Source organism: Telluria sp. AC161 (assembly GCF_979258535.1).
The window spans coordinates 2567042-2680177 of record NZ_OZ409861.1; the positions used below are offsets into that span (position 1 = coordinate 2567042).

General features: G+C 63.8%; 105 protein-coding genes and 12 tRNA genes (1 of these 117 running past the window's edge). 42 read left to right on the forward strand and 75 right to left on the reverse strand.

What is annotated here, in order from left to right:
* From ACZ0AJ_RS11400 to ACZ0AJ_RS11425, 6 genes are all read left to right on the forward strand, one after another.
* On the forward strand, positions 1 to 398 hold the final stretch of the coding sequence (locus ACZ0AJ_RS11400) for a cation-translocating P-type ATPase (protein WP_499454865.1). The gene continues 2083 nt to the left of window position 1, outside the view; 398 of the gene's 2481 nt are visible here — the last part of the coding sequence; its start codon lies beyond the left edge, outside the window; it ends in the stop codon at positions 396 to 398.
* A 161-nt stretch (positions 399 to 559) separates the two neighbouring features.
* Positions 560 to 1531, forward strand: a complete 972-nt coding sequence (locus ACZ0AJ_RS11405; RefSeq protein WP_499454867.1) for a diguanylate cyclase domain-containing protein — start codon at positions 560 to 562, stop codon at positions 1529 to 1531.
* Complete coding sequence (locus ACZ0AJ_RS11410; protein ID WP_499454869.1) at positions 1528 to 2298, forward strand: helix-turn-helix domain-containing protein; 771 nt, start codon at positions 1528 to 1530, stop codon at positions 2296 to 2298. Before ACZ0AJ_RS11405 ends, ACZ0AJ_RS11410 begins: the two co-directional genes overlap by 4 nt.
* Positions 2299 to 2443: 145 nt before the next feature.
* The gene (locus ACZ0AJ_RS11415) at positions 2444 to 3499 is read left to right on the forward strand and encodes an NAD(P)-dependent alcohol dehydrogenase (protein ID WP_499454871.1); all 1056 of its coding nucleotides are present in this window, start codon (positions 2444 to 2446) and stop codon (positions 3497 to 3499) included.
* A 51-nt stretch (positions 3500 to 3550) separates the two neighbouring features.
* The gene (locus ACZ0AJ_RS11420; RefSeq protein WP_499454594.1) at positions 3551 to 4393 is read left to right on the forward strand and encodes a universal stress protein; all 843 of its coding nucleotides are present in this window, start codon (positions 3551 to 3553) and stop codon (positions 4391 to 4393) included.
* A gap of 102 nt (positions 4394 to 4495) precedes the next feature.
* The gene (locus tag ACZ0AJ_RS11425; RefSeq protein WP_499454595.1) at positions 4496 to 4903 is read left to right on the forward strand and encodes a hypothetical protein; all 408 of its coding nucleotides are present in this window, start codon (positions 4496 to 4498) and stop codon (positions 4901 to 4903) included.
* An 80-nt stretch (positions 4904 to 4983) separates the two neighbouring features.
* Here the strand turns inward: ACZ0AJ_RS11425 and ACZ0AJ_RS11430 are convergent.
* From ACZ0AJ_RS11430 to ACZ0AJ_RS11565, 28 genes are all read right to left on the reverse strand, one after another.
* Positions 4984 to 5057 (reverse strand) — tRNA-Cys (locus ACZ0AJ_RS11430).
* 76 nt (positions 5058 to 5133) lie between these two features.
* Positions 5134 to 5209: transfer RNA gene (locus tag ACZ0AJ_RS11435), tRNA-Gly, on the reverse strand.
* A 37-nt stretch (positions 5210 to 5246) separates the two neighbouring features.
* A tRNA-Gly gene (locus ACZ0AJ_RS11440) sits at positions 5247 to 5322 on the reverse strand.
* A gap of 76 nt (positions 5323 to 5398) precedes the next feature.
* Positions 5399 to 5474: transfer RNA gene (locus ACZ0AJ_RS11445), tRNA-Gly, on the reverse strand.
* A 67-nt stretch (positions 5475 to 5541) separates the two neighbouring features.
* Positions 5542 to 5617: transfer RNA gene (locus tag ACZ0AJ_RS11450), tRNA-Gly, on the reverse strand.
* 87 nt (positions 5618 to 5704) lie between these two features.
* Positions 5705 to 6283 (reverse strand): CDP-diacylglycerol--glycerol-3-phosphate 3-phosphatidyltransferase, encoded by a 579-nt coding sequence (gene pgsA / locus ACZ0AJ_RS11455; RefSeq protein WP_499454596.1) that lies wholly within the window; start codon positions 6281 to 6283, stop codon positions 5705 to 5707.
* Positions 6284 to 6482: 199 nt separating this feature from the next.
* Entirely contained in the window at positions 6483 to 8483 is a 2001-nt protein-coding gene (gene uvrC, locus ACZ0AJ_RS11460; RefSeq protein WP_499454597.1) for an excinuclease ABC subunit UvrC, read from the reverse strand.
* 18 nt (positions 8484 to 8501) lie between these two features.
* Positions 8502 to 8909 carry a holo-ACP synthase gene (gene acpS, locus ACZ0AJ_RS11465; protein ID WP_499454874.1) on the reverse strand — a complete coding sequence of 136 codons (408 nt, stop codon included), beginning with the start codon at positions 8907 to 8909 and terminating at the stop codon, positions 8502 to 8504.
* The gene (pdxJ, locus tag ACZ0AJ_RS11470; RefSeq protein WP_499454599.1) at positions 8906 to 9688 is read right to left on the reverse strand and encodes a pyridoxine 5'-phosphate synthase; all 783 of its coding nucleotides are present in this window, start codon (positions 9686 to 9688) and stop codon (positions 8906 to 8908) included. Before pdxJ ends, acpS begins: the two co-directional genes overlap by 4 nt.
* A gap of 15 nt (positions 9689 to 9703) precedes the next feature.
* Positions 9704 to 10534 (reverse strand): DNA repair protein RecO, encoded by an 831-nt coding sequence (recO, locus tag ACZ0AJ_RS11475; RefSeq protein ID WP_499454600.1) that lies wholly within the window; start codon positions 10532 to 10534, stop codon positions 9704 to 9706.
* A gap of 24 nt (positions 10535 to 10558) precedes the next feature.
* Positions 10559 to 11455: a GTPase Era gene (gene era / locus ACZ0AJ_RS11480; protein WP_332530878.1), complete on the reverse strand. Its 897-nt coding sequence runs from the start codon at positions 11453 to 11455 to the stop codon at positions 10559 to 10561.
* The gene (gene rnc / locus ACZ0AJ_RS11485) at positions 11452 to 12270 is read right to left on the reverse strand and encodes a ribonuclease III (RefSeq protein WP_499454877.1); all 819 of its coding nucleotides are present in this window, start codon (positions 12268 to 12270) and stop codon (positions 11452 to 11454) included. The genes era and rnc overlap by 4 nt, the downstream gene beginning before the upstream one ends.
* A gap of 68 nt (positions 12271 to 12338) precedes the next feature.
* On the reverse strand, positions 12339 to 12725 hold the full coding sequence (locus tag ACZ0AJ_RS11490; protein ID WP_499454601.1) for a DUF4845 domain-containing protein: 387 nt from the start codon (positions 12723 to 12725) through the stop codon (positions 12339 to 12341).
* A 10-nt stretch (positions 12726 to 12735) separates the two neighbouring features.
* Positions 12736 to 13665: a signal peptidase I gene (gene lepB, locus ACZ0AJ_RS11495; RefSeq protein WP_183558239.1), complete on the reverse strand. Its 930-nt coding sequence runs from the start codon at positions 13663 to 13665 to the stop codon at positions 12736 to 12738.
* Positions 13665 to 15458, reverse strand: coding sequence for a translation elongation factor 4 (gene lepA, locus ACZ0AJ_RS11500; RefSeq protein WP_183558236.1), 1794 nt, complete (start codon positions 15456 to 15458; stop codon positions 13665 to 13667). The genes lepB and lepA overlap by 1 nt, the downstream gene beginning before the upstream one ends.
* Before the next feature lie 181 nt (positions 15459 to 15639).
* The gene (locus ACZ0AJ_RS11505) at positions 15640 to 15945 is read right to left on the reverse strand and encodes a glutaredoxin family protein (protein WP_499454603.1); all 306 of its coding nucleotides are present in this window, start codon (positions 15943 to 15945) and stop codon (positions 15640 to 15642) included.
* Positions 15945 to 17408 (reverse strand): Do family serine endopeptidase, encoded by a 1464-nt coding sequence (locus tag ACZ0AJ_RS11510; protein WP_499454605.1) that lies wholly within the window; start codon positions 17406 to 17408, stop codon positions 15945 to 15947. Before ACZ0AJ_RS11510 ends, ACZ0AJ_RS11505 begins: the two co-directional genes overlap by 1 nt.
* Positions 17409 to 17541: 133 nt before the next feature.
* On the reverse strand, positions 17542 to 17877 hold the full coding sequence (locus ACZ0AJ_RS11515; RefSeq protein ID WP_499454607.1) for a sigma-E factor negative regulatory protein: 336 nt from the start codon (positions 17875 to 17877) through the stop codon (positions 17542 to 17544).
* A 72-nt stretch (positions 17878 to 17949) separates the two neighbouring features.
* Positions 17950 to 18552, reverse strand: coding sequence for an RNA polymerase sigma factor RpoE (gene rpoE / locus ACZ0AJ_RS11520; protein WP_258834742.1), 603 nt, complete (start codon positions 18550 to 18552; stop codon positions 17950 to 17952).
* 53 nt (positions 18553 to 18605) lie between these two features.
* On the reverse strand, positions 18606 to 19181 hold the full coding sequence (locus tag ACZ0AJ_RS11525) for a protein YgfX (protein WP_499454609.1): 576 nt from the start codon (positions 19179 to 19181) through the stop codon (positions 18606 to 18608).
* Positions 19182 to 19354: 173 nt separating this feature from the next.
* Positions 19355 to 20602 (reverse strand): beta-ketoacyl-ACP synthase II, encoded by a 1248-nt coding sequence (gene fabF, locus ACZ0AJ_RS11530; protein WP_183558217.1) that lies wholly within the window; start codon positions 20600 to 20602, stop codon positions 19355 to 19357.
* Positions 20603 to 20644: 42 nt separating this feature from the next.
* A complete protein-coding gene (acpP, locus tag ACZ0AJ_RS11535; protein WP_020653257.1) occupies positions 20645 to 20884 on the reverse strand; it encodes an acyl carrier protein in 240 nt (79 codons plus the stop codon).
* Positions 20885 to 21096: 212 nt separating this feature from the next.
* Positions 21097 to 21834 (reverse strand): 3-oxoacyl-ACP reductase FabG, encoded by a 738-nt coding sequence (fabG, locus tag ACZ0AJ_RS11540; protein WP_499454611.1) that lies wholly within the window; start codon positions 21832 to 21834, stop codon positions 21097 to 21099.
* Positions 21835 to 21873: 39 nt separating this feature from the next.
* On the reverse strand, positions 21874 to 22809 hold the full coding sequence (gene fabD / locus ACZ0AJ_RS11545; RefSeq protein WP_499454612.1) for an ACP S-malonyltransferase: 936 nt from the start codon (positions 22807 to 22809) through the stop codon (positions 21874 to 21876).
* A gap of 66 nt (positions 22810 to 22875) precedes the next feature.
* Entirely contained in the window at positions 22876 to 23862 is a 987-nt protein-coding gene (locus ACZ0AJ_RS11550) for a beta-ketoacyl-ACP synthase III (RefSeq protein ID WP_499454613.1), read from the reverse strand.
* Between the two features lie 19 nt (positions 23863 to 23881).
* Entirely contained in the window at positions 23882 to 24952 is a 1071-nt protein-coding gene (plsX, locus tag ACZ0AJ_RS11555) for a phosphate acyltransferase PlsX (protein WP_499454614.1), read from the reverse strand.
* A gap of 212 nt (positions 24953 to 25164) precedes the next feature.
* Positions 25165 to 25347 carry a 50S ribosomal protein L32 gene (gene rpmF, locus ACZ0AJ_RS11560; protein ID WP_028104096.1) on the reverse strand — a complete coding sequence of 61 codons (183 nt, stop codon included), beginning with the start codon at positions 25345 to 25347 and terminating at the stop codon, positions 25165 to 25167.
* 252 nt (positions 25348 to 25599) lie between these two features.
* A complete protein-coding gene (locus tag ACZ0AJ_RS11565; RefSeq protein ID WP_499454884.1) occupies positions 25600 to 26097 on the reverse strand; it encodes a YceD family protein in 498 nt (165 codons plus the stop codon).
* Between the two features lie 96 nt (positions 26098 to 26193).
* Here ACZ0AJ_RS11565 and ACZ0AJ_RS11570 point away from each other — a divergent pair, with 96 nt between their 5' ends.
* Positions 26194 to 26808 carry a Maf-like protein gene (locus ACZ0AJ_RS11570; RefSeq protein WP_499454616.1) on the forward strand — a complete coding sequence of 205 codons (615 nt, stop codon included), beginning with the start codon at positions 26194 to 26196 and terminating at the stop codon, positions 26806 to 26808.
* A 20-nt stretch (positions 26809 to 26828) separates the two neighbouring features.
* Positions 26829 to 27578 (forward strand): SAM-dependent methyltransferase, encoded by a 750-nt coding sequence (locus ACZ0AJ_RS11575; RefSeq protein WP_499454618.1) that lies wholly within the window; start codon positions 26829 to 26831, stop codon positions 27576 to 27578.
* A gap of 14 nt (positions 27579 to 27592) precedes the next feature.
* On the opposite strand, the gene ACZ0AJ_RS11580 is transcribed toward ACZ0AJ_RS11575, so the two are convergent.
* From ACZ0AJ_RS11580 to ACZ0AJ_RS11620, 9 genes are all read right to left on the reverse strand, one after another.
* Entirely contained in the window at positions 27593 to 28861 is a 1269-nt protein-coding gene (locus ACZ0AJ_RS11580; protein WP_499454619.1) for an EAL and HDOD domain-containing protein, read from the reverse strand.
* 125 nt (positions 28862 to 28986) lie between these two features.
* Entirely contained in the window at positions 28987 to 30306 is a 1320-nt protein-coding gene (locus tag ACZ0AJ_RS11585) for a 23S rRNA (adenine(2030)-N(6))-methyltransferase RlmJ (protein ID WP_499454620.1), read from the reverse strand.
* A 166-nt stretch (positions 30307 to 30472) separates the two neighbouring features.
* A complete protein-coding gene (gene aceA, locus ACZ0AJ_RS11590) occupies positions 30473 to 31771 on the reverse strand; it encodes an isocitrate lyase (RefSeq protein WP_183558192.1) in 1299 nt (432 codons plus the stop codon).
* Between the two features lie 501 nt (positions 31772 to 32272).
* A complete protein-coding gene (clpB, locus tag ACZ0AJ_RS11595; RefSeq protein WP_499454621.1) occupies positions 32273 to 34882 on the reverse strand; it encodes an ATP-dependent chaperone ClpB in 2610 nt (869 codons plus the stop codon).
* A 113-nt stretch (positions 34883 to 34995) separates the two neighbouring features.
* Positions 34996 to 35421 (reverse strand): inner membrane protein YiaA, encoded by a 426-nt coding sequence (gene yiaA / locus ACZ0AJ_RS11600; protein WP_499454622.1) that lies wholly within the window; start codon positions 35419 to 35421, stop codon positions 34996 to 34998.
* Between the two features lie 96 nt (positions 35422 to 35517).
* Positions 35518 to 35904, reverse strand: a complete 387-nt coding sequence (crcB, locus tag ACZ0AJ_RS11605) for a fluoride efflux transporter CrcB (protein ID WP_370660880.1) — start codon at positions 35902 to 35904, stop codon at positions 35518 to 35520.
* A complete protein-coding gene (moaE, locus tag ACZ0AJ_RS11610) occupies positions 35889 to 36347 on the reverse strand; it encodes a molybdopterin synthase catalytic subunit MoaE (RefSeq protein ID WP_499454623.1) in 459 nt (152 codons plus the stop codon). The genes crcB and moaE overlap by 16 nt, the downstream gene beginning before the upstream one ends.
* Positions 36344 to 39061 (reverse strand): DUF349 domain-containing protein, encoded by a 2718-nt coding sequence (locus tag ACZ0AJ_RS11615; RefSeq protein ID WP_499454889.1) that lies wholly within the window; start codon positions 39059 to 39061, stop codon positions 36344 to 36346. The genes moaE and ACZ0AJ_RS11615 overlap by 4 nt, the downstream gene beginning before the upstream one ends.
* Positions 39062 to 39138: 77 nt before the next feature.
* Positions 39139 to 39723: a hypothetical protein gene (locus ACZ0AJ_RS11620; protein WP_499454627.1), complete on the reverse strand. Its 585-nt coding sequence runs from the start codon at positions 39721 to 39723 to the stop codon at positions 39139 to 39141.
* A gap of 313 nt (positions 39724 to 40036) precedes the next feature.
* Between ACZ0AJ_RS11620 and ACZ0AJ_RS11625 the strand changes: the two genes are divergently transcribed.
* Together ACZ0AJ_RS11625 and ACZ0AJ_RS11630 are read left to right on the forward strand one after the other, a co-directional pair.
* Positions 40037 to 41320, forward strand: coding sequence for an exonuclease SbcCD subunit D C-terminal domain-containing protein (locus tag ACZ0AJ_RS11625; protein ID WP_499454628.1), 1284 nt, complete (start codon positions 40037 to 40039; stop codon positions 41318 to 41320).
* Entirely contained in the window at positions 41317 to 45066 is a 3750-nt protein-coding gene (locus ACZ0AJ_RS11630) for an AAA family ATPase (RefSeq protein WP_499454891.1), read from the forward strand. Before ACZ0AJ_RS11625 ends, ACZ0AJ_RS11630 begins: the two co-directional genes overlap by 4 nt.
* 72 nt (positions 45067 to 45138) lie before the next feature.
* Here ACZ0AJ_RS11630 and ACZ0AJ_RS11635 read toward each other — a convergent pair whose 3' ends face one another.
* Both ACZ0AJ_RS11635 and ACZ0AJ_RS11640 read right to left on the reverse strand, forming a co-directional pair.
* Positions 45139 to 45627, reverse strand: a complete 489-nt coding sequence (locus ACZ0AJ_RS11635; protein ID WP_499454632.1) for a hypothetical protein — start codon at positions 45625 to 45627, stop codon at positions 45139 to 45141.
* Positions 45624 to 46892 (reverse strand): AAA family ATPase, encoded by a 1269-nt coding sequence (locus ACZ0AJ_RS11640; protein ID WP_499454893.1) that lies wholly within the window; start codon positions 46890 to 46892, stop codon positions 45624 to 45626. The genes ACZ0AJ_RS11635 and ACZ0AJ_RS11640 overlap by 4 nt, the downstream gene beginning before the upstream one ends.
* 222 nt (positions 46893 to 47114) lie before the next feature.
* On the opposite strand from ACZ0AJ_RS11640, the gene ACZ0AJ_RS11645 reads away from it, so the two are divergent.
* From ACZ0AJ_RS11645 to ACZ0AJ_RS11675, 7 genes are all read left to right on the forward strand, one after another.
* Positions 47115 to 47324 carry a hypothetical protein gene (locus ACZ0AJ_RS11645; protein WP_183558170.1) on the forward strand — a complete coding sequence of 70 codons (210 nt, stop codon included), beginning with the start codon at positions 47115 to 47117 and terminating at the stop codon, positions 47322 to 47324.
* 25 nt (positions 47325 to 47349) lie between these two features.
* A complete protein-coding gene (locus tag ACZ0AJ_RS11650; RefSeq protein WP_499454635.1) occupies positions 47350 to 48492 on the forward strand; it encodes a methyltransferase in 1143 nt (380 codons plus the stop codon).
* 62 nt (positions 48493 to 48554) lie between these two features.
* Positions 48555 to 48631: transfer RNA gene (locus ACZ0AJ_RS11655), tRNA-Met, on the forward strand.
* 77 nt (positions 48632 to 48708) lie between these two features.
* Positions 48709 to 48942 (forward strand): hypothetical protein, encoded by a 234-nt coding sequence (locus ACZ0AJ_RS11660; protein WP_183558164.1) that lies wholly within the window; start codon positions 48709 to 48711, stop codon positions 48940 to 48942.
* A 27-nt stretch (positions 48943 to 48969) separates the two neighbouring features.
* Positions 48970 to 50379, forward strand: coding sequence for an ATP-dependent RNA helicase DbpA (gene dbpA / locus ACZ0AJ_RS11665; protein ID WP_499454636.1), 1410 nt, complete (start codon positions 48970 to 48972; stop codon positions 50377 to 50379).
* Between the two features lie 151 nt (positions 50380 to 50530).
* The gene (locus tag ACZ0AJ_RS11670) at positions 50531 to 51844 is read left to right on the forward strand and encodes a PEGA domain-containing protein (protein WP_499454896.1); all 1314 of its coding nucleotides are present in this window, start codon (positions 50531 to 50533) and stop codon (positions 51842 to 51844) included.
* A complete protein-coding gene (locus ACZ0AJ_RS11675) occupies positions 51841 to 52332 on the forward strand; it encodes a TssQ family T6SS-associated lipoprotein (protein ID WP_499454897.1) in 492 nt (163 codons plus the stop codon). Before ACZ0AJ_RS11670 ends, ACZ0AJ_RS11675 begins: the two co-directional genes overlap by 4 nt.
* A 4-nt stretch (positions 52333 to 52336) precedes the next feature.
* Here ACZ0AJ_RS11675 and ACZ0AJ_RS11680 read toward each other — a convergent pair whose 3' ends face one another.
* Entirely contained in the window at positions 52337 to 53929 is a 1593-nt protein-coding gene (locus ACZ0AJ_RS11680; RefSeq protein WP_499454639.1) for an amidase, read from the reverse strand.
* A gap of 175 nt (positions 53930 to 54104) precedes the next feature.
* Between ACZ0AJ_RS11680 and ilvD the strand changes: the two genes are divergently transcribed.
* On the forward strand, positions 54105 to 55970 hold the full coding sequence (gene ilvD / locus ACZ0AJ_RS11685; RefSeq protein WP_499454641.1) for a dihydroxy-acid dehydratase: 1866 nt from the start codon (positions 54105 to 54107) through the stop codon (positions 55968 to 55970).
* 115 nt (positions 55971 to 56085) lie between these two features.
* Here ilvD and ACZ0AJ_RS11690 read toward each other — a convergent pair whose 3' ends face one another.
* On the reverse strand, positions 56086 to 56661 hold the full coding sequence (locus tag ACZ0AJ_RS11690; RefSeq protein WP_183558142.1) for an elongation factor P: 576 nt from the start codon (positions 56659 to 56661) through the stop codon (positions 56086 to 56088).
* Between the two features lie 107 nt (positions 56662 to 56768).
* Complete coding sequence (gene earP, locus ACZ0AJ_RS11695) at positions 56769 to 57944, reverse strand: elongation factor P maturation arginine rhamnosyltransferase EarP (protein WP_499454643.1); 1176 nt, start codon at positions 57942 to 57944, stop codon at positions 56769 to 56771.
* Positions 57945 to 58303: 359 nt separating this feature from the next.
* Between earP and ACZ0AJ_RS11700 the strand changes: the two genes are divergently transcribed.
* From ACZ0AJ_RS11700 to ACZ0AJ_RS11710, 3 genes are all read left to right on the forward strand, one after another.
* Positions 58304 to 59257, forward strand: a complete 954-nt coding sequence (locus tag ACZ0AJ_RS11700; protein ID WP_499454645.1) for a hypothetical protein — start codon at positions 58304 to 58306, stop codon at positions 59255 to 59257.
* Between the two features lie 85 nt (positions 59258 to 59342).
* Positions 59343 to 59600 (forward strand): hypothetical protein, encoded by a 258-nt coding sequence (locus ACZ0AJ_RS11705; protein WP_183558132.1) that lies wholly within the window; start codon positions 59343 to 59345, stop codon positions 59598 to 59600.
* Between the two features lie 24 nt (positions 59601 to 59624).
* The gene (locus ACZ0AJ_RS11710) at positions 59625 to 61589 is read left to right on the forward strand and encodes a S8 family serine peptidase (RefSeq protein ID WP_499454900.1); all 1965 of its coding nucleotides are present in this window, start codon (positions 59625 to 59627) and stop codon (positions 61587 to 61589) included.
* Positions 61590 to 61669: 80 nt separating this feature from the next.
* On the opposite strand, the gene ACZ0AJ_RS11715 is transcribed toward ACZ0AJ_RS11710, so the two are convergent.
* The 8 genes from ACZ0AJ_RS11715 to apbC form a co-directional block, all read right to left on the reverse strand.
* Positions 61670 to 61745 (reverse strand) — tRNA-Glu (locus ACZ0AJ_RS11715).
* Between the two features lie 217 nt (positions 61746 to 61962).
* Positions 61963 to 62038: transfer RNA gene (locus ACZ0AJ_RS11720), tRNA-Glu, on the reverse strand.
* Positions 62039 to 62131: 93 nt separating this feature from the next.
* A tRNA-Glu gene (locus tag ACZ0AJ_RS11725) sits at positions 62132 to 62207 on the reverse strand.
* 75 nt (positions 62208 to 62282) lie between these two features.
* A tRNA-Ala gene (locus ACZ0AJ_RS11730) sits at positions 62283 to 62358 on the reverse strand.
* A gap of 92 nt (positions 62359 to 62450) precedes the next feature.
* Positions 62451 to 62526: transfer RNA gene (locus ACZ0AJ_RS11735), tRNA-Glu, on the reverse strand.
* A gap of 90 nt (positions 62527 to 62616) precedes the next feature.
* A tRNA-Ala gene (locus ACZ0AJ_RS11740) sits at positions 62617 to 62692 on the reverse strand.
* Positions 62693 to 62783: 91 nt separating this feature from the next.
* Positions 62784 to 64175, reverse strand: a complete 1392-nt coding sequence (gene gltX / locus ACZ0AJ_RS11745; RefSeq protein ID WP_499454649.1) for a glutamate--tRNA ligase — start codon at positions 64173 to 64175, stop codon at positions 62784 to 62786.
* 315 nt (positions 64176 to 64490) lie between these two features.
* The gene (gene apbC / locus ACZ0AJ_RS11750) at positions 64491 to 65579 is read right to left on the reverse strand and encodes an iron-sulfur cluster carrier protein ApbC (protein WP_183558121.1); all 1089 of its coding nucleotides are present in this window, start codon (positions 65577 to 65579) and stop codon (positions 64491 to 64493) included.
* Positions 65580 to 65740: 161 nt separating this feature from the next.
* Between apbC and metG the strand changes: the two genes are divergently transcribed.
* The 5 genes from metG to panC all read left to right on the forward strand — a co-directional run bounded on the left by metG (position 65741) and on the right by panC (position 71444).
* Positions 65741 to 67912 carry a methionine--tRNA ligase gene (gene metG, locus ACZ0AJ_RS11755; RefSeq protein ID WP_499454650.1) on the forward strand — a complete coding sequence of 724 codons (2172 nt, stop codon included), beginning with the start codon at positions 65741 to 65743 and terminating at the stop codon, positions 67910 to 67912.
* A gap of 165 nt (positions 67913 to 68077) precedes the next feature.
* Positions 68078 to 69394 carry an enoyl ACP reductase FabMG family protein gene (locus tag ACZ0AJ_RS11760; RefSeq protein WP_499454652.1) on the forward strand — a complete coding sequence of 439 codons (1317 nt, stop codon included), beginning with the start codon at positions 68078 to 68080 and terminating at the stop codon, positions 69392 to 69394.
* A gap of 102 nt (positions 69395 to 69496) precedes the next feature.
* Positions 69497 to 69706 carry a DUF3460 family protein gene (locus ACZ0AJ_RS11765; protein ID WP_183558098.1) on the forward strand — a complete coding sequence of 70 codons (210 nt, stop codon included), beginning with the start codon at positions 69497 to 69499 and terminating at the stop codon, positions 69704 to 69706.
* Positions 69707 to 69719: 13 nt separating this feature from the next.
* Complete coding sequence (locus ACZ0AJ_RS11770; RefSeq protein ID WP_499454654.1) at positions 69720 to 70577, forward strand: segregation and condensation protein A; 858 nt, start codon at positions 69720 to 69722, stop codon at positions 70575 to 70577.
* A gap of 27 nt (positions 70578 to 70604) precedes the next feature.
* Positions 70605 to 71444 carry a pantoate--beta-alanine ligase gene (panC, locus tag ACZ0AJ_RS11775; RefSeq protein ID WP_499454655.1) on the forward strand — a complete coding sequence of 280 codons (840 nt, stop codon included), beginning with the start codon at positions 70605 to 70607 and terminating at the stop codon, positions 71442 to 71444.
* A 26-nt stretch (positions 71445 to 71470) separates the two neighbouring features.
* Here the strand turns inward: panC and ACZ0AJ_RS11780 are convergent, their stop codons facing one another.
* The 17 genes from ACZ0AJ_RS11780 to ACZ0AJ_RS11860 all read right to left on the reverse strand — a co-directional run bounded on the left by ACZ0AJ_RS11780 (position 71471) and on the right by ACZ0AJ_RS11860 (position 84865).
* The gene (locus tag ACZ0AJ_RS11780) at positions 71471 to 71857 is read right to left on the reverse strand and encodes a response regulator (RefSeq protein WP_499454657.1); all 387 of its coding nucleotides are present in this window, start codon (positions 71855 to 71857) and stop codon (positions 71471 to 71473) included.
* A 59-nt stretch (positions 71858 to 71916) separates the two neighbouring features.
* On the reverse strand, positions 71917 to 73131 hold the full coding sequence (locus ACZ0AJ_RS11785) for an EAL and HDOD domain-containing protein (protein ID WP_499454658.1): 1215 nt from the start codon (positions 73129 to 73131) through the stop codon (positions 71917 to 71919).
* A 32-nt stretch (positions 73132 to 73163) separates the two neighbouring features.
* Positions 73164 to 73814 carry a protein phosphatase CheZ gene (locus tag ACZ0AJ_RS11790; protein ID WP_499454659.1) on the reverse strand — a complete coding sequence of 217 codons (651 nt, stop codon included), beginning with the start codon at positions 73812 to 73814 and terminating at the stop codon, positions 73164 to 73166.
* A 1-nt stretch (position 73815) separates the two neighbouring features.
* Positions 73816 to 74214: a chemotaxis response regulator CheY gene (gene cheY / locus ACZ0AJ_RS11795; protein WP_183558083.1), complete on the reverse strand. Its 399-nt coding sequence runs from the start codon at positions 74212 to 74214 to the stop codon at positions 73816 to 73818.
* A gap of 129 nt (positions 74215 to 74343) precedes the next feature.
* Complete coding sequence (locus ACZ0AJ_RS11800) at positions 74344 to 75408, reverse strand: protein-glutamate methylesterase/protein-glutamine glutaminase (RefSeq protein ID WP_183558080.1); 1065 nt, start codon at positions 75406 to 75408, stop codon at positions 74344 to 74346.
* 17 nt (positions 75409 to 75425) lie between these two features.
* A complete protein-coding gene (gene cheD, locus ACZ0AJ_RS11805) occupies positions 75426 to 76022 on the reverse strand; it encodes a chemoreceptor glutamine deamidase CheD (RefSeq protein ID WP_183558077.1) in 597 nt (198 codons plus the stop codon).
* A 15-nt stretch (positions 76023 to 76037) separates the two neighbouring features.
* Complete coding sequence (locus ACZ0AJ_RS11810; RefSeq protein WP_499454660.1) at positions 76038 to 76892, reverse strand: CheR family methyltransferase; 855 nt, start codon at positions 76890 to 76892, stop codon at positions 76038 to 76040.
* An 81-nt stretch (positions 76893 to 76973) separates the two neighbouring features.
* Positions 76974 to 77477 carry a chemotaxis protein CheW gene (locus tag ACZ0AJ_RS11815; protein WP_183558070.1) on the reverse strand — a complete coding sequence of 168 codons (504 nt, stop codon included), beginning with the start codon at positions 77475 to 77477 and terminating at the stop codon, positions 76974 to 76976.
* 32 nt (positions 77478 to 77509) lie between these two features.
* Positions 77510 to 79669: a chemotaxis protein CheA gene (gene cheA / locus ACZ0AJ_RS11820; RefSeq protein WP_499454662.1), complete on the reverse strand. Its 2160-nt coding sequence runs from the start codon at positions 79667 to 79669 to the stop codon at positions 77510 to 77512.
* A gap of 41 nt (positions 79670 to 79710) precedes the next feature.
* The gene (locus ACZ0AJ_RS11825; RefSeq protein WP_183558064.1) at positions 79711 to 80076 is read right to left on the reverse strand and encodes a response regulator; all 366 of its coding nucleotides are present in this window, start codon (positions 80074 to 80076) and stop codon (positions 79711 to 79713) included.
* A 76-nt stretch (positions 80077 to 80152) separates the two neighbouring features.
* Complete coding sequence (locus tag ACZ0AJ_RS11830; protein ID WP_499454664.1) at positions 80153 to 80701, reverse strand: chemotaxis protein; 549 nt, start codon at positions 80699 to 80701, stop codon at positions 80153 to 80155.
* A 34-nt stretch (positions 80702 to 80735) separates the two neighbouring features.
* The gene (gene motB / locus ACZ0AJ_RS11835) at positions 80736 to 81671 is read right to left on the reverse strand and encodes a flagellar motor protein MotB (RefSeq protein WP_499454666.1); all 936 of its coding nucleotides are present in this window, start codon (positions 81669 to 81671) and stop codon (positions 80736 to 80738) included.
* Between the two features lie 52 nt (positions 81672 to 81723).
* Positions 81724 to 82578, reverse strand: coding sequence for a flagellar motor stator protein MotA (gene motA, locus ACZ0AJ_RS11840; RefSeq protein WP_332531143.1), 855 nt, complete (start codon positions 82576 to 82578; stop codon positions 81724 to 81726).
* Between the two features lie 147 nt (positions 82579 to 82725).
* Complete coding sequence (locus ACZ0AJ_RS11845; protein WP_499454668.1) at positions 82726 to 83511, reverse strand: class I SAM-dependent methyltransferase; 786 nt, start codon at positions 83509 to 83511, stop codon at positions 82726 to 82728.
* Positions 83512 to 83533: 22 nt separating this feature from the next.
* The gene (gene flhC / locus ACZ0AJ_RS11850) at positions 83534 to 84124 is read right to left on the reverse strand and encodes a flagellar transcriptional regulator FlhC (protein WP_499454669.1); all 591 of its coding nucleotides are present in this window, start codon (positions 84122 to 84124) and stop codon (positions 83534 to 83536) included.
* A 52-nt stretch (positions 84125 to 84176) separates the two neighbouring features.
* Entirely contained in the window at positions 84177 to 84494 is a 318-nt protein-coding gene (gene flhD / locus ACZ0AJ_RS11855; protein WP_183558046.1) for a flagellar transcriptional regulator FlhD, read from the reverse strand.
* The gene (locus tag ACZ0AJ_RS11860; protein WP_499454671.1) at positions 84491 to 84865 is read right to left on the reverse strand and encodes a hypothetical protein; all 375 of its coding nucleotides are present in this window, start codon (positions 84863 to 84865) and stop codon (positions 84491 to 84493) included. Before ACZ0AJ_RS11860 ends, flhD begins: the two co-directional genes overlap by 4 nt.
* A gap of 202 nt (positions 84866 to 85067) precedes the next feature.
* On the opposite strand from ACZ0AJ_RS11860, the gene ACZ0AJ_RS11865 reads away from it, so the two are divergent.
* Together ACZ0AJ_RS11865 and ACZ0AJ_RS11870 are read left to right on the forward strand one after the other, a co-directional pair.
* Positions 85068 to 86240 carry an acyltransferase family protein gene (locus ACZ0AJ_RS11865; protein WP_499454910.1) on the forward strand — a complete coding sequence of 391 codons (1173 nt, stop codon included), beginning with the start codon at positions 85068 to 85070 and terminating at the stop codon, positions 86238 to 86240.
* Positions 86237 to 86797, forward strand: coding sequence for an RBBP9/YdeN family alpha/beta hydrolase (locus ACZ0AJ_RS11870; RefSeq protein WP_499454675.1), 561 nt, complete (start codon positions 86237 to 86239; stop codon positions 86795 to 86797). Before ACZ0AJ_RS11865 ends, ACZ0AJ_RS11870 begins: the two co-directional genes overlap by 4 nt.
* A 109-nt stretch (positions 86798 to 86906) precedes the next feature.
* Here the strand turns inward: ACZ0AJ_RS11870 and htpG are convergent, their stop codons facing one another.
* Together htpG and ACZ0AJ_RS11880 are read right to left on the reverse strand one after the other, a co-directional pair.
* Positions 86907 to 88826, reverse strand: a complete 1920-nt coding sequence (gene htpG, locus ACZ0AJ_RS11875) for a molecular chaperone HtpG (RefSeq protein ID WP_499454676.1) — start codon at positions 88824 to 88826, stop codon at positions 86907 to 86909.
* 111 nt (positions 88827 to 88937) lie between these two features.
* Positions 88938 to 90344 (reverse strand): aminotransferase-like domain-containing protein, encoded by a 1407-nt coding sequence (locus ACZ0AJ_RS11880; RefSeq protein WP_499454677.1) that lies wholly within the window; start codon positions 90342 to 90344, stop codon positions 88938 to 88940.
* Between the two features lie 113 nt (positions 90345 to 90457).
* Between ACZ0AJ_RS11880 and ACZ0AJ_RS11885 the strand changes: the two genes are divergently transcribed.
* From ACZ0AJ_RS11885 to ACZ0AJ_RS11900, 4 genes are all read left to right on the forward strand, one after another.
* A complete protein-coding gene (locus tag ACZ0AJ_RS11885; protein ID WP_499454678.1) occupies positions 90458 to 91378 on the forward strand; it encodes a DMT family transporter in 921 nt (306 codons plus the stop codon).
* A 111-nt stretch (positions 91379 to 91489) separates the two neighbouring features.
* Positions 91490 to 91951 carry a RidA family protein gene (locus ACZ0AJ_RS11890; protein WP_499454679.1) on the forward strand — a complete coding sequence of 154 codons (462 nt, stop codon included), beginning with the start codon at positions 91490 to 91492 and terminating at the stop codon, positions 91949 to 91951.
* A 164-nt stretch (positions 91952 to 92115) separates the two neighbouring features.
* On the forward strand, positions 92116 to 93309 hold the full coding sequence (locus tag ACZ0AJ_RS11895) for an aminotransferase-like domain-containing protein (RefSeq protein ID WP_499454680.1): 1194 nt from the start codon (positions 92116 to 92118) through the stop codon (positions 93307 to 93309).
* Positions 93310 to 93468: 159 nt separating this feature from the next.
* Complete coding sequence (locus ACZ0AJ_RS11900; protein ID WP_499454914.1) at positions 93469 to 94827, forward strand: diguanylate cyclase; 1359 nt, start codon at positions 93469 to 93471, stop codon at positions 94825 to 94827.
* 9 nt (positions 94828 to 94836) lie between these two features.
* Here ACZ0AJ_RS11900 and ACZ0AJ_RS11905 read toward each other — a convergent pair whose 3' ends face one another.
* Positions 94837 to 96393: a glycerol-3-phosphate dehydrogenase/oxidase gene (locus ACZ0AJ_RS11905; protein WP_499454683.1), complete on the reverse strand. Its 1557-nt coding sequence runs from the start codon at positions 96391 to 96393 to the stop codon at positions 94837 to 94839.
* Between the two features lie 224 nt (positions 96394 to 96617).
* Between ACZ0AJ_RS11905 and ACZ0AJ_RS11910 the strand changes: the two genes are divergently transcribed.
* The gene (locus tag ACZ0AJ_RS11910; protein WP_499454916.1) at positions 96618 to 97658 is read left to right on the forward strand and encodes an AraC family transcriptional regulator; all 1041 of its coding nucleotides are present in this window, start codon (positions 96618 to 96620) and stop codon (positions 97656 to 97658) included.
* A 27-nt stretch (positions 97659 to 97685) separates the two neighbouring features.
* Here ACZ0AJ_RS11910 and ACZ0AJ_RS11915 read toward each other — a convergent pair whose 3' ends face one another.
* Positions 97686 to 98459: a YoaK family protein gene (locus tag ACZ0AJ_RS11915; RefSeq protein ID WP_499454686.1), complete on the reverse strand. Its 774-nt coding sequence runs from the start codon at positions 98457 to 98459 to the stop codon at positions 97686 to 97688.
* A gap of 141 nt (positions 98460 to 98600) precedes the next feature.
* Here ACZ0AJ_RS11915 and dapC point away from each other — a divergent pair, with 141 nt between their 5' ends.
* The 7 genes from dapC to ACZ0AJ_RS11950 all read left to right on the forward strand — a co-directional run bounded on the left by dapC (position 98601) and on the right by ACZ0AJ_RS11950 (position 106537).
* Entirely contained in the window at positions 98601 to 99815 is a 1215-nt protein-coding gene (dapC, locus tag ACZ0AJ_RS11920) for a succinyldiaminopimelate transaminase (RefSeq protein WP_499454918.1), read from the forward strand.
* Positions 99816 to 99857: 42 nt separating this feature from the next.
* Complete coding sequence (dapD, locus tag ACZ0AJ_RS11925) at positions 99858 to 100682, forward strand: 2,3,4,5-tetrahydropyridine-2,6-dicarboxylate N-succinyltransferase (RefSeq protein WP_258834795.1); 825 nt, start codon at positions 99858 to 99860, stop codon at positions 100680 to 100682.
* Between the two features lie 94 nt (positions 100683 to 100776).
* Positions 100777 to 101922: a PilT/PilU family type 4a pilus ATPase gene (locus tag ACZ0AJ_RS11930; RefSeq protein ID WP_183557984.1), complete on the forward strand. Its 1146-nt coding sequence runs from the start codon at positions 100777 to 100779 to the stop codon at positions 101920 to 101922.
* A gap of 41 nt (positions 101923 to 101963) precedes the next feature.
* Positions 101964 to 102323 (forward strand): ArsC family reductase, encoded by a 360-nt coding sequence (locus ACZ0AJ_RS11935; RefSeq protein ID WP_499454689.1) that lies wholly within the window; start codon positions 101964 to 101966, stop codon positions 102321 to 102323.
* Positions 102320 to 103456, forward strand: coding sequence for a succinyl-diaminopimelate desuccinylase (dapE, locus tag ACZ0AJ_RS11940; RefSeq protein ID WP_499454921.1), 1137 nt, complete (start codon positions 102320 to 102322; stop codon positions 103454 to 103456). Before ACZ0AJ_RS11935 ends, dapE begins: the two co-directional genes overlap by 4 nt.
* 25 nt (positions 103457 to 103481) lie before the next feature.
* Entirely contained in the window at positions 103482 to 104372 is an 891-nt protein-coding gene (prmB, locus tag ACZ0AJ_RS11945; protein WP_499454691.1) for a 50S ribosomal protein L3 N(5)-glutamine methyltransferase, read from the forward strand.
* A 191-nt stretch (positions 104373 to 104563) separates the two neighbouring features.
* Complete coding sequence (locus ACZ0AJ_RS11950; protein WP_499454692.1) at positions 104564 to 106537, forward strand: ATP-binding cassette domain-containing protein; 1974 nt, start codon at positions 104564 to 104566, stop codon at positions 106535 to 106537.
* Between the two features lie 20 nt (positions 106538 to 106557).
* Here the strand turns inward: ACZ0AJ_RS11950 and ACZ0AJ_RS11955 are convergent, their stop codons facing one another.
* From ACZ0AJ_RS11955 to ACZ0AJ_RS11965, 3 genes are all read right to left on the reverse strand, one after another.
* Positions 106558 to 107040: a chemotaxis protein CheW gene (locus ACZ0AJ_RS11955; protein ID WP_183557956.1), complete on the reverse strand. Its 483-nt coding sequence runs from the start codon at positions 107038 to 107040 to the stop codon at positions 106558 to 106560.
* A gap of 99 nt (positions 107041 to 107139) precedes the next feature.
* Positions 107140 to 109017 (reverse strand): flagellar assembly protein A, encoded by a 1878-nt coding sequence (locus ACZ0AJ_RS11960; protein WP_499454693.1) that lies wholly within the window; start codon positions 109015 to 109017, stop codon positions 107140 to 107142.
* Positions 109018 to 109258: 241 nt separating this feature from the next.
* Positions 109259 to 109624: a hypothetical protein gene (locus ACZ0AJ_RS11965; protein WP_499454694.1), complete on the reverse strand. Its 366-nt coding sequence runs from the start codon at positions 109622 to 109624 to the stop codon at positions 109259 to 109261.
* 200 nt (positions 109625 to 109824) lie between these two features.
* Between ACZ0AJ_RS11965 and ompR the strand changes: the two genes are divergently transcribed.
* Entirely contained in the window at positions 109825 to 110592 is a 768-nt protein-coding gene (gene ompR, locus ACZ0AJ_RS11970; protein WP_258834804.1) for an osmolarity response regulator transcription factor OmpR, read from the forward strand.
* Positions 110592 to 111977 carry a sensor histidine kinase family protein gene (locus ACZ0AJ_RS11975; RefSeq protein ID WP_441899751.1) on the forward strand — a complete coding sequence of 462 codons (1386 nt, stop codon included), beginning with the start codon at positions 110592 to 110594 and terminating at the stop codon, positions 111975 to 111977. Before ompR ends, ACZ0AJ_RS11975 begins: the two co-directional genes overlap by 1 nt.
* Positions 111978 to 111990: 13 nt before the next feature.
* Here the strand turns inward: ACZ0AJ_RS11975 and ACZ0AJ_RS11980 are convergent, their stop codons facing one another.
* The gene (locus ACZ0AJ_RS11980; RefSeq protein ID WP_499454695.1) at positions 111991 to 112959 is read right to left on the reverse strand and encodes a threo-3-hydroxy-L-aspartate ammonia-lyase; all 969 of its coding nucleotides are present in this window, start codon (positions 112957 to 112959) and stop codon (positions 111991 to 111993) included.
* Positions 112960 to 113136 lie beyond the last annotated feature (177 nt).

Sequence of the window (113136 nt, forward strand, 5' to 3'; positions counted from 1 at the left end):
CGCTGTTTACGCCCGGCGCCCTGGCCCGCACGCTGGCCATGGGCCTCGGTCCCCTGCTGGGGGTGGCCCTGGCGTATGGCTGGGCATTGGGCGCACTGGCGCCGGCGCAGGCTCGCGCCTTTGGCTTTACCACGCTGGTGTTTGCCAACCTGTCGCTGATCCTGGTCAACCGCGCAGCCGGTGCGAGCCTGATCGGTTCGCTGCGCCAGCCCAACCGGATCCTCTGGCTGGTCGTGGCGGCGGCCCTGGGCCTGCTGGCCCTGGCGCTGTACGTACCGTGGCTGGCGGCGGTGTTTCAGTTTGCGGTGCTGGCGCCGGCACTGGTCGCTGGTGCGGGTGTCGTTGGTCTGGCCAGCGCGCTGGTGCCGGCGCTGTTGATGCGGCGGCATGGGCACTGACCAGCTCGCTGAAAGTACAGATTTAGGTCAATAGCCAGTCGGTATTTTTTTGATGCAAATCAAAAATCAATAAAATATGTGACCTCTTCGGCAGCTTGGTCTCGACGCGGTGCCCTGATGGGCCTATTGTCAATACATTCAGCACACCAAGCCGGAACGTCATGACATCCACGCCAGCCATCCAACCAGCTTGCGCCAGCACTGCCGGGGAACTGGCAGCGTCCGTGTTTCACCATAGCCGCGACGCCATCATGATCACGGCCCTGGATGGCGCGATCCTGGCGGTCAACCGCGCATTTTGCACCATCACCGGGTACACCGAAGATGACGTGTGCGGCAAGAATCCGCGCATCCTCAAGTCGGGCGTGCAAGACCACGCATTCTATGCCCGCATGTGGCAAGCGATCACCAGCGAAGGCTACTGGCAGGGCGAAGCCTGGAACCGGCGCAAGGATGGCACCCTGTTCGCCGAGCGCCTGACAATCGTTGCGGTCCCGGGCGCCGACGGCAAGCCGCACCATTACATCGCCATGTTCGCCGATGTGACCAGCGCCAGCCTGCAGCGCCGCCGTCTCGAAGAACGCGCCAACTACGACGCGCTGACCGGCCTGCCCAACCGTGTCCTGCTCGGCGAGCGGCTCGAACAGCTGCTGGCATGCGCGCGTGAAGCCTCGTCCAGCGTGGCGCTGGCCTTTATCGACCTTGATGGTTTCAAGCAGGTCAACGACAGCATGGGCCATCCGGCCGGCGACCGCCTGCTGGCCAGCATCGCCCAGAACCTGCGCGCCGCACTGCGCGGGTCGGACACGCTGGCGCGCTTTGGCGGCGACGAGTTCGTCGCCGCGCTGCCCGGCATGCACGACGACGCGCTGCTGGCTGCCTTGCTCGCCCGCGTGGCCGTGGCCGCCCGCGCACCGATCGTCATCGATGGCAGGGCGGTCTGCCTGTCGGCCAGTATCGGGGTTGCCGTGTTTCCACACGATGGCACCACGCCGGCGCAACTGATTGCCCATGCCGACGCCGCAATGTACGCCGCCAAGCGTGCAGCACGCGGCGGCGCGCGCCCTGTCCCTGGTTCCGCCGCCCCCCCGGCAGGTGGAAAGCATCACCAACATGAGGTTTTACCACCATGAATGCGCCATTACGCGTGTCCCTCGGTCCGGCCCCACCCGGCTTGGTATCGGTCATGAAGGGCCAGTGCGGCGACTGCAACACCGGTGGCCTGTGTCTGTCCACCGGCCTGGACTCGGGCAGCAAGATGCGGTTCGATCGCCTGGTTGGCCAGCATCGCCGCATTGCGGCCGGCGACACGCTGTACCGCACCGGCCAGCCACTGCGCAGCCTGTACGCGCTGCGCTGCGGCTTCTTCAAAATCCGCCGGTCCGGTCCTGCGGGCGACCAGATCACGGGCTTCCCGATGGCCGGTGAACTGCTGGGGCTCGAAGCCGTGGGCACGGGCATCCACCAGTCCGACGCGATCGCACTCGAAGACAGCATCGTGTGCGAACTGCCGTTCGCGGCGCTCGAACGCCTGTTCGAGGACATTCCCGGCCTGCATCGCCGCTTCTACCGCTTGATGAGCTGTGAAATCAGCCGCGAACAGCACCTGATGCTGTTGCTTGGCCATATGCGGGCGGAGCAGCGGATGGCGACGTTCCTGGTTGACATGGGGGCGGCCTACGCGGCCCGCGGCTATTCTCCCGCGCAATTTCAGCTGCGCATGTCGCGCGAAGACATCGGCAGCTATCTCGGCCTGACCATCGAAAGCATCAGCCGCCTGCTGGGCCGCTTCACCAAGCTGGGACTGATCACGGTCGACAAGCGCGCCGTCGTGCTGACCGATCCACAACGGATCGCCGCGATGGCAAACGGTTTCTCGCCCTGCAGTCCGATGGTGTAACTGGCCGCAGCGCCATGGCACGCTGACGGTTTTGATGCACGTCATGGATTTCGCAGCCCCTCCCCGTCATCCTTGCGACGGCACGACAGATCGGCACCTCGTTGCCGGCAACGCGACAGCAAGCACGAAGACACCGGAGGTTGTCATGAACATGATGAACGCAGCAGTCTTTACCGGCCCCGGCCGCATCATCCTGGACCGCAAACCCGTTCCGGTCGCCGGGCCCGGCGAAGCCGTCATCAAGATCACGCTGACGACGATTTGCGGCACCGACGTCCACATCCTGAAAGGCGAATATCCCGTCAAGCCGGGCCTGACGATCGGGCACGAGCCGGTCGGCACGATCCACGAACTGGGCCCCGGCGTGACCGGTTACCGGATTGGCCAGCGCGTGGTCGTGGGCGCCATTACGCCGTGTGGCCAGTGCCATACCTGCCTGGACGGCCGCCAGTCCCAGTGCGGCGGCCACGCGATCGGCGGCTGGCGCTTCGGCAACACGATCGACGGCTGCCAGGCAGAGTACCTGAAGGTGCCGTTCGCGATGGCCAACCTCGCGCCGATTCCCGATGGCCTCTCCGATGAGCAGGTACTGATGTGCCCCGACATCATGAGCACCGGGTTCGGCGGCGCCGAACACGGCGGCATCCGCCTCGGCGATACGGTCGCCATTTTCGCGCAGGGCCCCATCGGCCTGTGCGCCACCGCCGGCGCACGGCTGCGCGGCGCCAGTTGCATCATTGCTGTCGACGCTGTCCCGGAGCGCCTGAAGATGGCCCGGCAACTGGGGGCCGATCACACCATCGATTACCGCGAAACCGACCCGGTCGGCGAAATCCTGCGGCTGACCGGTGGCCAGGGCGTCGATGTGGCGATCGAGGCGCTCGGCACCCAGCAGACGTTCGAAAATTGCCTGCGCGCCCTCAAGCCGGGCGGCACCCTGTCGAGCCTGGGCGTGTACTCCGGCAAGCTATCGCTGCCGATCGACGCCTTTGCGGCCGGGCTGGCCGACCAGTCGCTGGTGACCACCCTGTGCCCCGGCGGCAAGGAGCGTATGCGCCGTTTGATGGCCATCGTCGCCTCCGGCCGCCTCGACCTGCAGCCGATGATCACGCACCGCTTCCGGCTCGAGCAGATCGAAGAAGCGTACGACCTGTTTGCCAACGGGCGCGACGGCGTGCTGAAGGTGGCAATCACGCCCTGACGGCCGGCGCGCCCAACCATGTTCGCCACGTCACCCACCGAGGGGAAAGCCATGTCCTACCAATCGATTCTCGTCCACGCGTGCCAGCCGGAACTGGCGCAAGCACGCTACCGGCTGGCAGCGGCGATCGCGCTGGCTGAAGGAACGCGCCTGACCGGCATCGCCCTCTCGGGCGCGATCGAGTTCATCGCCCGTTGCAGCGCCGCCTCCACTGTGGCGCCCATCGGGCCGGACGACTACAACTTCCTGACCGACAACGCGAAACGTACGTTGACGGACTTTGAAGCCGCGGTAAGCGCTGCAGGCGTCGTGCCGCTGGAAAGCAAGCTCAGCGATGAATCGGCCATCCGCGCCTTGCCGCTGGAGGCGCGCTATTGCGATCTGCTGCTGATCGGCCAGGTCACCCACCCCGATGCGATCCTGGCCGACGATTACTCGCTGGCACGCACTATCCTCATCCATGCGCCGTGTCCGGTGATGGTGGTGCCGTCCACGACCGCGGTCACCAGGGTACCCGTCCGGCCCCTGATCGCCTGGGACGGCAGCATGGAGGCGAGCCGGGCCGTACGCGCCGCCCTGCCGCTGCTGCGGCGCGCGGGCAGCGTGACGGCAGTGTGCTTTCACCCGCAAAAATACAGTGGCTCTCAAGTCCAGGCGGGCAACCAGCTTGCCACCTACCTGGCCAGTCACGGCATCGACGTCGAGATTCTAGTGCCAGCGCCAGCACCAACCGGCAACATCGGCGAGGCGCTGCTTGGGCTGGCCGCCACAGGCGCGCACGACCTGATCGTCATGGGCAACTTCGGGCATTCGCGCTTTCGCGAGCTGGTGCTGGGCGGCGTTACCGAAACCGTGCTGGCCGGTACGGTCGTGCCCGTGCTGACAAGCCACTAGTCACACCCTGTCCCCGGCAGCAGCACCGGCGTCGCGCTGGTCGCTTGCGACTAGTCGCACCCGCAGACATTCTTCGTGTTTCCACCCGGCCAAGGAGCCTTTATGCACACCCTCACTGCCGACGAAGCAGCGCACGCCCTCGGTACTGCCCTTCGGCACACGCACACGCAATTGTGCCGCCAGATCGATGCGCTGGCAGCGCAGCCGGAAGCCTGCTTCGCAGCTGGCTGGGCCGACCTGGTGGCAGGGACCGAAACGGCATTCCGGGATGAAGAGCGTGTGATGGAGGAGGTCCGGTATGCCGGACTGGCGGAGCACCGGGCCGAGAATGCCTGCATTCTCAGCGCGTTGCATCACGTGTCGCCGCGCGTCGATGACGGTGACCACGGGATTGGGCGCGAGGTGTTATCGGCACTGGCGGCCATCATCTCGTCGCACCGGTGCGGCGTCAGGATCCGGCCGCTGGCCGCCGTGCAATTGCGTGGGTATCAGCCGCCGCTCTGTGGCTGAAGCGCTGGGTCGCGGCGAAATCGACAGTATCGTCTGCGCAAACGCAAAACGGGCCCTGAAAGGGCCCGTGCGATACGTTCTGGAGGCGAGGATCGGAGTCGAACCGACCTAGACGGCTTTGCAGGCCGCTGCATAACCGCTTTGCTACCTCGCCAGAGGATTTGATGCACTCGTGATGCGGGCGGTTATGCACCGCATCGACAAGGGAAGAATGGATCTTCCTGGAATTCTGGAGCGGGAGAAGAGGCTCGAACTCTCGACCTCAACCTTGGCAAGGTTGCGCTCTACCAACTGAGCTACTCCCGCTGGGGAGTACTACGTTACTACGCCATTTGCAAGACACTGGAGCGGGAGAAGAGGCTCGAACTCTCGACCTCAACCTTGGCAAGGTTGCGCTCTACCAACTGAGCTACTCCCGCTTAGAGCCATGCAATTACTGATCACATCTACTGCTTTACTACGCCAATGCTACGTTCTGCAACAACCAGCCGAAACTGGAGCGGGAGAAGAGGCTCGAACTCTCGACCTCAACCTTGGCAAGGTTGCGCTCTACCAACTGAGCTACTCCCGCGTACAGAACAACGATTATGACAGGTTTCAGACGTTTTTCCAAGATCGCGTGCCAACTTTGCAATCTTTGGAGCGGGAGAAGAGGCTCGAACTCTCGACCTCAACCTTGGCAAGGTTGCGCTCTACCAACTGAGCTACTCCCGCTTCGTCTTTCAATCTGTCGCGTTGTTGTCGCAACAGGCAGGCATTATAGAGATTCTATTCCGTACGTCAAGGATGCTCGGAAACTAATTAAATCGGGCCCGCTTTTTCCTTGATCAGGGGCCAGGCGCGGCGCAGGTAGTAGAACATCGACCACACGGTCAGCACGCCCGCGATCCACAGCAGGTACTCGCCCCAGAAGTGGATATCGATGCCGAACAGGCGGTCGTGGAACAGCAGCATCGGGATCGCCGTCATCTGGGCGGCCGTCTTGATCTTGCCGATCGAGCTGACCGCGACCGAGCGCGTCGCGCCGATCTGGGCCATCCATTCGCGCAGTGCCGAGATCGTGATTTCGCGGCCGATGATGATGCTGGCGATGATGGCGTCGACGCGGTCGAGCTGGACCAGTACGAGCAGCGCCACGGCCACCATCAGCTTGTCGGCGACCGGGTCGAGGAAGGCGCCGAAGGCCGAGGTTTCGTTCCAGCGGCGGGCCAGGAAGCCGTCGAACCAGTCGGTGATGGCAGCCACGATGAAGACGGACGTGGCGGCCAGATTACGGTCCGTCATGCTCATCCAGTCAGAGGGAAGATAGAACAATCCGACCACCAGCGGAATCAGGGCGACACGTAACCAGGTCAGGAGAATCGGGATATTTAAAGGCATGGGGGAGCTGATTACCGTGGAAAATGCTTGGCCGTAAGTCTACATGGCTAAGGGGGTTTGGGCCAGTTGACTCGTCGGTAATGTCGACGAACAGCGGACGCTGCGGTGCGTGCAAGCTCAACGGCTGTGGCACGGTGCCGGTTGACACCGGCTGCAGAGATTGGCGGCGCCGCAGAGCGCCGCGTCTCTCTGCCAACCTTCAGTGCAATTGCCGGTAAATTTCTTCGGCCAACGCGCTCGAAATGCCCTCGACCGTCATCAGGTCTTCGACACTGGCGTCGATGACCCCGCGCAGGCCACCAAAGCGCGCCAGAAGGCGCTGGCGGCGTTTGGCACCGATACCTTCGATCTCTTCCAGGCGCGACGCCTGACGCGCCTTGGCGCGCTTGGCGCGCATGCCGGTGATGGCGAAGCGGTGCGCCTCGTCGCGGATCAGGGCCACCAGCATCAGCGCTGCCGATTCCTTGCCCAGCTCCTGCGCCGGACGGCCATCGGCGAAAATCAGGGTTTCCAGGCCCACGCGGCGCCCTTCCCCCTTGGCCACGCCGACGATCATCGACAGGTCCAGCCCCAGCTCGGTAAACACCTGGCGCGCCATCTCGACCTGGCCCTTGCCGCCGTCGACCAGCACGATGTCGGGCATCACGCCGGCGCCGGCCAGCACCTCGGCCGCTACCTTTTCGTAGCGGCGCATCAGCACTTGCCGCATCGCTGCGTAATCGTCGCCCGGCGTGATGCCGTTGATGTTGAACCGCCGATACTCGCCGTTCTGCATCGCGTGGTGGTGGAACACCACGCACGACGCCTGCGTCGCCTCGCCTGCCGTGTGGCTGATGTCGAAGCATTCGATCCTTAGTGAGTCGAGATCGTCGGTCTCCAGCCCCAGCGTGTCGGCCAGCGCTCGCGTGCGCAATTGCTGCGAGCCCTGCTCGGACAGCAGGCGCGCCAGCGCGATCTCGCCGCCCTTCTGCGCCATCTCGAGCCACTGGCGGCGCTGGCCGCCCGGCTGCAGCACGAGGTTGATTCGGTGACCGCACTGCTCGCTAAGCGCCAGGATCAGCTCGGGCTGGTCGAACTCCACGTTCAGGATCAGCGTGCCCGGGATGAACTGGCCCGCATAGTGCTGCGCCAGGAACGCGCACAGCACCTCGACGTCGAGCGGGCATTCGCCCAGCGACTCGCCGACATGGCTCGGGAAGTAGGCGCGGTCGCCCAGGTGCCGCCCGCCGCGCACCATCGCCAGGTTGACGCAGGCGCGCCCGCCCTGCAGCACCACGGCAATAACGTCGACATCGGCGTCGCCCACGGTTTCCATGCTTTGCGCGTGCAGCACTTTCGACAGCGCCTGGATCTGGTTGCGCACGCCGGCCGCCTGTTCGAACTTCAGGTCCATCGCGTAGGTCTGCATCTTGTTCTGCAGATCCGCCATGACTTCGCTCTGGCGCCCGCGCAGGAAGCGCGCGGCGTTCTCGACGTCGAGCTTGTACTGCTCCGGCTCGATCAGCTTGACGCACGGCGCGCTGCAGCGGCCGATCTGGTGCAGCAGGCACGGCCGCGTGCGGTTGGCATACACGCTGTCTTCGCAGGTACGCAGCATGAAGACGCGCTGCAGCAGCTGGATCGATTCCTTGGCTGCCCACGCACTCGGAAACGGGCCGAAGTACTGGTTGCGCTTGTCGAGCGCGCCGCGGTAATACGCCATGCGCGGCGCTTCGCCGCCCGTGATCTTGATGTACGGGTACGATTTATCGTCGCGAAACAGGATGTTGTAACGCGGCTTGAGCGACTTGATCAGGTTGTTTTCGAGGATCAGCGCTTCGGCCTCGCTGCTGACGATCGTCGTTTCCAGGCGCGCAATCTGCGACACCATCATCGCGATGCGCGGGCTCGACAGGTTCTTCTGGAAATAGCTCGAAACGCGGTTCTTCAGGTTGCGCGCCTTGCCCACGTACAGCACGTTCTCGGCCGCATCGAAGTAGCGATACACACCAGGCAGGCCCGGCAGGCGATTGACGGTCGCGAGCACCTGCGCGCGCACGTCGGGCTCGACCTTCGGACTCAGTTCGCGGTTGGCCTCGGCGCGCGACTGATCACGCGCCTCCGCCAGGCGTTCGCGCCCCAGGCGCGCCGTCAGTTCGGGCGTGAGTTCGACACCGCTGTCGGTCAGCGTGGTTGGTACGACGGGCTTTGCTTCGGACATGAATCTCTTGAAAAGGGGTCAGGCTGTTGGCGCGGGAGCCTGGGTAACGATGACAAATGCGACGCCGTAATCGGCCTCGTCGCTGATCGACACCTGGGCGCTGAGCCGGTTTTCTTGCATGAATGCTTCGAGCGCACCGCTGCAGACGATCATCGGCTTGCCGCTCGGAGCATTGAGCATCTGCATCGAGCGCCACGTCATCGGCATGCGGATCCCGGTACCGATGGCTTTCGAGAACGCTTCCTTGGCCGAAAAACGGGTGGCCAGGAAACGCAGGCCGCGCACCGCGTTCTTGGCGCTGCGGGCGTGGTACTTGGCCAGCTCTTGCGGGCCCAGCACTTTTTCGGCGAAGCGCGGACCGCTGCGTGCGAGCGCCGCTTCCACGCGCGAAATCTGGACGATGTCGGTGCCGATGCCGTAGATCATGCCGGCCCGGTCCCGCTCGTATAGGCCGTGCCCAGGCGCGCCGCGACCATGATCGCTTTCATCTCGCGCACGGCGTTTTCAAAGCCCACAAACAAGGCGTGGCCGACGATGGCATGGCCGATGTTCAGCTCGTGGAGGTCCTTGATGGCCGCGATCGGCTGGACGTTGGTGTAGTGCAGGCCGTGGCCGGCATTCACGCGCAGGCCGCGCTGAACGCCTTCGCGCGCGCCAACCCGGATGCGTTCGAGCTCGTGCGCCACTTCGTCCGGCGTAGCCTCGGCATAGCGGCCCGTGTGCAGCTCGATGACAGTTGCGCCGACGGCGGCGGCGGCTTCGATCTGGCGCGCATCGGCATCGATGAAGAGCGACACGCGGATGCCTTCAGCCTTCAGCTGCTGTACGGCCGCCTCGACCTCGTTGTAGTAGCGCACGACATCGAGACCGCCTTCGGTCGTGACTTCTTCGCGTCGCTCGGGCACCAGGCACACGTCCTGCGGCTTGACGCGGCAGGCGAAGTCGACCATTTCGCGCGTGACGGCCGCTTCCAGGTTCATGCGGGTGGCCAGCAGCGGACGCAGCGCGATCACGTCGGCGTCGCGGATGTGGCGGCGGTCTTCACGCAGGTGCAGCGTGATCAGGTCGGCGCCGGCCTGCTCGGCCAGCAGCGCGCCGCGCAGCGGGTCCGGGTAGGTCGTGCCGCGCGCATTGCGCACGGTGGCGATGTGGTCGATGTTCACGCCCAGGTCGATCACCTGGCCAACGGGATTCAGGAAGCTCATGGTGTTTGGTCTGCTTTACAGTTGCATCAAGTCGATCAGGATCTGGCGCGTATTGAGCGGCTGGCCGCCCAGGTGGTGCGCCAGCAGGAAGCGCATCAATTGCTTGCTCTGCGCCTGCGTGGCCGGGTCAGTATAGTCTTCGCGCTCCATGTCCAGCAGCGTCTTGCCCAGCACCACCGGCCAGACTTCGCCGGCACCAGCCTCGCGCGCGCCGCGTTCGGGGTCCACCACATAGTCACCGCCCGCCTCCACACGACTGCGCGTGGTCGTACAGCGGCTCAGGTCGGCAGCAACCCCTGTCTCCTTAAGTAAGGCCCGTTCGAATTTTCGCAAGACAATTTGCGCAGGTTCGCCGTGCGCCAACTGGTTCAAGGTCGAGACATAGTGGTCGAACAGGGCCGGATGGCGGTCGTCGCGCGCCAGCAGTTTGACGAGGAGTTCGTTGAGGTAAAAGCCGCACAGCAGCGCCGTGCGCTCCAGCGGGAGCATGCCGCCGACCCACTCGGCGTCGATCAGCGTGCGCAGTTCGGATTTGCCGCTCCACGACACGGACAGCGGCTGGAAGGTTTGCAGCACGCCACGCAGCTTGGAAAACGGGCGCTTGGCACCCTTGGCCACGACACCCACGCGACCATGGTCGCGCGTGAACATGTCGATGATCAGGCTGGTTTCTTTGTAGGGATAGCTGTGCAGCACGAAGCCGGGCTGGCCGATTACACGGCCGTCACGCGCCGAGGTCCTGGAAGATGCGTTGGCCGATGCGCTGCCCGACGCGCGGGTCCGCTTGGCGGGCGGTGGCGCCGCCTGCTCGGGCGCGTCGTCGATCAGGTCATCGTGGCTCGGCATGCTGTGTGGGCGCGCTCCGGGAACTTATTCGTAACCGTAGGCGCGCAGGCCCATTTCATTGTCGGCCCAGCCCGATTTGACCTTGACCCAGATTTCCAGGTACACGGGGCCGCCGAACAGTTTTTCCATATCGAGGCGCGACTGCGTCGAGATTTCTTTCAGGCGCGCACCCTTGTTACCGATGATCATCGATTTATGGGTGTCGCGCTCGACCAGGATGGCGGCGAACACGCGGCGCAGATTGCCCTCTTGCAGGAACTGCTCGATCAACACGGTGCTGGTGTACGGCAATTCGTCACCCGACAGGCGGAATACTTTTTCACGGACGATCTCGGCGGCGAGGAACTTTTCGCTGCGGTCGGTGATGTCGTCCGGACCAAACACGGGCGCATTCTGCGGCAGGTGGTTCTTGATCTCGTTTTCCAGCGCATCAATCTGGAAGCGCAGTTTGGCAGAGACTGGCACGACGGCGGCAAATTCGCGCATCGCGGCGATCTTTTGCGCGAACGGCATCAAGACGGCCTTGTCCTTGACGTGGTCGGACTTGTTCAGCACCAGGATCACTGGCACGTTCTTTGGCAACAGTTCCAGCACTTGCTGGTCGGCCGGGCCGAAGGTGCCGGCTTCGAGCAGGTACAGCACGACGTCGGCCGAGATCAGCGTGTTCGAGACGGTCTTGTTGAGCGTCTTGTTCAGCGCGTTGGCGTGCCGGGTCTGGAAGCCCGGCGTGTCGACGTAGATGAACTGGGCATCGTCGCGGGTCTGGATGCCGGTGATGCGGTGGCGGGTGGTCTGCGCCTTGCGCGACGTGATCGACACCTTGGCGCCGATCAGGACGTTCATCAGCGTCGACTTGCCGACGTTTGGACGGCCGACGATGGCGATATAGCCGCAGCGGAAATTGTCGGGGATGGCGTTCATGCTTTTTTGCTTCCTGGTTGTTCTGGCTTTGCCGCAGCCGGCGCCAAGGATTGGTCTGGGGCGCCGCCCTGATTGGTGGCGATGCCGGCCAGCTTGAGCTGGGCCGTGCGCGGCTTGGCCTTGCGGCTGACGGGCGACTTGGCCAGCGCTTTCTGGGCAGCGCCCAGGGCCAGGCTGGCCGCAGCCTGTTCGGCGGCGCGGCGGCTGCCACCGCGCCCGAACACTTGCACACTCAATTTGGGCACCAGGCATTCGACTTCGAATTCCTGGCTGTGCGCGGCGCCGTGCGTGGCCACCACATTATACGTCGGCAGCGCGATCCGCTTGGCTTGCAGGAATTCCTGCAGCAGCGTCTTGGCGTCCTTGCCCAGCGTACCGGGGTCAACCGTGTCGAGCAGCGGAATATAGAAGGCGCGGATGACATCGCGCGCGCTGTCGAAGCCGGCATCGAGGAAGATCGCGCCCAGCAGGGCTTCGAGCGTGTCGGCCAGGATCGACGGCCGGCGGAAGCCCCCCGATTTCAGTTCGCCCTCGCCCAGCCGCAGGAACTGCGACAGGTCGAGCTTCTGGGCAATCTCGAACAGCGCCTGCTGCTTGACGAGATTGGCGCGCAGGCGCGACAGGTCGCCCTCATCCAGGCCCCGATAGCGTTCGTACAGGATCGAGGCGACGACGCAGTTCAGGATCGAGTCGCCCAGAAATTCGAGGCGCTCGTTATGCAGCGTGCTATGGCTACGGTGGGTCAGGGCTTGCTGAAGCAGCCCGGCATCCCGGAATGTATAGCCCAAGCGCGTCTGCAATACTTGATGATTCATTGTCGGTGTCGTGTGCGTGGCCGGCGCCAGGCGCCCTGCCACGAAGTCCATATGGCGTGAAAGTACGGTTACGGTGCGGCGGTGCTGGCCTCGGCGACAATGCCGCTCGGGTCCGTGGTGCCGGAAAAATCGATGAGGATGCTGACGTTGCCGGCCAGGGGCAGGCGTTTTTCGTAGGCGAAGCTGATTTCGAGGTCGCCATCGTCGCGTGTGAAGATCAGGTCGGTGCCGCGGATGGCTTCGACGTCGTTGATGCTGGTATTGCGATCGAACGCCGCCTGCATCGCGCGCACGGTGCCGCCTTCGGCCTTGGTCTTGACGATGGCAGTCTTGATCGCGTTGTACTCGATATAGGCCGGAATCATGCGCATTGCAAAGACCAGCACAAGGCCGATCACCGCAAGGGCCACGATCAGGCCGGTCAAGGTGACGCCCTGCTGTTTGCTCCGGACCATACGCACCCCTTTAGTGAATGCCGCCAACGCGCTTGAAGTTGCCAAAGTTCATCCAGACGACGAATGCCTTGCCCACGATATTCCGGTCCGGCACGAAGCCCCAGTAGCGGCTATCGGCGCTATTGTCGCGGTTATCGCCCATCATGAAATACTGGCCGGCCGGCACGACGCAGGTGAATTTGTCTTCCGTGTAGTCGCAGGCTTCGCGCAGTGGGAACTGCTCGACGCTGGGGAAGTCAAAGTTGCGACGATCGGCCGTGTTCAGGATGCGGTGTTGCGTGAAGCCGCCCGGGCTCGGCAGTTTTTCTTCGAGCTGCTTGTGGTAGACCGGATGCTGGTCGTCCAGGTAATCGTCCAGCGGCGTGTACTCGACGGCCTTGCCATTGACGGTCAAGCGCTTGTCTTCGTAGGTGATGGTATCACCAGGCACGCCGACGACGCGCTTGATGTAATCCTGGCTCATGTCCTTTGGATATTTAAACACCATCACGTCGCCCCGCTGCGGGTCATTGATCTGGATAATTTTTTTGTTGATGATCGGCAGGCGGATACCGTAGGTGTACTTGTTCACCAGGATGAAGTCGCCCACCAGCAGCGTCGGCACCATCGACGACGACGGGATCTTGAACGGCTCCCACAGGAACGAACGCAGGATGAACACCATCGCAATCACCGGGAAGAAGCTGCCCGAATACTCGACCCAGGTCGGCTGGCGCACGTGCGCCGCTTCGATCGCGGCGCGGTTGCCGTTGTGGTCGACCTTGATGCCCTCGGCCACCAGCTTGGCGTTGCGCGCATCGTACTCACGCAGCGCGGCATCGGCGGCACGCCGGCGTTGCTTTGCCAACACAAACCGGTCCAGGCACCAGATGATGCCCGTGATGACCATCAGCACGAACAGGATCAGGGCGAAATTGCTCAACACGGGTTGCAGGTTCATTATTTGTCTTCCACCTGGAGGATCGCCAGGAACGCTTCTTGTGGAATCTCCACCGAACCGACCTGCTTCATGCGCTTCTTGCCTGCCTTTTGCTTCTCGAGCAGTTTCTTTTTACGGGAAATGTCGCCGCCGTAGCACTTGGCCAGCACGTTCTTGCGCAGCGCTTTCACGTTTTCACGCGAAATGATCGTCGCGCCAATAGCGGCCTGGATCGCCACGTCGAACATCTGGCGCGGAATCAGTTCGCGCATTTTCGCAGCCACCTGACGGCCACGGTACGGCGCGTTGGCACGGTGCACGATGATCGCCAGCGCATCGACCTTCTCGCTGTTGATCAGCATATCGACCTTGACGACGTCGGCGGCGCGGTTTTCCTTGAACTCGTAATCCATCGATGCGTAACCGCGCGAGGTCGACTTCAGGCGATCGAAGAAGTCCAGCACGATCTCGGCCATCGGGATTTCGTAGTGCAGTTTCACCTGGCGGCCGTGGTAGGCCATGTCCATCTGGATGCCGCGCTTGCCGTTACACAGCGTCATCACGGCGCCCACGTATTCTTGCGGCATGTACAGATTGACGTCGACGATCGGCTCGCGCACTTCGTTGATTTTTGACGGTTCCGGCATCTTCGATGGATTGTCGACGCGGATCATGGTGCCGTCGCGCATTTCGACTTCGTACACCACGGTCGGGGCCGTCGTGATCAGGTCCATGTCGAATTCGCGCTCGAGGCGCTCCTGCACGATTTCCATGTGCAACAGGCCCAGGAAGCCGCAGCGGAAGCCGAAGCCCAGCGCCTGCGAGACTTCCGGCTCGTACATCAAAGCGGCGTCATTCAGCTTGAGCTTTTCCAGCGAATCGCGCAGCGCGTCGTACTGGTTGGCTTCGACCGGGAACAGGCCGGCAAACACTTGTGGCTGGACTTCCTTGAAGCCCGGCAGTGGTTCAGCAGCGGGCTTGTTGGCCAGGGTCACCGTATCGCCGACCTTCGCGGCGGTCAGTTCCTTGATGCCGGCGATGATGAAGCCCACCTGGCCAGCCGACAGCGACGGCAGCGAGACCGAACGCGGCGTGAACACACCAATACTTTCGACCAGGTTCACCGAACCGGTCGCCATCAGGAGAATCTTGTCTTTCGGGCGCAGCGTGCCGTTGATCACGCGCACCAGCATCACGACGCCGACGTACGGGTCGTACCACGAGTCGACGATCAGCGCCTGCAGCGGCGCATCGGCGTCGCCTTTCGGTGGCGGCACGCGGGCGATCAGCGTTTCCAGCACGTCTTCGATCCCCAGGCCCGTCTTGGCCGAGCACATCGTCGCGTCGCTGGCGTCGATGCCGATGACGTCTTCGATTTCCTTGCGCGCGTTGTCCGGGTCGGCGTGCGGCAGGTCGATCTTGTTCAGGATCGGCACCACTTCGACGCCCAGGTCGAGTGCGGTGTAGCAGTTGGCGACCGTCTGCGCTTCCACGCCCTGCGACGCGTCGACCACCAGCAGCGCGCCTTCGCAGGCGGACAGCGAGCGGCTTACTTCGTACGAGAAGTCGACGTGACCCGGGGTGTCGATCAGGTTCAGGTTATAGACCTGGCCATCGCGCGCCTTGTAATGCAGGGCCGCGGTCTGGGCCTTGATGGTGATGCCGCGCTCGCGTTCCAGGTCCATCGAATCGAGCACCTGGGCATCCATTTCACGGTCCGACAAGCCGCCGCACAGCTGAATGATGCGGTCAGCCAGGGTCGATTTACCGTGGTCGATGTGGGCGATGATGGAGAAGTTACGTATGTTGTTCATTAACAGAGCTCAAAACCAAATAGACCGCGAATGCGGCGGATACGACTGAATCAGGGTGCACGTGCCGCGCGCGGCAAACAGAAAAAGCGCCGCGCCGGGGCCGTGCCGGTCCCCAGGCGAGCGCCATGGCAAAGCAAACAATTCTGGGGAGGGCCGTCTTGAAACACGCCAACCCGGCATTTTACCGGATTTCGGGACGCCCAACGGGATTTCGGGTCTGCCCCTCGAGGTAGGCCAGCACCGCGGCGCGGTCGAGGAAGTAATGGCACAGCTCGGGCTGGTCGAGTGCGCCATACAGCACCGGCACCAGCTCGTCGAAGCGCGACACCAGCGCGGGATCGGCGTCGACGTCGACCACAGTGATGGCGAATGGCTGCGAAGGTGTTTCCAGAGCCTGCAGCGCTGCCAGCATGTCGTCGCACAGGTGGCAATACCCGCGCGCATACAGCGTGAACGATGCTGGTGGCGCGGCGGGCACTGGGCGCATCAGGGACGCGGCTTGATGGTCAGGTATTGCGTGGCGCCATCGCGTTGCACCAGCAACGCCACCGGCTTCGCCTTGTCATGCTTGGCGAGCAGGCCCGCGAACTGTTCGACGCTCGTCAGCGGCGTGTTATTCCACTGCAGGAGCACGTCGCCTGGCTCGATGCCGGCGCTGGCTGCAGCGCCCGTCGCGCTCTCGACCAGCACGCCGCCCTCCACGCCCAGCTGGCGGCGGTCGGCCTGCGGGATGGCCGACAAGGTCAAGCCAAACGCATTGGCCGTCGCGCCCTGTGCCGGCTTTTTGGCGGCGGGCTTGCCCGGCGTCGATTTCTCGTCCTGCAGCTCGACGATCGTGACCGGCACTTCGACCTGCGCGCCGCGGCGCCAGACGGTGACGCTGGCGCGGCTGCCGACCTTGGCGGCGCCCACCAGGCGTGGCAGGTCGCGCGTGGTCTCGACCGGCTGCTTGTTGAAGGCCAGGATGATGTCGCCGACCTTGATGCCGCCCTTCTCGGCCGGCCCGCCCGCCTCGACCATCGACACTTCGGCGCCGCGCGCCTTGCCCAAGCCCAGCGATTCGGCCACGTCGCGCGTGACTTCGCTGATCTGCACGCCGATGCGGCCCCGTGTGACCTTGCCGGTGGCCTTGAGTTGCTCGGAAACGCGCGTGACTTCATCGATCGGTACCGCGAACGAGATGCCGTTGTACGCGCCGGACAGCGTGGCGATCTGCGAATTGATGCCGATGACTTCGCCGCGCATATTGATTAACGGACCACCCGAGTTGCCGGGATTGACGGCCACATCGCTCTGGATCAGCGGCAGGTATTCGCCCGTGTCGCGCGACTTGGCCGAAATGATGCCGGCCGTGACCGTGTTTTCGAGGCCGAATGGCGAGCCGATCGCCAGCACCCATTCGCCGACACGGATCTTGCTGGAGTCGCCCGTGCGCAGGTACGGCAGGTTGGTGGCCGTCAGCTTGAGCAGGGCAACATCAGAGCGGCGGTCGGCGCCCAGCACCTTAGCCTTGAACTCGCGCCGGTCGGTCAGCGTGACCGTGACTTCGTCAGCGCCTTCGACGACGTGGGCATTGGTCAGCACGTAACCGTCGCCCGAAATGATGAAGCCGGAGCCGACGCCGCGCTGGACTTCACGTTCTTCTTCGGCTTGCGGCGGGCCGCGCCGGCCGCCACGTGGGGGCATCTGGCCACCGAAGAAGCGGCGCAAGAATTCCTGCATTTCTTCTTCGCCGGGTGCCCCGCCGCGCGTGCTGACGCGCTCGGTGGTGCGGATGTTCACGACGGCCGGGCCGACCTTGTCGATCACATCGGTGAAGTCGGGCAAGCCCGTGACGGTGGGCGCGGACACAGGCGCGGCGCCAGCGGCATACGCAGGCGACAGGGTGAGTGCAGAGGTGCCGGACACGAGCAGTGCCGACAAGAGCAGGCTGGCAGTTTTACTGGTCATGGATTCGCTGTTGAATGGCTAAGATTGGCCAAATGGTAAGCCAAAAACGGCGCTTTGTCGCGTCTCCAGGCGTCGCGTGCAGGACGGCCAGGGCTGCACTGTGTGACAGCTTGACCTGAGGAGGAAGCGCGGCTCAGGAAGTGCCGGGCTTGGCGAGGATGGCGGCCTGGCGTGTTGACTCGGTGGTGCCATTGGCACTGCCATTGTGGCCATCGGCGCTGCCGCCATTCTCGGGTGCCAATGCTCCCGACTCCGCCGCCAGACGCGCCGCCAGCCGTTCGGCAAAGCCGGGCGACAACGCTGGCGCCGGCGTCGCGCGCAGCGTGTCCCTGATCAGGTGATACCGGTCCCACGCGGTTCTGCCATCCCTTTCCTGAAGTGCGGCGAACGCCAGCTCGGCATCGGCCTGCGGCAATTCGCCGTCGACCAGTGCGGAGATATGCGCGCGTAGTGTCTCGTTGGTGTCCATCGGAGTGTCCGTCGACGTCGGTGTGTTCACGGTAAGTTCAATCTTAATGCTGTGTTCGTACGATCCCGCTACCTACCGTCGTTTGTCAACCGGAAATTCAAGCAAAGGCCGCAATTTGTCGGCAATGACTTCGCGCGCCCGAAAAATACGGCTGCGTACCGTACCGATGGGACAGGCCATGACTTCGGATATTTCTTCGTAGCTGAGTCCTTCTATTTCGCGCAAGACAATTGCCGTGCGTAGTTCCAGGGGTAGCGCTTCCATGGCCGCGTTCACCGTGTGAGCGATCTGCTTACTGGCCAACATTGACTCTGGCGTATTAATGTCACGCAGACTGTCCGCATCGTCGAAGCCTTCGGCCCCTTCGGCGTCGGTCTCGGTCGAGGTCGGCGCACGCCTGCCCTGGGTCACCAGGTAATTCTTGGCCGTGTTGATGCCTATCCGATACAGCCAGGTATAAAATGCAGAATCACCGCGAAAATGGCGCAGTGCCCGATAGGCCTTGATGAACGTTTCCTGCACGACGTCTTCGGCTTCCGCCGGATCGTGAACAAGACGCGACACCAAACGCATCAAGCGGCGCTGGTACTTGGAGACGAGCAGATCGAACGCCTTCTGCTCCCCTGCCTGTACGCGCTCCACCAGCACTTGATCACTCTCGCGTTCTGTCGTCACGGACCATGCCCCATTGGCGACCCTCTCCTAAGAGTTGATCCCCTGCAATAAGTTCAAAGTATTTTTGTCGCTTCGGCCCGCGCATCCTGCGCCAACGACCGTACAGCCACGGACAGCGCACGAAAGTCGCCTGGCGACATGCTGTCGGGCAGTACGACGAGCGTTACGGTCTTGCCAGCCGCCGTGCGCAGACGCAGCAGGATGCAGCCCGGCCAGACCGTGGCCCCTGGCAGCAGCGTCACCGCAACGCCTTCGGACGTGGGTTCGGATGAACCCGCTACGTGCGGTGCGCCCGCCGCGCTGGCTGCACGCATCTCTTGTTGTACCGTCAGGCGTAGCTGCCCAAGTCCAGAAATATCAAGGCGGTGCGCCGTTCCAAATTTGGGCAAAAGTGCATGGGAATCAGCCTGTGAGCAAGCCTGTAGACGATGACGATGACGATGACGTGCCAGGACCAGTGGCCACCCCAGCGCCGCAGCGCCGGCCAGCGGCACAAGGGCGACGAGGCCGCCAAGCGCAAAGCGTTGGGGCGTGCCGAGGCCGATGACCAGGGCGGTCGCAATGAGGGCGCCGCCGAACCCGGCGCAGAGCCAGTACAGGCAAGGCGACGGCCGGACGATGACAGACACCGCACAGTTCATACAACGGGGGAAGCATGAATAACAAGAATCGGCTGGCCCGGCGGGCAAGCTGCGGACGTTGCCGCAAGCACCGGAACATCACCGCTGTAGAACAACAAGCGGACAATGCACCGGGCTACAAAAGCGCCCATCCCGTTCGACCGGGATGGGGCTGGTCAAGTTCAGATTTTCGCGAAAACGAGCGTACCGTTGGTACCGCCGAAACCGAACGAGTTCTTTACCGCGTAATCGATCTTCATCTCACGCGCCGTGTTGGCGCAGAAGTCCAGGTCGCACTCGGGATCCTGGTTGAAGATGTTGATCGTCGGCGGCGAGATCTGGTTATGGATCGCCAGTACCGTGAACACCGATTCCAGGCCGCCGGCGCCACCGAGCAGGTGACCGGTCATCGACTTGGTCGAATTCACGACAATCTTCTTGGCATGGTCGCCAAACACGCGCTTGATGCCGCGCACTTCTGCGGCATCGCCCAATGGCGTCGAGGTGCCGTGCGCATTCACGTACTGCACCTGGTCGGCATTGATGCCGGCGTTGTTGAGGGCATTGACCATGCAACGTGCCGCGCCACTGCCATCCTCGACCGGCGAGGTGATGTGGTTGGCATCCGCACTCATGCCGAAGCCGATGACTTCAGCATAGATGCGGGCGCCGCGCGCGACAGCGTGTTCATACTCTTCGACGACCATGACACCGGCGCCCTCGCCCAGCACGAAGCCGTCGCGGTCGCGGTCCCAGGGACGCGAGGCCGTGGCCGGATCATCGTTGCGGGTCGACAGCGCACGTGCCGAGGCGAAACCGCCCAGGCCCAGTGGCGACACGGTCGACTCGGCGCCGCCCGCGATCATCACATCGGCGTCGCCGTATTCGATCAGGCGCGCTGCCGCGCCAATACTGTGCAGGCCAGTGGTACAAGCGGTAACGATGGCCAGGTTCGGGCCACGCAGGCCGAACTTGATCGAGAGATCGCCCGAGATCATGTTGATGATCGAGGCTGGCACGAAGAATGGCGAAATACGGCGTGCGCCGCGGTTCGTGTATTCCTCTTTGGTGGCTTCGATCAGCGGCAAGCCGCCGATGCCAGAGCCGATCACCACGCCAATGCGGTCCGCATTGTCTTCGGTGACAACCAGACCCGAATCCTGCAGGGCCTGGATACCGGCTGCCATACCGTAATGGATAAAGCTATCCATATGGCGGCCTTCTTTGCCCGGCAGGTAATCCTCGACGACGAAGTTCTTTACTTCACCAGCGAAGTGGGTCGTGAATTGCGACGCATCAAACTTGGTGATGGCGGCAATACCCGACTTGCCAGCCAGCGCTGCATCCCACGCTTCGGTAACGGTGTTACCGATTGGTGAAATGCAACCCAGGCCAGTGACGACGACACGGCGGTTGCGTGAACGACTCAAGCGATTCTCCCAAAAACTGTAAAGCGACTACTCAGACCCGACTCAGGCTTTGACGTGCGCGGTAGCGTAGTCGATGGCTTGTTTGACGGTGGTGATCTTCTCAGCCTGTTCGTCAGGGATTTCCATTTCGAACTCATCTTCCAGAGCCATCACCAGCTCGACGGTGTCCAGCGAGTCAGCACCGAGGTCGTCAACGAACGAGGATTCGATTTTGATGTCTGCTTCAGCAACACCCAGTTGCTCAGCGACGATTTTTTTAACGCGTTGTTCGATATCCGACATGTTGTAGCTCCATTAAGGTATGTGTTGCGGAAAGTGCGCGCATTTTATCAGGTTTGCGACCTGAAAAACTATTTTCGGCGACTGCGCCTAACTCGCCGGAAAGTCCTGCTAAAAGTCGGGATTGCACCGATATCGTCCTGTTCAAACGGGGCCAATTATCGTGCAATCCTTCCCTCTATTGCTGCTGATTTCCTGCTTGATGCTTAATATACTTAATTCATGTACATGCCGCCGTTCACGTGCAGCTCGGTGCCCGTGATATAGGCCGCTTGCGGTCCGGCCAGGAACGCCACCGCATGGGCAATGTCTTCCGGCTGGCCCAGGCGGCCCAGCGGAATCTGGGTCAGCAGTGCAGCGTGCTGGTCGTCGCCCAGCGACTTGGTCATGTCGGTATCGATGAAGCCCGGCGCGACGCAATTGACGGTGATGTTGCGGCTGCCGATCTCGCGCGCCAGCGCGCGGGTCATGCCGGCCACGCCGGCCTTGGCCGCCGCATAGTTCATCTGGCCCGGGTTGCCCGAGGCGCCCACCACCGACGTGATGTTGATGATGCGGCCGGCCTTGGCCTTCATCATCCCGCGCAGCACCAGGCGCGACAGGCGGCCAACCGCGGTCAGGTTGGTGGCGATCACGCCATCCCACTCTTCGTCTTTCATGCGCATGGCCAGGTTGTCCTGGGTAATGCCGGCATTGTTCACGAGGATCGACAGGCTGCCGAATTCCTTCTGCACATCCGCCACGACGGCCGTGCAGCGCTCGCTGTCGAGCACGTTCAGGACGACGCCCTTGCCGCCGAACGGCGCCAGGTAGTCCGAGATCGCCTGCGCGCCGGCGTCGCTGGTGGCCGTGCCGACGACTTTCGCGCCCTGGCGGGCCAGTTCGAGAGCGATGGCCTTGCCGATGCCGCGCGATGCGCCGCTGATCAGGGCGACTTGGTTTTCCAGATTCATGGTGGTCCTCTTGTTGGGGTTGTTGGTGCTGCGCCGGCGTTACGCGTTGAACGTGGCCAGCACGCGCTCGAGCGCGGCCTGGTCGACCAGCGCGTCGCCGACCAGCGCCGGGTCGATGCGTTTGGCCATGCCCACGAGCGTCTTGCTCGGTGCGCACTCGATGACCTGCGTGACGCCGTCCTGCGCCATCTTCTGCATCGTCTCGACCCAGCGTACCGGACCGGCGGCCTGGCGCACCAGCGCATCCTTGATCTGCTCCGGATCGTTCAACACGACGACATCGACGTTGTTGATGACAGGGATCTGTGGCACGACAAAGGTCAGCGTGCGCATGTACTCACGCAGGCGGTCCGATGCGGGCTTGAGCAGCGACGAGTGGAACGGCGCCGAGACCGACAGCTTCATGGCGCGCTTGGCGCCCTTCGCCTTGGCGATCTCGCAGGCGCGCTCGACCGCAGCCGTGTGGCCGGCGATCACGATCTGGGTCGGCTCGTTGAAGTTGACCGCTTCGACGACCTCGCCCTGGGCTGCTTCGGCACAGACGGCGCGCACGTCGTCGGCTTGCAGGCCGAGGATGACGGCCATGCCGCCCTGCCCGACCGGCACCGCGTCCTGCATCGACTGCGCGCGAAAGCGCACCAGCGGCACGGCGTCGGCAAACGGGATCACGCCAGCGGCGACCAGCGCCGAGTATTCGCCCAGGCTGTGGCCAGCAACAACGGACGGGATCGGACCCCCGGCCGCGATCCAGGCGCGGTACACGGCCACAGCGGCGGTCAGCATGACGGGTTGGGTGTTGGTGGTGAGATCGAGGTCTTCTTTCGGTCCGTCAGCGATCAGGCGCTGCAGATCGAAGCCAAGGGCGTCGGAGGCTTCTTGCACGGTGCGGTCGACAACCGGGTTGCCGGCGAAACCGTTCAACATGCCCACTGCCTGGGCGCCTTGTCCGGTAAACAGGAATGCGAAGTTGCTCATCGTGATAGTTCCGTAGTAATGGGTTCTTGGAAGTGCCGCGCGGTGTGCGACGCGGTGCGCGACTCGTTACATGCGCGCCAGCACGGCGCCCCAGGTAAAGCCGCCGCCCACGCCTTCCATCAGCACGTTCTGGCCTGGCTTGATGCGGCCATCGCGCACCGCCTGGTCGAGCGCCAGCGGGATCGAGGCGGCCGAGGTATTGCCGTGCTCATTGACGGTGACGACCATTTTGTTCAGCGGCAGGCCGAGCTTCTTGGCGGTGCCGTTCATGATGCGGATATTGGCCTGATGCGGCACCAGCCAGTCGATCTGGTCCGGCGTGACGCCGGCGGTATCGAGCACTTCGTGCGCGACTTTCTCGAGCACCGACACGGCCAGCTTGAACACGGCCGGGCCGTCCATGTGCAGGAAACCGCTGCCAGCAACGGCGCCACCCGCCAGGTTGCCCGGGATCGACAGGATGTCGGCGTGGCTGCCATCGGCGTGCAGTTTGGTGGCCAGGATGCCCGGCTCGTTCGACACTTCCAGCAGCACCGCGCCGGCGCCATCGCCGAACAGCACGCAGGTGCCGCGGTCATTGAAGTCGACGATGCGCGAGAAAATCTCGGAACCGATCACGAGCACGCGCTTGTGGTTGCCGGCGCGGATGAACGCGTCAGCCGTCGACAGCGCATAGACGAAGCCGCTGCAGACGGCCTGCACGTCGAAGGCGGCACTGCCATTGGCCATCCCCAGCTTTTGCTGGACGATGCAGGCGGTACTCGGGAAGCTGCCGTGGAAGTCGGGGGTGGAACTGGCGACGATGACGAGGTCGATGTCGCCCGCCTCGCGGCCAGCCATCTCGAGCGCCCGGCGCGCGGCGTGCACGGCCAGGTCGGATGAAAGCTCATCGGCGGCGGCGAAGTGGCGCGCCTCGATGCCGCTGCGGGTAACAATCCATTCGTGCGACGTTTCGACACCTTGCGCAGCCAGCCGCGTGGCCAGCGCTTCATTGGTGACACGGTTGGCCGGCAGGTAGCTGCCGGTGCCGGTGATTTTGCTGTACAGGGTCATTGCTTCACCATCCGCTCGGTTATTGCGCCTGGCGCTCGATCGTGGACACGGGCTCGAGCACCGGCATGGGCGCTTCGGCAGCGCCCGTTGAATTCGGCATCAGCTCGGTAATTAGTGCCGACAACTGTTCTTGCACATTATTGTGCGCGGCCTCGTAGGCACGCTTGATCGCCCATTCGAACGAATAGGCGTTGGCGCCGCCGTGGCTCTTGAACACCAGGCCCTTCAGGCCCAGCAGACCGGCGCCATTGTAGCGCTCGGGATTGAGTTTCTTCAGGGCCTTGCGTGCGAACACGGCGCCGACCATCGACATGATGTCGGCCTTGAACGTCGTTTTCATGAAACGCGACAGGCCTTCGATCGCCTTGAGCATCACGTTTCCGACGAAACCGTCGCAGACGACGACGTCGACGGTGCCCTTGAAAATGTCATTGCCTTCGACGTTGCCATAGAAATTGAGCTTGCCGCGCGCCGCATCGTCGCGCAGCAGCACGCCGGTGGCCTTGACCACCTCGTTGCCCTTGATGTCTTCGGTGCCCACGTTCAACAAGCCAATGGTCGGGCGGGGAATGCCTTCGATTGCCGAGCACAGCACCGAGCCCATGATCGCGAACTGGTGCAGGTGATGCGGTTCGCAATCGACGTTCGCACCCAGGTCGAGGATGTAGGTCGGGCCGTTCTTCTGGTTCGGCATGATCGAGCAGATCGCCGGACGGTCGACGCCGGGCATCGTCTTGAGCACGTAGCGCGAGACGGCCATCAGGGCGCCGGTATTGCCGGCAGAGACGCAGGCATTGGCGCTGCCGTCTTTCACCAGCTCGATCGCCACGCGCATCGACGAATCCTTCTTGCGGCGCAGGGCCACCTCGATCGGATCGTCCATCGCGACAACTTCGGTCGCGTTCTTGATCGTGAGACGCGGCAATTTGTCGCCGTGGTGTTTCTTGAGTTCTGCGCGCAGCACCTCTTCGACGCCCACGAGCACAAGCTCGGCGTCATCCTGCTTCTTGAGGAACGAGATTGCTGCCGGAATGGTTACTGACGGGCCGTGATCGCCACCCATGCAGTCAATGGAAATTTTTATGGTCATGTATTGGGAATGCCGCGGCTCACACAGGACTGGCGGCCAGATGGGATCGATTCGTCGCCAGGAGGCGTACAGGATCCGCGCTGCTCAACATGACGGGGCGAAACGCATGCCCGTGATGCCAACAATGCCTGAGCAGATGCCAAAGAAAAAGCGGCGCCACGCAGATAACATACGTTGCGCCGCTTTCATGGTTCTAAAAGCCAGGACGTCGATTACTCGTCGTTTTTGGTCTTCAGAACTTTGCGACCACGGTAGAAACCGTTAGGGCTGATGTGGTGACGCAGGTGCGTTTCGCCGGTGGTTGGCTCGACTGCCAGGTTTGGTGCAACCAGGAAGTCGTGCGAACGGTGCATACCGCGCTTCGATGGGGATTTTTTATTCTGCTGAACAGCCATGATAACTCCTAATACTAAGTTCTAAAATTTTAACACATTCGACGTGCAACGATTTGCGCATCGAGTATCCCAGCAGCAATCTTCAAGGATGTCCCCCGGGATTGCCGACACGTTTCCGTCTACTTCTACTACCAATGCCATACTCGAGCGCTGCACGCGTCTGACACATTCTTTTTGCAAATTTTGGGCGACATTCTTTCTACGCTGCCGCCACCGTACTGCGAAACCGATCCTGCTGTATTTGGTACTACATCATTCTGTCTTGAGATTCTTGAGGCCGGCAAATGGCGACGGCTTGTCGTTCTTCAGGCTGTCCAGCAGCTTGTTTTCTGGGCAGACATCGTGCTTTGGCGACTGAGGCAACGCCAGCAGCGCTTCGTCTTCGAGCAACTGACGAATATCGCAGGTATGGCTGCCAACGATCACATCGATGCTGTCGTCGTCGAGAACGATCTCGATGGCATCGGCTTCTTCGTCATCCTTGCCCAGCACCAGCATGGTCGACGAATCAATCTCGTAATCCATGGGTTGCAGGCAACGCTGGCATTCCAGCTTCACGTGACCGGCGACCTCGAGGGTCAGCGACGGATAACCGTGACGGGTTTGACCACCTTGCATCGTCCAGCGGATGTCGCCGCCTTTTTCGGAACTCTCTTCGGCCAGCCGGGTCATCTCGACCAGGGGCGTGCTGCCTTCACGAAAACCATCGCTCTTGCAAAACTCGAAGGCATCAATAATGAAAGCGCTCATTTAGAAAGTCGTCCCTGAAAACCTGCGATAATAGCAGGCTTTTCACCGCAGCGCCATGAAACTGTGGCTTCGCTGTCGATTTATCCCGAGGGCCGCATGCTACCAAGTTCCACCCCGCCCCGTCTGATCCTCGCCTCGAGCTCGGCGTACCGGCGCGAATTACTGGGCCGGCTCGGCCTGCCATTCGAGGCCATCGCGCCTGATCTCGACGAAACCCCGCTGCCAGGCGAAACGCCACCGGCAACCGCGCTGCGCCTGGCGCGCGCCAAGGCCGAGGCTGTGGCACGCCTGCATCCGGGCGCGCTCGTGATCGGCTCCGACCAGGTCGCCACGCTCGACGATCTGCAGATCGGCAAGCCGGGCGACCATGCGCGGGCGCTGGCGCAGCTGCAATTGATGCGGGGCCGTGAAGTCGTGTTCCATACGGCTCTGTGTCTGTGGGACGGGCGCGCGGCCAATCCCGCCGCCGCTGCCCAGCTCGACAATGTGCAGGTCCGCGTGCGCTTTCGCGACCTGCCGGACGCCGAACTCGACGCCTATCTGCGCATCGAACAGCCGTATGACTGCGCTGGCAGCGCCAAGAACGAAGGCCTGGGCATTGCCCTGATCGACCACATCCACTCGCTTGATCCGACCGCCCTCACCGGCTTGCCGCTCATCGCCCTGACCGGCATGCTGCGGCGCGCCGGCGTGCGCTTCTTCGGCACCTGACCCTTTACCTGAAACGACCCATGCCCGGCACCCTGTACCTGATTCCCAATACCCTCGGCCCACTCGATGCTGCGCCCGGCTGCCTGAACGGCCTGCTGCCGACGCAAGTGCAAGCACTGACCAGCTCGCTCGATTATTTTGTGGCCGAAAACGCCAAGACCGCGCGCGCGTTCCTGAAACTGATCGCGATCGACCATCCACTGGCCAAGCCGCTACAGGAAATCGAGATCGCCGAACTGAACGTGAACACGCCGGCCGCCGCGCTGACGCAATTGCTGGCGCCACTGCTGGCGGGGCGCGATGCGGGCCTGGTGTCAGAGGCAGGCGTACCAGCGGTCGCCGATCCCGGCGCCGACCTCGTGCGCCTGGCGCATCAGCACGGGATTGCCGTGCGGCCGCTGGTCGGCCCGTCGTCGCTGCTGCTGGCCGTCATGGCCAGCGGCTTGAACGGCCAGAGCTTCGCTTTTAATGGCTATCTGCCGACCGACGCGGCGCTGCGCACGAAACGCATCCGCGAACTGGAAACACGTTCGCGGGGCGAGCGCCAGACGCAGCTGTTCATCGAAACGCCGTACCGCAATGGCGCGATGCTCGAAGCACTGGTGGCGGGTTGCCAGCCGGGCACGCTGGTGTGCGTGGCCACCGATCTGTCGCTGCCGAGCGAATCGGTACGCACCATGACGGCGGCAAAATGGAAAGCGGCCTTGGGGTCGGACAAGGGGCCGGACTTCCACAAGAAGCCGACCGTGTTCCTGCTGCTGGGTCAATAAAGAATCAGCCGGACTCAGCGCACGTCGTGGGTCAGCTCACGGACCCAGTCGAACGCGGCCAGTTCGATCTCGCGCACCTCGGGTACCGTCAACCCGATCTTCTTGAGTTCGGCATTGAGCTTGCGGCCACCGACGGCCGTCTCCAACAGCTCGGCGATGCGCAGCATCGTGCCGAAGTCGCCATCGCGGTCGATCAGCGCATCGCGCACGTCATGCGCGACCTCGACGTGCACGAGGATGTCGGCCATCCGCACCGAGAACAGCGCTTCAGCCAGCGACATGATGCCGACAGTAAAGGCGCGGTCGGCGCTGGCAGTGTCCCCGGGACGCACGCGCAGCGTCATCAGTTCGAGCAGCTTGCCGCGCGTGGTGGCCAGCTGCAGCAACGGCGAGTCGAGCGATACCTGCGCGCCCGCCGCGGTGTATAGCAGGATCTGCAGCCAACGACCCAGCTGGCGCCGGCCCAGCACCGCCAGCGCCTGTGACAGCGATTCGATGCGCGGACCCGGCACCGCGCGGCTGTTGACCAGGCGCAGCAGGTTCAGGCTGACCAGCGCGTCGCGCTTGACGGCCGTCTCGATGGTCTGGTTGTCGGCATTGGAATTAACCAGCTCCAGCAGGCGCAGCAGCACGACTTCGGTCGGGGCGATCTTGCGACCGCTGAGGATCACGGGCCGCGCAAAGTAATACCCCTGGAAGTATTCGAAACCGAGTTCCATGCACAGCTTGAACTCTTCGATCGTCTCGACTTTTTCGGCCAGCAGGCGCTTGCCGGTCTTTTTCAGCGACGCGACCAGACCGCTCAATGCGTCCGGGGTCACGCCCTTGATATCGACCTTGATGATGTCGATCAGCGAGATCAGTTGATCGAGTTCAGGCGAATGCTCAATGACGTCGTCGACGGCGAACTTGAAGCCGAGGTTTTTCAGTTCGTCCACCCGCGCCAGCAACTCGGGCGTGGGTTTGACGGTTTCCAGGATTTCGAGAATGACTTTATGCGGCTGCAGGAAGCGCACGAAGTCGCTCATCAGGACGACAGCGTCGACATTCACAAAAGCGAGCTGATCGCCCACCACCTGCTCCATGCCAAGCTGGGACGCATGCGAAATGACGGCCGCCGTCGCTGCGGCGCCGTCGGTCAGCTTGGCGTCTTCGTCCTCGCCGGCAGCACGAAACAGCAGTTCGAACGCCAGCAATTGCTGGTCGCGCCCGAGAATGGGTTGCCGAGCGAGGAAAAAATCGTCAGACGGCACCAAGACCGCTGCCGTTGCATCAGCATGCATTGAAATATTACTCCTGGAAACTGTCGCGGCGGATCGCGGCGCGCTGGCAGCACGCACCCGCGCACCACCTGCACCGACTATACTACAAAAACATCAATATTAGCATTTCGACATCAAATCGAACGCTAGCTGCGGCCGCCGCCCTGGCGGGTGCGGCCGGTGCGCGGTGCACCCGGCGTCGCCGGGCGATCGCCACCGGTGCGGGGCGCACGTGGGGCGGCAGCATCCGACGCCGCGCGCGATGGGGCGCCAGGCGCACGGGGCGCGCGAGGTGCGGCACTCTTCGGCGCACTCGAGCGCGGTGGCGCGCCCGGCCGGCCCGTGTCCTGCGTCGGACGGCCTGTGCCCTGCGTCGGACGGCCCGCGCCGGTGCCGGTACCCGTGCGCGATGGCTTGACCGGCGCTACCGGCTCGTCACCTTCGCGCGGCATGACCTGGCCCGGCAGGCGAAGACTGCCCTTGCCCGACAACGGGCTGGCGCGGCGCGCATTGCCGATCGGCTGGCGCGGCATACCAGCGGCGCCGTCGGTGCGGCTGGCGCTGCGGCCGAGTGCCGTGCCCGTAACCTGGGTGCCCTTCTCGATCGTGAAGCGTGCGCCGGCGTCCTTGCCCAGCACGCGCACCAGATACGGCAGCACTTCGCGCAGGATCGGCTCGAGCGTGTACGGCGGGTTCAGGATGAACATGCCGGAGCTGTGCAGGCCCGTGCCGTCCGGGGTCGGCGTCTGGATCGTCAGTGTGACGTTCAGCCACTCCTTGGCCGGCACGCGCTTCAGGCGATCGGCGAACTGACGCGATTCCATGCGCTGCAATACCGGATACCAGACAGCATAGATGCCGCTCGGGAAGCGCAGCAGCGCATCGTCAAGGGCTTCTTTCACACGCTTGTAGTCATCCTTGACTTCGTACGGCGGGTCGATCAGCACCAGCGCGCGGCGCGACGGTGGCGGCAGCAGGGCCTTCATGCTGTCGAAACCGTCGCCGCGGTCGATCATCACGCGGCGCCCGCGCGAGCGCTCGCCCTGCTCTGCCTTGTGGGCGTCGAGCTTGCGGAAGTTATCGGCCAGGATCTTGCAATCGGCCGGGTGCAGCTCGAACAGGCGCAGGCGGTCCTGCTCGCGCGCCATCTGCTCGGCGACATACGGCGAGCCCGGGTAATAGCGCATCTTGCCGCTCGGGTTCATGCCCTTGATCAGATCGAGGTATTCCTTGAGCGGTGCCGGAACGTCAGTAAGCGCCCACAGCGGGCCGATGCCGGTATCGAATTCGGCGGTCTTGGTCGACTGAAAACTGTCGAGTGCATACACGCCGGCACCCGAGTGGGTATCGATATAGGTATAAGCGGCATCCTTCTGGTTCATGTACTGGTGCAGTTGCACCTGAATGAAGTGCTTGAGGACATCGGCGTGGTTACCCGCGTGGAAGGCGTGGCGGTAGCTCAACATAAGCTGGAATTCCTAAAAGTGACGTTGCCGCGCGAAACTGGCGGCGATATTAGGCGCCATTATCCACTACAACCGGGCCCGGCTGGGAATCGGTGCGATCTGCGGTCGACATAAAAAAAGCCGCAACCCTCGTGAGGTTGCGGCCAGTGCACCATCAATGTGCTTGTCAGGCGACTTTCTTTTCTTCGAAGAACTGTTCGTCCTCAGTCGAGCCGTGCAGCGCCGTGGTCGAGCTCTGGCCCTGCTGGATGGCCTGGGTCACGGCGTCGAAGTAGCCGGTGCCCACTTCGCGCTGGTGCTTGACAGCGGTGAACCCTTTTTCGGCGGCGGCGAACTCGGCTTCTTGCAACTCGACAAAGGCCGACATGCCGGTGCGTGCATAGCCGTGGGCCAGGTTGAACATGCCGTAATTGAGCGAGTGGAAGCCGGCCAGCGTGATGAACTGGAACTTGTAGCCCATCGCGCCCAGCTCACGCTGGAATTTGGCGATGGTCGCGTCGTCCAGGTTCTTTTTCCAGTTGAACGACGGCGAGCAGTTATAGGCCAGCATCTTGCCCGGGAACTTGGCGTGGATTGCATCGGCGAAGCGACGGGCAAACTCGAGGTCGGGCTTGCCGGTTTCGCACCAGACCAGGTCGGCGAACGGTGCGTAGGCCAGGCCGCGCGAAATCGCTTGCTCGACGCCCGGCTGGACGCGGAAGAAACCCTCGACCGTGCGCTCGCCAGTGCAGAACTCCTTGTCATTGGCGTCGACGTCCGACGTGAGCAGGTCGGCCGCTTCGGCGTCGGTGCGGGCGATCACGAGCGTCGTGGTGCCCATCACGTCGGCTGCCAGGCGGGCGGCGTTGAGTTTTTCGATGGCTTCGCGGGTGGGCACCAGCACCTTGCCGCCCATGTGGCCGCACTTCTTGACCGACGCCAGCTGATCCTCGAAGTGCACGCCCGATGCGCCGGCTTCGATCATCGACTTCATCAGCTCGTAGGCATTGAGCACGCCGCCAAAACCGGCTTCGGCATCGGCCACGATCGGGGCGAAGTAATCGATGTCATCCTTGCCTTCCGACCATTGGATCTGGTCAGCGCGCTGGAACGTATTGTTGATGCGGCGCACGACCAGCGGCACCGAGTTGGCCGGATACAGCGACTGGTCCGGGTACATTTCGCCAGCGGCGTTGGCGTCGCCCGCCACTTGCCAGCCCGACAGGTAGATCGCCTTCAGGCCTGCTTTCACCTGCTGCATGGCCTGGTTGCCGGTCAGCGCGCCCAGGGCGTTCACATACGGCTCGTCATTGACCAGGTTCCACAGCTTCTCGGCGCCGCGCTTGGCCAGCGTGTGCTCGATGCGCACCGAGCCACGCAGACGGACGACGTCGGCAGCGGTGTAATTGCGCACGACGCCTTTCCAGCGTGGATTGGTGTCCCAGTCTTGCTGCAGTTCGGCGATTTGCTGTTCACGGGTAGTCATGGTGTGTTCTCCTGAAGGGTGGTAAGACGTTTGATCAAGCATGCGATTCCGTTGAGACAATCATAAAGCCGTTTGTGCGCGGCACCATCAGTCTTCTATAAGACATACGACTAAAATAATTACTAGCAATATCAATGGCTTGTATTTCACATATCATGATGCGGAATGAAATTTCTTACGATGGTAAGAAAAGCGCTCGCTGGCATGCTGCGCATTTCGCATCGCACGACGATCATTTCGCATCCTGAAATATGGCGTCTTATTTCCCGTCAAGAAACGACAAAGGGCGCGACAAATGCTCCTGACTCGAATTAGCCACCAAGTAGGGTGCGCGGGTTTCCCGCGCACGCGTTCAACTTGCCTTCGCATACCACGGCGCGAGGTTGAATTGAACGCGTGGACGGCATAGCCGGCTCGGCGCCCCCGTCCACCCTACGAGCTGTCAAGAAACGACAAAGGGCGCGGCAATTGCCGCGCCCTTTTCATATCAACCGAACCGGCTTATTTCGCCAGTTCGACCGTCTGCTCGCCGAAGGTCAGCTCGCCACCCCGCACCCGCACCGGAATCACGTCCTTCGGTCCGAAGCGGCCCGACAGGATCGCTTTCGACAGCGGATTCTCGATCTGTTGCTGGATCGCGCGCTTGAGCGGCCGTGCGCCATACACCGGGTCGTAGCCTGCTTCGGCAATCTTCTGCAGCGCCTCTTCGTCGATGTCGAGCGTCATGTCCATCTTGGCCAGGCGTGCTTCCAGGATCTGCAGCTGGATGCGGGCGATGGCGCCGATGTTCTTCTCGTCGAGCGCATGGAACACGACGATCTCGTCGATACGGTTGATGAACTCTGGACGGAAGTGCCCGCGTACCTCGGCCATCACCGCCATCTTCACGACGGCCGGCTCATCGCTCTCCATCGCCTGGATCCGGTGCGAACCGAGGTTCGACGTCATCACGATCACCGTGTTCTTGAAGTCGACCGTGCGGCCCTGGCCATCGGTCATGCGGCCATCGTCCAGCACCTGCAGCAGTACATTGAACACGTCCGGGTGCGCCTTTTCGATCTCGTCGAGCAGGATCACGCTGTACGGTTTGCGCCGCACCGCTTCGGTCAGGTAACCGCCCTCTTCATAGCCGACGTAGCCCGGTGGCGCGCCGATCAGACGCGCAACCGAATGCTTCTCCATGAATTCGCTCATATCGATGCGGATCATGGCGTCCTGCGTATCGAACAGGAAGCCGGCCAGCGCCTTGCACAGCTCGGTTTTACCGACACCGGTCGGCCCCAGGAACATGAACGAACCATACGGGCGATCCGGGTCGGACAGACCCGCGCGCGAACGACGGATGGCATCCGACACCGCTTCAATGGCTTCGTCCTGGCCCACCACGCGCTTGTGCAGCTCGTCCTCGATGTGCAGCAGCTTGTCGCGCTCGCCCTGCAGCATGCGGGTGACGGGGATGCCCGTCGCGCGCGAGACCACTTCGGCAATTTCCTCAGCGCCAACCTGCGTGCGCAGGAGCTTGGGCTTCTGGCCGTCGAGTTCGGCGCGCGCGGTGCTGGCTTCAGCGTCGCGCAGTTGCGCTTCGAGTTCCGGCAGGCGGCCATATTGCAGCTCGGATGCCTGCTGCCAATTGCTCTGGCGGCGCGCTTCTTCCATCTGGTAGCGGATGCGCTCGATCTCTTCCTTGATGTGCGTCGTGCCCTGCACCGCGGCCTTCTCGGCCTTCAGGATTTCTTCGAAGTCGTTGTACTCGCGCTCCAGGCGCACGATTTCCTCGCCCAGCAGCTCGAGGCGGCGCTGCGACGCCTCGTCCGTCTCGCGGCGCACGGCTTCGCGCTCGATTTTCAGCTGAATCATGCGCCGCTCGAGGCGGTCCATGACTTCGGGCTTCGAATCGATCTCGATCTTGATTTTGGCCGCCGCTTCGTCGATCAGGTCGATGGCCTTGTCGGGCAAGAAGCGGTCGGTGATGTAGCGATGCGACAGCTCGGCCGCCGCGATGATTGCCGCGTCGGTGATGTCGACCTGGTGGTGCAGCTCATATTTCTCCTGCAGCCCGCGCAGGATGGCAATCGTCGCCTCGACACTTGGCTCGTCGACGATGATCTTCTGGAAGCGGCGCTCAAGCGCGGCGTCCTTTTCGACATACTTGCGGTACTCGTCGAGCGTGGTCGCACCGACGCAGTGCAGCTCGCCGCGCGCCAGCGCTGGCTTGAGCATATTGCCGGCGTCCATCGCGCCTTCGGCTTTGCCGGCGCCAACCATCGTGTGCAGCTCGTCGATAAAGACGATCGTCTGGCCTTCGTCCTGCGCCAGCTCTTTCAGCACGCTTTTCAGGCGCTCTTCGAATTCGCCGCGGAACTTTGCGCCGGCCAGCAGCGAGGCCATGTCCAGCGACAGCACGCGCTTGCCCTTGAGCGAATCGGGTACTTCGCCATTGACGATGCGCTGCGCCAGGCCTTCGACGATGGCGGTCTTGCCCACACCCGGCTCACCGATCAGCACGGGATTGTTCTTGCTGCGACGCTGCAGCACCTGGATCGCGCGGCGGATTTCATCGTCGCGGCCGATCACCGGATCGAGCTTGCCGGCGCGGGCCCGCTCGGTCAGGTCGAGCGTGTACTTCTTGAGCGATTCGCGCTGGCCTTCGGCTTCGGGCGAATTGACGCTTTCGCCGCCGCGCACGGCCTGGATCGCCGCCTCGAGCGACTTCTTCGCCAGGCCGTTTTCACGGGCCAGGCGGCCGGCGTCGGACTTGTCTTCCAGCAGCGCCAGCAGGATCATCTCGGACGAGACGAAACCGTCGCCGCGCTTTTGCGCTTCGCGATCGGCCAGGTTCAGCAGGCCCATCAGGTCGCGCCCGACCTGGACGTTGCCACCGGTACCGGTGACCTTTGGCTGGCGCTCGAGCGAGGCCTTCAGCGCATTGGACAGCGCGCCGACGTTCACGCCGGCGCGCTGCAGCAGCGAACGCGCACTGCCGTCGTCCTGGTTCAACAGCGCCACCAGCAGGTGGACCGTTTCAATGTATTGGTTGTCGTTGCCGACCGCCAGGCTCTGGGCATCTGCCAGCGCTTCCTGGAGCTTGGTCGTCAATTTATCTTGTCGCATGGTGTGACTCCTGAGTTTGTTCTTGGTTGCGATACAAGATTGGGATGACGGGATGCTTTTCAAGCGCGGCATCGCGCCGCGCGTAAGAAAAACACCTACAAGCAGGAAAGCGCTTAGCTGTCAGACAACTTGGACTCGGGCGCTGGCCCGGCGGCTTGCAGATCGCGCACGTTCTTTTGCACGGCGACCACGGCAAACAGCGACAGCGCAAACGACATCGCATAAAAACCCTTTTCGCTCAGCGCCAGCGTGGCGTTGACGAGGCCAATGCCCAGCAATCCGATCGATGCCATCAGCGAGAACCAGCACAGCGACGCATACAGGCCCGTGACCGGCAAGCCTTCCGCACGGTCACGCACGGTCTTTTGCAGAGAAATTGCAGCGAACAAGCCGTACAGCAGCAGTACGAGGTAATAGCCTTTTTCATTGAGCTGCATCTGGGCGTTCCAAAGGCCGATCAGATAGGCCGCCATGCCGATGATGAGCGCGCCCCAGGAGGCGCCGACGAAGGCCGCGGTCGGCCGGTAGTTGGTATTCATGATCGAGCTCCTGTGTAATTACTCGACGGGAACTCTAGCATGCTTCAAACGGGCCACATATGCGTTGTCAGGGAAAACCTCCCTGCGCTGCCGACTTTACCCGCGCAGGGTGCGCAGCAGGGCAAAACCGGCCATGCAGCACAGGAGCGAGCCGATCACGTGCAAGGCCGTGTGCGCCAGCGCCCAGCCAATGTCGCCGCGCTGCAGCAGCGTCATCGATTCACCACTAAAGCTGGAGAAGGTCGTCAAGCCACCCAGGAAACCGGTAATGATGAACAGGCGCCAGTGCGGCGCCAGACCGGGCTGGTCGGCAAAGAACGCGAGCGCGCAGCCGATCAAAAAGCCACCGAGCAGGTTGGCCGCCAGGGTGCCGATCTGGACAAAGCCGTGCAGGCTGCCCAGCCACAGGCCCAGGCCCCAGCGCAGCCAGGCGCCAATGGCGGCGCCGAGCCCGATCGCGAGAAAATTCAGCGGGCTTGCCACCGCGCCCGCGCTGTATCGTCCGTCACGCGCGCATCGACCCAGCGCGCGCCGTCCGGTGTGTCTTCCTTCTTCCAGAACGGCGCTTCCGTCTTCAGGTAATCCATGATGAATTCGCAGGCTGCGAACGCATCGCCCCGGTGCGCCGCGGTGACGGCCACGAGCACGATCTGATCGAGTGGCAGCAGCGGCCCCACGCGGTGGATGACCAGCGTGGCGAACAGCGGCCAGCGCGCGGCAGCCTGCGCGGCGATGTCGTCGAGCGCTTTCTCAGTCATGCCAGGATAGTGCTCGAGCTCCATCGCCGCGACCTGCGCGCCGTCGTTCAGGTCGCGTACGGTGCCGACGAATGCCACGACGGCGCCGACCCGGGCATCGCCTTCGCGCAGGCGCGCGACCTCAATACCGAGGTCAAAGTCGCCGGTTTGCACACGGACATTGTTCATGACGCCTCCTTGGGCTGGCGCAGCATCAGGCACTCAATGCGCGTTTCAGTGCGCACGTCGGCCAGCGCTGGCAGCGCCAGCAATGCGCGAAGTTCGGCCGTATTGCCGCCCGGCTTCTGGCCCGACTTGAGGGAGCTTTGCAGCACCTCGACCTGCAGGCGCAGGCGGTCACGGGCGAAATCGGCGCCGCTATCGATGCCAGCAGCGATCTCCAGACGCAGCAGATCGTTCAGCAGGCGCGGCCGGTTTTCCTGGAGCTGACGCGCATACGCGGCGCGATCGCCTTCGAGCGCCGCCAGCGCCGCGTCGAAGCGCTTTTGCAGGATCGGCTCGTAACCCCCATCGACCGGGGCCAGTGCCGCCCAGCGGGCACGCCAGTCGTCACCCCGCGTGTGGGTGCCGGCATTGCTGTCCGGATCGGCCAGCGCCGTTTCGAGCGCCTGAATCAGGCGCAGCTTGTCGCGCACGACGCCGGCCAGGACCGTGTCGGCGGCGCGGCGCACCTGCGCGACCTGGGCCTGCACCTGGGCCACGGCGGCCTGGTAACGCCCCTCAATGCGCGCCTCGTGGGCGCGGGGCACCGGACCGATCGCCTGCCATTCGGCGGCCGCTTCGCGCAGCATCCTGGCGACGTTGGACGGCGTGGCATCCGGCGCCGCCGCTTCGAGGCGTGCGCACAGCGCTTCCTTGGCCGCTTCGTGGGTGCGGCGCTCGCTGTCGGCGGCGTGTGCATGCTCCTTGCGGGCCGCAAACAGCGCGTCGCAGGCGGCGCGGAAACGCTGCCACAGCGCCTGCTCGGCCTTGCGTTCGAGCGGCAGTGCGCGCGCATGGTCTTGCCAGCGACTCTGCAGCTCGCGCAGCATGTCGACGGCGTGCCGTTCGTTCGGGTCGAGCTTGTGGACTTCTTCGATCAGTTGCTCGCGCACGGCGACTTCGACCTTGCGCTGGTTTTCCAGCGGGCGCTGCAGCGTGGTCAATGCCTCGGAGAACAAACCGTCGAGACGTTTCTTTTCCTTGCGATCGACCGCGCCCAGATGGCTCCAGGCCGTACGCAGGCGCTGGACAGTGGCCGACACGTGCTTCCAGTCGGCATTGTCCTGCTGCAGGTTGGCGATCTCGGCCTGGGCTTCGTCGACCAGCGCCTGGCCGCGCGCGGCATTCGCATGACGCTCGTCGGCCAGTTGGCGGAAATGTGCGGCGGCCGGTGCGTAGGCAGCGCTGCAGGCGGCGTCGAAGCGCTCCCACAGACTGCGCGGCGCCGGGCCGGACAAGGTGTCGAGCGCCTTCCAGCGCTCGCGCATGCTGCCGACCTTCTTGGCCAGTTCGCCCATCGCCAGGTTCTGCGTGGCCAGCGTTTCAACTGTCTTGATCAATTCTTCGCGCGACACGTTGCCGCCCCAGCGTGCCCAGTCCGACAAACGTTTCAGGTCGGCGCGCAGATGGGTCAGGTGCTCGAGCTGGGCGCCCGTCAGGCGCACGCCCTTGTCCTTGGCTTCCTTCAGCGATTTGTCGATTTCGGCGGCGGTGCCAAGCGAGCCCTGCTGCAGGGCGGCTTCGAGCGCGTCCATCTGGTCGAGGAAGGCCTGGTCGGCGCCCTTGTCTTTAACAGGCGCGGTGCCGCTATCGGCTGGCGCTGCGGCCTGAACTGCTTTCGGCTTGCGAATCGCTTGCGGGAACGACGCCAGCAAGGCGTCGAAACGCGCTTGCAACGCTTCAGTAGCGGCGGTGTTCGCAGGCATGGCCGGCAGCCGTTGCCAGTCGCGGCGCAGTGCATCCGGCGTCAATGCTTCTTGCGGCTGCGCCGCCCATGCGGTCAGTGCCGCATCACGGGCGGCCAGCGCTGCGGCATCCTTCTCGGCGGTGGCCAGGCTGGCCGTCAGGCGTGCCAGTTCATTGCTCACCTCGCCCACCAGTGCGCGCGGCAGCGATGGGTGACCAGGGTCGGCCAGTGCCGCTGTTTGTTCCTGCTGCAGGCGGGCCAGCGTCTCGCCAAGCGCGGCGGCGTCGAGTCCCTGCCCGTCGAGCTGGCGCAGCGCCGTCAGGCGATCGATCATGGCGCGCTGCAACTGCACCTGCGCTTCGAGACGGGCGCCAAGCTGGGCGCGCGCGGCCTCGAAGTCGGCAGCGAGTTCGGGCGCGCGGATGACCGACCATTTGCGGTCGAGTTCGCCAACGTGGTTGGGTGTGAGCAACGCATCGGCCAGCATGGCGCGCGCCTGCGCCAGCGTGTCTTCCCCACGACGCAGTTCGGCTTCATGGTGGCGGATCGCGTCGAGCCGGCCATGCACGAGCTTGGCAACGCGGCGATCGACATTGCGCATCGCGCCGTATACGCGCTCGAGGTGCTCGCGGCCATGGAGCAGCTCGGCGGCGGCCAGGCGCAATTCGGAAAACGGGGATTGCAGGATGAACTCAGCAGCAGCGGCTTCGTCGTTGCCAAGCGCCTTGAGCTGCGCGGCCTGGCGCTCGCGGGCACTGGCCACGGCGGCGCGTGCCTCGGCAGCCTGCGCTGCGGCCTGGTTTGCCGCCTGCTCGGCAGCAGCGGCTGCGGCCGCCCTGGCCTTGTTATCGGCTTTGCTACCGGCCTTGCCACCGGTCTTGCTAACGGCGGGCTGGGCAGCGCCCGATTTCGCCGGGGCCGGCTTGGCGGCGCCCTGTTGCTCGCCGGACGCGGCCGGCTTGCTGCCCTGCCGCTTGAAGAGAAAATCGAACATAGGAAATTCGCACCGCTAAAACTGCCATCATAGCAAAGAACATGGCATCAACCGGCGCGCACGCCCTGCCTTAGCGGCTAATTCACGATGGGCACGACAGGTGGCAAGGCGGGCGATTTCCTGCTTGAAACTTCTGTAGGAAGCCTGGCACGCACGATGCCGCGCCCCGCGTCACGGTGTTCGTTCTGCACCGTGTCGTGGGCCAGCATCTGGTTGGCGATCGTGAACCAGAGGTCGCTAGGAATGAGTGTACGCGCCAGCGGCAGCAACTCGATCTCTTCGCGTTCAAGGCGCTCGAGCAGCAGTTCGCAACATGCTTCGAGCGCTGCCAGGCAGCCGGGATCGCCTTCGGCAGCAGCGGCCTGGGCCGCAATGCGCGCCGCGTTGGCGCGCCGGCTCAGCGCATCGAGTTCGGCCAGCAGCGCGCCGGCATCGGCGCCACGCCGGCGCAGTGCCGGCAAGACGAACTTGTCGAGTTTGCGCCACTGGCACGCGTCGCTGACCTGGCGCAGCGCGTCGCATGCCGCCTGGTACTGGTGCGCCGCTGGCGGCTCGCCCCACCAGGCGGCGGGCCGCCAGCGCTCGAGCAGCGCCTGCAAATCGACGCGTACCCGCGCCTGTTCAACGGACAACGCCACCAGTGTGTAGGTGGAAGTGAGCATGATGTCTCCTCTCAGTGCGCCGCCAGCGCGCATGGCGAGGCCATGCCGGAGCGGCTGGGGATGCGGGTATCGGGGTAGCCGGCGATGGATTTTGTAGTAGTAGCCGGCGACAAGAACTAGCTAGTGTAGAGACACGGTCCTGGCCAGGTTTGATGTTCGTCAAATGCGATTTGACGACAAGAGCGGGGTCAGGCACGACGAATTTCCCCACACAACATGCTTGCGAGATGGTATTGCACGGCGCGCCACGACGGGTCGCCGGCTGCGTTATAGTAGGCCCCGATTTCGGCTTTCTCAACGGTAGAACTCCCCCATGCGGCTGCTGCACACCTCCGACTGGCATCTTGGCCAGACCCTGCACAATTTCGACCGGATCCACGAACACGGGTGTTTCCTCGACTGGCTGGTCGGGACGCTGGACGACGAGCGCATCGACGTGCTGCTGATCGCGGGCGATATTTTCGATAACGCCAATCCGTCGTCGGCCGCGCATCGCCAGCTGTATCGCTTCCTGCAGCAGGCCCGCAGCCGCGTGCCCCATCTGCAGGTGGTGGTCATCGCGGGCAACCACGATTCCGCCGGCCGGCTGGAAGCGCCCACGCCGCTGCTCGAAGCCTATGGCACGATTGTCGTGGGCAATGTATTGCGCAGCAGCGATGGCGAAGTCGACCTCGACCGGTTGCTGGTGCCGCTGCATGACCGCGCCGGCAAGGTGGCCGCCTGGTGCCTGGCCGTGCCGTTCCTGCGCCCCGGCGACGTGCCACGCCTGCGCGCCGTGGCGGGGGATGCGGCCAGCGAGGCAGCCAGCGATAAGCCTGGCCTCGATCCGTATCTGCAGGGCACAACTCTGCTGTACCGCCAGGCATATGCGCTGGCGCGTACCCGCGCCACGGACGGCCAGGCCATCATCGCCATGGGCCACTGCCATATGGTCGACGGCCAGGCGTCGCTCGACTCCGAGCGCCGCATCGTCATCGGCGGCACCGAGGCGCTGCCCAGCAGCATGTTCGATCCGGGCATCGCCTATGCAGCGTTGGGCCACCTGCACCTGGCCCAGAAGGTCGGTGGACGCGAGAACGTGCGCTACAGCGGCAGCCCGCTGCCGCTGTCGTTCTCGGAAGTCAATTACCAGCACCAGGTGCTGCGGATCGACCTGGAAGGGGATCATGCCGTGGACATCACGCCGCTGTTCGTGCCACGTGCGGTGGCCTTGCTGCGGGTGCCGGCCAAACCTGCGCCGCTCAATGAGGCACTGGCGGCCCTGGAGGCGCTCGAACTCGATCCCGACCTGCCGCAACACGCCTGGCCTTTTCTCGAAGTCAGGGTGCTCCTCGATGGGCCAGAACCCGGCCTGCGCGCGCGCATCGAGGCGGTACTGGCCGGCAAGCCCGTGCGCCTGGCCAAGATCGAACCGACGCGCAAGCACGTGGCCGTCGACGATACCGAACTCGCGCTGAGTCTGGATCAACTGGCGCAGCTGCAGCCGGACGATGTGTTCCGCCGCCTGTGGCTACAGAAATACGGCGCCGAAGCGCCGCCCGAGCAGATTGCGTCGTTTGCCGAGCTGTTCCACGCGGTGGAGGGCGAGCCGCGATGAAGATCCTGCGTATCAGCGGCAAGAACCTCGCTTCGCTGGCGGGCGAGTTCGCCATCGATTTCGAGTCCGAACCGCTCGCCTCCGCCGGCCTGTTTGCCATCAGCGGCCCAACCGGCGCCGGCAAGAGCACCCTGCTCGATGCGCTGTGCCTGGCGCTCTATGGCGACACGCCGCGCCTGCTGAAGCGTTCGAGCACGCGCCTGCCCGATGTTGGCGAAGAAACCGTCACCGCGCAGGATGCCCGCACACTGCTGCGCCGGGGCGCCGCCGAAGGCTGGGCCGAGGTCGACTTTGTCGGGAGTGATGACCGCCGCTACCGCGCCCGCTGGGCCGTGCGGCGCTCGCGCAACAAGCCGAACGGGGCCCTACAGCCGGTCAAGATTTCGCTGAACCGGCTGCCCGAACTGATTCCGGTGGGTGGCACCAACACGGAAGCCGCGGCAGAGATCGTGCAACGCATCGGCCTGTCGTTCGAACAGTTTACGCGCGCCGTACTGCTGGCCCAGAATGAATTCTCGGCGTTTTTGAAGACCGATGAAAACGAGCGCGGCGAACTGCTCGAAACGCTGACCGGCACGACGATCTACAGCGACATCTCGCGCCGGGCGTTCGAGCGTTACAAAACCGAACAGGTCCGCACCCAGGTGCTGCAATCGAAGCTGGCCAATGCCGCCCCGCTGTCGCCGGAAGACCGCGCGCTGCTGGACACCGAACGCACGAACGCCGACCTGGCCCGGCAAGCGCTGGACGATCGCCACGCCCTGCTTGAGGGACAACTGCGCTGGCACCAGGAACTGGACAAGCTCACGCGCGGCGAAGCGCAGGCCGAGCAAGTCCTGGCGGCGGCCAACGCGCAGCGCGCGGACGCCGGCGAGCGGCGCCAGCGCCTGGCCACGCTCGACGCGGTGCAGGCGGCGCGGCCCTTGAGCCTGGAAGTGCAGCGCCTCGAAGCCGAGCGCCGGCAAGCCCATTCGGCCATCGACACGACGCAGGCCCAGCTGGCGGCGGCGCTCGAGGTGCGGCGCACCAGCGTGGCCGAGACCGACGCGGCCACCGCGCAGCTGGATGCCGCCGAAGCAGCACTGCGCGCGGCAGCGCCGCAACTGGACGATGCCAAGGCCCTCGATGCCGCGCTGGCGACACTGGCGCCGAACCATGTGCAGGCGCAGTCGGCGCTCGACGTCGCGCGCACGCAGGCGCACCAGGCCCGCGAGCAGCACCAGTCCAAATCGACTGCACTGGCACGTGCGCAGCAAGCCCGCGATAACGCTGCCGCCTGGCTCGCAGCCCAGTCGCGCCTGGACGCGGTGGCCGGCGCCTGGGGCCAATGGGAACGCCTGCTGCGCCAGGGCGAAGACACGCTTGCCACGCTGGCTGCCAACCAGGCAGCGGCAGAGACAATCCAGGCGCAGGCATTGGGCGCTGCCGAGCGCGAAGCGCAAGCCACGAGCGCGCTGGCGGCCAGCATCGCACGCCTCAATGCGCTGGAGACGACACGCCGCGTCGCGATGGCGGCGCTGGCCGGCTTGGATGCCGATGCGATCGGCGCAGAGCGCCAGGCTCTCGATGTGCGCCGCGAACGCCTGACGCAGGCCGAGCGCACCTGGACCGACCTGGCGGCCGCGCACGCCACGCTGGCTGGCCTCGCGCGCGACGTCGATCGCGTCGAGACGGCGCGCTCAAACGCCGAACAGGGACTAGCAGAGGCTCGCGCTGCCGCCCCTGCGCTGGAAGCAGCCATGACGCAGGCCGAACGCTCGCTGGCGGCAGCGGAACTCGCATGCGCAGCGGATGTCGAACAGTTGCGCGCGAACCTGGAAGATGACGCGCCCTGCCCCGTCTGCGGCGCGCATGAGCACCCGTATGCCCATCAGGCTGCGCCGTTGAAGAACATGCTGACCAGCCTGCGCGCTGAAGTCGACGGCTGCCGCCTGCGCGTGCGCGACAACAACGCGCTGCAGGCGCAGCACGCGGCGGCAGCAGGCGCGGCGCACGAGCGGCTGGCGGCGCTGGCGGCCGAGCGCAGCACGCTGGGCGAGCGCGTCGCCAGCCTCGAACAAGCCTGGCACGCCGACCCGCTGGCGGCGACCGCGCCGCCGGCCGACGAACGCGCCGACTGGTTCAGCGCCCAGCGCAGCGCGCTACGCGACGCGGTCGACGCGTTGGCGCGGCAAGAGCAACAATGGCGCGCCGCTGCTGCCGCGCGCGACGCGGCGCAGCACGAGGTCGACGCTGCCCAGTCCGACCTGGCCCGCCGGCGCTCGGCAGCAGAAGCCGAGCGCGAGGCGGCAGCCGGGCTGCAGGCCGCGCTCAAGACCCACACGCTGCGCCACGAGGCAGCAAGCGCGCAGCTGGATGCGCTGCTGGCCGAACTCGACGCCCCGCTGGCCGACGCGCATGGCGATGGCTGGCAAGCGGCATGGCGGCGCGATCCGGCCACCTGGCGCGGGGCGCGTGCGCAGGAAGCCGCCGCATGGCGTGAACAGACCGACGCACTGGCCCGCGCCACTGCGGCAATTGCCACACTGGACGTGGAAACAACGGCGCTGGCCACGCGCATCGCCGAGATCGATGCAGCCAGCGCACGCAGTGCGCTCGACTTCGAACGCATCGACGCCGAACTCACGCAGAAACGCACGGCGCGCGCCGCGCTGTGGGCCGGCCGGCCGGCACGCGACGTCGAGCACGAACTGAACGCCGCCGTGACCAGCGCGCGCGAAGCGCTCGCGGCGCGCCAGCTGGTGGCGCAGCACGCGGCACAGGGCGAAACGACGGCGCGTACCGCACTTGCGGGCCTGGTCGAGCGCGTGGCGCAACTCGACAGCGCCGGCGCGGCGGCGGCCACCGCCCTGGCCGACTGGCTGGAGGACTACCGCAAGGATCCCGACGGCGTGGACGACATCGCCAATCTGGATGCGCTGGCCCGCCTGCTGCAAGTGGGCACCGCCTGGCTGGCGCAGGAACGCACGGCCCTGAACGCGATCGACACCGAGGTCGGCCAGGCCACGGCGATCCTGAACGAGCGGCGCGCCCAGCGTCTGGCGCATCTGGCCTCGGCCCCGCCGGACGGCCAGCCGGTTGAGGCCGTCACGGCGGCGTTCGAGGCGATCCAGGCCGAGCGCCATGCGGCGATCGAAGCGTCGACCTCGGCGCGCCTGCGCGTCCTGCAGGACGACGAGCGGCGCGTGGCCGCCGCGTCGAGCCTGCGCGAGATCGAGCAGCAGCAGGTGCAGGAACAGCGCTGGGGCAAGCTGTCGGAGCTGATCGGTTCGAGCGACGGCAAGAAGTTCCGCAACTACGCGCAGCAGTTCACGCTCGACGTGCTGCTTGGCTATGCCAACGCGCACCTGGCGCAGCTCGCCAAACGCTATCGCCTCGAACGCGTCAGCTACGCGGGCATGCCGTCGCTGGCGCTGATGGTGCGCGACCAGGATATGGGCGGCGAGGTGCGCTCGGTCAATTCGCTGTCCGGCGGCGAATCGTTCCTAGTCTCGCTGGCGCTGGCGCTGGGGCTGGCCTCGCTGTCGTCCAACCGGGTGCGGGTAGAATCGCTCTTCATCGACGAGGGATTCGGTAGCCTCGACAGCGAAACGCTGGGCGTGGCGATGGATGCGCTGGACGCGCTGCAATCGCTCGGCCGCAAGGTGGGCGTCATTTCGCACGTGCAGGAGATGACCGAGCGCATCGCAACCAAGGTGCTGGTGCGCCCGGCAGGTGGCGGCAGCAGCGCCGTGGTGGTGGAATGAATTGTGAAATTCGTTCGTGTCGAGTTTCAGCTCCCAGCGTTTTCAGGCTTGCCTTTTTAGGAAAATTTAACGCTATGAAACAATCAGCACGGTTGCCTGTGCATCGATCCGGAAACGATAAGTAAGAAAAAAATTCCTCTGTGTTTCATTATCGATCACAGCAAAAGGTCTGCTTTTTCGATTGCATAGAAAAACTTTCTTGTGTCGATAGTGCGCTACGTCATGATTTTCCAGTAAAAATTTGACGGTTGATTCCAACTGCTCGATTGCGTCAGCCTTGCGCGCCACCCGCTGATTTTTCAGTTCGACGAGATATAGAATTTCATCGGTCGTCAACATGGCATCGCAGCGACCTCGGCCGACGTGTTCATCATCCTTGATCACGCATTTATCGATTGCGGTGAAGACAATATTCTTTGCACCGGGATTTTCTACGGTGGCAATCCAATCCTCCTCGTTATCGACATCTACATACGCTTTGGTAGAGTCTTGCGGGTCGCAGATGCCAAACGTCGTTTCACTATGCGGCCCGCTTTGGCAAGCCGAATCGAAAAAGTTCAATTTTCCAACTCCTCCTCGATACAAAGCAACTGATCGAACAGCTCATTTCCTTTATGTAAAAAACCGTTAAGGAAGTTTTTTTCGGAAGGGATACCATCAACGTTGCTGATCCTTGTGATTAGGCCGTTTTTTTCGTCTAGCTGATAGATCATTAGATCATCTGGTCTGACCAGAGCACCTGAAGGTATCAATTTCTCCAAATTGGCTCGCAGTTCATTCTTCTTGTTTTCATCGATCTTCTTGCTGACTCGCCACCCCTCGACACAAATACTCAAAAAATTCACGATATACGGGCTGTGTGTTGTAACAACCAAATGATTTCCCGCAAGGGTGTTATTAAAAATGATCAGACTTTTCAACATCTCCCATTGGGAAGAGGGGAACAGGTTTTGCTCGGGCTCTTCAACAATGTTGATAAAAGCAGCCTTGTTGAAGCGTGAAGCTATTTTTGAAAGCGCTGCTCGTCTCTGCTCTTCCGTAAAAACGTCGAGATTTGCTATGACGTCGATCATACTTTTAAAACGTTCAGTCTCTTTCACACTCATCCCCTGCTCTGCCGGGATTTCCCTTTTTTGAACACTTTCCGCCAGATGTTTGGTTACAAGGAATAATGGAATAGATGATTGAAATCCGCTAGAAGCGTCTTTGAGTTTCAGTTTATAGCCTGCGTCCTTGAGATTCAGTACGTCGTTTAACTTGTCATACTCGATTTCTGCATCGCTAATCGGGAGAGAAATTGCGCCTTTCATTGCATTCTTCGCATTATCGAATTCGGCCAAGAACTCTTTCAGCGAATCTGATGAAAGACGAAGATCCTTCGGATTGTCAACGTAAGATATGAAATTTCTCTCAGCAGGCACATACATGATCTGAGGGAGCAGATAGTCAACATCCGACCGGGGCTCAATGCTAAGCATCCCGTTTTCGTAAACAATGGAAAAGGCACTTCCCTCATAATCGATTTTAGTCGACTCCCCGGGACGGCTGGAAATATAGTTTTCAAGCCGGTGATATTTCAGATATTGGTTCCGCAGTCTGTTTTTTCGTTCAAACCATTTTTTATCGTAATCTCCGCGGACCAATGCTTTCTCAATCCATGAGAAAGTTGCGAATAATTTAGCAAGTGTGCTCTTACCAGATCCTTGATTGCCGATGAACACTGTCATACGTCTGAACTCGATCCATCCGTCGTTCTCCTGGAGACCATTCTTGATAGGACCAAAATTCTTGATTCGCAAACGCGCCATTTTTTTCCCGATTTCCATATTTTCGATTACTTTTAACGACGAGCACTAACTCAGCATTGATCAAGTAATGCTATTATCGGTCCAGCTGGCTCCACTCACTCAAAGGACAGCGGCCTTCTAGCCGTAACACCCGACATTGTACATTTTGACGCCGCAATCTCACAGCACCATTCACAATCCTCTTTAACATGGTTTCGGAGCGGTGTAAAATGTCAAATTTTGTCACAAAGAATACTCTCGATGAAACCAGCCCGTACCCTGACATTCAAGTGCGCAAAGTGCACCAAGCCAGTCACCGTTTATCTGCAAAAAGTCTCCGCCTGCTCGCACATCCAGCCTTACCAGGGCATCTGCGGCTGCGGTGAAGTCAAGCGCCACGCCACCGGCAATGCCGACGCCGTGGCGTCGTATCTTGCTTCGAGCGACGGCAACTGGAACCACCATCACTAATATCACCAATAAGAGGGATCAAGCGATGGCACGCATCGAATGGGTCGAGGACGGCGTCGAACGCTCGGCCGTCTGGCGCTCGGAGAGCGGCTGGCCTGCGCCGAAAAAAGTCGTGCTGGCCGACGACACGATGAGCGCCGACGCCGCGTACCGGCTCGCGCTGGACGGCACGGCGCTGCTGTGGCGCGGCGACTTCCAGAACGCCCGCCAGCTGGTGCAGGCGCTCGCGCGCCGGATCGACCACAAGGGCGAGCGGCCACGCCGCGCCAAGGCCGGCAAGGCAGCGCCCACGCCACTCGAAGCCTTCCACCGCCATCGCCTGTCCCAGTTGCAGCGCGCTCGCACACTGGCGATGCTGGTGCTGCCGTTCGAGGCCGACCACAGCATCCCCCTGCGCCGCGCGCCCGATGCGCAGCAGGCCTGCCTGGAAGCGTACGGCCCGGTCGATGCGCCGTATGTCGCCTCACTGCGCGAGCTGCTGGGCGTGATCGGCGCGCATGAGTGGCGCAGCAAGGGCGTCATGATTCCGGCGCTGAACGACCGCATCCATCCGTGGTACGGCGTGTTCTCGCCCGTGCGCGGCGAATACGTGGAGCTGGTCGCGCAGGCGCCACTGCCTGCCGGTGCCCGGCGCGCATTCGACATCGGCGCCGGCACCGGCGTGCTGTCGGCCGTGCTGGCGCGGCGCGGCCTAGCCGTGCTGGCCACCGAGGTCGATCCGCGGGCGCTGGGCTGCGCGCGCGAAAACATCGCGCGCCTGGGCCTGACGGCGCAGGTCGAGATCGCGCAGACCGACCTGTTCCCGGAAGGCCGCGCGCCGCTGGTGGTCTGCAATCCACCGTGGCTGCCGGGCAAGCCGAGTTCGGCGATCGAGTATGCGATCTACGATCCGGACAGCCGCATGCTGCGCGCGTTCCTGGCAGGCCTCGGCGCGCATCTGGAGGCCGGTGGCGAAGGCTGGCTGATCATGTCGGACTTTGCCGAGCACCTGGGCCTGCGCAGCCGCGATCAGTTACTGGCTTGGATTGCGGCGGGCGGCCTGGAAGTGATCGAGCGTCACGACACACGGCCCGTGCACCCGCGCGCGACCGATGCCGACGATCCGCTGCACGCGGCGCGCTCGCAGGAAGTCACGTCGCTGTGGCGCCTGCGCAAGGGCGCCCTCTGAGGGATTTACTCTCTCTGCACGTCGCGCATTGCATATTGCTGCGCAGCGCGCTATAATTGCGCTGCGGGGTGGAGCAGTCTGGCAGCTCGTCGGGCTCATAACCCGAAGGTCACAGGTTCAAATCCTGTCCCCGCAACCAATTCAATACAAAAGCCCGACTCACAGAGCCGGGCTTTTGTTTTCTATGGCAACAAAATGCAACCTCGAAGGCAGAGGATGAGAGACAAGAAAGACCACGCAACGTTCGACCTGCCTGGTTTCGAGCCGGCAGCGCCGCTCGATACGGTCACCGAACCCAAACGCACCGGCCCTCGTCCCCGCCGCAGCTCGCTCAAGCAAGAACAACTCTGCTTGATCGACGAAACCGACAACTCCGGCCTGCCTGTCTGGCGCCGCGACGACAAGCTCGACCTGACCGGCCTGCCGGTCTGGGCGCCCGATCCCCAATAGCGTCGGCCCTGCCGGCTGGAGGCTTCCATGCAATCCGATTCGTTTACCTCGCTGGCCCTCACGCCGCAATTTCTCGCCAACCTGACCACCCTCGGTTACGACCACATGACGCAGGTGCAGGCGGAAACGCTGCCGTCCGTCCTGGCTGGCAGCGACCTGATCGCCCAGGCCAAGACCGGCAGCGGCAAGACCGCCGCATTTGGCATCGGCATCCTGCACAAGCTAAATCCGGCCTGGTTCGCCATTCAGGGCCTGGTGCTGTGCCCGACGCGCGAACTGGCCGACCAGGTCGCCGGTGAACTGCGCCGGCTGGCGCGCGGCGTGGGCAATGTCAAGATCCTGACGCTGACCGGCGGCGTGTCGATGCGTCCGCAAATCGCCTCCCTCGAGCATGGCGCGCACATTGTCGTCGGCACGCCGGGCCGCATTCGCGACCACCTGGGCCGCGCGACGCTCGACCTGGCCAACGTGCAGACGCTGGTGCTGGACGAAGCCGACCGCATGACCGACATGGGCTTCTACGACGAGATCGCGGGCATCGTGTCGGCCACGCCAAAGCATCGCCAGACGCTGCTATTCTCGGCCACCTACCCGGACGATATCCGCTTTGCCACGCAAGGCTTCCTGCGCGATCCGCTGGAAGTGAAGGTCGAGGGCAAGCACAGCTTCGAGCAGATCGACCAGCGGTTTTACGAGATCGGCTTCGAAGGCCGCGAAGATGCCGTCGGCCGTCTGCTGCGGCACCACCGTCCGGTGTCGGCGCTGGCCTTCTGCAACACCAAGGCGCGCTGCCGCGAACTGGCCGACGCACTGCAGGCGCAAGGCTTTTCGGCGCGCGCGCTGTACGGCGAACTCGAACAGAGCGAACGCGATGAAATCCTGGTGCTGTTCGCCAACCGCAGCTGCTCGGTCCTGGTGGCCACCGACGTCGCCGCGCGCGGCCTGGATATCGCCGACCTGGACACCGTGATCAACGTCGACGTGTCGAAAGACCCCGAGGTCCACGTGCACCGCATCGGCCGCACCGGCCGCGCGGGCGGCAGTGGCATGGCGCACACCTTGTCCGCGCCGAACGAAAAGAAATGGGTTAGCCTGATCGAGCAGTACCAGGACCAGCCGGCGGTCTGGGAAAGCCTGGCTGCGCTGGGCGACGACGCCGAACCGGCCGCGCCAGCGCCGATGGTCACGCTGGTGATCGCCGGCGGCAAGAAGGCCAAGCTGCGTCCGGGCGACCTGCTGGGCGCGCTGACGGGCGACGCCGGTCTGACGAAAGACCAGGTCGGCAAGATCAATATCGGCGAATTCAACAGCTACGTCGCGCTCGAGCGCAGCGTGGCGCAGGCCGCCGTCAAGCGTCTGGGCGAAGGCGACGCGCCGGGACCGGGCTTTGGCGTCATCAAGGGCCGCTGGTTCAAGATGCGTTTTCTCGACGCCTGAACGGTCGCGCGGCAGCACACTAGCTGCGCATCTGTAACCCCATCTGCCGCGCACGCTTAAGATGGGGGTACCGTCTTCCCCACAAATCTGGCATTATTTGCAATAAATAAACATTCGTTCGGCCCGCGCAAGCGGCGACCGGCAAGATGCCATGAACCCCAGCACACCCCCGCAGCAACTCGACGGCCGCACAGTCCGCGATATCGTCGAGTACAACCACGAGATGGTCAGCGAGCCATGGTGCCGCCGCATCATCCGTCAGGTGCTGCAATCGCTCGAAGTCCAGTACGGCATGAACGTGCCGCACCGCCGCATCACGCCCGACAGCCTGCATATCCTCGAGGCTGGCGACCCGATGCTGGTGCCGGGCTACAGCGAGTTGCCCGACACCGCCGTGCCGGCCGACTACGAAGCGCGCGACCTGTACGACCTGGCCGCCGTGATGCACTACGCGATTTCGCAGGAACTGGCACCGGTCGCGCAGCTGCGCACGCTGGGCCTGACTGAATACAGCGAAGGTTTCCTGGCGGCGCTCGACCGTTGCCTGTCGCCTGACCCAGCCGTACGGCCGCAAACCATCGAGCAGATGCGCGGCCTGCTGGGCATTGCCGTCATCGCGCCGAAGCCTGCCATGTCGCTGCCGCCGATCGACGACGAGCCCGTGACGCCGGTCATGCCGCTGCCAACACCAGCGCCTGCATTGACGCCAGCCCCGACGCCAGCACCGACGCCAACCCCTCCGCCGACGCCCGAACCTGTCCGCGCGCCTGAACCAGTGGCGGCGCCGAAGCCAGCGCCGGCAGTGCCCGCCCCTACCCCTACCCCTGCCCCCGGTCCGCTCCCGATGCGCGCTGCCGCCAATGCATCGACGCCGATGGCGCCCGTGCCAACGCCGGTCGCTGCCCGGCGCACCAGGACACGCTGGCCGCTGATCATCGGCGCCATCATCCTGATCCTGGCTGCGCTGGCCGCCTTGTTCGCACTGATGCCCCAGGCTGACCTGAGCGCCATGAAAGACAGGTCCGCGCTGCCGGCAGCGCCCGAGGCACCCGTGCCGGCAGTTGCCCCGGCGCCGCTGGTCACGCTCGCCGAAGAACCGGCGCAACCCGACACGCCGGTCATCGACGAGAACGAACCGCGCGCAGCCACGACCACCCCGCCGCCGGCCAAACCGGACGTCGCCGTGCCACCTACTGCGGTGCGTCTGGCGCCGCAAGGCACGCCGCCCGAAGCGGCCATCGCCGGCACCACCTATAAACTGCTGATCCAGCCGTGGGGCACGATCGTCGTCGATGGCGTCGAGCGTGGCGCCACGCCACCACTGAAGCACATCACGCTGCCGCCGGGCGAGCACACGATCCGCATCGTCAACCCGGGCTTTCCCGAGCACACCGTCACCGTGCAATCGGTCGAGGGCCAGAGCGGCACGATCGAACTTGATTTCACCGAGGAGAAAACGCCTTGAGTACCCGTTTCATGAAACACCTGCCGGCGGCGGCGCTGATCGCCGTGATGGCGACGGGCTGCGCCGAATTCGGCCCGGCACTGGGCGGCAAGGAAGCCGCACGCGCCCACCCGCGCGCCGACGATGCGCGCCCGCGGGCCGAACGTGCCCAGCGCGCAGACCGCACGAACCGCCCTGCTGCCGGCACCGTCGACCGCAGCGATGTCGCGCTGCGCGAAGGCATCGCGCTGTACAACGATGGCGATTACAACGGCGCCATCCGGCGCTTGAGCAGCGCCGACATGAAAAGCGGCACCCCGCGCGAACGCCTGTCGGCCGCCAAGTACACGGCGTTCAGCTATTGCGTGAGCGGGCGCCAGGCGCTGTGCCGCGAGACGTTCGACGCCGCTTTCCGCCTCGATCCGGCTTTCGACCTGAGCCCCGGTGAGCACGGCCATCCGCTGTGGGGCCCGGTGTTCAGCCAGGCCAAGGCGGCGGCGCGCCGCTGATTTTCTACACGCCCACGCGCGCCCGGTAGGTCGGCGCGCGGCGGCGCCGGCTGGCCTGCTCGTAAGCGTACGCCATCCCGATCAGCGCCGGCTCGCTCCACGCCGTGCCAACGAACGACAGTCCGACCGGCAAACCGTGGATGAAGCCCGCAGGCAACGTGATGTGGGGATAGCCGGCCACTGCTGCCGGTGACGAAAAACTCGCGCCGTAATGGTCGCCGTTGACGGTGTCGGTCAGCCAGGCCGGCCCGCCGGTCGGCGCCACCAGCGCGTCGAGCTTGTAGGCGCGCAGCACCTGATCGATCCCCTTGTCGCGCGAATAGCGCTGGTTGTTGGCCAGTGCCTTCACGTAGTCGCGCGCCTGCAGGCCGCCAGCCGCCTGCGCCGCGATCAGATGTTCCTGGCCGAAAAACGGCATCTCGCGCGCCGCGTTGCGCAGGTTGAACGCAATAATGTCGGCCATGGTCTTGACCGGCGCATGCGGCGCATAGGTCGCCAGCCACGCTTCGAGATCGGGCCGGAATTCGTGCAGCAGCACGGTCAGTTCGGACGCGCCGTACTTGTCGGTATTGGGCACCGTGACATCGACCAGCACCGCGCCCTGCGCCCTGAGCACGCCCAGTTCCTTCTCGATCAGCGCGTTGACGCCGTCATGCCCGCCAAAGAAGTCGCGCGCCACGCCGATGCGTTTGCCGCGCAAGCCGTCCTTGTTGAGCGCGTTCGCATAGTTGATGACGGGAGCGCGCGCCGTGGCGCCATCCTGCGGGTCGGCGCCGGCCAGCGCCGCTAGCAGCAGTGCCGCATCGGCGACGCTGCGCGTCATCGGCCCGGCCGTGTCCTGCGAATGCGCGATGGGAATGATGCCGCTGCGGCTGACCAGACCCAGCGTCGGCTTGATGCCGACGATGCCGCAGATTGACGCGGGCGAGACGATGGAGCCATCCGTTTCGGTGCCCACGGCCAGTGTGGCCAGGCTGGCGGCCATTGCCGAGGCCGAGCCGGAACTCGAGCCGCTCGTGTTGCGGTCGAGCGCATACGGATTGCGCGTCAAACCGCCGCGCCCGCTCCAGCCGCTGGTCGAGCGGGTCGAGCGCATGTTCGCCCATTCCGACAGATTGGTCTTGCCAAGGATGACCGCGCCGGCATTGCGCAGGCGCGCCACGATGTGGGCGTCGCGCCGGGCCTTGACGCCATCCAGCGCCAGCGAGCCGGCCGTCGTGCTCATCTTGTCGGCGGTGGCGATATTGTCTTTCAGCAGGACCGGGATGCCGTGCAGCGGGCCGCGCAGCTTGCCGGCTTTGCGCTCGCGATCACGCTCGCGGGCGATCTCGAGCGCATCGGGATTGATTTCGATGACCGAGCGCAGGCGTGGGCCGGCGCGGTCGATGGCCGCGATGCGGACCAGGTAGCGCGAGGCCAGCTCGTGCGCCGTCAACTTGCCAGCGCGCATCGCCTGCCCCTGTGCGTGGACGCCGGCCTCGAGGATGGCGGCTGGCGCCGTTCTTGATGGCGCGGCATGCGCCAGCACGCTGGTGCCAGCAACGGTGCCGGATACTGTCCCGGCCACGCCCATTCGTACAAAATCCCTGCGCTCCATGCCTGTGTACTCCGTCAAATGGCCAAGCAATAGCATAGCAGCAACGTGACCGGCGGACTGCCCGGCTGTGATAGGTGAAACGACTCACAGACGAGCCGATCATATATTGGACAAATCCAGTGCCAGCCGTCACCCTGATCCAATCATTGTTTTTGCATTATTCTGGGAGATTGCCATGCCGACTTACCGTTCACACACCACGACCCAGGGTCGCAATATGGCAGGCGCCCGCGCCCTGTGGCGCGCCACCGGCATGAAAGACGGCGATTTCGACAAGCCGATCATTGCCGTGGTCAACTCGTTCACCCAGTTCGTGCCGGGCCACGTCCACCTGAAAGACCTGGGCCAGCTGGTCGCGCGCGAAATCGAAGCGGCCGGCGGCGTGGCCAAGGAATTCAACACCATCGCCGTCGACGACGGCATCGCCATGGGCCACGGCGGCATGCTGTATTCGCTGCCTTCGCGCGACCTGATCGCCGACTCGGTCGAATACATGGTCAACGCGCACTGCGCCGACGCGATGGTCTGCATCTCGAACTGCGACAAGATCACGCCCGGCATGCTGATGGCCGCGATGCGCCTGAATATTCCGACCGTGTTCGTCTCGGGCGGCCCGATGGAAGCCGGCAAGGTCATCAAGGTGGTCAATAACGAGCGCAAGGTCATCAAGCTCGACCTGATCGACGCGATGATCAAGGCCGGCGATGCCTCTGTGTCGGACGCCGATGTGGCCGAGATCGAGCGCTCGGCCTGTCCGACCTGCGGGTCGTGCTCGGGCATGTTCACGGCCAACTCCATGAACTGTCTGACCGAGGCGCTGGGTCTGGCGCTGCCGGGCAACGGCACGATCGTCGCCACCCACGCCGACCGCAAGGAACTGTTCCTGCGCGCCGGCCGCCTGATCGTCGAGACCGCCAAGCGCCACTACGAGCAAGACGATTACTCGGTGCTGCCGCGCTCGATCGCGACCAAGACCGCGTTCGAGAACGCGATGGCGCTCGACGTGTCGATGGGCGGCTCGACCAACACCGTACTGCACCTGCTGGCCGCCGCGCACGAAGCCGAAGTCGACTTCACGATGGCCGACATCGACCGCATCTCGCGCCTGGTGCCATGCCTGTGCAAGGTGGCCCCGATGACCGACAAATACCATATCGAAGACGTGCACCGCGCTGGCGGTATCTTCTCGATCCTGGGCGAACTGGCGCGCGCCGGCCTGTTCGACACATCGCTGCCGACGATCCACAGCCCGACGATGGCGGCGGCTATTGAAAAGTACGATATCGCGGTCAGCACCGACGACGCCGTGCACCAGTGGTTCCGCGCGGCGCCGGGCGGCGTGCCGACCCAGGTGGCGTTTTCGCAGGCCGAGCGCTACGAGAAGAACGACCTCGACCGCGCCATGGGCTGCATCCGCGACCGCGAACACTCGTATTCGAAGGACGGCGGCCTGGCGGTCTTGTACGGCAATATCGCCGAAAAAGGCTGCATCGTCAAAACGGCCGGCGTGGACGAAAGCATCCTCAAGTTCTCGGGCAAGGCGCGCGTGTTCGAGAGCCAGGATGCGGCGGTCGAAGCGATCCTGGGCGACAACGTGGTAGCGGGCGACGTCGTCATCATTCGCTATGAAGGCCCGAAAGGCGGACCGGGCATGCAGGAGATGCTGTACCCGACTTCGTACATCAAGTCGAAGGGTTTAGGCAAGGCGTGCGCATTGTTTACCGATGGCCGGTTCTCGGGCGGTTCGTCGGGCCTGGTGATCGGGCATGCGTCGCCAGAGGCGGCCGAAGGCGGCGCGATCGGGCTGGTACAGGAAGGCGACATGGTCGACATCGACATCCCCGAGCGCACCATCAACCTGCGCGTGACGACCGAGGAACTGGCGCACCGCCGCGCAGCGATGGACGCACTGGGCGCGGATGCGTGGCTGCCGCTGGGACGCGAGCGTTATGTGTCGCAGGCGCTGCAGGCGTATGCAGCGCTGACCACGTCGGCCGATCGCGGCGCGGTGCGGGATCTGACTCAGCTGCGCCGCAGGTAAGGTTGGGTTGTACTGCTGGCTACGTCACCGCATCATCCGATGTGGTACGAATTGGTTTGCCCCGCCCATAAAAAAACGCTGCCGAGGCAGCGTTTTTTTATGGGGAAACCCGTGCTTAGTTACGCACGACTTTCTTGTACTCGTTGGTACGGGTGTCGATTTCGATCATGTCGTCGCCGCTGACGAACAACGGCACCATCACGGTGTGCTGCTTGCCTTCGATGGCGTTTTCGATCTTGGCTTCTTTCAGGACGTTGCCCGACGTGTTGCCCTTGACTGCTGGCTCCGAGTACACGATCTGGCGTGCGATCGTGGTTGGCAGTTCGACCGAGATGGCCTTGCCGTCATAGAACACGGCTTCGCATTCCATACCGTCTTTCAGGTAGTGCAGCGCGTCGCCCAGGTTCTCTTCTTCGATTTCGAACTGTTCGTAGTCGGCGTCCATGAAGACATACAGCGGATCGGCGAAGTACGAGTAGGTCACTGGCTTCTTGTCCAGCACGACGACGTCGAACTTGTCATCGCCACGGAACACGTTTTCCAGCGGTGCATTGGTCAGAAGATTCTTCATCTTCCACTTGTAGGTGAAGCCCGTGCGGCTCGAGCCGTTGACGTCGGAACGCAGCACGATGAACGGCTTTTCATCAACCATGATGATGTTGCCAACACGAATTTCTTTTGCGGGTTTCATAGATATTTTACGTAAAAAGATAGTTGCATTAAATCATCGCCGGCTGGTGGGCCGAAGGCCCCGGACCTGCGTTTGATCGTCGGAATCCGTTAGAAACTAACCGGGCATTATACGCTGTTTTCCTGGGCAAACCGCAGATCGCGCACGAAATCGAGCAGTTGCGTGACCAGATCGCCCTGCGCGAGCACCGTCTGGCGCCACGCATCGGCCTGCGCTGCGATGTCGGGCAACGTGGCATCGAGGGCATTCCAGGCGGCACGGTGATCGTCCATCGGCTGCGCACCGTTCCAGCCGAGCATGTACGCCGCCAGTGCCGGCGCCCCTCGCGCGTACAGCGCAAGAAACGCGCGCAGCTTCTTGTGGTGCAGATTCTCGTCCTGCGGATAAATATGCCAGACGAACGGGCGACCGGCCCATTGCGCCCGCACCCAAGAATCTTCGCCACGCACGAAATTGACGTCGCAGGCCCACAGTAACAGGTCGTAATCGGCCTGGGGCAGGAATGGCAGCACGCGCACGGTCAACTGGCCATGGGTTGCGCGCGCACCGGCCACTGGCGCGGTACCCAGGAAGGCGCTGACCTGCCCGGACGCGACGCCCTCCGGCACCAGGCACAGCGTAGGGGTGGCGCCGCCCCGCCAGGTGTCGAACAGTGCGGCCACCGGCGCGTCAAGGTAGCAGAACAGCGACACCTTGCGCCCTGCTGCCTCGGCCGCGGTCACGCCGAACCGGGCCAGGAAATCGGTCACCGCAGCGCCATCCTGCTGGAATGCACGACGGCGCGCGTCGAGCCCCGCTTCGTGCAGCAGCCCGCCGGTACGCGTATTAAAGCCCGGGAAATAGAAATGCTTGGTCAGGGGCAGGCGCGGATGCATCGACGGCAGGCGGTGGCAGCCCTCGACCCAGTCCTCGGCCGTCAACCCCTCGTAGTTCAGCCAGACGGGACGCGGCGTACGGGCGGCCATCGCCCTCTGATAGTCCGGCGGCAGCTCGCAACCGAAGAACTCGATGACGACGTCGGGGATGTCGCGCGCGTCGAACTGGCCATCCTGATCCTGCCATTGACGCACTGTGATGCCCTGAATCGCTTGCTGCGCGGCTGCCGGATCCACCTCGGGGCAGATGCGGCGGAAGCTGACCAGGTCGTCGACCCACAGCGTAACCACCAGCGCATGCTCGTGGCACAACTGGCGCGCCAGGCGCCAGCAGATACCGATATCCCCATAGTTATCGATGACTTTGCAGAAAATCGCCAGCGACGGCGCGGAGGAAGACAGGGACATGGGTGCGGGCGGCGTCGTAACGCGCAGAAGCGGGGGTCGTCATTTTACCCGACTTTACGGGGTGATTTTTCTCAAGCCCCAGTGCGCATTGCGAAGAAAGTTGGGCCTTTTTGACGCGCGTCTGCGCTACCGCAAGGCGCGATTTTAACGTTGCCCACATCGCCACAAGAACAAAACTTCACCGCCAGGCACCGGTCGAACGCCTACCTGCAGGAAAAGCAGCCTCGAAAGGCCGCCATCCTGCCCTTCCCTCGCACCACCGGTCATGCCGGGGCGCGAATCATATGAACACGGTCGTTTGTGGCAGGCACCTGATGTAAAGCCGGCTCAGCGCGACCGATCAACCGGAGGCTAGCACCATGAACGAATTTCAACAACCATTTGGCCAACCACAGTTCGCACCACAAGGCCTGGGCAGCATGTTTGGCGGCGCGCTCGGCGGTGTCATCGGGCGCGGTATCGGCGGCTGGGTCGGCCACAGCGGCGCGGGCGGGCGCATTGGTGAAATGGCTGGCAACTTCCTCGGGAACCTGTCGCCATTTGCGGCCGATCCTTCGAGCAGCATGGGCATGCAACAGCAGGTCGACCCGCAACAGCTGCAGCAGTTGCAACAGCTGCAACAACTCCAGCAACTGCAACAACTGCAACAACTGCAACAACTGCAACAACTGCAACAACTTCAGCAGCAACAGCAGCTGCAACAGATGGAGCAGTTGCAACAACAGGGTCAGCTGACACCGCAGGGCGGCTTCTTCGGCAATCTGATCAGCACGATCGGCAAGCCCGCCGGCGCCCTGGTCGGGCACGTCACCGGCAATCGTCACCTCGGCAACATGATCAGCGACTATTCCGGGTATGGCCGGATGCTGCCACTCGGCGCCGATCCGCAGGCGCAGCAACAGGCACAGCCGCAAACACCAGTGCAACATCCGCTGGTCCAGCTGCAGCAACTGCAAGCCCAGCAACAGCAGCTGCAGCAACTGCTCGTGCAGGTGCAGCAACAGGCCGCGATGCTGCAACAGCAGATCGTGCAGCAAGGCGGTCAACTGGCGCCGCAGGGCTGGATCAGCAATGCGATCACCCAGTATGCAAGGCCAGTCGGCGGCTTCATCGGCGAGCAACTGGGCAACCAGGGCCTGGGTACCGCGATCGGCGGCGTGGCGGCGCAGCTCGGCCGTTACATACCGGCATCCGTTGACCCTTACGGGCAGCAGTTCGGCAGTCAGTTTGGCGGGCCACTCGGGGCGCCGTTCACCGGTCAGCAGGCGCAATACGGGCAGTCTGGACAATTCGGCCAGCAGACCGTGCACTAAACCATGACCCATACCACACCATGACACACAGCCAGGTCACTGCCAGCAGTTGCCTGCAGTGACCTGGCGCCGAGGAGTTCCCGCCATGCCGGCTTCCCTGCCCCCTGCTTCTCCCGGCCGTTACATCGTGCGCGCTGCGAGCGACGACAACGAACTGGTCCGGTTCCTGGCGACACTGAGCGCCGAGCCCGGCGTGCAGGTCGTCGACCTGATCGGTCCGTCGTCCGGCCCGCCGCACACGGCGGTCGTTGAAACCGACGCGCCCACTGCCGAGCGGCTGCGGCAGCAGACTCTGGACCAGTTAACGATCGAACCCGACCAACCGCTCTCGCTGTCCGACTGAGCGGCGCCGGGCAAAGGACCCACTATGGCCAAACAAGCAAAAGGCGGTGCTGCCGATCCGCAGCAGACGCCCAACGAGTTGCATGACGGCGCAGCAGACGCCCGCGCCGATAACGGCAGCAGCCCTGCTCCGCTGCGCGGGCGCCCGGTCACCGAGCGCAAGAAAAAATACCTGGTAGCGCCACGTGCCGTGCTCGGCGCATTTGGCACCAGCAGCTGGATGACGCCGCTGGGCCTGTCAGCGGTGCAGCAAGCGCTCACCGCCATGCCCGATATCGACGTGGTCGACACCATCACACCGCGCGCCGGACTGACCACGGCCGGCTTCGGCCCATCGTCGATGGGCGACAGCGCCGAAGGCATCGTCGTGGCGCGCATGACCGATCAAAAAGCGGGCGAACTGCTGCAGCGCGGCCAGGGCCAGTTGCTTGTCGAACGCGACCAGCACCTCGCTCTGCTCGACCCCATGCTCCGCCGCCCCGACCTGGTCAGCTCGCTCACGCCCTACCAGGGCCCGCAGTGCGAACTGTTGCTGGCGGTCGTGGGCACCGACGGTGCGCCGCTACCCGAGGTCGAGGTCTCGCTGTTCGGCGGCGTGCTGCCCAGCACTGCCGTCACCGGCGCCGACGGCGTGGCGCGCCTGCAGCTGTATGGCGACGACGCACATATGATCAGTGGCCTGTATGTCAAACCGCGCGCCGATTACTGGAGCTTCTACCAGCGCGATCCCGACCTGAGCCTGCAAGAGGCCAACGTCGTCATGCTGCGCCCCTTGTCCGAATGGCCGGCGCTGCGCGGCCTGCCGCAGCAAAACGCAATGGGCTGGGGCGCGCGGGCCATGCGCCTCGATCAGGTGCCCCAGCATTATCGTGGTCGTGGCATCAAGGTGGCCATCATCGATTCCGGGGCCGCTACCACGCACGGCAACCTGAACGAAATCCACGAAGGTTTCGACGTCATTAACAAGCGTACCGACCGCAGCACCTGGAATGTCGATACGCTCGGCCATGGTTCGCATTGCACCGGCGTGATTGCCGCCACCGATCCGGCCTGGGGCATCCGCGGCTTCGCGCCCGAGGCCGAGATCCACGTCTGCAAGCTGTTCCCCGGCGGCCAGGTCAGCCAGCTGATCGACGCGCTCGAATACTGCATCGAGCAGGGCATCGACATCGTCAACATGAGCCTGGGTGGCTCGGCGCCGTCCGAAGCGCTCGAACGCCAGATCGTGCGCGCCAAACAGGCCGGGATTGCCTGCATTGCCGCCGCCGGCAATTCGGCTGCTGCCGTGCAATACCCTGCCTCGTCGTCGCATGTGCTGGCCGTCGCGGCCATCGGCAAGATCGGCGAATTCCCGGCCGACAGCTACCATGCCGAAACCATCGGCACCGACATCGACATGTATGGCTACTTCACCGCGCGCTTCAGCTGCTTCGGGCCCCAGGTCGATGTGTGCGCGCCCGGTGTGGCCGTCGTGTCGTCGGTGCCGCCAAATAATTTCGCCGCATGGGACGGGACGTCGATGGCGGCGCCGCATGTGACAGGCCTGGCGGCACTCGTGCTGGCACACAGGCCCGAATTCGGGGCGATGGTGCAGGCGCGCTCACCGGAACGGGTCGAACGGCTGTTCCAGGTTCTACGGATGAGCGCCCGCCCTGTCACGCTGAGCGATCCCAACCATATTGGCTATGGCTTGCCCGATGCGCTGGTGGCGCTCGGCTTGCCTGTGGCGCAGCAGACGATGCCGTGGCAAAGCTCGGCAGTGGGGTTCGGTGCCCCGGTTGGCATGCATGGGATGGCGTCGCACGATAGTGGATGGCTCAGCGCGGCCGGGGTCAGCATGCAGCATCAGGGCATGCAACAGCAGGGTATGCAGCCGCAGGGCATGCAGCCACAGGGTATGCAGCCGCAGGGTATGCAACAGCAGGGCATGCCGAATCAGGGCCCGACGTTGCCTTATCCGTTCGGCACGCTGCGGGTGTCCGGTTGGTGAAGTACGAAGCGCTGCGCGAGACTGTCGCAGACGAAAAAAAACCGGAGCCCCACTCTCGTGGCCGGCTCCGGCTTTCTGTCTGGCGTCCCCACGGGGATTCGAACCCCGGTACTCACCGTGAAAGGGTGATGTCCTAGGCCTCTAGACGATGGGGACCTAAAACTGGTGCTGCATATTACCAACTGCGTGTTGCCCGATGCTGCTGACTGCAACGCAAAACATCACAACACTGTCGCAACCTTCGCACACCGTCACAACGACGATTCTGCGATCCTACTTTACAACCAAACCATTGCGCGCACAAATGTGGCGTCACAATAGAAAAACCGGAGCACCTCTCCGCGCAAGCGCGTTGGTCTACCCCGGTTTAAACTGGCGTCCCCACGGGGATTCGAACCCCGGTACTCACCGTGAAAGGGTGATGTCCTAGGCCTCTAGACGATGGGGACCTAAAACTGTTTTGCTCTGACGAGCGCACTGCAACTACATGATGCTGCTGACTTCGATGCGCCGCCGCTGGCGCGGCACATCTGCCAAATTCTTGGCGTCCCCACGGGGATTCGAACCCCGGTACTCACCGTGAAAGGGTGATGTCCTAGGCCTCTAGACGATGGGGACCCTGGACTTGCTGAAACTTTTACTGCGCTTGCGTTACTACTACTGCGGTACTGCCGAATGTCGTTTTCTTTTACGTGGTGGAGGTAAGCGGGATCGAACCGCTGACCTCTTGCATGCCATGCAAGCGCTCTCCCAGCTGAGCTATACCCCCCACGGGAAAACAACATTTTACTACACTGCACCTGCTTCGACCAGTAGCGCATGCTGCTTGCATACTGTGTCGGGTCATTCTAACCAGCAAGCTGGCGTCCCCACGGGGATTCGAACCCCGGTACTCACCGTGAAAGGGTGATGTCCTAGGCCTCTAGACGATGGGGACCATGAACAACCGATACTGCATTACTGCTTTGCTGCCGGCTACGCAGCGTCACATTACAACTGAGGCAAAACCACTGCCACACTTCAGAGTTGGTGGAGGTAAGCGGGATCGAACCGCTGACCTCTTGCATGCCATGCAAGCGCTCTCCCAGCTGAGCTATACCCCCGCAGCGCTGAAGTGCGAGCATTATATAGGACACCCTTGCATTTCGCAAACAACGTTTTGAGACGTCGAAGCGGGGTGTCCCATGCGGGCTGTTACAGCCCCTTCTGCACACGCGCCAGGACGACGTCGCGGCCAAACAACTCCAGCACCACATCGATCGCCGGGGTCTGCAATTGCCCCGTCAACAGCAGGCGCAGCGGCATGGCCAGTTGCGGCATCTTGAGGCTGTGGGCGGCCAGTACTTCCTTGATCATCGCTGCCAGCGACGCCTTGTCCCACGCCACCGTGGCGCAGCGCTCGGCAAACAGCGCCAGCGCCCCACGCACGGCTTCGGTCAGGTGCAGCGCCAGTTGCTCGGCATCCGGCTGCGGATCGCGGTAGAACAGCATCGCGGCGTCGGCCAGCTCGTTGATCGTGTTCGCGCGTTCCTTCATCAGGCCCAGCACGGTTGGCAGCGCCGGTGCGCCATCGAAGCGTGCGCCGTCGCGTTCGAGCTTCGGCAATGCCAGTGCGGCCAACCGCTCGTTGTCTGCCGCCTTGATATAGTGGTTGTTCAGCCAGTTCAGCTTTTCCGGATTGAACTGGGCCGCCGATGCGGTCAGGTGCTCCAGGTTGAACCACTCGGTGAACTGCGCCATCGAGAACACTTCATCGTCGCCGTGGCTCCAACCCAGGCGCGCCAGGTAATTGAGCATTGCTTCGGGCAGATAGCCCTGCTCCGGATAATCCATGACGCTCACGGCGCCGTGGCGCTTGGACAGCTTCGCGCCATCGGTGCCGAGAATCATCGGCAGGTGGCCGTACAGCGGCAGTTCGGCGCCGAGCGCGCGCAGGATGTTGATCTGGCGTGGCGTGTTGTTGACGTGATCGTCGCCGCGCAGCACGTGCGTGATCTTCATGTCCCAGTCGTCAACTGCGACGCAGAAGTTATAGGTCGGCGTGCCGTCCGGGCGCGCAATGACCAGGTCGTCGAGTTCCTTGTTGCCGATCGTGATCGTGCCCTTGACCACGTCTGTCCAGGTCACGTCGCCATCGAGCGGATTCTTGAATCGCACCACCGGCTTGACGCCTTCCGGCACCGCTGGCAGGACCTTGCCGTCTTCCGGGCGCCAGGTGCCGTCGTAGCGCGGCTTCTCGCCAGCTGCGCGCATGCGCTCGCGCATCGCCTCGACTTCGTCGGGCGACGAGTAGCACAGGTACGCAGTGCCGGCGTCGAGCATGCCGGCGACCACTTCGCGGTAGCGGTCCATGCGCTGCATCTGATAGAACGGGCCCTCGTCGTGCTCCAGGCCCAGCCACTTCATGCCGTCGAGGATGGCCTGCACGGCTTCCGGCGTCGAGCGTTCGAGGTCGGTGTCTTCGATGCGCAGGATGAAGGTGCCGCCGAAGTGGCGGGCGTAGGCCCACGAATACAGCGCGGTGCGCGCGCCACCAACGTGGAGGTAGCCGGTCGGGCTGGGAGCAAAACGGGTGCGGACAGTCATGGCGGAAAGCAATCAGGTAAAAGGCGTATTCTACCCCGACGTCCGGCCGGCCAGCATGCATCCCCACCGCCCCTCGCCTAGTCTGCCTGGCGGCGCACAACGGCGCGATGGGGCCATCGGCGGATGCAAGCGCAACGACCTGCCCCACATATGAGCGCGGTGGTGGCGCCACAGGCAGCGCCTGAACAGGCACGCACAACGCCGCCGCCCGCCCACACGACATCGGCCTGCAAAATGAACAAAGCCCCCGCACAACAGCGTTGCGCAGGGGCTTTGTGAAGCGAGTCCGGACACCAGGCCCGGCCAGGCTCGAGATCAGTCGTTCCTGACGACGATGCTCGGGAACTTGCTGCTCATGTCCTTGGCCTTGTCGGCGATCTTGATCGCGACCTTGCGGGCGATCTGCTTGTAGACCGCGGCAACGGCGCCATCCGGATCGGCGACGACGGTCGGACGACCGGCATCGGCCTGCTCGCGGATCGACATCGTCAGCGGCAGCGCGCCGAGGAATTCGATGCCGAAATCGGCGCACATCTTTTCACCGCCGCCGTGACCGAAGATCGCTTCGGTGTGGCCGCAGTTGGTGCAGGTGTGGGTGCTCATGTTTTCGACCACGCCCAGGATCGGGATCCCGACTTTTTCGAACATCTTGAGGCCCTTGCGCGCGTCGAGCAAGGCGATGTCCTGTGGCGTGGTGACGATCACGGCGCCCGTGACCGGCACTTTCTGCGACAGCGTCAGCTGGATGTCGCCCGTGCCTGGCGGCATGTCGACGATCAGGTAGTCGAGGTCGCGCCAGTTGGTCTGTTCGAGCAGTTGCTGCAGCGCGCCGCTGGCCATCGGACCGCGCCACACCATCGGCTCGTCCGGGTCGATCATGAAGCCGACCGACGACACCTGGATGCCGTGGTTTTCCAGCGGCTCCATGCTCTTGCCGTCGTTGGTCAGCGGGCGACCGCTCACGCCCAGCATCATCGGCTGCGACGGACCATAGATGTCCGCATCCAGGATGCCGACGCTGGCGCCTTCGGCGTGCAGCGCCAGCGCCAGGTTCACGGCCGTCGTCGATTTGCCGACACCGCCCTTGCCGGAGGCAACGGCGATGATGTTCTTCACGTTTGGCATCACCTTCATGCCGCGCTGGACCGTGTGCGAGACGATCTTGCTGTAGGCGCGGATGGCCACGCCTTCGACGCCTGGCAGGGCCAGCACGGCGCTGGCCGCCATCTGGCGCAGCATCTCGACCTGGCTGGCGGCCGGGTAGCCCAGTTCCAGCTCGAACGTGACCTGGCCATTGTCGATATTGATGTTCTTGATCGACTTGGTGGTGATGAAATCCTTGGTGGTATTGGGGTCGATCACGCTCGCCAATGCCGTCTTGATATCGCTTTCAGTGATGCTCATGGTGCTCTCCGGGTGTTCTCCGATTGATATTGGGGCGAAGTGTAGCGCAAAACGGCAGGGCAGCCAGCCTGTTGGTCGTAAACCACGGGGAATACCCCCTGCGCGCACAGGGCCATCCGCTGTTAAAATGCTTCTTTTCATATAACCGAAGCGTTTCAACCATGACCCGCAAGCTGTTCGTCACCACCGCACTGCCCTACGCCAATGCTGCCTTCCATATCGGCCACATGATGGAATACATCCAGGCCGACATCTGGGTCCGCTTCCAGCGAATGCAGCGCGAAGGCAATGCGCAGGGCGGCCAGAAACGCGAAGTGCATTTCGTCTGCGCCGACGATACGCACGGCACGCCGATCATGATCGCGGCCGAAAAAGACAACATCACGCCACAGGAATTCGTGGCCAAGATCGCCGCCGGCCGTGCGCAATATCTCGATGGCTTCCATATCGCCTTCGATAACTGGTATTCCACCGATTCGCCCGAAAACGTCGAACTCTCGCAAGGCATCTACCGCAAGCTGCGCGATGCCGGCCTGATCGTCACCAAGACCGTCGACCGCTTCTACGATCCGGTCAAGGGCATGTTCCTGGCCGACCGCAACATCAAGGGCGAGTGCCCGGTCTGCCACGCCAAGGACCAGTACGGCGACAACTGCGAAGTCTGCGGCGCTGCCTACCAGCCAACCGAACTGATCAACCCGTTCTCGGTGTTTACCGGCTCCACGCCCGTGCTCAAGCCGTCGGAGCAGTACTTCTTCAAGCTGTCCGACCCGCGCTGCTTCGCGTTCCTCAAACAGTGGCTCAACACCCCGGGCCGCCTGCAGCCGGAAATGGTCAACAAGGTGTCCGAGTGGCTGGGCGAATCCGGTGAAAAGCTGGCCGACTGGGATATTTCGCGCGATGCGCCCTACTTCGGCATCCCGATTCCCGATGCGCCGGGCAAGTTCTTCTATGTATGGCTGGACGCGCCGGTCGGCTACCTGGCCAGCCTGAAAAACTACTTCGACAAGCAGGGCCTGGATGTCGAGACGTTCCTGAACGACCCGGCCGCCGAGCAATTGCACTTCATCGGCAAAGATATTGTCTCGTTCCACCTGCTGTTCTGGCCTGCGATGCTCAATTTCTCGGGCCACCCGATCATCGACAACCTGAAGGTCGCCGTCCACGGCCACTTGACGGTGAACAATGAAAAAATGTCCAAGTCGCGCGGCACCGGCATCTCGCCGCTGCGCTATCTGGAACTGGGCATGAATCCGGAGTGGCTGCGCTACTACCTGGCCTTCAAGCTCAACGCCAAGGTGGAAGACCTGGACTTCAACGGCGACGACTTCGTGGCCCGCGTCAACAGCGACCTGATCGGCAAGTACGTGAATATCGCCAGCCGCTGTGCCGGCTTCATTGCCAAGCGCTTCGACGGCAAGCTGGCCGACAGCGTCTCGCCGCTGGGCCGCGACTGGATCTGCAAGGCACTGATGCACGACGGCGCCGAGCGCCAGGCATCGGTGGCCGCCAGCTTCGAAGCGCGCGAATACGGCCGCGCACTGCGCGAAATCATGGAGATCGCCGACGTCATCAATCAGTACGTCGACGAGCACAAGCCATGGATCCTGGCCAAGGACGACACCAAAACGGCCGAACTGCATGACGTCTGCACGACCGCGCTGATCCTGTTCCGCCAACTGACGATCATGCTACAACCGGTGCTGCCGCAAGTTGCCGCGCGCGTCGCCGAATTCCTGGGCGACGCTGAACTGAGCTGGGCTGACACCCATGGCGCCGCCGTCTACGAATCGATGCTCGGCCGCACCATCGGCACCTACACGCACCTGATGCAGCGCGTCGATGCCAAGATGGTCGAGAACCTGTTCGACAAGCCGGTCTTGGCAGCACCTGCTCCGGCGGTCGCCGCCGCGGCTACTGCTACCCCGGCGGCAGCGCCGACGACCGATGCCAGCGAAGGCGACGGCGAAAGCGACATCGAAGCCCTGGCCCCGACCATCACAATCGATGACTTCGCCAAGATCGACCTGCGCGTGGCAAAGATCGTCAACTGCGAACACGTCGAAGGGTCGACCAAGCTGCTGCGCCTGACGCTGGACGTGGGCGAAGGCCGTCACCGCAATGTGTTCTCGGGCATCAAGTCGGCGTACCAGCCGGAAGACCTGATCGGCAAGCTGACGGTGCTGGTGGCCAACCTGGCCCCGCGCAAGATGAAGTTCGGCATGTCCGAAGGCATGGTGCTGTGCGCATCAAGCGCTGACGAGAAAACCAATCCGGGCCTGTACCTGCTCGACCCGATGCCGGGCGCGACGCCAGGCATGCGCATCCGCTGATGCTTCACGCCGGCGCCTGGTCTGGCGTGCCACGATGATGTGGCCGCCAGGCCAGTCGCCGGACGGTCCCGGACGCCATTTCCGGGCCCAGTACCGGGTGTACAATGCCATGTTTAAACTATGACAAGACGCCCTACAAACTCTTTTGATAGGTAGCCAAGAACCATGACCGATTTGACTCCCCTGCGCCATATCCCGACCGCCAACGTGTTCCGCAAAGGCGACGTGTTCGTCCTGTTCGGTGAACTGTTCGGCCGCGGCTACGTGAATGGCCTGATCGACGAAGCGCGCGCCGCTGGCATGACGATCGTCGGCATCACCGTGGGCCGCCGCGACGAGACCGGCGCACTGCGCCCGCTGGACGCCGCTGAACTGGCCGAAGCCGAAGAAAAACTGGGCGGCCGCATCATCAATGTGCCGCTGATGGCCGGCTTCGACATGGATGCACCGGAGGGCGAAAAGAACCCGACCGAAATGCTGTCCGGCATCACGCTGAAAACCTGGCAAGAAGAAACGCTGGACTGGGAACACATCGAGCGTTGCCGCGAAGCCGGCGTGCGCCGCTTCACGACCTCGGCCGCGCAGGTCATGCAGGAGATCGACAAGCTGGTGCCACAGGGCGCGAATGTGTTCTTCGCCCACACGATGGCGGGCGGCATCCCGAAGATCAAGGCCTTCCTGGCCATTGCCAATCGCATCTACAAAGGCCGCGGCGAGCGCTTCATGTCCTCACGCGCCCTGCTCGAGAGCGATCTGGGCAAATTGATTTTGATGAACTTCGACGAAGTTTCGGCCAACACGCTCAAGTACCTGATCGACGCGTCGGCCACGATCCGCGACCGCGTGACCCAGGCTGGCGGCGAAGTGCGCTACACGGCCTATGGCTACCATGGCACCGAAATCCTGATCGGCGGCGACTACCACTGGCAGACCTACACCAACTACACGCAGGGCTATGCCAAGATGCGCCTGGAGTCGGTGGCCGAAGCAGCGTGGAAGAACGGCATCACTGCCACCGTGTTCAACTGCCCGGAAATCCGCACGAATTCGTCCGACATCTTTGTCGGCGTGGAACTGTCGCTGTTCCCGTTGCTGGTCGCGCTCAAGCGCGAAGGCGGCGGCACCTGGGCTGATGAGCAGTGGCGTATCTGCGAAGAATTGCTGGGCGACGACACATCGCTGCAGCAATTGCTCGACACCATCGAGGGCTACAACAACGACGCCACCAGCGCCGAGTTCCGCAATTTCGAGGCCTGGCCGATGGACAACACGCCGGCCCTGGCCGATGTGATGATCGGCACCTCGGAAGCGATCACGGCCCTGCACAAGGACAAGAAAGCGCTGATCACCGATCACCTGTCGAGCCTGGTGCTGGAAGGCGCCGGCCCGCTGATGTTCCATGGCGCGTCGGAAAAGATCGCCCCGGTTGTGTGGCTGAACCACGACATCATCGCGCGCCAGCTGAACGCGCTGCACAAGTAAGCGCAACATCGTCATACTTGACGCGACTGGCGCGGGGCGCAGGAATCTGCCCCGCTGCCATTGTCGTCAAGCCGCTGTTCCATTGCATCCACGAAGCCAATCATGATCTTCTCGAAAAAACACGTGAACTACGAATCCGAGCATACCAAGTTCATCTCGGAACTGAAGAAACAGCATCCAGAGATGGATGCCGGCCAGGTGGCCGGTCGCGCGCTGCTGTGGGACAAGGCCCCCGTCTCGCTCGATGAGCAGGCACGCACTGAAGAGTCGCGCCTGCGCCAGCGAGCCTATCCGTACCAGAACAAGGTCTGAGACGGTCGCGCGCATGATGCCCGACGGGGCGGCTGACGGACACCAGGTGCCTGTCCAGCCCGCCAACGACACCCCGCATCCTGCGCCCGTCGACGCTACCCTGGCACGCCTGTACGGCGAACCGCTCACGCGCTTGCCGAATGACTTGTATATCCCGCCCGATGCGCTCGAGATCTTTCTCGACGCATTTGAAGGACCGCTCGATCTGCTGCTGTACCTGATCCGGCGGCAAAACTTCAATATTCTCGACATCCCGATGGCGCAGGTCACCCTGCAATACCTCGTGTATGTCGAACAGATCCGCAAGAGCAATCTCGAGCTGGCGGCGGAATACCTGCTGATGGCGGCAATGCTGATCGAAATCAAGTCGCGCATGTTGCTGCCCAAGCGCCAGGACGACTTGATCGAAGACGCAGGCGACCCGCGCGCCGAGCTGGTGCGCCGTCTGCTGGACTATGAGCAGATCAAGACCGCCGCCGTCGCTCTGGGCAATGTACCGCAGGAAGGCCGCGACTTTGTCCGGCCCGAGCTGTTCGTCGAACAGGGCCTGGTACAGCCGCTGCCCGATGTCGACCCGTGGGATCTGCAACGCGCCTGGCTCGATGTACTGCGCCGCGCCAAGCTGACCCAGCATCACCGGATCGGGCGCCAGGAACTGTCGGTGCGCGAGCACATGTCGGCCATCCTGCGTACGCTGCAGTCGCAGCGCTTCGTCGAGTTCGGCGACCTGTTCGCGGGCCAGCACACGGTGCCGATTGTCGTCGTGCACTTCGTGGCGATGCTCGAACTTGCCAAAGAAACCTTGATTGAAATTACCCAGGCCGAACCGTTTGCACCGATCTACGTGCGACTGGCCTATTCGCCGGCATAACGCCGGCTTCTTCTGACCCGATCCATCATGAAAATCATCTCTTCCATCGACGAACTGCGCGACCAGCTCAGCGGCCAACTGCGCACGGCCTTCGTGCCGACGATGGGCAATCTGCACGAAGGCCACCTGTCGCTGATGCGCCTGGCGCGCCGCCATGGCGACCCGGTCGTCGCGTCGATCTTCGTCAACCGCCTGCAATTCGGCCCCAACGAAGACTTTGACAAGTATCCGCGCACATTCCACGAAGACGTGGCCAAGCTGGAAAAAGAAGGCGTCTACGTGCTGTTCGCGCCGACCGAGAAGGATCTGTACCCGGAGCCGCAAGAGTACCGTGTGCGCCCGCCTGACGGCCTGGGCAGCACGCTGGAAGGCGAATTCCGCCCCGGCTTCTTCGAAGGTGTCTGCACCGTGGTCACCAAGCTGTTCTCGTGCGTGCAGCCGCGCGTGGCCGTGTTCGGCAAAAAGGATTATCAGCAGCTGATGATCGTGCGGAACATGGCACGCCAGTTCGCCATGCCAACCCAGATCATCGGCGCCGAAACGTACCGCGCCGAAGATGGCCTGGCGCTGTCGTCGCGCAATGGGTATCTGACGGCGACCGAGCGGGCTGAAGCGCCGACCCTGTACCAGAACCTGAATGCAGTGGCCGACAGTGTGCGTGGCGGCGAGCGCGATATCGCGCAAGTCGAAGCGCGCGCAATGGCGGCGCTGGCCGAGCGTGGCTGGAAGCCCGACTATATCTCGGTGCGCAAGCGCGGCGACCTGCAGGCGCCGGACGCGGCCGACCTGACGAATGGCGCGCCGCTGGTCGTGCTTGCCGCAGCCAAGCTGGGCAACACGCGCCTGATAGACAATCTGGAAATCTGATCGTTTGGGCCGCGCCGCGGGCCTCATCAGCCGGCCGGGCAGCCCTGGCGCACCAGCGCTGCTTTCAACTCCCGCTTGAACCCGGTGTAATCGACGGCTTTCTGCACATAGTCGTCGACCCCCAGCGCCTGGGCACGCTCACGGTCGGCCGCAAGGCCGGAGCCCGACACGACGATGACGGGCATTCCGGCGAGGGACTCGGCGCGCAGGCGCGCCAGCAGCTCGAACCCGTCGACCTGCGGCATCTTGATGTCGAGAAGCAGCAGATCGAAGCGCTGCTCGCGCATGATCTCGAACGCTTCTGCGCCATCGCTTGCCACGACCAGCTGGTGGTCGAATGCGAACTCTTGCAGGGCCAATCGCGTCAGCATGACATCGATGCCCAGATCGTCGACCAGGAGAATATTTTTCATCCGGCATGCTAGCAGAGCCGCCAAACGGACGCCGCCACGTATGCACAGGGGGCGACAGACTAGCCGTCCAGCCCCACGCTCTGCGCCCATGCCAGCGCCGACAGATGCGCCTCATTGACGTCGGACGGACTCAGCCCCAGCGTTGCCGCCAGCGACGCCACCAGGTTCGAATTGAGCTCGCACGCTTCGGCCAGCGCCAGATACGGCCCGTAACTGCCTTCGCGCTTCGTCAGTGCCTTGACGACTTCGTCGGGCAACTGGATTGCGTCGAGCACTTCCTGCATCGACAGGCCCAGCAGCCGGTCGAGCAGCGAGAACATGCCTGCGACGAACAGGTGTTCGCCGGCGCCCCGGCCCAGGGCTTTTTGTCCCAGCAATTCAGCCAGGCGACCGCGCACGACGGCCGTTTCCATCAGCACCGGCGAATAGCCGCTGGCACTGGCCGTGGCCAGCAACAGCACCAGCCAGCGGTACAACGGTGCATAACCGAGCAGCGAGATGGCCTGGCGCAGCGACTGGACCTCACGCCCTGCCCCAAAGCCAGCGGTATTGATGTAGCGCAGCAGCTTGTAGGTCAGCGCCGGATCGCGTTTGAGCACGCTTTCGAGGCGCCCCACGTCGTCATTGGCCTGCACCATCTGCATCAGTTGCAGGATGATTTGCTGGCTCGGGTTCATGCCCTTGACGGGATTGCCGGGCCGTGGGGTCAGGTGCAGCTTGCCGACAAAGGCATCCAGGCCAAGTGCGGCGCAGGCGTCGAAGTCGGCCCACGTGCCCACCGGCCGCCCCACCATGCGCAGCGACGAATGCTTGGCGCTCGCATAAGTACGGGCCTGATCGGCCACGTCGCCCCCGGTGAAGCGCACTTCGACGTAGGAGGCGTACGGCGCCAGATTGCGCCCCAGCAGCGTGAGGTCGCAGCCGCGGATGGCCACACCCACGCCACCGGCGCGCACGGCCTGCACGGCCGAGCGCACGTCGACGTCGGTCAACTGGCGGATATCGAAGGCGAGGACGGTACGTTCCGGCGGCAGCGCATGGAGCGCGTCGGTCGACAGCATGGCCGGCACGGCGTCCAAGAACAGGATCTTGTCGCGCAGCAGCCAACCCTGGTCGACATGGTTGACGTGCTCGGCGACAAAGCCGACCAGCCCCTCGAGATCGAGGCCGGTGGGGACACGGCCGTCGTGCTGTTGCCACGACAGCTCGTAACCGAGAACGCGCTGCCGGGGATCGAGCAGCGGTTCACGGACAATGAAGTTGGTGCGATGCATGGAGGCGCCGTTTTAAATTGCTCGGCGCAAGCTCAAAACCCGAGACTGTCGAGCAGGTCGTCGACCTGCCCCTGGTTTGCCACAACTTCGGTACCTGTCGGCTTGATTTGCGGACCGTTCATCAGGCCATTGTCCAGTTCGCGCTTGATCTCGCTTGGTGCGAAATCGATCAGGACCTGAACCAGCTGCTTTTCGAGGTTCTGGGCAATGCCCGTGATGCGGCCGATGACCTGGCCCGTGAGATCCTGGAAGTCCTGGGCCATCATGATGCTCATCAGCTCGCTGCGGGTGGCAACCGCCCCTGCACGCGACTCGTCCAGACCGGCAATCGTGCGCTGCGCCATCGCGCGCCACTGCGCATCCGTTGCCTCGGTTGCAGGCGCATCGAGCAGCGCCTGCCAACCTGCCTTGAGGTCGGTCGAACGCGTTTCGATGGCATCCTGCAGCGGACCGGCCGCGTCGGTGGCGTCCAGCACCTTCTTGGCGGCCTGTTCGGACAGATGCGCCACGTAGTCGAGCCGGTCGCGCGCATCGGGGATGTCGCTGGCAGCCTTCTCGATCAGCTTGTCGAGGCCCAGGCCGCGCAGATTCTCGTGCAGCGCGCGGGTCATGTGACCGACCCGGCTCAGCACCTCATCGTGCGACGACGCGCCGGCAACAGGCGCGGTGTTCTGCTCAACCATTTCAGGCTCCGGCTTTGTCCAGTTTCTCGAAAATCTTGTTGAGCTTTTCGTCCAGCGTCGCCGCCGTGAATGGCTTGACGACATAGCCGCTGGCGCCTGCCTGTGCTGCAGCGATGATGTTTTCCTTCTTCGCTTCGGCGGTCACCATCAGCACCGGCAGCTTGGCCAGTGCAGGATCGGCGCGAATGTGCTGCAGCATCGTCAGACCGTCCATGTTCGGCATATTCCAGTCCGACACGACGAAGTCGAACGATTCACTGCGCAGTTTTGCCAGCGCCATGACGCCATCTTCTGCTTCGTCGACGTTGGCATAACCCAGTTCTTTCAACAGATTCCGGACGATGCGTCGCATCGTCGAGAAATCGTCAACAACCAGAAAACGCATCTTTGGATCAGCCATGAATTACTCCGTTTGAATCTACTAATTTGGTTTGTTGGGTAAGCTACTTTTACAGACGCAAGAATAGCATTTTTGTTGCTCTGCGGCGATAAAATAGCCCACAAAGCATGGAAGGATGATGAATTCAGTTCAAACGCGCAACGCCCGGCTGCCTTGGGCGGCCAGATGGTCGAGTACGAGGCGCGGTAAAGCCTGCAATGGACCGACTTCGTGGGCTGCGCCGATGGCAATCGCTTCACGCGGCATACCAAACACGACACAGCTCGCTTCGTCCTGCGCGAAGTTGTGGGCGCCGGCTTCGCGCATCTCGAGCATGCCCGCCGCGCCGTCCTTGCCCATCCCGGTCAGGATAACACCAACGGCGTTTTTACCGGCCGCCTGCGCAGCGGAACGAAACAACACATCGACCGATGGCCGGTGACGATTCACGGGCGGACTTTGCTCGATACGCGTCATGTAATTCGCGCCGGAGCGCACCAGCAACAGGTGCGAGTGACCGGGCGCGATGTATGCGTGACCGGGCAGCACCCGCTCGTTGCCGGCCGACTCGACCACGCTGATCTTGCACAGCGAATCGAGGCGCTTGGCAAATGAGGTGGTAAAGCCTTCCGGCATGTGCTGGGCAATCAGGATGCCCGGGCAATCGGACGGCATCTGCATCAAGAATTCGCGGATCGCTTCGGTGCCGCCGGTCGAGGCGCCGATGATGATCAGTTTTTCGGAAGAAATAAGAGGACTCCTCAGCGCCGACAGCTGCGTGCTGGCTACCTGGGGCGTACGGCTGCGCGGCGCGATACGCGCCCGTGCCGCGCCGCGGATCTTGTCGGCGATCATGTCGGCATACTCGCGCATGCCGCTCTGGATCGATATCTTGGGCTTGGTGACGAAGTCGACTGCGCCAAGTTCCAGCGCGCGCATCGTGATTTCCGAACCGCGCTCGGTCAGCGACGACACCATCAGCACCGGCATCGGGCGCAGGCGCATCAGTTTTTCGAGAAAGTCGAGGCCATCCATCTTGGGCATCTCGACGTCGAGCGTCAGCACGTCCGGATTGTGTTTCTTGATCAGCTCGCGCGCGACAAGGGGGTCGGGCGCCGTGGCCACCACTTCCATATCGGGTTGCGAATTGACGATCTCGCTCATCACGCTGCGGATCAATGCCGAGTCGTCGACGATCAGGACCTTGATTTTCATGGTGTCTCCGTGGTTGCTCAGAACAGGTCGATCGCGCCGCCGACGGGTTCGACCTTGAGTCGCTTGGCGTAATCGAGTTCGCGCTTGGCCAGCGTATCGTTATGGGTCTGCATCAGCTTCTTGACCAGCACCTTGCCCGTGCGCGGGAAGAAAAACACCTTGCGCGGGTAGATGTCATTCAGGTCTTCGGCCAATACCGGAATCCGTTCGGTCTTCAAAAACTGCATCACGAACGCGGCATTGCGCTCGCCGACATTCATCGCGGTAAAGCCGCGCAGCACGGCGCCGCCGCCAAACACCTTCGCTTCGAGGTGTTCACGGCGCGCGCCGGCCTTGAGCAGATCGTTGATCAGGATTTCCATGGCGAACGTGCCGTAGCGCATCGAAGCCGATACCGGATTGTTGGGCTCGGCCGCGCCGTCGGGCAGCATGAAATGGTTCATGCCACCCAGGCCCGTGACGCGGTCGCGGATGCAGGCCGACACGCACGAGCCGAGCACGGTCGAGATCAGCATGTTCTCTTTGGTATAAAAATACTCGCCGGGCAGGATCTTGGCGGCATCGATCGCGAACGTGCGGTCGTGGTACAGATTGGTTGCGAATTGGCTGTTCATGGTCGCCCTTCGTTCTTACGCCGTGCGCGCGTCGAGTTCGTACACAGTCTTGCCGCGCAGGCGCAGGGAATCGGACACGTACAGGAAGTTTTCGGAGTGGCCGGCAAACAGCAGGCCGTGGCCCTTCATCAGCGGCACGAAGCGGCTCAGGATGGTGCGCTGGGTCGGCTTGTCGAAATAGATCATCACGTTGCGGCAAAAGATCGCGTCAAACTGCCCATCCAGCGGCCAGCCATCGGCCAGCAGGTTGAGCGGCTTGAACGTCACGAGCGAGCGCAGCTCGGGGCGGATGCGCACCATGCCTTCGTGGGCGCCCTTGCCACGCAAGAAGAAGCGGCGCAGGCGTTCCGGCGACACCTTCTCGATGCGCTCCATCGGGTATACGCCGTTGGAGGCCGTGGCCAGCACATTGGTGTCGATGTCGGTGGCGATGATCTCGACTTTGGGCGTGAGCGTGTTGAACGCTTCGCAGGCCGTCATCGCAATCGAATACGGCTCTTCGCCGGTGGACGCGGCCGAGCACCAGATGCGCAGCGGGCGCGGATCCTTCTTGTGCAGCGCCACCAGATGATCGAGCAGCAGCGGGAAGTGATGCGCCTCGCGGAAGAACGACGTCAGGTTGGTGGTCAGCGCGTTGGTAAACGACTCCCACTCGCGGTCCATGCGCCCTGCTTCGAGGTCGTCCAGGTAACGCGTGAACGACTGGATACCGGTCGCGCGCAGGCGCCGGGCCAGGCGGCTGTAGACCATCTCCTGCTTGCTGTCGGCCAGCGAGATGCCGGCGCGCTGGTGAATCAGCGCGCGCACCCGTTCGAAATCACGCCGGGTGAAATCGAACTCTTTATTGGTTTCTGTTTTCTGCTGCGGCACTGTGCGTGACTTTCTTGAATACGATGGCGGGCTCCATGAGCCGGCCGGATGGTTGTGCTTGGTGCCGACGCAGACGGTGGCTTACGCCGCCAGCTTGTCGATCAGGCCCATTTCGCTCGACGACATCAGCTTGTCGATGTCGACCAGGATCAGCATGCGCTCGTCAACGGTGCCCAGGCCAATCATGTAGTCCGAATTGAAGGCGCTGCCCATTTCCGGGGCCGGCTTGATCTGGTCTGGCGTGAGCGTGGTGACGTCCGACACGCTGTCGACCACCATGCCCATGATGCGGCCACCAATGTTCAGGATGATCACGACCGTGAACTGGTCGTACACCGGCGTGCCCAGCTTGAACTTGATGCGCATGTCGACCACGGGAATGATGATGCCGCGCAGATTGATCACGCCCTTGATGAATTCGGGGGCGTTGGCGATGCGGGTCACGGCTTCGTAGCCGCGGATTTCCTGCACCTTCAGGATGTCGATGCCGTATTCTTCCGAACCCAGGGTGAAGGCAAGGAATTCGCTGCCGGCGCCGTCGTGCGCGGTGCCGTCGGTCGAGAGGGTGTTTGCCAGGTTGGACATGGTATTCCTTTGTTTGCAGTGAAAATAAAAATTTATTGAACGACGGGATCGTCGGCCAGCTGGCGCGACGAGCGCACCAGCGCTGCCACGTCGAGAATCAGGGCGACACCACCGTCGCCCATGATGGTTGCGCCGGAAATCCCGGCCACTTTACGGTAATTCGCTTCCAGGTTCTTGACCACCACCTGCTGCTGCCCGACCAGTTCGTCCACGAACAGCGCGGCCTTCTTGCCCTCGGTTTCGAGGATCACGACGATGCCGTCGGACGGGTCGCGGTGCACCGGTTCGATATCGAACATCTGGTACAGCGGGATCATCGGCAGGTATTCGCCGCGCACTTTCAGCACGCGCCCGCGACCGGCGATCTCGCGCACGTCCTGCGGCGTCGGCTGCAGCGATTCGACGACGAACGACAGCGGCAAAATATAGATTTCTTCGCCGCTGCGGATCGACATGCCGTCCAGGATCGCCAGCGTCAGCGGCAGCGAAATCGAGATCGTCGTGCCGAAACCGGCTGCCGAGCGGATGTCCACCGTGCCGCCCATCGCGGTGATATTGCGCTTGACGACATCCATGCCCACGCCGCGGCCCGACACGTCGGTCACGGTATCGGCGGTCGAGAAGCCCGGTGCGAAAATCAGTTGCCAGACTTCGGCGTCGGTCATCGTGTCGGATACTGCCAGCCCGTTCTGGGCCGCCTTGGCCAGGATTTTTTCGCGGTTCAGGCCGGCGCCGTCGTCGGCCACTTCGATGACGATATGCCCGCCCTGGTGCCCGGCCGACAGGAACAGGCGCCCTGCTTCACTCTTGCCCGCAGCAATACGCGCGGCCGGCATCTCGACGCCATGGTCAATGGAGTTGCGCACCAGGTGCGTCAGCGGATCGACGATCCGCTCGATCAGGCCTTTATCGAGTTCGGTGGCCGCGCCATTGGTGATGAAGTCGACCTTCTTGCCGAGCTTGCCAGCCAGGTCGCGCACCATGCGCGGGAAGCGCGAGAACACGAAGTCCATTGGCATCATGCGGATCGACATCACCGCCTCTTGCAGCTCGCGCGTGTTGCGGTCGAGCTGGCTGACCGACGACAGCAGGCGCTCGTGCAGGATCGGATCGAGCACGGCGCTGCGCTGCTCGAGCATCGCATTGGTGATGACGAGTTCGCCGATCAGGTTGATCAGCTGGTCGACTTTTTCAACCGACACGCGGATGGACGACGACTCGCCCTGAGCGTCCTTGCGCGCGGCTTTCTTTTCCAGTGCCAGCTCGGCAAGGTGCTCCACGACGTTCTGGGCCTGCGTGGCAAGCGCGACAACCGGTTCAGGCGCGCTCTCGACGATGCCGGCAGCAGCGCGGATCTGCTCGATCGGCTGGAAGAAGCCGTAGCCCAGTTCATCTTCGGACGGCTCGCCCGCGGCCGGCGCCACGTCGTCGTCCGGACCGAAGAAGCCGTAGCCCTGGTCGTCTTCGATCCGCTTGCGCTCGGCCGCTTCGATCAGGCGCTGCTCGGGCGTCAATGCCGGCGCTTCGAAGATTTTCAGGTCATCCGGATTGAGCACGAACGAGCAGATGGCGATGATGTCGTCCAGGCTTTCCAGCGTCGTGATGATGACAGCGGTGCGCCCGCCATCGAGCGGTGCGACCGAGATCCGGCCCATCAGGCCCAGCTCGTCGACCAGCGCATCGATGTCGCGCTGCGCCACTTGCGGCAGCTCGATCTTGTAGCGGTGCGCGCCTTCGGTGGGCACTTCAACGCGTGCCGGCGCCGACAGGTACGACGGTGCAACGACCGGCGCGACCGGCACGACGCCTTCGGCCAGATCGTGCAGCGCCATGCGTACATTGGCGACGACTTCCTGGTCGACCTGCTTGCCATGGCGATGGCCGTCGAGCTGCATCTTGAGCGCGTCCTTGGCTGCCAAAAACGCGTCCACGTGATTCGAGGTCAGCGCCATCTCGCCCTTGCGGATACGGTCGAGCAGCGACTCGAGCACGTGCGTGACGTCGCACATGTCGGTCAGGCCGAAGGTCGATGCGCCGCCCTTGACCGAGTGCGCGGTGCGGAAGATCGCGTTCAGATCTTCGGCGTCGGGCGCTGCCAGATCGACGCCCAGCAGCAGGCGCTCCATTTCGGCGAGCAGTTCTTCTGCTTCGTCGAAAAAGACCTGGTAAAACTGGCTGATGTCGATGCTCATGGGGATGTCCGCTCGTGGTTGCCTAAGCCAAAATTCATGGCTTAACCGATCACTTTTTTGACCACCTCGATCAGGCGCTGCGGATCGAACGGCTTGACCAGCCAGCCATTGGCGCCGGCAGCACGGCCCTTGGATTTCATTTCGTCCGACGACTCGGTGGTGAGCATCAGGATCGGCGTCTTCGCGTAGCCGGGCAGCGAGCGCAGCGACTTGATCAGCGCCAGGCCGTCCATCTTCGGCATGTTCTGGTCGGTCAGCACCAGGTCGACGGCCTGCAGCTTCGCCTTGTCAAGGCCGTCCTGGCCGTCCACGGCTTCCACCACATGGTAGCCGGCTGCCTTCAGACTGAAAGCCACCATCTGGCGTAGTGAACTGGAATCGTCGACTGCGAGAATCGTTTTTGCCATCTTGTGCTCCTGCTGTTTTACACCGGGCGGACCCGGGTTGAATTGGTTGTTAGGTGATTACGGGACGGCGGCGCGGTCAGAACAGCTCGACGTCGCCGCTTTCCAGGTGTTTCTGTTCGACCGACCTGCGCAGCTTGCTGCGTAGTTGCAGCGACTGGATCGCCAGCGCGACGCTGACCTGGCCCAGCCGGTCGACGATTTCGTCGCTGCCGTGGTCTGGCGTGATCCCTTCGCCATGGTCGTTCAACGTGCCCAGAAAGTCGCGCAGGCCCGCCACGCGGCGCAGCGTGCGCTCGATCAGTTGCGCCGTCAGGTCCTGGAACTGCATGCTGGTGATCGCCGTGTTCACGTGCTCGCTCACATCATCCGACATCGAGCCAAGCAGCGCGCGATCTTCAAGCGACAGCGCGCCGCCGGCCAGCATGCGGTCGATCGCTTCCTGGCGCGCGCCGACGACGGCGTGCACCGCAACGAAGCTGCCGGTGAGCTTGTCGATGGCTTCTTCGAGCAGCAGTTCGGTCTGGAGCAGATCGGCTTCCACTTCGGTCAGGTGGCGCCGGCCGTGCACCGACACGCCTGAGAGCAGGCGCTTGACGTGCGATCCGAGTATCTTTTTTCTTGTCATCGTGTTCTCTCCAAACCTGCCCGCACAGCGTCGGTCATCGCGGTTTCACCGCATTTAGCGTTGCCGTCGCGGCTGCCTCGGCGTCCTCGGCCGGCACGTCCAGCGTGGACGCATCGCGCCGCACCGCGTCTTCGGTGCGCTTGTTCATGACGATGATGCTGATGCGCCGGTTGATGGGGCTGAACGGGTCCTTGGCATCCAGGTGCGCCGCCGAGGCCAGCCCGACCACGCGCAGCACCTTGTCGTCCTGCAGGCCGCCCAGCACCATTTCGCGGCGCGATGCGTTGGCGCGGTCGGCCGAGAGTTCCCAGTTGCTGTAGCCGGCGTCGCTGTGATACGGCGTCGAATCGGTATGGCCTGAAATCCCCAGCTTGTTCGGCACCTCGTTGAGGACCATGCCGATGATGTGCAGGATTTCCTTGGTGTACGGCTGCAGCTCGGCCTTGGCCATCGCGAACATCGGGCGGTTCTTTTCGTCGACGATCTGGATGCGCAAACCTTCGCTGGTAATGTCGAGCAGCAGCTGGTTCTGGTACTTCTTGAGCATCGGATTGACTTCGATGGCCGACTCGATGCGCGCCTTCAGGTTTTTCAGGCGCTCGCCTTCTTCACGCGCCAGCGCAGCCTTGGCCGCCTGCAGGTCGTAGCTCTTGTTGGCCGGCGCCGAGTCGCCGCGCTTGACCTGGCCGGCGGTGCGCGTCAGGTCTTCGCCGCCGCCCTGGATCACCGACGACGAATCGCCCGAGCCCGAGCCGCCCTGCATCGCCACCTTCAGCGGGGTCTTGAAGTATTCCGAGATGCCCACCAGGTCGCCCTTGGCGGTCGAGCCCAGCAGCCACATGAGCAGGAAGAACGCCATCATCGCGGTCACGAAGTCGGCGTACGCGATTTTCCAGGCGCCGCCGTGGTGGCCGCCGGCCACCTTCTTGATGCGCTTGATGACAATGGGACGTGCGTTGTCGTCAGCCACGCTCATGCTCCCGGGTGTACTGCGGCGAAAGATCGGATGCGGTCATCGCGGCTTACTTCTTCTTCTTGATGTGTTCTTCGAGCTCGGCGAAGGTCGGGCGCTCGGTCGAGTACAGCACCTTGCGGCCGAATTCGACGGCCAGCGCCGGCGCATAGCCGTTCAGGCTCGCCAGCAGTGTCACCTTCACGCACTGGAACATCTTGGTCGACTCTTCCAGCTTCTGCTCCAGCACGGTGGCCAGCGGGCTGACGAACGCGTAGGCCAGCAAGATGCCCAGGAAGGTGCCGACCAGCGCCTTGGCGATCAGGATGCCCAGCTCGGCCGGCGGCAAGCCGACCGATTCCATCGTGTGGACCACGCCCATCACCGCCGCCACGATACCGAAGGCCGGCAGGCCGTCGCCGATCTTGGCGATCACGTGGGCCGGAATGGCGCCTTCGTGGTGGTGCGTCTCGATCTCGTTGTCCATCAGGTTTTCGATCTGCATCGCGTCCATGTTCCCGGACACCATCAGGCGCAGGTAATCGGTCATGAATTCGATGATGTGATGGTCGGACACGACAGCCGGGTACTTGGAAAACAGCGGCGACGCGTCCGGAGCTTCGATATCGCCCTCGATCGACATCAGGCCTTCCTTGCGGACCTTGGACAGCACGTCGAATTGCAGCGCCATGAGTTCCATGTACATGTCCTTCGTGTACTTCGAGCCCTTGAAAATGCTGGGAAACGCTTTCAGCGTCGCCTTGATGGCCTTGCCACTGTTACCGACGAACAGAGCGCCGAACGCGGCGCCGCCGATCATCAACAGCTCGATGGGCTGCCACAGCGACGCAAGGTGACCACCCGCCAGGGCAAAGCCACCAAACACGCAGGCACAGACGATGATGTAACCAACAATAACTAACAAAGGATTTTGCTCCAGAAAACCCGCGCCGTGTCGCGACATGTCGACTCGGAACCGGTAATTTCAGAAAATGTTTATTCAGGGAATTACTTTAGCTGGAGAAGTGCTGTCCGGCAAGCAAAACCACCCTGGAAACTCACCGTTTGTCTCTTAAAAGTCCCATATATACAAAGCAGGTCCACCTGTGTACGGATGCACAACACGCGTCGGTGTTTGTCCGACAACGATGAATTCGTAACTGAAAAGCATCGAGCCGGGACGCATCTCGCGCGCGGCCTTGCGCCACAGCGCGGTCATCGCGGCCGGAGACAGGTAGGCGAACACGGCGTCGTAGTCGCCCAGGTCGAGTTGTTCATAGTCGCCACGAATGAAGACAGCCGGGCTGCGCGCCAGTTTCGCGCGCACGAAACTGGCCAGCCATGGCAACGGCGCGAGCTCGATGCCCTCGATGCGCGCGTCTGGCCGGCGGCGCTGCAGCGCCAGCACCAGCCCGCCGATGCCGCTGCCGATGTCAATCACGCGCAGCGCCCTGCCCTGCGGCAGCGCGGCATCGACGGCCTCCCACACCTTGCGGCCGGACGGGTAATACGGCACCTGCGTGCGGTAGGTGGACCAGTACAGCAGCAACAGGAACACGAAGATGACGAGAAATGCCAGCGGCGGTATCGCCAGCGTGCTGGTGGCCAGCAGGGCCAGCGGAAAACCGAACTGGATCGCGCGCCACCAGATCGCCAGGCCGCGCCACCAGGTCAGGCCTGCCGCGAGCAGGCCCTGGACCAGGGCCACGTGCCAGTACGAGACGGTCAGGCCGCCCGTGGCGAGCAGATAGATGACGGCGAGCGTGAGGGGAAAGGCAGCGAGCTGCAGCAGCAGCGCCCGGACCGCGGGCGCGCCCAGCAGGCGCCGGGGCGACGGGGAAGAAGGTGATGCGGGCAAGACAGGCTGCCAGCGCGCTGGATCAGGCCGGGTCCAGGCCGGCGGCCTTGCCCTCGGCCTCCTCGTCGGCGCGCGCCTGGTCGAGCGCTTCCTTGGCCTTGCGCGTCTTGCCGGCGCGTGACGGCATGTGGCACAGCCCGCACAGGTAGTCGCTGTTGAGATCGAGGGCGTTGACGATGAACTTGCCCTGGCACTTGCTGCAGGGAGCCAGTTGCAGCATGCCGCCGTTGAAGAAGCGTACCAGCGTCCAGGCGCGTGTGAGCGAGAGCAACGGCTCTTCATTCGGCGCCGGCGGCATTTGTTCGAGATAGAGTTTGTAGGCCTTCATGACGGCCTGGATGCCGGTGGCGCCGGCATGCTCCACCAGGAACTGGTGGATATTGATGAACAACGACGAATGGATATTCGGTTGCCAGGTCAGGAACCAGTCGGTCGAGAACGGCAGCATGCCCTTGGGTGGAGAGACACCCTTGAGCTCCTTGTACAGCTTGAGCAGGCGTTCGCGCGACAGCGAGACTTCAGTCTCGAGCAGTTGCAGGCGTGCGCCCAGGTTGATCAGTTCAATGGCGAGCTGGATTTCCTGCGCCTCGGTGACAACGCTCTTTTTACTCATGGCGATACGGCTCCCGGCACTGTCGGCCTTACAGCAAGACCGCTGACAGCGATTATACGATCTCTTCGACTGGCTGGCCGGCCATCAGGATGGCGGCGTGCGACTGGGCCAGGCTGCGGTCTTTCGTATGGCTCGTCAGCATCGACAGGATCGCACTGTCGTCGAAGCGGAAGCGGGCCAGCATCATGTTGCCGCCAGCAAGCTTCAGGATTTGCGCATTGCTCATGCCTTCGATCAGGTCGGCGATGTCGGCCGAGACGCCCAGACGGAAAATGGCGGTGACCTTGTCGGCACGGATCATTTGCTGTGCCAGCATCAGGTAGCTCAGGTTAGCGTCGCGAATTTCAGCCATCATGTCGTTCATCGTCATTTTCTCTCTCCAGTCGTTGTGTCGGCTGCCGTTGTGTTGCCGATGAGATAGATTCTGACCGTGGGGAAACTATTCACAAATTGGAGAAAGTCTGTATTTTCAGTCAGTGAACGACGAGACGGACCCATAGGAGTTTGTCTGACAAACCCATCTGGTTCCCTATGAAACCCTGCGAAAAAACAGGGCTGTTTGGTGCAGTAAAGCACCTTGATGATATGCAGCAACAAAACGCATTTGTCGCAATTTTGCCACTCGGCAACAGCAGCTAATCTCTTTAACGGCAGCTTGCGGGGCAACTTTAGGGTCGGATTGAAAAAATTTTCAACATTTTCGCGACCACCCAAACTGCGCCATCCTGCCTGCTCTTCCATTTACGGCAGCCGCGCCGCCGACTTTAGGGCGATTCGCCACTATTTTTAAAAAATAGGTGCGGTTCGCTGCCTATCTGGGACTGTTATCGGACGGCCCTGCGGGAACTTTAGGGTTCGCTGCAAAAAATTTTGAACTTTTTTTCGTCGTATCGGTGCCTGGCCAAAAATCGTGCAATCCGCGTTTTGCTTTATTATTAACAAGATGCGCACTACCCCTACTCCCCTCAACCAGCCGTTCTCGGTGTACCTCGACCTGGTCCGCTTCCTTGCCGCGCTGGCCGTGGTGCTAATGCATATGCGCATGTTCAGGCTGGTGACGATTCCCGGCTCCGAGCACTGGACGCTGCTCGGCCGCGAATCGGTGATGGCCTTCTTCGTGTTGTCCGGCTTTGTCATCGCCTACACCACGCAGATGCGCCGCCCCGATGCACTCGACTTCACCGTCGCGCGCGCGGCCCGGATCTATTCGGTCGCCCTGCCCGTGCTGCTGCTGGGCTTTCTGTGCGCTTACCTGAGCCAGGGCCCGCACGTTCCCGGCATGGACGCGAGCTACCAGGTGGCCAAACCGTGGTTCTATATCCCGTTTCACCTGCTGTTCATGGGCGACCTGTGGCGACTGTCCGAGCATCCGCCCTGGCTTGGCCCCTGGTGGTCGCTCAATTACGAGGTCTGGTTCTATGTACTGTTCGGCGTCGCCTGCTACGTGCGCCGTCCATGGCGCCTGCCGGCAATTGCCCTGCTGCTGGCCGTCATGGGTTACAAGCTGTGGCTCCTGCTGCCCGTCTGGCTGGCCGGCGTCACGCTGTACCACTGGCAGGCGCGCTACAGCCTGAGCCGCACAGCGGCGCGCGCCGGCTGGGCGCTGAGCATGGTCTTGCTGGTAGCTTACGAAGCATACGGCGTCGAGGAACTGCTGCGCGGGGCCGGCCGCGCCAGCTGGCTCGGCCAGTACGTCGCACTCGGCAACGCCGACCGTTTCCTGGCCGACTATACCTTCGGCCTGATCGTCGTGCTCAACTTTGCCTGCGCCCGCTTCGCCGGCTTTACCGGCCTGCTGCGCGTGGCGCGGCCCATCCGGCTGTTCGCCGCCTATACGCTGACGCTGTACCTGTCCCATGCGCTGGTACTGATCGGCTGGGCCGAGGTGTATCCGCATGATCCCGCCAGCGTGACTGACGTACTGGTCCTGGCGGCTGCAGTCGCCCTCGCTACTGCATTGCTCGGCATGCTGACCGAGCAGCGCAAGGACGTGTTCAAGCGCCTGTTCGAGCGCGCGCTGCGCCCGCTGCGGCGCCATGCGCCGCGCCCAGCCCATCACACTGGCGCTGGCGCCGGCGCCGGCGCCGACCAACCCCATCAAGGAGAAACAAGATGACGTGTGACGTACTGATCCTGCCCGGTCTGTTCAATTCCGGCCCCCGCCACTGGCAATCGCTGTGGCACGAGCGTCATCCGGCATGGCGCCGCGCGGAGCACCGCGACTGGACCAACCCCGACCGCGACGAGTGGGTGGCCGAGATGGAAGAAGCCATCGCCGGCTGCAGCGGCGCCCCGGTGCTGGTGGCGCACAGCCTGGGCTGCATGCTGGTCGCGCATTGGGCGCTGTCCGGCTCGCCCCTGAAAGTGGCCGGCGCCTTTCTGGTAGCGCCCAGCGACGTCGAGCGGCCATCGTTCCCAATCCCTGCCCGCAACTGGGCGCCGGTCCCCCGCACGCCGCTACCGTTTCCCAGCATGATCGTCGCCAGCACGAACGATCCCTATGCCACCCTCGAGCGCACCCAGTCGTTTGCCGACGCCTGGGACAGCAAACTGGTCGAGATCGGCGACGCTGGCCACGTCACGACCGATTCAGGCTATGGCGACTGGCCCGAAGGCTTGCGTTTGCTGGACGCGTTTTGTGCCGACGTGACGGCGCAACACCAGAAGACGTAACGACAGGTGTTCTGACTCGCGCTGCGGCGCAGGGCCGCAAGCCCCAAAAACAGAAAGCCGCCACTCCCGGTAACGGGAGCGGCGGCTTTTACACTAACGGGTCAAGCGCTTATTTCGCGCCAGAGAGCAGCATTTCGTTCAAGCGCTTCACGAACGACGCCGGATCGCTCAGGCTGCCGCCTTCGGCCAGCATTGCCTGATCGAACAGGATGTGCGACCAGTCGGCAAAGCGCGGGCTCGTCGTGTCTTCGTACTTCAGGCGCTGCACCAGCGGGTGGTCCGGGTTGATCTCGAGGATCGGCTTGGATTCCGGCGCGTCCTGGCCTGCGGCCTTGAGCATGCGCAGCAGGTTGCCCGACAGCTCGTTGTCGTCCGCCACCAGGCAGGCCGGCGAATCGGTCAGGCGGAACGTCACGCGCACGTCCTTGGCCTTCTCGCCCAGCGCGCCCTTCATGCTCTCGACCAGTTCCTTGTAACCGGCCTCGGTCTCGGCATGTTCCTTCTTCTCGGTCTCGTCTTCCAGCGCGCCCAGGTCCAGGCCGCCCTTGGCAACCGATACCAGTTCCTTGCCTTCGAACTCGGTGAAGAACGACAGCATCCACTCGTCGACGCGGTCGGTCATCAGGATGACTTCGACGCCCTTCTTGCGGAAGATTTCCAGGTGCGGGCTGTTCTTGCCGGCGTTGTAGTTATCGGCCGTGACGTAATAGATCTTGTCCTGGCCTTCTTTCATGCGGCCGATATAGTCGGCGAACGAGACCGTCTGGGCGTCCGAGTCATTGGCGGTCGAGGCAAAGCGCAGCAGCTTGGCGATGCGGTCCTTGTTGGTCGCATCCTCGCCTACGCCTTCCTTGAGCACCTGGCCGAATTCCTTCCAGAAGGTCGCGTACTTGTCCTTGCCGGCCTGCTCTTCCGAGTTCGCCATTTCTTCCAGCATGCCCAGCACGCGCTTGGTCGAGCCTTCGCGGATCACGCGCACGTCGCGCGACTCCTGCAGGATTTCACGCGAGACGTTCAGTGGCAGGTCGCTCGAGTCGATCACGCCCTTGATGAAACGCAGGTAGGTTGGCATCAGCTGCTCGGCGTCGTCCATGATGAAGACACGCTTGACGTACAGCTTGATGCCGCCGCGCTTGTTGCGGTCCCACAGGTCGAACGGCGCGTGCGCCGGCACATACAGCAGTTGCGTGTATTCGCTGCGGCCCTCGACCCGGTTATGGGTGTAGGTCAGCGGTTCCTGGAAGTCGTGCGAGACGTGCTTGTAGAACTCGTTGTACTGCTCTTCGGTGATGTCGTTCTTCGAGCGTGCCCACAGCGCGCTGGCCTGGTTCACGGTCTCGACGTCGTCCTTCAGGACGGTTTCCTTCTTTTCTTCGTCCCACTCTTCTTTCTGCATCACGATCGGCAGCGAGATGTGGTCGGAGTATTTGCGGATGATCGACTTGAGCTTCCATGCCGACAGCAGTTCTTCTTCGCCGTCGCGCAGGTGCAGGATCACGTCGGTGCCGCGACCGGCTTTTTCGATCTGCTCGATGCTGTAATCGCCTTCGCCGGCGGACTCCCAGCGCACACCTTCGGACGCGTCGGCGCCTGCGCGGCGGGTCTCGACGGTGATTTTCGAGGCGACGATGAAGCCCGAATAGAAGCCCACGCCGAACTGGCCGATCAGCGCCGCGTCCTGCTGCTGGTCGCCCGAGAGCTTGCTGAAGAATTCCTTGGTGCCCGACTTGGCGATGGTGCCCAGGTGCGAGATCACTTCGTCACGGTTCATGCCGATACCGTTGTCCGAGATCGTGATCGTCTTGGCGGCGGCATCGAACGCCACCTTGATTTTCAGTTCGTGGTCGTTGCCGTACAGGGCGTCGTTGTTGATCGCCTCGAAGCGCAGCTTGTCGGAGGCATCCGACGCGTTCGAGATCAATTCGCGCAGGAAGATTTCCTTGTTGGAGTACAAGGAGTGAATCATCAGTTGCAGCAGCTGTTTTACTTCAGCCTGAAATCCAAGGGTTTCTTTTTCGGCGTGTGCCATCTTGTTCCTCGTTAAAGACAAATAGGGGTTGGTCAGACTCGGACGCATATGTGGCCCTGCCGGGGGATTTCAAGAGATATTTTTGATAAGCAATATCCAGACATCCCGACGTCAGGCGCCGCGCGTCTCCAGAAAGCGCCAGACGGCCGGATCCTGCAGCGCCGCCAGGTTCAGGCGCATGCGGGTCGATGGCTGCTGGTTGGGCGAGAACAGGCTGCCCGGTGCCAGCAAGATGTCCAACCCGAGTGCCCGCGCCGTCAACGCATTGGTATCGCAGCCGGCATCGACCCAGACGAACATGCCGGCAGCCGGTGCCGACTCGACCGCCAGACCCAGCGTTTCAAGCCGGCGCAGCGCCCCGGGCCGTGCCTTGTCCAGGCGCGCCCGGATGCGGTCGAGATGCTTGCGGTAGTGGCCCTCGCTCAGGATCTTGTAGACGATCCGCTCGCCAAGGTCGCTCGTGCTGAGCGTGGCGAGCATCTTGCGATCCGACAATCGCAGCGCGCGCTCGCGCGAGGTGGCGATGAAGCCCACCCGCAGATTGGCCGCCATCGACTTCGAAAACCCGCCCAGGTAGATCACGCGCTGCAAGCCGTCCAGTGCAGCCAGGCGCGTGGCGCCACCCGGGTGCAAGTCGCAATAGATATCGTCTTCGACCACCAGAAACCCGTGTTGCTCGGCCAGGCGCAGCACCTGGAATGCCTTGGCCGCCGATATCGACGACGACGTCGGATTGTGCAAGACCGAATTGATGACGAACAGGCGCGGCCGGTGCAGTGCGGCCAGGTGCTCGAGCTGCGCCAGATCCGGCCCATCGGCCCGGCGCGGCACGCCGACCACCTTCAGGCCCAGTGCCGCGAACGACCCGAACATCAGGAACCAGGCCGGATCGTCGACCAGCACCGTGTCGCCCGGCTGGCAGAATTCGCGCGCCACCAGGTCGAGCGCCTGGGTCACGCCGAGCGTGGTCACGAGCTGCTCCGGCCCGGCCTCGATTTCCATCTCGGCCAGCTTCAGCTGAAGTTGCTGGCGCAGCGGCAAAAAGCCGTGCGGCGGGCCATAGCCCAGCAGGCCATCACAATTCTGGCGACTCAGCGCGCGCAGCGCATTGGCCACCGCCGGACCATCCAGCCAGCCGGCCGGCAACACCCCGGAACCGGGCTGAAAACCCAGCGGCGCCTGGCGGAACATGCTGCGCACCAGCCAGGCGATGTCGAGCGAATCCGGCACCGCGGCCGGTTGCGTCGCCAACCGCGCCGGCACAGGCTGCCGCTCTCGTACGAAGAAGCCGGCGCCACGCCGCGATTCCAGATAACCCTGCGCCACCAGCCGGTCGTAGCTGGCCACCACGGTGAATGGCGAGACACCGTGGCTGGCAGCGAACTGGCGAATCGACGGCATGCGCGCACCTGGCCGCAGCAGGCGCTCGTCGACGCGCGCGGCCACGGCGCGCACGATCTGCTCGGCCAGCGGCTCGCCCTCGGCACGGGTAAAGGCAAAGGCGGGTGTATTGGTCATCGCTCCACCACAGTGGGTAAATTATCGGGACAACTGTACTGGGACTGTATTGGTCGGTGGTCGTAGGATAGTCCGAAGTACTTCATTCACACAACCCCTGCAAAAGGAGCCGCATGACCGCCATCGCCCACCCCGCGTCGTCCACCAGCCGCGACGAATCCCGCGGCATGCTGCTCGGGCTGGCAGGTGTGGCCATGTTCAGCCTGACCATGCCATTCACCCGCATGGCGGTCATGGATCTCGATCCGCTGTTCGCGGCGCTGGCCCGGGCGCTGGGCGCGGCCGCGCTGGCTGCCGGCTGGCTTGTCTGGCGCCGCGCCCCGCTGCCGCCACGGGGCGCCTGGTTGCCTCTTAGCCTTGTGATGCTGGGCGTGGTAATCGGCTTTCCCCTGCTCAGTTCGATGGCGTTGCGCGCCCTGCCCGCCGCGCATGGCGCCGTGCTGGCCGGCCTGCTGCCGCTGATGACAACGATCCATGCAGCGCTGCGCGGCGACGAGCGGCCTTCACCGGCCTTCTGGCTGATGGCCGTGCTCGGCGCGGCGATCGTGGTGGCGTTCGCGTTGTTCCAGGGTGGCGGCGTGCTGCACTCGGCCGACCTCTTGATGTTTGCGGCACTGGCCGCCGGCGCGATGGGCTATGCCGAAGGCGGCAAGCTGGCGCGCACGCTGGGTGGACCCGGGACGATTTGCTGGGCGCTGCTGCTGGCCGTACCGCTCGCCGCGCCGATGCTGGCCTGGCATCTCGCGCGCCACCCGGTCGACGTTGCCGCCGTCGGTCCCGCCGCCTGGGCCGGGCTGGCGTATGTCACGGCGATCTCGATGTTCGTCGGCTTCTTTTTCTGGTATCGCGGCCTGGCATTGGGTGGAATCGCGCGAGTCGGCCAGGTGCAGCTGCTGCAGCCGTTCATGAGCTTGCTCGGCGCGGCAGTGCTGCTCGGCGAGCGGCTGGCGCTGAGCAACTGCCTGTTCGCACTGGCCGTGATTGGGGTCGTATGCGCCGGCCGTCGGCTGCAGGTATGCCGTCAGGCCTCATGATCGGGCAGCACAGCGGGCAGCACGACGGGCAGAAGAACGGACAGCATGGTTCGCTCGACAACCTGCGCTCGACGTACAATACCGGATTCATTCACGCACCCTGGAAATTCCATGACCGTCTACGACAAACTCAAAGAACTGAACATCACGCTGGAAGCGCCAGCGACCCCGGCCGCAGCCTACGTCATGTACGTCCAGACCGGCAACCTCGTGTTCATCTCGGGCCACATCGCCAAGAATGCCGACGGTTCGCCGAACGCCGGCATCCTGGGCCGCGACAAGACCACCGCAGACGGCCAGGCCGCTGCACGCTCGGTCGCCATCGACCTGATCGGGACGCTGCAGGAGGCGGTCGGCGGCGACCTGACCCGCGTCAAGCGCATCGTCAAGCTCATGAGCCTGGTTGCATCGACCCCGGACTACAACGAACAGCACCTGGTCACGAACGGCGCGTCGGAACTGATCGGCGACGTGTTCGGCGACGCCGGCAAGCACGCGCGTTCGGCCTTTGGCGTTGCATCGCTGCCGCGCGGCACCTGCGTCGAGATCGAGATGATCGTCGAAGTGGCATAAACACAGCGTTTGCGTGGCAATAACCGGCGCACATTCGCCGGTGTTTCCTTTACTGTGATTCACGGGTGGCGCTGACCCGGCGCCGTCCGCCGACAAGAGATCGCCTACCCGGCGTGTTCTATATAATGGCCCGGCACGACCGTGCCCCTTCCTGCGAGACAAGTATGAAAATCGACAACCCCAATCCTATCCAGTGGCAGTTCTCGGAACGCGCCGCGCAGCTGCAAAGCTCCTTCATCCGCGAAATCCTGAAGATCACCCAGCGTCCGGACATCATTTCGTTCGCCGGCGGCCTGCCGTCGCCTGCGACCTTCCCGGTCGAGCGCATGAAAGCGGCCTACGACAAGGTGCTGAGCGAAGCCGGCAAGGTAGCGCTGCAATACGGCCCGACCGACGGCTACGCGCCACTGCGCGAATGGATTGCCAATTCGTTGTCGACCGAAGGCTCGATCATCCTGCCGGAACAGATCCTGATGACGTCCGGCTCGCAACAGGCGCTCGACCTGCTCGGCAAGGTGCTGGTCGACGAAGGCAGCCGAGTTCTGGTCGAAACCCCGAGCTACCTGGGTGCGCTGCAGGCGTTCTCGGTGTACCGCCCAGAATTCAAATCGGTCGACACCGACGAGCACGGCCTGGTGCCATCCTCGATCGACGCCGTCGCCAAGGGCGCGCGCATGCTGTACTCGCTGCCGAACTTCCAGAACCCGACCGGCCGCAGCCTGTCGCTCGAGCGCCGCCGCGAACTGGTGGAAACCTGCGCGCGCCTGGCCATCCCGCTGATCGAGGACGATCCGTACGGTTCGCTGTCGTACCGCGGCGAGCCGATGCCGAAGATGGTCGCCATGAACCCGGACGGCGTCATCTACATGGGTTCGTTCTCGAAGGTGCTCACGCCAGGCATTCGCCTCGGTTACGTGTGCGCTCCGCTGCCGCTGGTGCGCCGCCTAGAGCTGGCCAAGCAGGCCGCCGACCTGCACACCGCGCAGCTCACGCAGATGGTCGTGCACGAAGTCGTCAAGGATGGTTTCCTCGACGAGCACATCCCGACCATCCGCAAGTTGTACAGCGACCAGTGCCAGTGCATGCTCGACGCGATGAAAGAACACTTCCCGACGAGCGTCAGCTGGACCGAACCGGAAGGCGGCATGTTCATCTGGGTCACGCTGCCACAGCAGATCGACGCGATGAAACTGCTCGAACAGTCGCTCGCCGCCAAGGTGGCGTTCGTGCCGGGCGCGCCGTTCTACGCCAATGATCCAGCATCGAACACGCTGCGCCTGTCGTTCGTGACGGTGCCACCGGAACGCATTCGCGAAGGCATTGCCATCCTCGGCAAGCTCATCGCCGGCATGCTGTAACAGCCTGTTTGGCCCGCGAGTCATCCGCGGGCCAACAACGGTTCAGTTGCATTATTGCAACAACTGTATCACGTGGTGGGTTTCTGGCAAGATCAGTTGTCTGATTACCTTGGATTGCGGTTATGATTTCCTCACACTGATGAGGTCTTTCCGCAATTGATGATGCACCCTGCTCTAGCGCTTGCAGCTCCGGCGCGCCAATCCGCCATTCTGATCGTCGACGACGCCCCCGACAGCGTCGGCTTGTTGCAAGACATGATGCGACAGCAGGGCTACCAGACCTTCGTTGCCAGCAGCGGCAAGCGCGCGCTCGACATCGCGCAGCGCGTCCAGCCCGACCTGATCCTGCTCGACGTCCGCCTGCCCGACCTCGACGGTCTGGAAATCTGCCGCCGCCTCAAGCGCGCGCCCGACACCACCCATATTCCCGTCATCTTCGTCACCGAATGCGGCGAAACCGATGACGTCGTCGCCGGCTTCGACACCGGCGCCGCCGATTACATCGCCAAGCCCGTGCGCATGGCCGAAGTTTGCGCGCGTGTGCGTGCCCAGCTGCGCCTGCGCAGCAGCAGCGACAGCCAGAAACAGCAGGCCGAGCGCCTCCAGCTGGTCGTCGACGGGATGGACGAAGGCCTGATGCTCGTCGATGCAAGCGGGTGCATCGCCTTTGCCAACCCGGCCAGCGAAGGCTTCCTGGCGCAGCCGCGCAACCTGCTCGTCGGGCGCCCGCTGTATGACCTGCTCGAGCCGCCGGCGGCCCACGACTACGCCGCCTTCTTCGCCAACCCGTCGGACGAGCATGCTGCTGCGCGCTGCCGGGGCACGCGCGAAGTGCTGCTGCGCCAGCCCGACGGCGCACTGCGTGCGATCGACATGGGGCTCTCGCCGATGGCCGGCGACGAAACCCTGTTCGTCATCCTGCTGCACGACATCACGCACCACAAGCAGTCCGAGACGGCGCTGCAGCATGCCGCCCTGGTCGACCCGCTCACGCGCATCGCCAACCGCCGCCACTTCGACGCCTTCCTCGAAAAAGAATGGCAGCGCGCGATCAGGAACGGCCAGCCGCTGTCGCTGATCGTGATCGACGTCGACCATTTCAAGGGCTACAACGACAGCCTGGGCCACGCCGCCGGCGACACCTGCCTGCAGGCGATCGCCGAAGCGCTGCAATCGCATGCGATGCGCCCAACCGATCTCGCGGCGCGCTATGGCGGTGAGGAATTTGTCGTGCTGCTGGCCGATACCAGCGCCGCAAACGCCGCGAGTCTCGGTGAAACGATCCGCGCCCACATCGAGGACCTGGCCATGCCGAATCCGCGCGCCGAGTGCGCCGGCGTCGTCACGGTCAGCGTGGGCGTGGCCTGCATCGTGCCGACGCTGTTCGACGATCTGCGTTCGCTGTTCATCTCGGCCGACCGGGCCATGTACGAGGCCAAGGCGCGCGGGCGCAATCAGGTCGTCATGCTGCAGGCGGGGACGACGCTGGATACCGTGCGCGGCGGCCGCGCGCCCTGAGCCTGCCCGTTACGAGGAAGGCGGCACCGCGTGCTGCAACCGCCAGGCCGCGATATACCGTTTTTCCTGCGCATCCCACTGTGCATCGTCCCACCCCAGCTCCTTCTGGCAGATCGCGCGCACCCGGCCCATGAGGGCGGCGCCGCCATCGGTCAGCTGGATGCCCAGGCGCGTGCGGCGCAGCAGCAGGTCGTCGAGGCGGTACACCTGCTCGGCGCGCGCCGCCCAGCGCAGCTCGGCCCACAGTGTGTGCGTGCCCGGAATGCATTCGAGCTCGCCCGCGTGCGCGGCCGAGAGCAGCGCCTTGACGTGTGCGCCATGCCGGCCCGTCAGCCGGCGCAGTACATTGGGCGGCAGGTCGCGCCGCGCCGGCGCACTGGCGCGCGCGAACACGGCCCCGCGCTCGGTGCGCATCTGCCAGCCCGGCAACTGGCGCGCCGCTTCGCGCAGCACGTCGCGCGCGGCTAGGCGGAACGTGGTCAACGTGCCGCCCGCAACCGACACCAGGCCGGGTTCGGACCACACCAGATGCTCGCGCTTGTCGCTGATCGATACGCCGTCGCTGCCGCTGTCGAACACGAGGCGCACGCCGGCAAACGTGGCCAGCACGTCGGCTTCGACCAGCGCCAGCGGCGCAAACTGCGCCTGTACGGCCGCCATCAGGTAATTGAATTCGCGGCGCGTGATGCTCGGCTGCGCGTTGACGTCGTCGGCCTGGTCGATGTCGGCCGTGCCCACCAGCGTCACGCCCTCCCACGGAAACGCAAACACGGGACGACCGTCGAGCGGATGCAGCAGGCTGACGGCTTCGGTCAATGGCAGGCGGTCGGCCGGCAGCAGCAGGTGGCTGCCGCGCAGCCAGCGCAGGCGCGGCGCAGTGTCGTTGGCGCCGGCGTTGGCAGGCGCCGGCGGCGCGCCGGTGGCGTCGATCACCAGGCGGGCGCGCACGGCCGTCTCGGCGCCGGTGCGCTCGTCGCGCAGCAAGGCGCCATGCACCTTGCCGCCATCGCGCACGAGCGATTGCACGGTCACGTAATTGCAGGCCACCGCGCCATGGGTGCGCGCCTCGCCCAGCACGCGCAGCACGAGGCGCGCATCGTCGGTCTTGGCGTCGGTGTAGCGGATGCTGCCGGCGCTGCGCGGATCGGGCGCATCCGGGGCCGGCTTGCGCAGCGCGTCCTGGCGCTGCCATTGCGGTTCGCGCCGGCCCGTGAGCAGGTCGACCACGCGCAGCATCGACAGCAGGCCAAGGCGACGCGTGAGGTCGGCGCCATGGTTGGCGAACGCGAACGGCTGCGCATCGACCAGGCCGGGCGCTGCGCGCAGCAGCGCCTCGCGCTCGGCCACCGCGTCGCGCGTGCGGCGCAGGCTGCCGGCAGCCAGATAGCGCAGGCCGCCGTGCATCAGTTTCGACGAGCGGCTCGAGGTGCCGCAGCCAAAGTCGGCCTGCTCGACCAGCAGCGTTTTGAGGCCACGGCGCGCCGCTTCGAGCAGGACGCCGGCGCCCGTGATGCCGCCGCCGATCACGAGCACGTCCCAGTCGCGTGGTGGCGGGAACGTCGTCATGGCCGCTCCATCGCGTTGGCGCGCATGCAGCCGTCAGGGCCGGACCGGCGCGACACGACACATCGCCGGGCATCCAGCGCCCGGGGCCGGTCTTGCAGTTGCATCGCCATTACTTCGTTACTCCAGCCGTTCCAACGCCGCATTGATACGCTTCCCGTTATACTGGGCACAAGTTGCCCTTTTTGCCAGACTAGTCAGGGCTCCGCCAACTGTATTGCGCATTCATGCCATCGCCTTGCTCCATCACGCCACACTTGCCCCATCACGCCCGCGTGACTGGCGCCTACCTGCAGGCGCTGCTCGATGCTGCGCTCGCACGCGGTGTCACGCGCGACGCGCTTGCTGACGCCGTTGGCCTTGCCGCTGATGCACTCGAGCCGCTCCCCGCCACCCTGTCCACAGCACGCTACATCGCCCTGCTCGATGCTGGCGCGCGACTGGCGAACGATCCGTTTTTTGGCCTGCATGTCGGCGAACAGGTGCGGCCCGCGACCTACAGCGCATACGGCCTGCTGCTGCTGGCCTGCAGCAGTTTCGGTCACGCGATGGCGCTGACGCAGCGCTATGAATCGCTTGCGCACGACCTGGGCCGCAGCCGGCTGGGGATCGAGGGCGCGCATGCACAATATGAATGGATCAGCCGCTATCCGGACGCCACGCGTCACCTGGCCGAAAGCGTGTATGCCGGCATTGCCGTGTTCGGCAGCTGGATGGCGGGCCGGCCGCTGACACCGCAGGCAATGCGCTTCCGGCACGCCGATCCCGGTCACGGCCACGACGAATACCGGCGCGTGCTGGGCATGGCGCCCACCTTCGACGCGCCACGCCACTGCGCCGCCTTCGACGTGGCGCTGCTGGACATGCCGGTGCCGAACGCCGACCCCAGCCTCTACCCGGTGCTGCACCAGCATGCCGAGGGGCTGCTGGCGCAGCGCGCCCTGGTCGCCGACGGCATCGTGGCGCGGGTGACGACGGCGCTGACCCAGCGGCTGCCCGATGGCCAGGCACGCCTGGCGCCGGTGGCGGCAGAACTGGGATTGTCGGCGCGCACGCTGCAGCGCAAGCTGGCCGAGGCCGGATCGAGCTTCCAGCAGGTGCTCGATGACGTGCGCTTCGCTCTGGCGCAGGATTATTTGCGGCGGCGCGAACTGGGCCTGGCCGATATCGCATTCTTGTTGGGATTCCAGGACCAGAGCGCGTTCACGCACGCGTTTCGCGAGTGGAGCGGCGTCAATCCAGGGGCATGGCGCGCACAGGCTGCCTGACGGATCAGGCCGGCCGGTAAATTGCGTTCAGGCGTCGTGCCCCGCCCGCCGGCCGCGCCCGAGCACGCGCAGCGTGTCGTCGATCACCGGCACGATGCCCAGCACGCACAGGAACGCGGCCAGCGGAATCGTCGACAGGTAGCCCAGGTGCTTGAAGCCCAGCGCACCGGCCACGCCGCCGATGCAGAATGCGGCCAGCAGCGCCACCATGAGGGCCAGGCGGCCCAGGTTGGCTGAGACCTTCGGCTGGCGCAGGCCGCCGTCCCGGTTCCAGTACGCCAGCTTGCCCAGCTCGATGCCGATGTCGGTCACGATGCCGGTCATGTGGGTGGTGCGGATTTCGGCGTGCGAGACCTTGGTGATGACGGCGTTTTGCAAGCCCATCATGAAACACAGCAGCATCACGGTCAGCGGGATGAACAGCGCATCGATGTCATTGAGCCGTGCGCCCAGGATGCCGAACACCAGCAGCAGGATCGCCTCGAGCACCAGCGGCAGCGCGAAACCGCTGTGCAGGCCATGACGCCGCACGAGATTGACGAGAATCGCGGTGCTGGCCGCGCCCAGCATGAAGCTGAACAAGGCGCCCAGCGCCGCGAGCACCAGGTCGGTCTGGCCGAGCACCAGATGATCGGCCGCACCCGAGACGATGCCGGTCATGTGCGACGTGTACTCGCGCACCGCAAGAAAGCCGCCTGCATTGATGGCGCCGGCAACAAAGGCCAGCGCCACGCCCAGGTGGCGGTTGGCGCCCGGCGTGCGGGCGTGTCCGGTCAGGCTGCGCGCGTAATTGATCGGCACGGAAAATCGACTTTCGGCGTGGACATTACAGGTGGGTATTGACGTCAGATGTTACCGCAAATCACTTTAAGTGTATGCGCCGTGGCGGCGATTCCTGGCGCTATAATGAAAAATTAGCCAAAAGCGCACACTGGTATCGCCGTGAACCCCCATCTCGACAAACTCCATTCCTACCCGTTCGAAAAACTGCGCCAGTTGTTTGCCGGCGTCACACCGAACCCGGACTACACGCCCATCAGTCTTGGCATCGGCGAGCCGAAACATCCGACGCCCGCGTTCATCGAGAAAGCGCTGATGCATGCGGTATCGGGCCTGGCCAGTTATCCGAGCACGATCGGCAGCGAGCCGCTGCGCACCGCGATCGCCGCCTGGCTTGAACGGCGCTACGGCTTGCCGGCGCTCGACGCGGCCACGATGGTGCTGCCAGTGAACGGCTCGCGCGAGGCGTTGTTTGCCATCGCGCAATGCGTGATCGACGCGTCCAGGCCCGATCCGCTGGTCGTGTGCCCGAACCCGTTCTACCAGATCTACGAGGGCGCGGCCTACCTGGCCGGCGCCGCGCCGTGGTTCGTCAACTCGGAACCGGGCCGCAATTTCGCCCCCGACTACGCAAGCGTGCCAGATGACGTATGGCCGCGCGTGCAGCTGATGTATGTCTGCTCGCCCGGCAACCCGACCGGCGCCACGCTCACGCTGGACGACTGGCGCGACCTGTTCGCGCTGTCGGACCGCTGGGGCTTCTTGATTGCGGCCGACGAATGCTATTCCGAGATCTATACGGGCAGCACGCCCCCGCTGGGCGCGCTGGAAGCGGCGCACCAGCTGGGCCGCAGCAGCGGCGAGCAGCCCTACCGCAACCTGATCGTGTTCTCGAGCCTGTCGAAGCGCTCGAACGTGCCGGGCATGCGCTCGGGCTTTGTGGCCGGTGACCCGGTGGCGATGAAGCGCTTCCTGCTGTACCGCACCTACTGCGGCGGCGCGATGTCGCCCCCCGTGCAGGCAGCGTCGATCGCGGCCTGGAACGACGAGCAGCACGTGCAGGACAACCGCACGCTGTACAAAGAAAAATTCCATCTGCTCACACCGCTGCTCAAGCAGGTGATGGACGTCGAACTGCCCGACGCCGGCTTCTATCTGTGGGCCGACGTGCGCCGTACCGGGCTGTCGGATGTCGAGTTCGCACGGCGCCTGTACGCCGACTATAATGTCACGGTCCTTCCGGGCAGCTACCTGGCGCGCGATGCGCACGGGCAGAACCCGGGCCAGGACCGCATCCGCATGGCCCTGGTGGCCAGCGTCGACGAAGGACTGGAAGCGGCCAACCGCATCGTCCAGTTCTGCCAGGGCCTCGCCTGACGCCTCTGCACCCCTGAAATCATTCCAACCAAGACCAGCACCATGACCCAACAACTCCAGAACATCATCGACACCGCCTGGGAACAGCGCGCCGACATCAGCCCGAACAGCGCCAGCGCCGAACTGCGTGACGCAGTTGCCCACGTGCTTGCCGGCCTCGACGACGGCAGCCTGCGCGTCGCGCAGAAGGACACCGGCACCTGGGTCGTGAACCAGTGGCTCAAAAAGGCCGTGCTGCTGTCGTTCCGCCTCGAGAACAACGTGCCGGTCGTCTCGGGCGACATCCAGTTCTACGACAAGGTCCCGACCAAGTTCGCCGACTACACGCCCGAAGACTTCGCACGCGGCGGTTTCCGCGTGGTGCCGCCGGCCGTCGCACGTCGCGGCAGCTTCATCGGCAAGAACGTCGTCCTGATGCCGTCGTACGTCAACATCGGCGCCTACGTCGACGAAGGCACGATGGTCGATACCTGGGCCACGGTCGGTTCGTGCGCGCAGATCGGCAAGAACGTCCACCTGTCGGGTGGCGTCGGTATCGGCGGCGTGCTCGAACCAATGCAGGCCAACCCGACCATCATCGAAGACAACTGCTTCATCGGCGCCCGTTCCGAGATCGTCGAAGGCGTCATCGTCGAAGAAAACTCGGTGATCTCGATGGGCGTCTACATCGGCCAATCGACCAAGATCTATGACCGCGCCACCGGCGAAGTGTCGTACGGCCGCGTGCCATCGGGTTCGGTCGTCGTCTCGGGCAGCCTGCCGTCCGCCGATGGCAAGTACAGCCTGTACTGCGCCGTCATCGTCAAGCGCGTCGATGCACAGACGCGCTCGAAGACGGCGATCAACGACCTGCTGCGCGGCGACTGATTGCGCAGGTAGCAGGACCAGCCGGTCGAACGGGATTGCATCACGACCCGTTCGACCGGCTTTTGTAATTTCCCCGATTGACGGAGACGATGCGATGGCCATGGACCGCCTGTTCCAGCTGATGAAAGAGAAGAACGCGTCCGACATGTTCTTCGCCGTGAACTCCCCGGTGCACATCAAGATCAACGGTGCGCTCATTCCCATCAACCAGCATCGCCTCGAACCCGAGAACATCCTGTCGCTGCTGTCCGAAATCGCGACGCCAGAGCAGATCGACGAACTCCAGCGCGACAATGAATTGAACATGGGCGTGTCGGTCGCAAACGTGGGCCGGTTCCGCCTGTCGGCGTTTCGCCAGCGCGGCTCGATCTCGGCCGTGTTCCGCTTCATCCCGGCGACCATCCCGCCACTGGCCGAGCTGGGCCTGCCGCCGGTGCTGGCCGAACTGATCATGGAAAAGCGCGGCCTGATGCTGATCGTGGGCGCCACGGGCTCGGGCAAGTCGACCACCATCGCGTCGATGCTCGACCATCGCAACGACCTGCGCACCGGGCATATCCTGACGCTGGAAGACCCGATCGAATACCTGTTCAAGAACAAGAAATCGATCGTCAACCAGCGCGAGATCGGCAGCGACACGCACGACTTCGGCATCGCGCTGAAAAACTCGATGCGCCAGGCGCCCGACTGCATCCTGATCGGCGAAATCCGCGACCGCGAAACGATGCAGGCCGCGCTGGCCTATGCGCAGTCCGGCCACCTGGTGCTGGCCACGCTGCACGCCAACAACAGCTACAACGCGCTTAACCGCATCATCAGCTTCTACCCGCTCGAAAATCGCAACGCGCTGCTGCAGGACCTGGCCTCGAGCATCAAGGCCATCGTGTCGCAGCGGCTCGTCAAGGCCGCTGCCGGCGGTGCGCGCCGCGCGGCGGTCGAAGTCATGCTCAATACCCGCTACATCGCCGACCTGATCGAACAGGGCGAAATCAGCCAGATCAAGGAAGCGATGGACAAGAGCCTGTCGGCCGGCTCGCAATCGTTCGAAGGCGCCCTGTTCCACCTGATCAAGGAAGGCCATGTGACGCAGGACGAAGGCCTGGCCAACGCCGACTCGGCCACCAACCTGCTCTGGCTGCTCAACAACGGGCCCGATAGCCAGGTCCAGCAGCAGCTGGACGACAAGGCCAGCGAGCCCAAGGGCGGCGCCTCGTTTACCGAGTTCACGCTCAATACCTGATGTTCCCGGGCGGCGCTGCCGCCCGCTTTTTTACTTCCCCCATGACGACTACCCTCTACGGCATCCCCAATTGCGACACCGTGAAAAAAGCCCGCACCTGGCTGCAGGATCACGGCATTGACTTCACCTTCCACGACTTCAAGAAGCAGGGGCTTACGCCTGAACTGGTGAAGAGCTGGCTGCAAGACCTCGACTGGACTACGCTGGTCAACCGCAAGGGCACCACCTGGCGCAACCTGACCGAGGAACGCAAGGCATCGATCGTCGATGCCGACAGCGCGCTGGCGCTGATGCTCGAGAACCCGTCGGTCATCAAGCGCCCGGTCGTTCAAGGCGCCGGACCAGTGACGGTCGGTTTTTCGCCGGCCGCATTTGAAGAAAAATTCGGGGCGGCAGCATGAGGCCGTCACGCACCCTGCTGCTCACTGAAGAGCTGATCGCACTCGACTCGATCACGCCACAGGACAAGGGCTGCCAGCAGCGCCTGATCGAACTGCTGGCGCCGCTGGGCTTCGTGTGCGAGACGATCGTCTCGAACGGCGTGACCAATCTGTGGGCCCGCAAGGGCGAGAACGCGCCGCTGTTCGTGTTTGCCGGCCATACCGATGTGGTGCCGGCCGGCCCACTGCACCAGTGGACCTCCGAGCCGTTCATGCCGACGCAACGCGACGGCAAGCTGTACGGGCGCGGCGCCTCCGACATGAAGACGTCGATCGCGGCGATGGTCGTCGCCTGCGAAGAGTTCATTGCCGCCTATCCTGAGCACCGCGGCTCGATCGCGTTGTTGATCACGAGCGACGAAGAAGGCCCGGCGGTCGACGGCACCGCCATCGTCTGCGACCTGCTCGAAGAACGGGGCGTCGCGCCTGACTACTGCCTGGTCGGCGAGCCGACCTCGAACCACGTGCTGGGCGACACGATCAAGAATGGCCGCCGCGGGTCGCTGTCGGGCCACCTGACGGTCAAGGGCATCCAGGGCCACATCGCCTACCCGCAACTGGCGCGCAATCCGATCCACCAGGCCGCGCCGGCACTGGCCGAACTGACGCTGGAAGTCTGGGACGAGGGTAACGAGTACTACGCGCCCACCAGCTGGCAGGTGTCGAACATCGCCGCCGGCACCGGTGCCAATAACGTGATCCCCGGCAGCGTGAGCCTGGAGTTCAACTTCCGCTTCTCGACCGCCAGCACGGCCGAGGGCCTGCAGGCGCGCGTGCATGCGATCCTGGATCGCCATGGCCTGGACTACGATCTGGACTGGACCTTGTCGGGCCTGCCGTTCCTGACCGAGAAAGGCACGTTGTCGGACGCCGTCTGCACGGCGATCAGCGACGAACTGGGCGTGCATACCGAATTATCGACCTCTGGAGGGACCTCGGATGGCCGCTTCATCGCCCGCATCTGCCCTCAGGTGATAGAATTCGGCCCACCGAACGCCAGCATTCACAAAATCGACGAGCACATCGAACTGCGCTACATCGATCCCCTGAAGAATATCTATCGCCGTACGCTCCAGCGCCTGCTGGCCGCTTGAAGTCTTACAACCCATCATCCAGGCCATGACCACCACCTCATTCTCCACGCCGCGCGACCTGCTGCGCTATGCGATCACCCGTTTCAACGGTGCCAAGCTGTTCTTCGGCCATGGCAGCGTCGAAGCGTTCGACGAAGCCGCCTACCTGATCCTGCACACCCTGAAGCTGCCGCTCGACCGCCTGGAGCCGTTCCTCGACGCCAGGCTGCTGGACGACGAAGTGCTGCAGGTGCTGGCCGTGATCGAGCGCCGCGTGACCGAGCGCGTGCCGGCGGCCTACATCACCAAAGAAGCGTGGCTCGGCGAATACCGCTTCTATGTCGACGAACGCGTGCTGGTGCCGCGCTCGTTCATCGCCGAGCTGATTCCGCAGCAGTTCAGCCCATGGCTGGTGGACCCGGATGGCGTGGAAAACGTGCTCGAACTGTGCACCGGCAGCGGTTGCCTGGCGATCATGATGGCCGATACGTTTGCCAACGCGGTGGTCGATGCGATCGACATCTCGAAGGATGCGCTGGCCGTGGCCGAGACGAACATCCGCGAATACAAACTTGAAGGGCGCGTGAACCCGATCGAGTCCGACCTGTACGAGAACGTGCCGTTCAAGAAGTACGACCTGATCATCACCAACCCGCCATACGTCAACGCTGAATCGATGCGCACGCTGCCACAGGAATACATGGTCGAGCCGCAGATCGCGCTGGCCGGCGGCGAAGACGGCATGGATCTGGTGCGCAAGATCATCGCCGGTGCCGCCGAGCGCCTGACGCCGGAAGGCATCCTGGTGGTGGAAATCGGCAACGAGCGCGAGTACGCCGAAGCCGCGTTCGGCCACCTGGGCCTGACCTGGCTGACCACGAGCATTGGCGACGATGCCGTGTTCCTGCTGACGGCCGAACAACTGCAAAACGTTTAACAACACTCCTGCCGCTCATTGATCGTAGGGTGGTCGGCTACGCCGACCACGCGGTGATCGATACCAGCAAGATCATCCGGCACGAAACCGGAACCAATAACCATCACGGCAAGACCATCCGGCCCTAGACCGGCACCTCTAACTATCACCGCGTGGGCGGCACAGCCGCCCACCCTACACGAAGCGACACCATGATCCGTATCCAGAACGTCAGCCTGATGCGCGGCACCAAGCCGCTGCTCGTCGATGCCGACCTGACCCTCAACCCGGGCGACAAGATCGGCCTGATCGGCGCCAACGGCGCCGGCAAATCGAGCCTGTTCGGCATGCTCCGTAACGAGCTGCACCCGGACCAGGGCCAGATCGACTTCCCGGCCAAATGGCGCATGGCATACGTGGCGCAAGAGACGCCAGCGCTCGACCGCGCGGCACTCGATTACGCGATTGACGGCGACGTCGGCCTGCGCAAGCTCCAGGCCGAGCTGGAAGAACTGGAATCGCACCCGGACGTCGACGCCCACGGCATGCGCCTGGGCGAGCTGCACGGCATGCTGGCCGACGCTGACGGCTACACGGTGCAGTCGCGCGGCGAACAGCTGCTGCTGGGTCTGGGCTTTTCGCTGGCGCAGATGAACCAGCCGGTGGCGAGTTTCTCGGGTGGTTGGCGCATGCGCCTGAACCTGGCGCAGGCGCTGATGTGCCCTTCTGACCTGCTGCTGCTCGATGAACCGACCAACCACCTGGATCTGGATGCGATCATCTGGCTCGAAGACTGGCTCAAGCGCTACACGGGTACCCTGATCATCATTTCCCACGATCGCGACTTCCTCGACGAAGTCGTCAACGTGATCGTGCACATCGACGAGCGCAAGCTGAAGCGCTACACGGCCAACTACTCGGGCTTCGAGCGCCAGCGCGCCGCCCAGATGATCCTGGCCGCCGGCGCACTCGAGAAGCAGCAGCGCCAGCGCGCGCACCTCGAGTCGTTCGTCAACCGCTTCAAGGCGCAGGCCTCCAAGGCGCGCCAGGCCCAGAGCCGCATGAAGGCCCTGGCCAAGATGGAAGAGCTGGCGCCGCTGCGCGCCGCAGCCGAGTTCTCGTTCGACTTCCGCGAGCCGCTATCGGCGCCGAATCCGCTGCTGGTGCTCGACAAGGTCGACGCCGGCTATTTCCTGCTCGACGAGCATGGCGACAAGGTCGGCAAGAAAACCATCGTCAACCACATCGACTTTTCGCTGACCATCGGCCAGCGCATTGGCCTGCTGGGTGTGAACGGCGCCGGCAAGTCGACGCTGATCAAGACCATCGCCGGCGAGCTGATGCCGCTGACCGGCGAAGCGACCATTGGTAAAGGCCTGTCGATCGGCTACTTCGCCCAGCACCAGGTCGAGATGCTGCGCCATGACGAGTCGCCCCTGTGGCACCTGGCCAAGATCGCGCCGACAGTGCGCGAGCAGGAACTGCGCAACTTCCTGGGCAGCTTCAACTTCCCGGGCGACATGGTGACCAGCTCGATCAAGCCGTTCTCGGGCGGCGAGAAGGCGCGCCTGGCGCTGGCCCTGATCGTCTGGCAGCGTCCTAACCTGCTGCTGCTCGATGAACCGACCAACCACCTGGACCTGGAAACGCGCGAAGCGCTGACGATGGCGCTGGCGCAGTTCGAAGGCACGCTGATCGTCGTGTCCCACGACCGCCACCTGCTGCGCGCGACGACCGATGAATTCATCATCGTCGCCGACGGCCGCCTGCAACCGTTCGACGGCGACCTGGACGACTACAAGGACTGGCTGTTCAAGACCAAGCTGGGCAAAGGCACCGACATCCTGCCGCTGGCCAAGACCGCTGCGCCCGTCGCGCCGGTGCCAAGCGCCACGCCAGCCGAGCGCAAGGAACAGAAGCGCCTGGGCGCCGAAGAACGCCAGCGCAATGCCGCGCAGCGCAAACCGATCGAGAACAAGGTCAAGCGTCTGGACGAGCAGATGGCCAAGCTGCAGGCAAAGAAGGCGACGATCGATGCCGCCCTGCTCGACCCGACGATCTACGATGCGCAGAACAAGGATCGTCTCAAGACGCTGGTGGCCGACCAGGCATTCGTGGCGCGGGATCTGGAAACGTTCGAGATGGAGTGGCTGGAATTGCAGGAACAGCTGGAAGCGCTGGCGTAAGCCCGTAGAGCAAGACGCCGTCAGGCGGCCCTGAGCGGCCGCCGCGGCGACAACGACATCAGGCCATCGATGTCGATCAACACGACGCACCGGCCGTCGATGCGGGCGATGCCGATCAGGTAACTGGCGCCCGCTTCGCCCGGGACGGTTTGCACGGCCTCCGGGCGCACGTGCACGATGCCCGTCACCCCTTCCACCACCATTCCCACCAGGCCGCTCGACAGGCGCAGGATGATCACGTCGGTATCGGGGTGCACCACACCGCCGTGCGCGTCCACTACTTGGGTAGCAGTGGTGCGCATGTCGATCACTGGCAGGATCACGCCATGCGACAGCGCCACGCCGCCGATGATGTCGCCGTCTTCCGCGAAGCGTTCGAGGGACTTGAGCAGTTTGAGTTCTTGCACGCGCGCGCAATCGAGTCCGTACTCCTGCCCGTCGAGCATGAAGCTGAGGTAATCCCGGGGTGCGCCAGACCGTGGCGCGCGCGATGTGGTGTGCATGGTGGATCCTTCGTCAGTCCGACCACCATCGTATGCCTGCCTCCCGGCCTGATGTTGACTACCATCAATTCAGACTGGCCGCTCCCCGGGCGTGGAGGATCATCCCAACAAGGTCGCGGATGCGGAATCCCAGGCCCAGGCGCCCTCGCGGCCGGCATGCAGCAATTCGGTGCCGATGGCGTCGCGCAGGCGCAGCCGGATGTCGCGCGGCACCTGGTCCCAGATGCAGCCAAGGTCCGGCTCGTACGGCAACGCGCGTACCTGCACCTCGCCGGCGATTGCCTCGAGCGCGATCTGCGCCGCGCCGACGCGATCGTAGCGCTGCGCTTCCAGGCGGCCCAGCACCGCCATCCCCGACTGCCGTTCGGCGTCGAGCTTCTTTGCTTCGTCCGACAAGCGGCCAAGCTCCTTGAGCGCCGGTCCCGCAGCATCGGTCATGCGCTGGAATTGCGGTATCTGCTCGGGCTTGAGCACCAGGTCGCCGCTGCGGATGCGCGGCGCGATCTTCAGGTAGGTGCTCAGGTGCGGCTGGGCCGTCAGCGTCTCGATCGATGCGCGGTGGCGCGCTGCGAGCTGGCCGAACTGGCCGATCCGCTCGCGGACCTGGGCCATCGCATCGTCGATGCGCGCGCAATCGGGCCGCAGCAGATACACCAGCATCTCGCCCTGCTTCCATGGCGCGGCGCGGCCGATCCTGACGCGCCGGCCGGCAATCGCACTGCCCTCGGCGTGCGTGACCTCGACGTCGTCGCCCATGATCTCGCAGTTGATCGCGCTATCGACCCGGATACGGGCACCGGAAATCACGCAGTTCTCGGCCCGCCCCAGCACCACGTCGCCCCGGGCCGCCTGGATCGTCGCGCTGGAGGCCACGCCCAGCACGCGCACGCCGCCATTCATATTGCGCGCGCTGCCGCCAACCAGATTGCGCTCCAGGCGGATGGCGCCGCCGCGCGAGAGCACGTGGCCATACACGTTCGCGTGCACGGTGATGCTGCCGCCTTCGATGGTGCGCTGCTCCTGGACTTCACCGAATTCTTCGTAGTCGCCGCTCAGGTTCAGGTTGCCCGTGGTCCTGGCGCTGACGCCGTCGCGGCTGACGATCTTGTCGGAGATGGCGATGCGGCTGCTATCCGGGTCGACATTTAAAAAGCCGTCGCGGCGCGCAATCAAAAATTCGCCGGCGGGGACGATGTCGATGCCGGTGCCTTCGGCGGCGTACGCGGCCAGGTCGAGGTCAGCCCCGATCTGGGCCAGAAGCGGGATGCCGGTCAGCTCGAAACCCGGGGTGCCCGCCGTGCGGGGCACCTTGCGCAGCAGGCGCGTGCCCATACGCACTTGCGGGAAGCGGTTCTGGAAGCTCATGAGGTCGAGCTTGCCATTGGCCAGCTGAAGCGGCGCATTGCTGCGGTGCAGTTCGGTCGTGACTTCTTCGACGCGTGCGGCGTCGCCATCGACGGGCGCGAGGCGGCGCGCCACCACGCAGCGGCCAGCCGCGCCCTTGCCGATGGCCTCGGCGATGGCGGCGACATCGGCGCCGAAGCGGATCCCCTTGATCCACAGGTCGGCGACGAATTCGTCGGCATCGAGCGCGGCTGGCCGCTCGCCGCCGTCCGGATCAGGCTCGAGCACCGGCTCGAAGTAGTATTCGGCCTCGCCGTCCGTGATTTTGGCTGAGCGGTACAGCGCCTGGCGTGCCGGGGTGAACGGCAGGATGTCATTGGCGATGCAGACCTGCACCCGGCCCGTAGCATCGCGTGGCAACGCCGGGCCATGGTCATACAGGGCCTTGATCAGTACCGGGTAATCAAGCCCCGCCAGATAGTGGCCGGCGCGCAGCAAGTTGTCGAGCGCAGCCGCGAGTGTCGTGCCGAGCGCTTCCGGGTCGGCATACACGCCGTCCTCGCGCTGGACGATGCAATGCTCGGGTCCGTCAGAGGCAAAGCGTGCTGCAGAAGACAAGGCGACATCGGACACGTTTGCGCTCCAGGTGACGGATATTATTGGCGAAAAACCTTACCAACAGTAAGGCGCCCGCCAACATAGCATGTTGCGCTAATTAAATAAACATATAGCAATAATATTTGCGAAAAAGAAAATAGACACGATTGAACAAGGGGATGTCAACGCAGGTAACGCCCCATGCGTTGAGACCAGTACAACGCCAGATACGACAACGGCGCCAGAGGCGCCGTTGTCTTACTGAAGCGGCCGCGTATCAGCGGCGGCGCGAATTTGGATACAGATCCGCACCTTCCTTGATCTGGCGACGCAAGTCGCGCCGCTCGTCCGGCGACAGGCGCCCGCGAGGCCGCTCTTCACGCACCGTGTCCTGCTGGACCTCGGCATTGCGGCGGCCCTGCTCGCGCACTTCGAATGCGCGCGCGTCGCGCTGGGCCTGCATCTCGTAACGCTCGCGCGCCTGGGCGTCATCGCTGCGGCGGTTGCGGTCCTGGTCCTGGGCCAATGCACCGGCGCCAGTTGCTGCAAGCGCGCAGGCGACAACACCAAGGCGCACAAGCCGTGCCAACCGGCCGCGAGCGGTACCGGGTGCTGCTGGATTGTCGTTGAGCGCGTGGTTCATGGTGTTCCTCTTCCGTGATGCCTGATAAACGGATAAGCTGTGTTGATCACTTGACGCCAGTGTAGGTTGATCGCGCAGGCGGGGTAAGACTAATTGGGTAAAGTTTGTAACACATTGTAATGGCTGAGCTGAGTCGTGCCTGCGGCGCAGCCATAAGAAGTTACCATAGCGACATTCATCTGACAATTCTGGACAGTTCCATGACTTCATCGACTTCGAACATTAACGTGGGTACGGGCACGCAGGGCGGCCACTCCGCCAAGATCATGGTCGTGGATGACGACGTGCGCCTGCGCGATCTGCTGCGCCGCTATCTCACCGAACAGGGTTTTCAGGTCGTGACCGCCGAAAGCGCGCCCGCCATGAACAAGCTGTGGCTGCGTGAACGCTATGACCTGCTCGTGCTCGACCTGATGCTGCCGGGCGAAGACGGCCTGTCGATCTGCCGCCGCCTGCGCGGCGCCGGCGACCAGACCCCGATCATCATGCTCACTGCAAAAGGCGAAGACGTCGATCGCATCGTCGGTCTCGAAATGGGCGCCGACGACTACCTGCCCAAGCCGTTCAACCCGCGCGAACTGGTGGCCCGCATCGGCGCGGTGCTGCGCCGCAAAGGCCCCGACGAAATCCCGGGTGCGCCATCGGAAACCCCGCAAACCTTCGAGTTCGGCGACTTCATCCTTGATCTCGGCACGCGCACACTGAAGAAAAACGGCGAGACCGTGCCGCTGACCACCGGCGAATTCTCGGTGCTCAAGGTGTTTGCGCGCCACGCACGCCAGCCGCTGTCGCGCGAAAAGCTGATGGAACTGGCCCGTGGCCGCGAATACGAAGTGTTCGACCGCTCGCTCGACGTCCAGATCTCGCGCCTGCGCAAGCTGATCGAACCCGATCCGTCCAGCCCGCTGTACATCCAGACCGTCTGGGGCCTGGGCTATGTGTTCATCCCTGAGGGTCAGCCGCGCTAGTGAAGCCTCCTGCATTTACGTCGCTCGCGGCGGCGCATCGCGCCGTGCGCTTTGCCTGGTTCAAGAGCGGCCTGTTCTGGCGCACGTTCTTCCTGATGTCGGTGCTCACCGCCGTCTCGATGGGCGCCTGGATCGGCATGATCAACGTCTACCAGCGCGGCCCGCAAGTGCAGCAAACGGCCGAAACGGTCGTGTCCGTCGTCACCATCACCAAGGCGGCGCTGACGCACTCGGCGCCCGACCTGCGGCTCGAACTGCTGCTCGAACTGGCCTCGAACGAAGGCATCCGCATCTTCACGCTTGAAGACACGGACATCATCGACCCGCCGCCGCACAATCCCCTGATGCCCGAGATTGCCGCCATCGTGCGCGAGCGGCTTGGCGCCGACACCCGCTTTTCCAGCGGCGTGAACGGCGTGCCCGGCTTTTACATCAGCTTCGATATCGAGGACGACAAGTACTGGCTGATGCTCGAGCGCGAGCGTCTGGCGGGCTTGACGCGCGTGCAGTGGCTCGGCTGGGCGGTGGTGGTCGGCCTGCTGTCGGTGCTGGGCGCAGCGCTGATCTCGAGCCTCGTCAACCGGCCGCTGGCGCGCCTGACGTCCGCCGCGCGCGCCATCGCCAAGGGTGAGCGCCCGGCGCGGCTGCCCGAAAAAGGCTCGCAGGAGATCATCGAAGCCAATCGCAGCTTCAACCAGATGGTCGAAGACCTGGCCCAGGTCGAGAAGGACCGCGCCGTGATCCTGGCCGGCATTTCGCACGATTTGCGCACGCCGCTGGCGCGCATGGGTCTCGAGGTCGAGATGGCCAATCTGTCGCAGGAAGCGCGCGACGGCATGCAATCGGACATCGCGCAGATGGACGCCATCATCGGCCAGTTCCTCGACTATGCCAAGCCGACTGAAGCGGCCACGTTCGTGCCGGTGGATCTGTCCGAGCTGCTGGCGGACATCGGCCACCACGCAGGCCGCATTCCGAGCCTGCGTATCAGGACCGACCTGGTGCCGGACGTGCATGTGCAGGGCAACGCGACCGACCTGCGGCGCGTGATCAACAACATCATCGAGAACGCCCGCCGTTACGGCGTCACGCCGGGGCAGGACTACACCGAGATCGATATCGTGCTGCGCGTGAAAGCAACGGGCCACGGCCGGCGCGCCGTGATCGAGATCGGCGACCATGGCGTCGGCGTGCCGCCAGACCAGATCGCGCAGCTGATGAAGCCCTTCACACGCCTCGACAGCGCGCGGGGCCAGGCCAATGGCGCCGGGCTGGGCCTGGCCATCGTCGAGCGGGTACTCACGCGCCACAATGCGGGACTCGAGGTGAGCAACCGCGATGGTGGCGGGTTCCTGCTGCAGGTGGCGTTGCCGCTGGCGGCCTGAGCGCTTAGAAAGTTCAGGCCCCGATCAGGCTCGCGAAGCGGGCCAGATCGATATTCCCGCCGCTGACCAAAACCCCGATCCGCTTACCCCGCAAGCTGTCCTTCATCTTGCGCGCTGCCGCAAAGCCCAGGCACCCCGTCGGCTCCACGACGATCTTCATGCGCTCGGCAAAGAACCGCATGCACGCCACCAGTTCGTCGTCACTGACGGTCAGGATGTCGTCGACGTCGCGCTGGATGATCGGGAATGTCAGTTGCCCCAGGTGCTGCGTCTGCGCGCCATCGGCGATCGTGCGCGGCGTGTCGATGTGCACGATCTGCCCGGTACGGAACGACTGCTGGCCATCGTTGCCGGCTTCGGGCTCGACGCCATACAGCAGGCACCCCGGCGACAAGGCGCGCGTGGCCAGCGCCGAACCCGACAGCAGGCCGCCGCCACCCAGGCACACGAAGAACGCGTCGAGCGGACCGACCTCGTCGAACAGTTCCTTGGCCGCGGTGCCCTGCCCTGCAATCACGTCCGCATGGTCGTATGGCGGGATCAGCGTCAGGCCATCGCGCTCGGCCAGCGCGCGGCCGATCTGCTCGCGGTCCTCGGTATAACGATCATAGGTGACGACGGTGGCGCCATAGCCGCGCGTGGCGGCGACTTTTGCGGCTGGCGCGTCCTCGGGCATGATGATCGTGGCCGGGATCTCCAGCAGCCGCGCCGACAGCGCGATCGCCTGCGCGTGATTACCCGACGAGAACGCCACGACGCCGGCGCGCCGCTGGGCCAAGCTGAACCTGGCCAGCGCGTTGTAGCCGCCCCGGAACTTGAAAGCGCCCATGCGCTGCATGTTTTCACATTTGAAGAACACCTCGGCGCCGAACTCCTCGTTGACGGTGCGCGAAGTCAGCACCGGCGTGCGGTGCGCGGCGCCGGCAATGCGTTCGGCGGCCTGGACGACATCGTCATACGTGGGAAGCTGGAGCATGGTCATGCGGGTGGTCCTTTCAGTGACATGGGTAAGGAGAGCGATGGCGCAGTCTATCGGCCACCCGGACGAACGTCAAACCCGCCGGCAAGGTGGCGGAACAATCGTATGCAGACGTTGCCAATTAGATAGTTTTACGATGTGATTGTTGGTACAGTAACCGATCGTCCCAAGAGACGCCAC

Coding starts and splice junctions, on each gene's coding strand:
- ACZ0AJ_RS11550 (WP_499454613.1), bottom strand. CDS start 23,862: ATGACCCTGTACAGCAAAATCACCGGCACCGGCAGCTACCTGCCGGCC.
- ACZ0AJ_RS11910 (WP_499454916.1), top strand. CDS start 96,618: ATGCCATCGCCTTGCTCCATCACGCCACACTTGCCCCATCACGCCCGC.
- ACZ0AJ_RS11700 (WP_499454645.1), top strand. CDS start 58,304: ATGAACGAATTTCAACAACCATTTGGCCAACCACAGTTCGCACCACAA.
- moaE (WP_499454623.1), bottom strand. CDS start 36,347: ATGAACAATGTCCGTGTGCAAACCGGCGACTTTGACCTCGGTATTGAG.
- ACZ0AJ_RS11890 (WP_499454679.1), top strand. CDS start 91,490: ATGACCGTCTACGACAAACTCAAAGAACTGAACATCACGCTGGAAGCG.
- ACZ0AJ_RS11580 (WP_499454619.1), bottom strand. CDS start 28,861: ATGCATGCTGATGCAACGGCAGCGGTCTTGGTGCCGTCTGACGATTTT.
- ACZ0AJ_RS11420 (WP_499454594.1), top strand. CDS start 3,551: ATGTCCTACCAATCGATTCTCGTCCACGCGTGCCAGCCGGAACTGGCG.
- aceA (WP_183558192.1), bottom strand. CDS start 31,771: ATGACTACCCGTGAACAGCAAATCGCCGAACTGCAGCAAGACTGGGAC.
- earP (WP_499454643.1), bottom strand. CDS start 57,944: ATGTCCCTGTCTTCCTCCGCGCCGTCGCTGGCGATTTTCTGCAAAGTC.
- cheD (WP_183558077.1), bottom strand. CDS start 76,022: ATGAACAGCCAATTCGCAACCAATCTGTACCACGACCGCACGTTCGCG.
- ACZ0AJ_RS11880 (WP_499454677.1), bottom strand. CDS start 90,344: ATGACCAATACACCCGCCTTTGCCTTTACCCGTGCCGAGGGCGAGCCG.
- ACZ0AJ_RS11935 (WP_499454689.1), top strand. CDS start 101,964: ATGACGACTACCCTCTACGGCATCCCCAATTGCGACACCGTGAAAAAA.
- ACZ0AJ_RS11645 (WP_183558170.1), top strand. CDS start 47,115: ATGAAACCAGCCCGTACCCTGACATTCAAGTGCGCAAAGTGCACCAAG.
- dapD (WP_258834795.1), top strand. CDS start 99,858: ATGACCCAACAACTCCAGAACATCATCGACACCGCCTGGGAACAGCGC.
- ACZ0AJ_RS11620 (WP_499454627.1), bottom strand. CDS start 39,723: ATGCTCACTTCCACCTACACACTGGTGGCGTTGTCCGTTGAACAGGCG.
- pdxJ (WP_499454599.1), bottom strand. CDS start 9,688: ATGAGCTTCCTGAATCCCGTTGGCCAGGTGATCGACCTGGGCGTGAAC.
- ACZ0AJ_RS11895 (WP_499454680.1), top strand. CDS start 92,116: ATGAAAATCGACAACCCCAATCCTATCCAGTGGCAGTTCTCGGAACGC.
- acpP (WP_020653257.1), bottom strand. CDS start 20,884: ATGTCGGATATCGAACAACGCGTTAAAAAAATCGTCGCTGAGCAACTG.
- yiaA (WP_499454622.1), bottom strand. CDS start 35,421: ATGAATACCAACTACCGGCCGACCGCGGCCTTCGTCGGCGCCTCCTGG.
- ACZ0AJ_RS11830 (WP_499454664.1), bottom strand. CDS start 80,701: ATGACAAGAAAAAAGATACTCGGATCGCACGTCAAGCGCCTGCTCTCA.
- ACZ0AJ_RS11565 (WP_499454884.1), bottom strand. CDS start 26,097: ATGAGCGCTTTCATTATTGATGCCTTCGAGTTTTGCAAGAGCGATGGT.
- ACZ0AJ_RS11930 (WP_183557984.1), top strand. CDS start 100,777: ATGGCCATGGACCGCCTGTTCCAGCTGATGAAAGAGAAGAACGCGTCC.
- ACZ0AJ_RS11510 (WP_499454605.1), bottom strand. CDS start 17,408: ATGACCAGTAAAACTGCCAGCCTGCTCTTGTCGGCACTGCTCGTGTCC.
- ACZ0AJ_RS11425 (WP_499454595.1), top strand. CDS start 4,496: ATGCACACCCTCACTGCCGACGAAGCAGCGCACGCCCTCGGTACTGCC.
- acpS (WP_499454874.1), bottom strand. CDS start 8,909: ATGATCTACGGCATCGGCACCGACATCGTCCAGATTTCGCGCGTGGAA.
- ACZ0AJ_RS11790 (WP_499454659.1), bottom strand. CDS start 73,814: ATGGTTGAGCAGAACACCGCGCCTGTTGCCGGCGCGTCGTCGCACGAT.
- ACZ0AJ_RS11680 (WP_499454639.1), bottom strand. CDS start 53,929: ATGGAGCGCAGGGATTTTGTACGAATGGGCGTGGCCGGGACAGTATCC.
- ACZ0AJ_RS11490 (WP_499454601.1), bottom strand. CDS start 12,725: ATGGTCCGGAGCAAACAGCAGGGCGTCACCTTGACCGGCCTGATCGTG.
- ACZ0AJ_RS11760 (WP_499454652.1), top strand. CDS start 68,078: ATGACCGATTTGACTCCCCTGCGCCATATCCCGACCGCCAACGTGTTC.
- ACZ0AJ_RS11670 (WP_499454896.1), top strand. CDS start 50,531: ATGAACCCCAGCACACCCCCGCAGCAACTCGACGGCCGCACAGTCCGC.
- lepB (WP_183558239.1), bottom strand. CDS start 13,665: ATGAACCTGCAACCCGTGTTGAGCAATTTCGCCCTGATCCTGTTCGTG.
- rpmF (WP_028104096.1), bottom strand. CDS start 25,347: ATGGCTGTTCAGCAGAATAAAAAATCCCCATCGAAGCGCGGTATGCAC.
- ACZ0AJ_RS11405 (WP_499454867.1), top strand. CDS start 560: ATGACATCCACGCCAGCCATCCAACCAGCTTGCGCCAGCACTGCCGGG.
- ACZ0AJ_RS11710 (WP_499454900.1), top strand. CDS start 59,625: ATGGCCAAACAAGCAAAAGGCGGTGCTGCCGATCCGCAGCAGACGCCC.
- ACZ0AJ_RS11955 (WP_183557956.1), bottom strand. CDS start 107,040: ATGCACACCACATCGCGCGCGCCACGGTCTGGCGCACCCCGGGATTAC.
- ACZ0AJ_RS11905 (WP_499454683.1), bottom strand. CDS start 96,393: ATGACGACGTTCCCGCCACCACGCGACTGGGACGTGCTCGTGATCGGC.
- ACZ0AJ_RS11630 (WP_499454891.1), top strand. CDS start 41,317: ATGAAGATCCTGCGTATCAGCGGCAAGAACCTCGCTTCGCTGGCGGGC.
- prmB (WP_499454691.1), top strand. CDS start 103,482: ATGACCACCACCTCATTCTCCACGCCGCGCGACCTGCTGCGCTATGCG.
- flhC (WP_499454669.1), bottom strand. CDS start 84,124: ATGAGTAAAAAGAGCGTTGTCACCGAGGCGCAGGAAATCCAGCTCGCC.
- ACZ0AJ_RS11705 (WP_183558132.1), top strand. CDS start 59,343: ATGCCGGCTTCCCTGCCCCCTGCTTCTCCCGGCCGTTACATCGTGCGC.
- ACZ0AJ_RS11780 (WP_499454657.1), bottom strand. CDS start 71,857: ATGAAAAATATTCTCCTGGTCGACGATCTGGGCATCGATGTCATGCTG.
- ACZ0AJ_RS11585 (WP_499454620.1), bottom strand. CDS start 30,306: ATGTTGAGCTACCGCCACGCCTTCCACGCGGGTAACCACGCCGATGTC.
- ACZ0AJ_RS11950 (WP_499454692.1), top strand. CDS start 104,564: ATGATCCGTATCCAGAACGTCAGCCTGATGCGCGGCACCAAGCCGCTG.
- ACZ0AJ_RS11660 (WP_183558164.1), top strand. CDS start 48,709: ATGAGAGACAAGAAAGACCACGCAACGTTCGACCTGCCTGGTTTCGAG.
- ACZ0AJ_RS11570 (WP_499454616.1), top strand. CDS start 26,194: ATGCTACCAAGTTCCACCCCGCCCCGTCTGATCCTCGCCTCGAGCTCG.
- cheY (WP_183558083.1), bottom strand. CDS start 74,214: ATGGCTGATCCAAAGATGCGTTTTCTGGTTGTTGACGATTTCTCGACG.
- flhD (WP_183558046.1), bottom strand. CDS start 84,494: ATGACGATGAACGACATGATGGCTGAAATTCGCGACGCTAACCTGAGC.
- ACZ0AJ_RS11815 (WP_183558070.1), bottom strand. CDS start 77,477: ATGTCCAACCTGGCAAACACCCTCTCGACCGACGGCACCGCGCACGAC.
- ACZ0AJ_RS11505 (WP_499454603.1), bottom strand. CDS start 15,945: ATGCGCCCAGTGCCCGCCGCGCCACCAGCATCGTTCACGCTGTATGCG.
- lepA (WP_183558236.1), bottom strand. CDS start 15,458: ATGAACAACATACGTAACTTCTCCATCATCGCCCACATCGACCACGGT.
- panC (WP_499454655.1), top strand. CDS start 70,605: ATGAAAATCATCTCTTCCATCGACGAACTGCGCGACCAGCTCAGCGGC.
- ACZ0AJ_RS11615 (WP_499454889.1), bottom strand. CDS start 39,061: ATGTTCGATTTTCTCTTCAAGCGGCAGGGCAGCAAGCCGGCCGCGTCC.
- dapE (WP_499454921.1), top strand. CDS start 102,320: ATGAGGCCGTCACGCACCCTGCTGCTCACTGAAGAGCTGATCGCACTC.
- ACZ0AJ_RS11650 (WP_499454635.1), top strand. CDS start 47,350: ATGGCACGCATCGAATGGGTCGAGGACGGCGTCGAACGCTCGGCCGTC.
- ACZ0AJ_RS11865 (WP_499454910.1), top strand. CDS start 85,068: ATGCGCACTACCCCTACTCCCCTCAACCAGCCGTTCTCGGTGTACCTC.
- metG (WP_499454650.1), top strand. CDS start 65,741: ATGACCCGCAAGCTGTTCGTCACCACCGCACTGCCCTACGCCAATGCT.
- ACZ0AJ_RS11515 (WP_499454607.1), bottom strand. CDS start 17,877: ATGGACACCAACGAGACACTACGCGCGCATATCTCCGCACTGGTCGAC.
- apbC (WP_183558121.1), bottom strand. CDS start 65,579: ATGAGCATCACTGAAAGCGATATCAAGACGGCATTGGCGAGCGTGATC.
- ACZ0AJ_RS11690 (WP_183558142.1), bottom strand. CDS start 56,661: ATGAAACCCGCAAAAGAAATTCGTGTTGGCAACATCATCATGGTTGAT.
- ACZ0AJ_RS11860 (WP_499454671.1), bottom strand. CDS start 84,865: ATGGAAGAGCAGGCAGGATGGCGCAGTTTGGGTGGTCGCGAAAATGTT.
- ACZ0AJ_RS11410 (WP_499454869.1), top strand. CDS start 1,528: ATGAATGCGCCATTACGCGTGTCCCTCGGTCCGGCCCCACCCGGCTTG.
- ACZ0AJ_RS11575 (WP_499454618.1), top strand. CDS start 26,829: ATGCCCGGCACCCTGTACCTGATTCCCAATACCCTCGGCCCACTCGAT.
- ACZ0AJ_RS11885 (WP_499454678.1), top strand. CDS start 90,458: ATGACCGCCATCGCCCACCCCGCGTCGTCCACCAGCCGCGACGAATCC.
- pgsA (WP_499454596.1), bottom strand. CDS start 6,283: ATGCCTTTAAATATCCCGATTCTCCTGACCTGGTTACGTGTCGCCCTG.
- ACZ0AJ_RS11965 (WP_499454694.1), bottom strand. CDS start 109,624: ATGAACCACGCGCTCAACGACAATCCAGCAGCACCCGGTACCGCTCGC.
- era (WP_332530878.1), bottom strand. CDS start 11,455: ATGAACGCCATCCCCGACAATTTCCGCTGCGGCTATATCGCCATCGTC.
- plsX (WP_499454614.1), bottom strand. CDS start 24,952: ATGACCATAAAAATTTCCATTGACTGCATGGGTGGCGATCACGGCCCG.
- ACZ0AJ_RS11640 (WP_499454893.1), bottom strand. CDS start 46,892: ATGGAAATCGGGAAAAAAATGGCGCGTTTGCGAATCAAGAATTTTGGT.
- htpG (WP_499454676.1), bottom strand. CDS start 88,826: ATGGCACACGCCGAAAAAGAAACCCTTGGATTTCAGGCTGAAGTAAAA.
- cheA (WP_499454662.1), bottom strand. CDS start 79,669: ATGAGCATCGACATCAGCCAGTTTTACCAGGTCTTTTTCGACGAAGCA.
- ACZ0AJ_RS11415 (WP_499454871.1), top strand. CDS start 2,444: ATGAACATGATGAACGCAGCAGTCTTTACCGGCCCCGGCCGCATCATC.
- fabD (WP_499454612.1), bottom strand. CDS start 22,809: ATGAGCAACTTCGCATTCCTGTTTACCGGACAAGGCGCCCAGGCAGTG.
- ACZ0AJ_RS11900 (WP_499454914.1), top strand. CDS start 93,469: ATGATGCACCCTGCTCTAGCGCTTGCAGCTCCGGCGCGCCAATCCGCC.
- ACZ0AJ_RS11765 (WP_183558098.1), top strand. CDS start 69,497: ATGATCTTCTCGAAAAAACACGTGAACTACGAATCCGAGCATACCAAG.
- clpB (WP_499454621.1), bottom strand. CDS start 34,882: ATGCGACAAGATAAATTGACGACCAAGCTCCAGGAAGCGCTGGCAGAT.
- ACZ0AJ_RS11870 (WP_499454675.1), top strand. CDS start 86,237: ATGACGTGTGACGTACTGATCCTGCCCGGTCTGTTCAATTCCGGCCCC.
- rnc (WP_499454877.1), bottom strand. CDS start 12,270: ATGAATCATCAAGTATTGCAGACGCGCTTGGGCTATACATTCCGGGAT.
- fabG (WP_499454611.1), bottom strand. CDS start 21,834: ATGAATCTGGAAAACCAAGTCGCCCTGATCAGCGGCGCATCGCGCGGC.
- ompR (WP_258834804.1), top strand. CDS start 109,825: ATGACTTCATCGACTTCGAACATTAACGTGGGTACGGGCACGCAGGGC.
- ACZ0AJ_RS11825 (WP_183558064.1), bottom strand. CDS start 80,076: ATGGCAAAAACGATTCTCGCAGTCGACGATTCCAGTTCACTACGCCAG.
- ilvD (WP_499454641.1), top strand. CDS start 54,105: ATGCCGACTTACCGTTCACACACCACGACCCAGGGTCGCAATATGGCA.
- ACZ0AJ_RS11980 (WP_499454695.1), bottom strand. CDS start 112,959: ATGACCATGCTCCAGCTTCCCACGTATGACGATGTCGTCCAGGCCGCC.
- dbpA (WP_499454636.1), top strand. CDS start 48,970: ATGCAATCCGATTCGTTTACCTCGCTGGCCCTCACGCCGCAATTTCTC.
- ACZ0AJ_RS11625 (WP_499454628.1), top strand. CDS start 40,037: ATGCGGCTGCTGCACACCTCCGACTGGCATCTTGGCCAGACCCTGCAC.
- recO (WP_499454600.1), bottom strand. CDS start 10,534: ATGCCGAGCCACGATGACCTGATCGACGACGCGCCCGAGCAGGCGGCG.
- ACZ0AJ_RS11770 (WP_499454654.1), top strand. CDS start 69,720: ATGATGCCCGACGGGGCGGCTGACGGACACCAGGTGCCTGTCCAGCCC.
- uvrC (WP_499454597.1), bottom strand. CDS start 8,483: ATGTCCGAAGCAAAGCCCGTCGTACCAACCACGCTGACCGACAGCGGT.
- ACZ0AJ_RS11800 (WP_183558080.1), bottom strand. CDS start 75,408: ATGAAAATCAAGGTCCTGATCGTCGACGACTCGGCATTGATCCGCAGC.
- ACZ0AJ_RS11785 (WP_499454658.1), bottom strand. CDS start 73,131: ATGCATCGCACCAACTTCATTGTCCGTGAACCGCTGCTCGATCCCCGG.
- gltX (WP_499454649.1), bottom strand. CDS start 64,175: ATGACTGTCCGCACCCGTTTTGCTCCCAGCCCGACCGGCTACCTCCAC.